The organism is Pseudomonas sp. G34 (assembly GCF_031119625.1).
Lineage (GTDB): Bacteria > Pseudomonadota > Gammaproteobacteria > Pseudomonadales > Pseudomonadaceae > Aquipseudomonas.
In genome coordinates this window covers 553928-667358 of the sequence record NZ_JAVHZV010000029.1, presented here as the reverse complement: position 1 = coordinate 667358, position 113431 = coordinate 553928, and the positions used below count along the sequence as shown (strand labels likewise).

At 65.0% G+C, this 113431-nt stretch carries 102 protein-coding genes and 1 pseudogene (2 of these 103 cut by a window edge); 76 read left to right on the top strand and 27 right to left on the bottom strand.

Features of this window, described 5'->3' with window-relative positions; all coding sequences use genetic code 11:
* Both QYS36_RS21490 and mnmC read right to left on the bottom strand, forming a co-directional pair.
* Window positions 1–179: the 5' end (the start) of an N-acetylglutaminylglutamine amidotransferase gene (locus tag QYS36_RS21490; RefSeq protein ID WP_308841376.1), read on the bottom strand. Its footprint begins 1591 nt before the window's first position; 179 of the gene's 1770 nt are visible here — the first part of the coding sequence; it begins with the start codon at window positions 177–179; the stop codon falls past the left edge of the window.
* Between the two features lie 1003 nt (window positions 180–1182).
* Complete coding sequence (gene mnmC, locus QYS36_RS21485) at window positions 1183–3141, bottom strand: bifunctional tRNA (5-methylaminomethyl-2-thiouridine)(34)-methyltransferase MnmD/FAD-dependent 5-carboxymethylaminomethyl-2-thiouridine(34) oxidoreductase MnmC (RefSeq protein ID WP_308841375.1); 1959 nt, start codon at window positions 3139–3141, stop codon at window positions 1183–1185.
* Between the two features lie 145 nt (window positions 3142–3286).
* Here mnmC and pap point away from each other — a divergent pair, with 145 nt between their 5' ends.
* Complete coding sequence (gene pap / locus QYS36_RS21480) at window positions 3287–4780, top strand: polyphosphate:AMP phosphotransferase (protein WP_308841374.1); 1494 nt, start codon at window positions 3287–3289, stop codon at window positions 4778–4780.
* Window positions 4781–5327: 547 nt separating this feature from the next.
* On the opposite strand, the gene QYS36_RS21475 is transcribed toward pap, so the two are convergent.
* Both QYS36_RS21475 and QYS36_RS21470 read right to left on the bottom strand, forming a co-directional pair.
* On the bottom strand, window positions 5328–5729 hold the full coding sequence (locus QYS36_RS21475) for a YbaN family protein (RefSeq protein WP_308841373.1): 402 nt from the start codon (window positions 5727–5729) through the stop codon (window positions 5328–5330).
* A 16-nt stretch (window positions 5730–5745) separates the two neighbouring features.
* Window positions 5746–6333, bottom strand: a complete 588-nt coding sequence (locus tag QYS36_RS21470) for a YecA family protein (RefSeq protein WP_308841372.1) — start codon at window positions 6331–6333, stop codon at window positions 5746–5748.
* A gap of 231 nt (window positions 6334–6564) precedes the next feature.
* On the opposite strand from QYS36_RS21470, the gene recQ reads away from it, so the two are divergent.
* From recQ to QYS36_RS21435, 7 genes are all read left to right on the top strand, one after another.
* Complete coding sequence (gene recQ, locus QYS36_RS21465) at window positions 6565–8688, top strand: DNA helicase RecQ (RefSeq protein WP_308841414.1); 2124 nt, start codon at window positions 6565–6567, stop codon at window positions 8686–8688.
* 110 nt (window positions 8689–8798) lie between these two features.
* Window positions 8799–9233, top strand: a complete 435-nt coding sequence (locus QYS36_RS21460; RefSeq protein ID WP_073267654.1) for a MarR family transcriptional regulator — start codon at window positions 8799–8801, stop codon at window positions 9231–9233.
* A complete protein-coding gene (locus QYS36_RS21455) occupies window positions 9233–10633 on the top strand; it encodes a DHA2 family efflux MFS transporter permease subunit (protein ID WP_308841371.1) in 1401 nt (466 codons plus the stop codon). Before QYS36_RS21460 ends, QYS36_RS21455 begins: the two co-directional genes overlap by 1 nt.
* A gap of 238 nt (window positions 10634–10871) precedes the next feature.
* Window positions 10872–12986: a FimV/HubP family polar landmark protein gene (locus QYS36_RS21450; RefSeq protein WP_308841370.1), complete on the top strand. Its 2115-nt coding sequence runs from the start codon at window positions 10872–10874 to the stop codon at window positions 12984–12986.
* Between the two features lie 394 nt (window positions 12987–13380).
* Entirely contained in the window at window positions 13381–13674 is a 294-nt protein-coding gene (locus QYS36_RS21445) for a SelT/SelW/SelH family protein (RefSeq protein ID WP_308841369.1), read from the top strand.
* Between the two features lie 329 nt (window positions 13675–14003).
* Window positions 14004–14828, top strand: a complete 825-nt coding sequence (locus QYS36_RS21440; RefSeq protein ID WP_308841368.1) for a UDP-2,3-diacylglucosamine diphosphatase — start codon at window positions 14004–14006, stop codon at window positions 14826–14828.
* Window positions 14825–15868: a glycosyltransferase family 1 protein gene (locus QYS36_RS21435; RefSeq protein ID WP_308841367.1), complete on the top strand. Its 1044-nt coding sequence runs from the start codon at window positions 14825–14827 to the stop codon at window positions 15866–15868. Before QYS36_RS21440 ends, QYS36_RS21435 begins: the two co-directional genes overlap by 4 nt.
* Window positions 15869–15881: 13 nt before the next feature.
* Here the strand turns inward: QYS36_RS21435 and QYS36_RS21430 are convergent, their stop codons facing one another.
* From QYS36_RS21430 to QYS36_RS21420, 3 genes are all read right to left on the bottom strand, one after another.
* Complete coding sequence (locus QYS36_RS21430) at window positions 15882–17270, bottom strand: adenylate/guanylate cyclase domain-containing protein (protein WP_308841366.1); 1389 nt, start codon at window positions 17268–17270, stop codon at window positions 15882–15884.
* Between the two features lie 181 nt (window positions 17271–17451).
* Window positions 17452–17769 (bottom strand): Mpo1-like protein, encoded by a 318-nt coding sequence (locus QYS36_RS21425; RefSeq protein ID WP_308841365.1) that lies wholly within the window; start codon window positions 17767–17769, stop codon window positions 17452–17454.
* A 75-nt stretch (window positions 17770–17844) separates the two neighbouring features.
* A complete protein-coding gene (locus QYS36_RS21420; RefSeq protein ID WP_308841364.1) occupies window positions 17845–19299 on the bottom strand; it encodes a TrkH family potassium uptake protein in 1455 nt (484 codons plus the stop codon).
* Between the two features lie 164 nt (window positions 19300–19463).
* Between QYS36_RS21420 and QYS36_RS21415 the strand changes: the two genes are divergently transcribed.
* Window positions 19464–19835 carry a YkgJ family cysteine cluster protein gene (locus QYS36_RS21415; RefSeq protein WP_308841363.1) on the top strand — a complete coding sequence of 124 codons (372 nt, stop codon included), beginning with the start codon at window positions 19464–19466 and terminating at the stop codon, window positions 19833–19835.
* Between the two features lie 186 nt (window positions 19836–20021).
* The gene (locus QYS36_RS21410; RefSeq protein WP_308841362.1) at window positions 20022–20594 is read left to right on the top strand and encodes an NAD(P)H nitroreductase; all 573 of its coding nucleotides are present in this window, start codon (window positions 20022–20024) and stop codon (window positions 20592–20594) included.
* 158 nt (window positions 20595–20752) lie between these two features.
* On the opposite strand, the gene QYS36_RS21405 is transcribed toward QYS36_RS21410, so the two are convergent.
* From QYS36_RS21405 to QYS36_RS21390, 4 genes are all read right to left on the bottom strand, one after another.
* Window positions 20753–22078: a HAMP domain-containing sensor histidine kinase gene (locus tag QYS36_RS21405; RefSeq protein WP_308841361.1), complete on the bottom strand. Its 1326-nt coding sequence runs from the start codon at window positions 22076–22078 to the stop codon at window positions 20753–20755.
* Window positions 22079–22165: 87 nt separating this feature from the next.
* Entirely contained in the window at window positions 22166–22576 is a 411-nt protein-coding gene (locus tag QYS36_RS21400; RefSeq protein ID WP_308841360.1) for a Spy/CpxP family protein refolding chaperone, read from the bottom strand.
* A gap of 145 nt (window positions 22577–22721) precedes the next feature.
* Window positions 22722–23405, bottom strand: a complete 684-nt coding sequence (locus QYS36_RS21395; protein ID WP_308841359.1) for a response regulator transcription factor — start codon at window positions 23403–23405, stop codon at window positions 22722–22724.
* Between the two features lie 21 nt (window positions 23406–23426).
* Window positions 23427–23726 (bottom strand): YciI family protein, encoded by a 300-nt coding sequence (locus tag QYS36_RS21390; protein WP_308841358.1) that lies wholly within the window; start codon window positions 23724–23726, stop codon window positions 23427–23429.
* Between the two features lie 124 nt (window positions 23727–23850).
* On the opposite strand from QYS36_RS21390, the gene QYS36_RS21385 reads away from it, so the two are divergent.
* From QYS36_RS21385 to rluB, 6 genes are all read left to right on the top strand, one after another.
* Window positions 23851–24714, top strand: a complete 864-nt coding sequence (locus tag QYS36_RS21385; RefSeq protein WP_308841357.1) for a PHP domain-containing protein — start codon at window positions 23851–23853, stop codon at window positions 24712–24714.
* Window positions 24715–24726: 12 nt separating this feature from the next.
* Window positions 24727–25356, top strand: coding sequence for an L-threonylcarbamoyladenylate synthase (locus tag QYS36_RS21380; RefSeq protein WP_308841356.1), 630 nt, complete (start codon window positions 24727–24729; stop codon window positions 25354–25356).
* A gap of 122 nt (window positions 25357–25478) precedes the next feature.
* Complete coding sequence (locus QYS36_RS21375) at window positions 25479–26207, top strand: ScpA family protein (RefSeq protein ID WP_308841413.1); 729 nt, start codon at window positions 25479–25481, stop codon at window positions 26205–26207.
* A 47-nt stretch (window positions 26208–26254) separates the two neighbouring features.
* Window positions 26255–27082, top strand: a complete 828-nt coding sequence (gene scpB, locus QYS36_RS21370) for an SMC-Scp complex subunit ScpB (protein ID WP_308841355.1) — start codon at window positions 26255–26257, stop codon at window positions 27080–27082.
* Window positions 27079–27258: a DUF1289 domain-containing protein gene (locus tag QYS36_RS21365; protein WP_308841354.1), complete on the top strand. Its 180-nt coding sequence runs from the start codon at window positions 27079–27081 to the stop codon at window positions 27256–27258. The genes scpB and QYS36_RS21365 overlap by 4 nt, the downstream gene beginning before the upstream one ends.
* A gap of 142 nt (window positions 27259–27400) precedes the next feature.
* The gene (gene rluB / locus QYS36_RS21360) at window positions 27401–28594 is read left to right on the top strand and encodes a 23S rRNA pseudouridine(2605) synthase RluB (protein WP_308841353.1); all 1194 of its coding nucleotides are present in this window, start codon (window positions 27401–27403) and stop codon (window positions 28592–28594) included.
* Between the two features lie 107 nt (window positions 28595–28701).
* Here rluB and QYS36_RS21355 read toward each other — a convergent pair whose 3' ends face one another.
* The 6 genes from QYS36_RS21355 to hpxX form a co-directional block, all read right to left on the bottom strand.
* On the bottom strand, window positions 28702–29625 hold the full coding sequence (locus QYS36_RS21355; protein WP_308841352.1) for a GGDEF domain-containing protein: 924 nt from the start codon (window positions 29623–29625) through the stop codon (window positions 28702–28704).
* A gap of 257 nt (window positions 29626–29882) precedes the next feature.
* A complete protein-coding gene (locus QYS36_RS21350; protein WP_308841351.1) occupies window positions 29883–30623 on the bottom strand; it encodes a YciK family oxidoreductase in 741 nt (246 codons plus the stop codon).
* 338 nt (window positions 30624–30961) lie between these two features.
* On the bottom strand, window positions 30962–31633 hold the full coding sequence (gene mupP / locus QYS36_RS21345) for an N-acetylmuramic acid 6-phosphate phosphatase MupP (RefSeq protein WP_308841350.1): 672 nt from the start codon (window positions 31631–31633) through the stop codon (window positions 30962–30964).
* Window positions 31634–31831: 198 nt separating this feature from the next.
* On the bottom strand, window positions 31832–32215 hold the full coding sequence (hpxZ, locus tag QYS36_RS21340; protein ID WP_308841349.1) for an oxalurate catabolism protein HpxZ: 384 nt from the start codon (window positions 32213–32215) through the stop codon (window positions 31832–31834).
* A 4-nt stretch (window positions 32216–32219) separates the two neighbouring features.
* On the bottom strand, window positions 32220–33614 hold the full coding sequence (locus QYS36_RS21335; protein WP_308841348.1) for an AtzE family amidohydrolase: 1395 nt from the start codon (window positions 33612–33614) through the stop codon (window positions 32220–32222).
* A complete protein-coding gene (hpxX, locus tag QYS36_RS21330) occupies window positions 33611–33799 on the bottom strand; it encodes an oxalurate catabolism protein HpxX (protein ID WP_308841347.1) in 189 nt (62 codons plus the stop codon). Before hpxX ends, QYS36_RS21335 begins: the two co-directional genes overlap by 4 nt.
* A gap of 131 nt (window positions 33800–33930) precedes the next feature.
* On the opposite strand from hpxX, the gene QYS36_RS21325 reads away from it, so the two are divergent.
* From QYS36_RS21325 to hpxK, 7 genes are all read left to right on the top strand, one after another.
* Window positions 33931–34770, top strand: a complete 840-nt coding sequence (locus QYS36_RS21325) for a MurR/RpiR family transcriptional regulator (protein ID WP_308841346.1) — start codon at window positions 33931–33933, stop codon at window positions 34768–34770.
* A 232-nt stretch (window positions 34771–35002) separates the two neighbouring features.
* Window positions 35003–35815 carry a transporter substrate-binding domain-containing protein gene (locus tag QYS36_RS21320; protein ID WP_374990481.1) on the top strand — a complete coding sequence of 271 codons (813 nt, stop codon included), beginning with the start codon at window positions 35003–35005 and terminating at the stop codon, window positions 35813–35815.
* Between the two features lie 10 nt (window positions 35816–35825).
* Window positions 35826–36491 (top strand): amino acid ABC transporter permease, encoded by a 666-nt coding sequence (locus tag QYS36_RS21315; protein ID WP_308841345.1) that lies wholly within the window; start codon window positions 35826–35828, stop codon window positions 36489–36491.
* Window positions 36491–37147: an amino acid ABC transporter permease gene (locus QYS36_RS21310; RefSeq protein WP_308841411.1), complete on the top strand. Its 657-nt coding sequence runs from the start codon at window positions 36491–36493 to the stop codon at window positions 37145–37147. Before QYS36_RS21315 ends, QYS36_RS21310 begins: the two co-directional genes overlap by 1 nt.
* On the top strand, window positions 37128–37865 hold the full coding sequence (locus QYS36_RS21305) for an amino acid ABC transporter ATP-binding protein (RefSeq protein WP_308841344.1): 738 nt from the start codon (window positions 37128–37130) through the stop codon (window positions 37863–37865). The genes QYS36_RS21310 and QYS36_RS21305 overlap by 20 nt, the downstream gene beginning before the upstream one ends.
* 25 nt (window positions 37866–37890) lie before the next feature.
* The gene (locus QYS36_RS21300; RefSeq protein ID WP_308841343.1) at window positions 37891–39123 is read left to right on the top strand and encodes an alanine--glyoxylate aminotransferase family protein; all 1233 of its coding nucleotides are present in this window, start codon (window positions 37891–37893) and stop codon (window positions 39121–39123) included.
* 8 nt (window positions 39124–39131) lie between these two features.
* Entirely contained in the window at window positions 39132–40400 is a 1269-nt protein-coding gene (hpxK, locus tag QYS36_RS21295) for an allantoate amidohydrolase (protein ID WP_308841342.1), read from the top strand.
* Window positions 40401–40436: 36 nt separating this feature from the next.
* Here hpxK and ubiG read toward each other — a convergent pair whose 3' ends face one another.
* Together ubiG and QYS36_RS21285 are read right to left on the bottom strand one after the other, a co-directional pair.
* Window positions 40437–41135: a bifunctional 2-polyprenyl-6-hydroxyphenol methylase/3-demethylubiquinol 3-O-methyltransferase UbiG gene (gene ubiG / locus QYS36_RS21290; protein ID WP_308841341.1), complete on the bottom strand. Its 699-nt coding sequence runs from the start codon at window positions 41133–41135 to the stop codon at window positions 40437–40439.
* A gap of 115 nt (window positions 41136–41250) precedes the next feature.
* Complete coding sequence (locus QYS36_RS21285; RefSeq protein ID WP_308841340.1) at window positions 41251–42579, bottom strand: TRZ/ATZ family hydrolase; 1329 nt, start codon at window positions 42577–42579, stop codon at window positions 41251–41253.
* 123 nt (window positions 42580–42702) lie between these two features.
* Here QYS36_RS21285 and QYS36_RS21280 point away from each other — a divergent pair, with 123 nt between their 5' ends.
* The 15 genes from QYS36_RS21280 (at window position 42703) to QYS36_RS21210 (ending at window position 63089) form a co-directional block, all read left to right on the top strand.
* Window positions 42703–43773 carry a s-methyl-5-thioribose-1-phosphate isomerase gene (locus QYS36_RS21280; RefSeq protein ID WP_308841339.1) on the top strand — a complete coding sequence of 357 codons (1071 nt, stop codon included), beginning with the start codon at window positions 42703–42705 and terminating at the stop codon, window positions 43771–43773.
* A 225-nt stretch (window positions 43774–43998) separates the two neighbouring features.
* Window positions 43999–46806, top strand: coding sequence for a DNA gyrase subunit A (gene gyrA, locus QYS36_RS21275; protein ID WP_308841338.1), 2808 nt, complete (start codon window positions 43999–44001; stop codon window positions 46804–46806).
* Between the two features lie 84 nt (window positions 46807–46890).
* Window positions 46891–47976, top strand: a complete 1086-nt coding sequence (gene serC / locus QYS36_RS21270) for a 3-phosphoserine/phosphohydroxythreonine transaminase (RefSeq protein ID WP_308841337.1) — start codon at window positions 46891–46893, stop codon at window positions 47974–47976.
* Window positions 47976–49085: a prephenate dehydratase gene (gene pheA, locus QYS36_RS21265; RefSeq protein ID WP_074884994.1), complete on the top strand. Its 1110-nt coding sequence runs from the start codon at window positions 47976–47978 to the stop codon at window positions 49083–49085. The genes serC and pheA overlap by 1 nt, the downstream gene beginning before the upstream one ends.
* A gap of 85 nt (window positions 49086–49170) precedes the next feature.
* On the top strand, window positions 49171–50280 hold the full coding sequence (hisC, locus tag QYS36_RS21260) for a histidinol-phosphate transaminase (RefSeq protein WP_308841336.1): 1110 nt from the start codon (window positions 49171–49173) through the stop codon (window positions 50278–50280).
* Window positions 50281–50306: 26 nt separating this feature from the next.
* Window positions 50307–52517 (top strand): bifunctional prephenate dehydrogenase/3-phosphoshikimate 1-carboxyvinyltransferase, encoded by a 2211-nt coding sequence (locus QYS36_RS21255; RefSeq protein WP_308841410.1) that lies wholly within the window; start codon window positions 50307–50309, stop codon window positions 52515–52517.
* Window positions 52514–53203 carry a (d)CMP kinase gene (gene cmk / locus QYS36_RS21250; protein WP_308841335.1) on the top strand — a complete coding sequence of 230 codons (690 nt, stop codon included), beginning with the start codon at window positions 52514–52516 and terminating at the stop codon, window positions 53201–53203. The genes QYS36_RS21255 and cmk overlap by 4 nt, the downstream gene beginning before the upstream one ends.
* A 139-nt stretch (window positions 53204–53342) precedes the next feature.
* The gene (gene rpsA, locus QYS36_RS21245; protein WP_308841334.1) at window positions 53343–55025 is read left to right on the top strand and encodes a 30S ribosomal protein S1; all 1683 of its coding nucleotides are present in this window, start codon (window positions 53343–53345) and stop codon (window positions 55023–55025) included.
* A gap of 254 nt (window positions 55026–55279) precedes the next feature.
* Window positions 55280–56656: a Rieske 2Fe-2S domain-containing protein gene (locus tag QYS36_RS21240; protein ID WP_308841333.1), complete on the top strand. Its 1377-nt coding sequence runs from the start codon at window positions 55280–55282 to the stop codon at window positions 56654–56656.
* Entirely contained in the window at window positions 56653–57141 is a 489-nt protein-coding gene (benB, locus tag QYS36_RS21235; RefSeq protein WP_308841332.1) for a benzoate 1,2-dioxygenase small subunit, read from the top strand. The genes QYS36_RS21240 and benB overlap by 4 nt, the downstream gene beginning before the upstream one ends.
* A gap of 54 nt (window positions 57142–57195) precedes the next feature.
* Complete coding sequence (gene benC / locus QYS36_RS21230) at window positions 57196–58239, top strand: benzoate 1,2-dioxygenase electron transfer component BenC (RefSeq protein WP_308841331.1); 1044 nt, start codon at window positions 57196–57198, stop codon at window positions 58237–58239.
* A 10-nt stretch (window positions 58240–58249) separates the two neighbouring features.
* Entirely contained in the window at window positions 58250–59026 is a 777-nt protein-coding gene (locus tag QYS36_RS21225; protein ID WP_308841330.1) for a 1,6-dihydroxycyclohexa-2,4-diene-1-carboxylate dehydrogenase, read from the top strand.
* Window positions 59027–59097: 71 nt separating this feature from the next.
* Entirely contained in the window at window positions 59098–60432 is a 1335-nt protein-coding gene (locus tag QYS36_RS21220) for an MFS transporter (RefSeq protein WP_308841329.1), read from the top strand.
* 91 nt (window positions 60433–60523) lie between these two features.
* Complete coding sequence (locus tag QYS36_RS21215; protein ID WP_308841328.1) at window positions 60524–61741, top strand: benzoate/H(+) symporter BenE family transporter; 1218 nt, start codon at window positions 60524–60526, stop codon at window positions 61739–61741.
* Window positions 61742–61826: 85 nt separating this feature from the next.
* Window positions 61827–63089: an OprD family porin gene (locus tag QYS36_RS21210; protein WP_308841327.1), complete on the top strand. Its 1263-nt coding sequence runs from the start codon at window positions 61827–61829 to the stop codon at window positions 63087–63089.
* Between the two features lie 275 nt (window positions 63090–63364).
* Here QYS36_RS21210 and QYS36_RS21205 read toward each other — a convergent pair whose 3' ends face one another.
* Window positions 63365–64240, bottom strand: a complete 876-nt coding sequence (locus tag QYS36_RS21205) for a LysR family transcriptional regulator (RefSeq protein ID WP_308841326.1) — start codon at window positions 64238–64240, stop codon at window positions 63365–63367.
* A 224-nt stretch (window positions 64241–64464) separates the two neighbouring features.
* Here QYS36_RS21205 and QYS36_RS21200 point away from each other — a divergent pair, with 224 nt between their 5' ends.
* From QYS36_RS21200 to QYS36_RS21145, 12 genes are all read left to right on the top strand, one after another.
* Window positions 64465–65586 carry a muconate cycloisomerase family protein gene (locus tag QYS36_RS21200; RefSeq protein WP_308841325.1) on the top strand — a complete coding sequence of 374 codons (1122 nt, stop codon included), beginning with the start codon at window positions 64465–64467 and terminating at the stop codon, window positions 65584–65586.
* A 24-nt stretch (window positions 65587–65610) separates the two neighbouring features.
* The gene (gene catC / locus QYS36_RS21195) at window positions 65611–65901 is read left to right on the top strand and encodes a muconolactone Delta-isomerase (RefSeq protein WP_308841324.1); all 291 of its coding nucleotides are present in this window, start codon (window positions 65611–65613) and stop codon (window positions 65899–65901) included.
* A 58-nt stretch (window positions 65902–65959) separates the two neighbouring features.
* Window positions 65960–66889: a catechol 1,2-dioxygenase gene (catA, locus tag QYS36_RS21190; RefSeq protein ID WP_308841323.1), complete on the top strand. Its 930-nt coding sequence runs from the start codon at window positions 65960–65962 to the stop codon at window positions 66887–66889.
* 237 nt (window positions 66890–67126) lie between these two features.
* Window positions 67127–68083 (top strand): AraC family transcriptional regulator, encoded by a 957-nt coding sequence (locus QYS36_RS21185; protein ID WP_308841409.1) that lies wholly within the window; start codon window positions 67127–67129, stop codon window positions 68081–68083.
* Between the two features lie 323 nt (window positions 68084–68406).
* Window positions 68407–69258 carry a CoA transferase subunit A gene (locus QYS36_RS21180; RefSeq protein ID WP_308841322.1) on the top strand — a complete coding sequence of 284 codons (852 nt, stop codon included), beginning with the start codon at window positions 68407–68409 and terminating at the stop codon, window positions 69256–69258.
* A complete protein-coding gene (locus QYS36_RS21175) occupies window positions 69258–70040 on the top strand; it encodes a CoA-transferase subunit beta (protein WP_074885046.1) in 783 nt (260 codons plus the stop codon). The genes QYS36_RS21180 and QYS36_RS21175 overlap by 1 nt, the downstream gene beginning before the upstream one ends.
* Complete coding sequence (gene pcaF / locus QYS36_RS21170) at window positions 70037–71242, top strand: 3-oxoadipyl-CoA thiolase (RefSeq protein WP_308841321.1); 1206 nt, start codon at window positions 70037–70039, stop codon at window positions 71240–71242. Before QYS36_RS21175 ends, pcaF begins: the two co-directional genes overlap by 4 nt.
* A gap of 387 nt (window positions 71243–71629) precedes the next feature.
* Window positions 71630–72943 (top strand): MFS family transporter, encoded by a 1314-nt coding sequence (locus tag QYS36_RS21165; protein ID WP_308841408.1) that lies wholly within the window; start codon window positions 71630–71632, stop codon window positions 72941–72943.
* 18 nt (window positions 72944–72961) lie between these two features.
* The gene (locus QYS36_RS21160; protein WP_308841320.1) at window positions 72962–74326 is read left to right on the top strand and encodes a 3-carboxy-cis,cis-muconate cycloisomerase; all 1365 of its coding nucleotides are present in this window, start codon (window positions 72962–72964) and stop codon (window positions 74324–74326) included.
* Between the two features lie 25 nt (window positions 74327–74351).
* Window positions 74352–75143, top strand: coding sequence for a 3-oxoadipate enol-lactonase (pcaD, locus tag QYS36_RS21155; protein WP_308841319.1), 792 nt, complete (start codon window positions 74352–74354; stop codon window positions 75141–75143).
* 58 nt (window positions 75144–75201) lie between these two features.
* Entirely contained in the window at window positions 75202–75600 is a 399-nt protein-coding gene (pcaC, locus tag QYS36_RS21150; RefSeq protein WP_308841318.1) for a 4-carboxymuconolactone decarboxylase, read from the top strand.
* Window positions 75601–75716: 116 nt separating this feature from the next.
* A complete protein-coding gene (locus QYS36_RS21145) occupies window positions 75717–77483 on the top strand; it encodes an ABC transporter transmembrane domain-containing protein (protein WP_308841317.1) in 1767 nt (588 codons plus the stop codon).
* A 132-nt stretch (window positions 77484–77615) separates the two neighbouring features.
* On the opposite strand, the gene folE is transcribed toward QYS36_RS21145, so the two are convergent.
* Complete coding sequence (gene folE / locus QYS36_RS21140) at window positions 77616–78179, bottom strand: GTP cyclohydrolase I FolE (RefSeq protein WP_073267716.1); 564 nt, start codon at window positions 78177–78179, stop codon at window positions 77616–77618.
* 164 nt (window positions 78180–78343) lie between these two features.
* Complete coding sequence (gene gap, locus QYS36_RS21135) at window positions 78344–79345, bottom strand: type I glyceraldehyde-3-phosphate dehydrogenase (RefSeq protein ID WP_308841316.1); 1002 nt, start codon at window positions 79343–79345, stop codon at window positions 78344–78346.
* Window positions 79346–79476: 131 nt separating this feature from the next.
* On the opposite strand from gap, the gene edd reads away from it, so the two are divergent.
* From edd to QYS36_RS21085, 10 genes are all read left to right on the top strand, one after another.
* Window positions 79477–81306, top strand: a complete 1830-nt coding sequence (edd, locus tag QYS36_RS21130; RefSeq protein ID WP_308841315.1) for a phosphogluconate dehydratase — start codon at window positions 79477–79479, stop codon at window positions 81304–81306.
* Window positions 81303–82268, top strand: a complete 966-nt coding sequence (locus QYS36_RS21125) for a glucokinase (RefSeq protein WP_308841314.1) — start codon at window positions 81303–81305, stop codon at window positions 82266–82268. Before edd ends, QYS36_RS21125 begins: the two co-directional genes overlap by 4 nt.
* A 53-nt stretch (window positions 82269–82321) precedes the next feature.
* Entirely contained in the window at window positions 82322–83056 is a 735-nt protein-coding gene (locus tag QYS36_RS21120; RefSeq protein ID WP_308841313.1) for a response regulator transcription factor, read from the top strand.
* On the top strand, window positions 83046–84503 hold the full coding sequence (locus QYS36_RS21115; protein WP_308841312.1) for an ATP-binding protein: 1458 nt from the start codon (window positions 83046–83048) through the stop codon (window positions 84501–84503). Before QYS36_RS21120 ends, QYS36_RS21115 begins: the two co-directional genes overlap by 11 nt.
* A gap of 246 nt (window positions 84504–84749) precedes the next feature.
* Window positions 84750–85985, top strand: a complete 1236-nt coding sequence (locus tag QYS36_RS21110) for an AGE family epimerase/isomerase (protein WP_308841311.1) — start codon at window positions 84750–84752, stop codon at window positions 85983–85985.
* 113 nt (window positions 85986–86098) lie between these two features.
* A complete protein-coding gene (locus QYS36_RS21105; RefSeq protein WP_308841310.1) occupies window positions 86099–87367 on the top strand; it encodes an ABC transporter substrate-binding protein in 1269 nt (422 codons plus the stop codon).
* A gap of 116 nt (window positions 87368–87483) precedes the next feature.
* Window positions 87484–88392 (top strand): sugar ABC transporter permease, encoded by a 909-nt coding sequence (locus QYS36_RS21100; protein ID WP_308841309.1) that lies wholly within the window; start codon window positions 87484–87486, stop codon window positions 88390–88392.
* Window positions 88385–89215 (top strand): carbohydrate ABC transporter permease, encoded by an 831-nt coding sequence (locus QYS36_RS21095; protein WP_308841308.1) that lies wholly within the window; start codon window positions 88385–88387, stop codon window positions 89213–89215. The genes QYS36_RS21100 and QYS36_RS21095 overlap by 8 nt, the downstream gene beginning before the upstream one ends.
* 30 nt (window positions 89216–89245) lie before the next feature.
* On the top strand, window positions 89246–90394 hold the full coding sequence (locus tag QYS36_RS21090; RefSeq protein WP_308841307.1) for a sn-glycerol-3-phosphate ABC transporter ATP-binding protein UgpC: 1149 nt from the start codon (window positions 89246–89248) through the stop codon (window positions 90392–90394).
* Window positions 90395–90499: 105 nt separating this feature from the next.
* On the top strand, window positions 90500–91705 hold the full coding sequence (locus QYS36_RS21085) for a maltoporin (RefSeq protein ID WP_371923747.1): 1206 nt from the start codon (window positions 90500–90502) through the stop codon (window positions 91703–91705).
* A gap of 482 nt (window positions 91706–92187) precedes the next feature.
* On the opposite strand, the gene QYS36_RS21080 is transcribed toward QYS36_RS21085, so the two are convergent.
* Entirely contained in the window at window positions 92188–93048 is an 861-nt protein-coding gene (locus tag QYS36_RS21080; protein WP_308841407.1) for a MurR/RpiR family transcriptional regulator, read from the bottom strand.
* Between the two features lie 174 nt (window positions 93049–93222).
* On the opposite strand from QYS36_RS21080, the gene zwf reads away from it, so the two are divergent.
* The 11 genes and pseudogenes from zwf to QYS36_RS24090 all read left to right on the top strand — a co-directional run bounded on the left by zwf (window position 93223) and on the right by QYS36_RS24090 (window position 105671).
* Window positions 93223–94692, top strand: a complete 1470-nt coding sequence (gene zwf / locus QYS36_RS21075; protein WP_308841306.1) for a glucose-6-phosphate dehydrogenase — start codon at window positions 93223–93225, stop codon at window positions 94690–94692.
* Window positions 94679–95392, top strand: coding sequence for a 6-phosphogluconolactonase (gene pgl / locus QYS36_RS21070; protein WP_308841305.1), 714 nt, complete (start codon window positions 94679–94681; stop codon window positions 95390–95392). The genes zwf and pgl overlap by 14 nt, the downstream gene beginning before the upstream one ends.
* A 17-nt stretch (window positions 95393–95409) precedes the next feature.
* Window positions 95410–96069 carry a bifunctional 4-hydroxy-2-oxoglutarate aldolase/2-dehydro-3-deoxy-phosphogluconate aldolase gene (locus QYS36_RS21065; RefSeq protein ID WP_308841304.1) on the top strand — a complete coding sequence of 220 codons (660 nt, stop codon included), beginning with the start codon at window positions 95410–95412 and terminating at the stop codon, window positions 96067–96069.
* A 97-nt stretch (window positions 96070–96166) separates the two neighbouring features.
* Window positions 96167–96985, top strand: a complete 819-nt coding sequence (locus QYS36_RS21060; protein WP_308841303.1) for a shikimate 5-dehydrogenase — start codon at window positions 96167–96169, stop codon at window positions 96983–96985.
* Window positions 96986–97227: 242 nt separating this feature from the next.
* Window positions 97228–97386 carry a DUF3309 family protein gene (locus tag QYS36_RS21055; RefSeq protein ID WP_004373322.1) on the top strand — a complete coding sequence of 53 codons (159 nt, stop codon included), beginning with the start codon at window positions 97228–97230 and terminating at the stop codon, window positions 97384–97386.
* A gap of 118 nt (window positions 97387–97504) precedes the next feature.
* Window positions 97505–98518, top strand: coding sequence for a ligase-associated DNA damage response exonuclease (locus tag QYS36_RS21050; RefSeq protein WP_308841302.1), 1014 nt, complete (start codon window positions 97505–97507; stop codon window positions 98516–98518).
* Window positions 98515–100254, top strand: a complete 1740-nt coding sequence (locus tag QYS36_RS21045; protein ID WP_308841301.1) for an ATP-dependent DNA ligase — start codon at window positions 98515–98517, stop codon at window positions 100252–100254. Before QYS36_RS21050 ends, QYS36_RS21045 begins: the two co-directional genes overlap by 4 nt.
* The gene (locus QYS36_RS21040; RefSeq protein WP_308841300.1) at window positions 100251–102824 is read left to right on the top strand and encodes a ligase-associated DNA damage response DEXH box helicase; all 2574 of its coding nucleotides are present in this window, start codon (window positions 100251–100253) and stop codon (window positions 102822–102824) included. Before QYS36_RS21045 ends, QYS36_RS21040 begins: the two co-directional genes overlap by 4 nt.
* Window positions 102821–103480 (top strand): ligase-associated DNA damage response endonuclease PdeM, encoded by a 660-nt coding sequence (pdeM, locus tag QYS36_RS21035; RefSeq protein WP_308841299.1) that lies wholly within the window; start codon window positions 102821–102823, stop codon window positions 103478–103480. Before QYS36_RS21040 ends, pdeM begins: the two co-directional genes overlap by 4 nt.
* A gap of 355 nt (window positions 103481–103835) precedes the next feature.
* A pseudogene (locus QYS36_RS24095) lies at window positions 103836–104768 on the top strand (methyl-accepting chemotaxis protein); the annotation flags it as partial.
* 9 nt (window positions 104769–104777) lie between these two features.
* Window positions 104778–105671, top strand: a complete 894-nt coding sequence (locus QYS36_RS24090; protein WP_374990485.1) for a methyl-accepting chemotaxis protein — start codon at window positions 104778–104780, stop codon at window positions 105669–105671.
* A 287-nt stretch (window positions 105672–105958) separates the two neighbouring features.
* Here QYS36_RS24090 and QYS36_RS21025 read toward each other — a convergent pair whose 3' ends face one another.
* Window positions 105959–106741, bottom strand: coding sequence for a hypothetical protein (locus QYS36_RS21025; RefSeq protein WP_308841297.1), 783 nt, complete (start codon window positions 106739–106741; stop codon window positions 105959–105961).
* Window positions 106742–106843: 102 nt separating this feature from the next.
* A complete protein-coding gene (locus QYS36_RS21020) occupies window positions 106844–107824 on the bottom strand; it encodes an alpha/beta fold hydrolase (RefSeq protein ID WP_308841296.1) in 981 nt (326 codons plus the stop codon).
* Window positions 107825–107988: 164 nt separating this feature from the next.
* Here QYS36_RS21020 and aroC point away from each other — a divergent pair, with 164 nt between their 5' ends.
* The 4 genes from aroC to QYS36_RS21000 are packed head-to-tail and all read left to right on the top strand — an operon-like array spanning window position 107989 to window position 111454.
* Complete coding sequence (aroC, locus tag QYS36_RS21015; RefSeq protein WP_308841295.1) at window positions 107989–109080, top strand: chorismate synthase; 1092 nt, start codon at window positions 107989–107991, stop codon at window positions 109078–109080.
* 35 nt (window positions 109081–109115) lie between these two features.
* Window positions 109116–109718, top strand: a complete 603-nt coding sequence (locus QYS36_RS21010; protein ID WP_308841294.1) for a hypothetical protein — start codon at window positions 109116–109118, stop codon at window positions 109716–109718.
* Window positions 109715–110863: an MFS transporter gene (locus QYS36_RS21005; protein WP_308841293.1), complete on the top strand. Its 1149-nt coding sequence runs from the start codon at window positions 109715–109717 to the stop codon at window positions 110861–110863. Before QYS36_RS21010 ends, QYS36_RS21005 begins: the two co-directional genes overlap by 4 nt.
* Window positions 110864–110908: 45 nt before the next feature.
* Window positions 110909–111454 carry an acireductone dioxygenase gene (locus QYS36_RS21000; protein WP_308841292.1) on the top strand — a complete coding sequence of 182 codons (546 nt, stop codon included), beginning with the start codon at window positions 110909–110911 and terminating at the stop codon, window positions 111452–111454.
* Between the two features lie 8 nt (window positions 111455–111462).
* Here QYS36_RS21000 and QYS36_RS20995 read toward each other — a convergent pair whose 3' ends face one another.
* Window positions 111463–111960: a methylated-DNA--[protein]-cysteine S-methyltransferase gene (locus QYS36_RS20995; RefSeq protein WP_308841291.1), complete on the bottom strand. Its 498-nt coding sequence runs from the start codon at window positions 111958–111960 to the stop codon at window positions 111463–111465.
* Window positions 111961–111962: 2 nt separating this feature from the next.
* Window positions 111963–112841, bottom strand: coding sequence for a DNA-3-methyladenine glycosylase (locus QYS36_RS20990; protein WP_308841290.1), 879 nt, complete (start codon window positions 112839–112841; stop codon window positions 111963–111965).
* A gap of 332 nt (window positions 112842–113173) precedes the next feature.
* Between QYS36_RS20990 and QYS36_RS20985 the strand changes: the two genes are divergently transcribed.
* A protein-coding gene (locus QYS36_RS20985) for an LTA synthase family protein (RefSeq protein ID WP_308841289.1) crosses the window boundary here: on the top strand, window positions 113174–113431 show its 5' portion. It continues 1830 nt past the right edge of the window; 258 of the gene's 2088 nt are visible here — the first part of the coding sequence; the start codon lies at window positions 113174–113176; its stop codon lies beyond the right edge, outside the window.

Here is a 113431-nt window from a genome sequence, read left to right as displayed (position 1 = left end):
CCCGAGGCTTCGGCGAGATCCATGATCTTCAGCCGGCGGTGGCCGAAGGCGACGGGGCCGCGGCTGTGGAAGCCATGGGCATCCGGGCCGCGAGGGGCGAGGTGGTGAGTGATGCGTTCAACGGCAGCCAGGTCGGCCGCTTGGTTATCGAATCGAAGTTCGCCTGCTATTCCGCACATAGTTTATAAAGCCCGCATGTTTCCTGGGCTCTGTTCCTCCTTAACGTCAGTCCGTACCAGTGTTGTACCGGTTCTGAGTTCCAGTGCGCTCCAGGGCGCGCCGGAGACGATCGAGCAGTGAAAAAGCTGCTGCGCGCAACTTGGTCAGCGCAGCAGGCTCGAGCTTTTTCGAGTCCCGATGTGCGGCGAACGTTCAATAAAATGCCCTGGGGCGGCCTGGGAGCCTGATGATTCTGGTCGTGTGGTATGGCCGCTATCGCTTCGCGGGCATGGCCCGCTCCCACAGTAAAAGTGAGTGATGACAACTAGGAGTGAGGTGCGCTCGCCTGGGTTTTTGGGAGCGGGCGGGGGCGCCCAGTCCATGCCCGCGATTTGTGCAGGGCCTGCACCTGGTGACTCGGCATAGGGTGAGGGGCTGAAAGCTATCGCTTGATGGGTTCACCTACGCGGCCCGCCCCATCCTGCGGCTGCAGGTTGCTGACTTCGCGGCAGAGGCCACTATCGCTTCGCGGGCATGGCCCGCTCCCACAGTAAAAGTGAGTGATGACAACTAGGAGTGAGGTGCGCTCGCCTGGGTTTTTGGGGCGGGGCGGGGACGCCCAGTCCATGCCCGCGATTTGTGCAGGGCCAGCACCTGGTGATTCGGCATAGGGTGAGGGGCTGAAAGCTATCGAACTTGATGGGTTTCACCGACGCGGCTCGCCCCATCCTGCGGCTGCAGGTTGCTGACTTCGCGGCAGAGGCCGCTATCGCTTCGCGGGCATGGCCCGCTCCCACACGTTCGCGTTGATAGAGCGGCAAGGTGCGGCGCTGGTAACGCCGAGCCGTTTGAATCGGCGCAATCACTTGCAGATTCAACCGGCCCTGTGGGAGGACGCCATGCGCCCGAACAATCCGTGGGCATGGCCCTGCTGACACAACCGGTGGCGAGCACGCCCGATCCATGCCCGCGATTGGGTAGCCTGCTTTTTTATAGGCAATGCGCGGTTGGCCAGCGGCGCGCTCAGCCTTTGCGAATCAACTGGCGCAGCATAAAGCGGTTGGGGTGGCAGCCCTCGGCGACGTCGCTGGGGACTGGCAGCGGCTCGTCTTCCAGCCAGGCGGCGATCAGTTCGCCGGACAGCGGCGCGGTGATCAGGCCGCGGGAGCCGTGGCCGCTGTTGATGTACAGGCCTCTCTGCCAGGGGCAGGGAATCGGCGGCACCTGGCGGGCGTCACGGGCCAGCACGGCATAGGCCTGCGCGAACTGCTCGGCGTCGGCCAAGGGGCCGATGATCGGCAGGTAGTCCGGGCTGGTGCAACGAAAGGCGGCGCGGCCTTGCAGCGTGGCCGGGTCGAGCTTATCGGCTTCGAGGCGCTCGGCCAGGTCGCTGGAAATTTCCCGTAGCAGGTTCAGGTTGCTGGCGTGTTCGGCGCTGCTTGGCGTCAGGTCGTCGCTGTCGAAGTTGAAGCTGGCGCCCAGGGTGTGCTCGCCCTGACGCGCCGGTGCTACATAACCCTCGGCGCAGACTACGGTACTCAGCGCGGCGCTGCGTTGTGACGCCGGCAACCGGCTGATCTGCCCGCGGATGCGCTTGAGCGGCAGGTGCGCCGTCTGTTCGAAACGAACCGTATCGGCGGCGCTGCAGATCACCACCACCGGCGCTTCGGCCAGTAGCTGGTCGCCGCTTAGCGCCTGCCATTGGCCGTCGATGCGTTTCAGGCTCAGCGCCTCCTGGTGGCAGTGCAGGCGGATTGCGGGATGGTCGAGCAATTGCGCGCATAGCGCCGGCGGGTGCACCCAGCCGGCATCGGGGTAGAACAAGCCGCCGCTGGCCAGGGCGATGCCGGCTTGCCGTTCGGCCTGGGCGCGATCCAGTGGGGTGAGCAGCGTGCTCGGGAAGGCGGCCGCAAGCTTGGCCTGGCGCCCGGCTTCGCGTTCGTCGAAGGCCAGTTGCAGCACGCCGCAATCATCCCAATCCAACCCCTTGTGCAGGCGCTCGAGCAGCCGGCGGGTGTAACCGAAGCCATCGACGATCAGCCGCGACAGCGCCGTGCCATGGGCGGACAGCTTGAGGTACAGAACGCCCTGGGGGTTGCCCGAGGCTTCCTGGGCCGCCGCGCCATGGCGCTCCAGCACGCTGACCTGCCAGCCGCGTCTGGCCAGGCTGGCAGCGGTGGCGCAGCCGGCCAGCCCGGCGCCGATCACCAGGGCGTTCCGTTCTGGGTGGCGCTCGGCCGGCCGCGCGAACCAGGGCTTTGTCTGGCTGCTGGCTGCGCCGGTGAAGGCGCCGCACATCACCTCCCATTTCTTGCCGAGGCCCGGTACCCGCTTCATCGCGAAGCCCGCTTCGACCAGGGCGCGGCGCACGTAGCCGGTTGCCGTGAAAGTGCCCAGGGTGGTGCCCGGCGCGCTCAGTCGTGCCAATTGGGCGAACAGCTCGGGCGTCCACATCTCGGGGTTTTTCGAGGGTGCGAAGCCGTCGAGAAACCAGGCATCGATGCGTGCATCGAGCTGCGGCAGCATGGCCAGGGCGTCGCCGATCAGCAGGGTCAGCACCACGCGGCCGTCATCGAACAGCAGGCGCTGGAAGCCCGGGTTCAGGCAGCCATAGGCGCCCAGCAATTGCTCGCTGTAGGCCTGCAGGGAGGGCCACAGCGCAAGCGTGCGCTGCAGGTCGGCCTCGCTCAGTGGGTGCTTCTCCACGCTGACGAAGTGCAAGCGCGCCCCCGCGGGGGCCTGCTGGTCGAACAGTTGCCAGGCACAAAGGAAATTCATCCCGGTACCGAAGCCGGTTTCACCGATCACCAGCTGCTCGCCCGCCGCCAGCGCGGCGAAGCGCCGTGGCAGGTCGTTGTTGTCGAGAAATACGTAGCGCGTTTCTTCCAGACCATTTTCCCGGGAGAAGTAGACATCGTCATACTGGCGCGAGGAGGGCAGGCCCTGTTCGTCCCAGTCGAGCTGTGCGTATTGATCGGCCATGGTCGGGTGTCTGTGGCGGGCAGGGCGGCGATTCTAACAGGGCCTGGGCGCGGCGGTGATGCGGCGGCGTGTTGCGGTATATCGGTGCTTGCGCTAATCGCTAAACGGCACCTAGTCTGCGTACACCGTTCAGGAAGAGGTGCTTATGTTCGAGTCCGCCGAGATCGACCACGTCATCGACAAGGCCACGTTCGCCGCCGAAGAGCAGGTGCTGCGCGAGGCGTTGCTCGAGGTGCAGTACGCACTGCGCGAGCAGGGCCGCCATGCGGTGATCATCCTCATCAATGGTATCGAGGGGGCGGGCAAGGGCGAGACGGTCAAGCTGCTCAACGAGTGGATGGATCCACGGCTCATCCAGGTCAGCACCTTCGACCAGCAGACCGACGAGGAACTGGCCCGGCCGCCTGCCTGGCGGTACTGGCGGCAGCTGCCACCCAAGGGACGCATCGGCATCTTCTTCGGCAACTGGTACAGCCAGATGCTGCAGGGCCGGGTGCACGGCGACCTGAAGAAGGATCAGCTCAACGGCGCCATCGAAGGGGCGCTGGGCCTGGAGCAGATGCTCTGCAACGAGGGCACGCTGATCTTCAAGTTCTGGTTCCACCTGTCCAAGAAGCAGATGCTCGGCCGGCTGGAAAGCCTCAAGGATGATCCGCTGCACAGCTGGCGCCTGAGCCCGCTGGACTGGCAGCAGTCGAAGACCTACGACAAGTTCGTGCGCGCTGGCGAAGACGTGTTGCGGCGCACCAGCCGTGATTACTCGCCCTGGTACATCGTGGCGGGCGCCGATGCCAATTATCGTAGCCTGACGGTCGGGCGCATCTTGCTCGAAGGCCTGCAGGCAGCGCTGCGCAGCAACACCGAACGGGCGCCGTTGCCACACGCCACGCCCTTGATGACGCGCACCGATCAACGCAGCCTGCTCGACAGCCTGGATATGCGGCTGAGCCTGGCCAAGGCCGACTACCGTGACCAGCTGGTGCGTGAGCAGGCGCGCCTGGCCCAGTTGATGCGCGACAAGCGTATGCGCCGCCACGCCCTAGTGGCGGTGTTCGAAGGCAACGACGCCGCCGGCAAGGGCGGGGCGATTCGCCGTGTCGCGGCGGCGCTGGACCCGCGCCAGTACCGCATCGTGCCGGTTGCGGCGCCGACCGATGAGGAGCGTGCGCAGCCCTACCTGTGGCGTTTCTGGCGACATATTCCGGCCCGCGGCAAGTTCACCGTGTTCGACCGTTCCTGGTATGGCCGGGTGCTGGTGGAACGGGTGGAGGGCTTCTGCGCGCCCGAGGACTGGTTGCGTGCCTATGGCGAGATCAATGATTTCGAGGAGCAGTTGAGCAACGCCGGCGTGGTGCTGGTGAAGTTCTGGCTGGCCATCGATGAGCAGACCCAGTTGCAGCGTTTTCGTGAGCGCGAGAGCAACCCGGTCAAGCGCTTCAAGATCACCGAGGAAGATTGGCGCAACCGTGAGAAGTGGCCGCTGTACCGGGAGGCCGTTGGCGATATGGTCGACCGTACCAGCACCCGCCTGGCGCCCTGGACCCTGGTCGAGGCCAACGACAAGCAGTACGCCCGGGTCAAGGTGCTGCGCACCCTCAACGATGCGCTGGAGGCGGCGTTCGAGAGGGATGTGCGATAGGCGCGCTTTCTGGGGCTGGAGCGCGTTGCTGAAGCCTGGCCAGAGGCGTCTTGATGTGGGGTGGCAGCCACGTGGCGGAAGCGATCGTTCGCATAATCCGTAGGAGGGGCTTTAGCCCCGAGCTCTTTGCACCCCCAATAAAGCTCGGGGCTAAAGCCCTCCTACATGCCACCGGCCGCTTCTACCTTTGAGCGACCACTCAGGCCGCCATCTGATGTGTGACACCACACTCGCCTTGCGGGCGAGGCGCTAGCGGCCGTTCAGTTCGTAGGGTGGACGACGCTTCACCTACGCGGCCCGACCCGTCCACCACCCCGTGATCGCAACGGTGGATGAAAAGAGCGTCATCCACCCTACGAAGTTATGCACTGGTGATTATCTGTGGGAGCGGGCCATGCCCGCGATTTTTCGCGCGCATGGCGCGCTCCCACAGTGGATCGGCGAACGGCTGCTTTTGCCTTTAAGCGACCGCTCAGGCCAATCGCTCGGATACGCCATCTGATGTGTGATACCACACTCGCCTTGCGGGCGAGGCGCTAGCGGCCGTTCAGTGGCGATCCGGCAGGGTCTTCTGCTTGAGGATGTACAGGCTGACCAGCACGGCACTGGTCAGCATGAACAGCCGCGCCCAGATCAGCGGCACCAGCGCGCAGGAAATGCCGATACTCAGCCACATCAGGCCGATGGCGTAGATCTTCGCCTTGCGCGGGATACCTTCGCCGGCCAGGTAGTCGCGAATCCATGGCCCCAGGCGCGGGTGTTCCACCAGCCACAGGTAGAAGCGCTTCGAGCTGCGCATGAAGCATGCCGCAGCCAACAGCAGGAACGGGGTGGTGGGCAATAGCGGCAGGAAGATGCCAAGCACGCCCAGCGCCACGCTCAGCCAGCCGATGGTCAGCAGGCAGTAGCGCAGCAGCGGGTTGCGGGTTTCGAAGGGTTCGCGCGCCATGACGATGGCGTCGCCATCAATGTGGGCGAGGCTTGAGCAGCGCCGGCTTCTCGTCGGGGGCGTTGCACAGCAGGAACAGCGCGGTCAGCAGCTCGGGGATCTGATCGACCATGCTGTCGACCAGGTCGCGGTCGCGGGCGATCTCGGCGAACTCCGGCTGCTCGTCGAACAGGCCCGAACCGACCATGATCGGTAGCAGCAACTCGCTGACCTCGTCTTCGGCGTCGTCGAACCAGACGCTTTCGCGCAGGAACACCCCTTCCATGAAACCGATGCACCAGCCGCGCAGGTCGGAGTCGTCCGGCTCGTCACCCAGGTCCAGGTCGCACGGCACTTCCGGCTCGTCGTCGCTGGCCAGTTGGCGGGCGATATGGGCCTGCAGCTGGATCAGGGTGGCTTCGATATCGTCGCGCTCCTCGTCGCTGCGGTAGTGCGGCGGCTCGGAGAACAGGGCGTCGATCCACTCGCGCGGCTCGATCTTTTCCGGGCAGATGGACAGAGCCGTCAGATAGCCATGGGCGGCGACATAGTCCAGAGCCTCTTCGTGCAGGTCATCGGCATCGAGAAAGGCTTGCAGGCGGGACAGTTGCTCGGCGAAGGACATCGGTGGCTACCTTGGAAAAGTAAACGAGGCTGGATTCTAGCAGGCTGTTGAAAAACTATCTGCGTTACGTTGCAGCGCCCGGAAAAGGCAGCGGCTGCCTGGCCCGGGCTTTTCAGCCGTGCTCTAGTGCAGACCGGCGCAGTCGGCCAGAGTTGCAGGTAAAGAGCGCTGCCAAGGCCGCACCTTGCAGCTCAGGTGCGTATAATGCCCCGCTTGATTCGGAGACCCTACATGCTCGAGCAGGCGCAACGCATCCTCAAAGACGTATTCGGCTATGACAGCTTCCGGGGTCGCCAGGGCGCGATCATCGAGCGCGTGGCCAGCGGCGGCGATGCGTTGGTGCTGATGCCCACCGGCGGCGGGAAGTCGCTGTGCTTCCAGGTGCCGGCGCTGCTGCGTGACGGGCTGGCCGTGGTGGTGTCGCCGCTGATCGCCCTGATGGACGACCAGGTGGCGACCCTGGAAGAGCTCGGCGTGGCGGCGGTGGCGCTGAATTCCACCCTGGAGGCCGACCAGCAGCGCGATATTGCCGAGCGTATTCGCCGTGGCGAGATCAAGATGCTCTACCTGGCCCCCGAGCGCCTGGTGCAGCCGCGCATGCTGGCGTTCCTGCAGCAGTTGCAGATCGCCCTGTTCGCCATCGACGAAGCCCACTGCGTGTCGCAGTGGGGGCATGATTTCCGTCCGGAATACCTGCAACTGGGGCAACTGGCCGAGTTCTTCCCTGACGTGCCGCGCATCGCCCTGACGGCGACCGCCGATATGCGGACCCGCGAGGAAATCGTCAATCGCCTGCACCTGCAGGATGCCGAGCGCTTTCTGTCGAGCTTCGACCGGCCCAACATCTTCTACCGCATCGTACCCAAGGAGCAGCCGCGCAAGCAGCTGCTGGCCTTCCTGGCGGCGCGCAAGGGCGATGCCGGCATCGTCTATTGCCTGTCACGCAAGAAGGTCGAGGAGGTGGCGGGCTTTCTGACCGAGCAGGGTTTCCCGGCGTTGCCCTATCACGCAGGCCTGCCGGCCGAGCTGCGGGCGTTCAACCAGAAGCGCTTTCTCAACGAGGAAGGCTTGATCATGGTAGCCACCATCGCCTTTGGCATGGGCATCGACAAACCCAACGTGCGCTTCGTCGCGCACCTGGACCTGCCCAAGTCGCTGGAGGCCTATTACCAGGAGACCGGCCGGGCAGGGCGCGATGGCTTGCCGGCGGACGCCTGGATGGCCTACGGCCTGCAGGACATGATCTTCCTCAAACAGATGCTGGCCAATTCCGAAGGCGATGAGCGCCACAAGCGTGTCGAGCAGCACAAGCTCGACGCCATGTTGGCGCTGTGCGAGGAAACCCGCTGCCGCCGTCAGGTGCTGCTGGCCTATTTCGACGAGGAGCTGCCGCAGCCCTGCGGGCATTGTGACAACTGCACCGACGGCGTGCAGACCTGGGACGCCACCGAGCCGGCCCGCCAGGCGCTGTCGGCCATCTACCGCAGCGGCCAGCGCTATGGTGTCGGCCATCTGGTGGACATCCTGCTGGGCCGCGACAACGAGAAGATGCGCGGCCTCGGCCACCAGCACTTGTCGGTGTTCGGCGTCGGCAGCGCGCTCAGCGAGGGCGAATGGCGTTCGCTGTTCCGCCAACTGGTCGCCCGCGGCCTGGTGGGTGTCGACCTTGAGGGCTTTGGCGGCCTGCGCCTGTCCGACAGCTGCCGGCCGCTGCTGCGCGGCGAGGTGACCCTGCAGCTGCGCCGCGATCTCAAACCCCAGCAGAGCGCCAAGGCGTCGGGCAGTGCGGCGCGGCAACTGGTGCGTGGTGACGAGCGCGAGCAGTGGGAAGCGCTGCGCGCCTTGCGCAAACGCCTGGCCGAGGAGCACGCCGTGCCGCCCTACGTGATCTTCCCGGACGCCACGCTGCTGGAAATGCTGCGCAGCAAACCGACCACCCTGGCGGAAATGGCCCGGGTCAGTGGTGTCGGCGCGCGCAAGCTGGAGCGCTACGGCGAGGCCTTCCTGGAGGTGCTGGGCGGCAGTGAAACCCCGCCGCCAGTGGTCGATCTGCGCCACGAACTGGTCAGCCTGGCCCGGGCCGGCATGACGCCGACCCAGATCGCCAGCCAACTGGGCTGTAGCCAGAAGAGCGCCTACAGCCTGCTGGCCGAAGCCATCGCCGAGCAGCAGATTTCCCTGCAGCAGGCCCTCGATCTGCCCGAGCAGCTGCTTGGCGAGATCCAGGACGCCTTTCTCGATGGTGAAGGTGAGTTGCCGTCGGTAGCGGAGATCGCGCCGCTGTTCGCCGGTCGCCTGGAAGAAGGCGTGCTGCATTGCGTGCGCGCCGCCTTGCAGGCGGAATTCGAGGCCTGATCAGGCGCGCGACGCAGGATTATCTTGTAGCGACTGGAATCTTGCTCTCTGTCAAAAGCTATGGTTAGCTCGCTAATAATTAGTTTTTGATAATTCCAAGAGTGACCGCAATGTCCCCATCCGAACCTCATCGTTTCGCCATGCAAGTGGCGCAGTTGTCCCGCGCCTGGCGCGCAGAGCTGGATCGACGCCTCGCCGGCCTGGGGCTTTCCCAGGCACGCTGGCTGGTGCTGTTGCATATCGGCCGCTTCGCCGAGCTGCCCACTCAACGCGAGCTGGCGCAGAGCGTCGGGGTAGAGGGGCCGACGCTGGCGCGCCTGCTCGACAGCCTCGAAGCCCAGGGCCTGGTGGTGCGCCATGCGGTGCCGGAAGATCGCCGCGCCAAGAAGATCGCCCTGTGCCCGCCTGCCAAGCCACTGATCGAGAAGATCGAGGCGATTTCCACGCAACTGCGCGAAGAGCTGTTTGCCGGCATTGACCAGGAAGAGCTGCGTATTTGTCAGCAGGTTCACGCACGCATTCTGGGCAACCTGGAGCGGCGTTGATGCACGACCTGTCTCTGCTGCAGAGACGTTACGGGCCGCGCTATCCGAATTACCTGCTGATCGTGCTGATGCTGGGCAGCATGGCGATGATTCTCGCCTCGACCAGTGTCAACGTCGCGCTGCCGGCGATCATGGCCGACTTCGCGATCGGCAGGCCGCTGGCGCAGTGGCTGTCCACCGGGTTTCTCGCGGCGATGACCTCAGGGCTGCTCTTGTCGGCCTGGGCCCAGGCCCGGTTCGGCGCCCGGGCCACGGCGCAGAGCGGCTTGGCGATCTTCATCGTCACCTCATTGCTCGCCCTGACAGCCACCGGCGCCTGGCAGCTGATCACCCTGCGCATCATCCAGGGCCTGTGTGCCGGCATCGTCCAGCCGCTGGCCATGGTGCTGATCTTTCAGGTGTTCGCCGGCGGCGGTCGTGGTGCCGCGCTGGGCGCCTATGGGCTGGGGGTGATGATCGCGCCCACGCTCGGGCCGACCATCGGTGGCTACCTGGTCGATATGTTCGGCTGGTACGCGGTGTTCTGGTTGCCCTTGCCCATGTGTTTCCTGGCCATGCTGGCCGGCTTGTTCCTGATGCCCAGCGAGCGCCAGCGCAATACGCCATTTCTCGACCTGTGGGCGTTCCTGCTGCTCAACGTCGGCCTGTTCGCCACCCTCGGCGCGCTGGCCGAAGCCCAGCGTTTCGCCTGGGCCGAGGCGCGGGTATGGGCGCCGGGAGTGGTCGGCGTGGCGGCCACCGTGGCTTTCCTGAGGCGCAGCCGTTTCAGCAGCAAGCCGTTGCTGCCGCTTGTGCTGTGGCGGCACGCCGGCTTTCGCAAGGCCAGCTGGGTGGCGCTCGCCCTCGGCATGGGCCTGTATGGCACCACCTACATCATCCCCCTGCATGTGCAGGCCATCGAGGGCTACAGTGCGGGCTGGGCGGGCCTGTTGCTGCTGCCGACCGGGGTGGTGATGGGCGTTGCCTCGTTCATGGGCGGGCGCCTGAGCGATCGCCTGTCCACCGCCGTGCTGCTGGTCGCGGGCCTGCTGGCGCTGGTGGTGTCGTCGGTCGGCCTGGGCTGGCTGCAGCCCGGCGCGTCCTTTCTGGTGCTGTGCTTCTGGGCCTGTATCGGGCGGATCGGCCTGGGCATCCTGTTGCCGGCGCTGACCACCGGTGCGCTGGATGCGCTGGACCGCGAGCAGGTGGCCCACGGTGCAGGCGCCATCACCTTCGTACGGCAGCTGGGCGGAGCATTCGGTGTGAATCTCCTGACCTTTTTCCTGGAGTGGCGCCATCGCCAGGAGGGCGGCGATTTCGCGGGTGAGGTGGCGGCGTTTCAGCAGAGTTTCTGGCTGATGGGCGCGCTGTTCGCGCTGACCCTGCTGGCGGCGTGGAACCTGCGGCCGTCACAACGTTGACGCAGTTCACATAACTAGCCGTATTTCCGGCTTTTTGCGTATGATGGCCAGACGCTCGGCCCAACTAACCTGAACGGCTCGAGAAACTCGCAAGTCTTTGAATTATGACCATACTCACTACTCGGCGGGACAAGGAGCGTTTGCCGAGGCAGCGCTGTGCTACGCCGCACCCTGCAGAACCTTCGGCCCGCATGGAGCCGCTGCGACTGTTTTTCGAGCGGAGTTATCGGGAGCTCTTATGACTCGTGTTCGTCACCTGCTGATCGGCCTGGCATCGAGCTCGGCGTTTTATTCGGGGCTGGCGCCTGCGCTGGGGCTGGGTGAGATCACCCTGCATTCGGCTCTCAACCAGCCACTGAACGCTGAAATCGAGCTGTTGGCGGTGGGTGATGACATGACCACCTCGGACATCAAGGTGGCTCTGGCGCCGGCCGATGCCTTCAACCTTGCCGGCGTCGATCGCGTCTATTTCCTCAACGACTTGCGCTTCAGCCCGTTGCTGCGTGGCGGCAAGAGCGTGGTGCGCGTGGTGTCCAACCAGCCGGTGCGTGAGCCTTACCTGAATTTCATCGTCGAGCTGAAACGCCCGGGCGGGCAGCTGTTGCGTGAATACACGGTGCTGCTCGATCCGCCTTCGTCGTCCTCCTACAGCAGCCAGGCTGCGCCAGTGGGCGAGCAGCAATTCACCTCCTACGCGCCGCCGCGCCGCACGCCAATCGCCAGCCGCGGTGAGCGTTACCAGGTCGCCAGCGGCGAGAGCCTGTGGACGATCGCCTCCAAGCTGCGCGTCGATGGCAACCCGTCGTCGCTGCAGGACCTGATGCTCGACATCCACGCGCTCAACCCCGAAGCGTTCAGCAATGGCGATATCCATCGCCTGCGCGCCGGCGCTTCGCTGTTGCTGCCCGATCATGCACGGATGCCCGAGGCCGCGCCGGCTCAGCCTGCCGACTCCGCGGCACCCGCACAGCCCGCCGCACCGGCGCAGATCATCCCCGACACCGCGCCGCAGCAGCCTGCCGAGCAGCAGGTGGAGGTGCTGGCGCAGATTCGCCGCGTCGAGGAGGAGGTGGCCAACCGTACCGCCGAGAACCTGCAGCTGCAGCAGGATCTGCTGACCGTGCAGAACCAGTTGAAGGACATGATGACGCGCATGGAAACGCGTGATCAGCAGATCGCCCAGTTGCTCGAGCAACTGGCCCAGCGCCCGGTCGCCGCACCGGCCGCACCCGCTGAGCCGGCGCCGCAAGCTAGCGCGCCGAGCGCTGCAGCGCAGCCCGCTCCTGCGCCGGCCACGGTAGCGGCGCAGCCGGCACAGACCGAGGGTTTCTGGAACCTGTGGAACATCCTCTTGGCCGCCTTGGTGGGGTTGCTTGCACTGCTGCTGGTGCTGTTCAAGGGCAGGCGCAAACCTGATCCAGAGGCCATCGCCGAGCCGGTGGTCGTCGTGCCGCCTGCGGTGCAGGCGCCGGTGGCCGAGCCCGTAGAGCCGGTCATTGCCTCGCGTACAGTCGAGGCGGACGTGCCGCCGCCGGTGCGCGCTGCGCTCACCCCGCGTGCCGATACCAGCTCCACCGATCCGCTGGACGCTGCCAATATCTACCTGGCGTATGGCCGCCTGGGCGAGGCGATATCGGTGCTGCGCCAGGCGTCGCAGGCCAACCCGCAGCGCCTGGATATCGGCTTCCGTCTGCTCGAGGTGCTGGCGCAGAAAGGCAATACCCTTGCCTTTGCCGAGGAAGAGATGCGCCTGCGCCAGGCCGGGCTCGATCCTGAGCGTATCGACGCGCTCAAGGCTGGCTACCCCGCGCTGTTCGCCCAGCCCGCCGATGAACTGGAGTCGTTCGAGTCGTTAGGCCCGCTGGAGGATCTGACCCTCGATCTGGATGAGACGCCAGCGCCTGCGCCTCAGCAGAAGCCCCAGGATGACGACTTCCAGCTCAATCTCGACGATCTGTCGCTGGATGCCGACTGGGATCTGGTCAACCCGTTCGAAAACGCGTCGCGCAAGAAGCGCCCCGGCGTCGAGGCCGAAGTACCGGCAGTGCCGGACGACAGCGTCAACGATATCTTTGGCCATGACGTGAACAGCCCCTTCGCCGGCACCATGCTGGTCGAGGAGCAGGGCCCGCAGGACGAGTGGCTCGAGCTCGACGAACTGCCCGCGGATGCCTCCGAGGATGCCGAGCGTTTCGTCACCAACCACGAGAACCTCACCAAGCTCAACCTGGCGATGGCCTACATCGAGCAGGATGACCTGGAAGCCGCGTGCGACATTCTCAACGAGGTGATCAACGACGGCGACGAGGAAGAGAAGCAGGAAGCCCGCGAGCTGCTCGCGCGTATCGCCTGAGTTCTTTTGCATGTGTATCGAGCGCGGCCTAGGGTCTGTTGCCGTTTCACGCACGGCCGCGCCGGAGCCCGTTTTGCCGCGAAGCAAGGCACGAGCCGCGAAGTTTAGCGGGCTAAATGAGCCGGCGAGAAACGCAGCGTCGCGGCAAAACGAGCCCGGCCCTTTGGGTGGGGCCGCCTAGGTTGCGCGGGAAATCTCGCCATGCGTCGTTGGAGGACTTGGCAAGGGAAAACGCGGACGGCTAGTCCATTCCCTGCGTCCTCCGCCTAGCGGATCGCCGCCCGGCCTGGCGAGATTTCTCGCGGCAACGCGGCTCGCGTTGAAACGGCAACAGACCCTCGCCGCGCTTTTTCATGGGTGCTTGCAAACGCCCGTTGCTCACCGGAGTCATCGCATGAGCCCCAGCAAAGCCGAAGTGACCATCACCTATTGCACCCAGTGCCAATGGCTGCTGCGCGCGGCCTGGTTGGCTCAGGAACTGCTTTCCACCTTTGCCGATGATCTGGCCAGGGTCAGCCTCGAGCCGGCCACTGGCGGCACCTTCCGCATCCTGTGCAATGGCGTGGAGATCTGGGAACGCAAGGCCGATGGTGGCTTCCCCGAGGCCAAGGTGCTCAAGCAGCGCGTCCGCGACCAGATCGACCCGGCCCGCGACCTGGGCCATAACGATCGCACCACGGCCGAGTGAGCCGCTCCTGCCAGGCTGATTTCGGCGCCTGATTTGAACCGAAACCTGGGGCGTACCGGGCGGCGTTGCGTTCGCGCAGCAGTACGCCTTGTTCCGTCATGGTGGACTGTTCGCTGGCGCTTCTGAGCGGCCGGCGCCCTGGTTCGTGCTACGGGTTTGCCGTTCAGGCCGGGCGCGCGCCTGGCACCACCTTCTGCTGCACATAGGTCGGTTTCTGCCGCGCAGACAACGACACACAGCGCGCCTTCGTCATCGAATTGCCATGCCGCGTTCACAATCATTTCACCGCCTTCGCGCATGCTCGGCGAAAATCTGCCGGAGACCGCCCGATGAGCATCGAACCCCTGGTAAGACCGAGCCGCAAGCAGCGTGTGCGCACCCTGTGGATCTCCGACGTGCACCTGGGCACGCGTGATTGCCAGGCCGAGCACCTGGCGGCGTTTCTCAAACGCTACCAGGCCGAGCGCATCTACCTGGTGGGCGACATCATCGATGGCTGGAAGCTGCGTGGCGGCATCTACTGGCCACAGGCGCACACCAACGTGATTCGTCGCCTGCTGACCATGAGCAAGCGCGGTACCGAGGTGATCTACGTCACCGGTAACCATGACGAATTCCTGCGCCGTTATTCGAAGCTGCTGCTGGGCAACATCCAGTTGGTCGACGAGGCCGAGCACGTGACCGCCGATGGCCGCAAGTTGCTGGTGATCCATGGCGACCAGTTCGATGTGATCACCCGCTATCACCGCTGGCTGGCCTTTCTCGGCGACTCGGCCTACACCGTGACCCTGGTGCTCAACCGCTGGCTCAATCACTGGCGGCGCCGTTACGGCTATGGCTACTGGTCGCTGTCGGCCTACCTCAAGCACAAGGTGAAGACGGCGGTGAACTTCATCAGCGACTTCGAGGAGGCCATCACCCATGAGTGCGCACGCCGGGGGTTCAATGGCGTGGTCTGCGGGCACATTCACCATGCCGAGATCCGTAAGCTGGGCGAGGTCGAGTACCTCAACTGTGGCGACTGGGTCGAGTCCTGCACGGCGCTGATCGAGCATCCGGACGGGCGCATCGAGCTCTACCGGCTGGCCGAGGAGCAGCAGCGGTTGGCACAGTTGCAGGCCGACAAGGTGGTGGTCATCGAGCCGGCGGCATGAGGCTGCTGATCGTCAGCGACGCCTGGGCGCCGCAGGTCAACGGTGTGGTCACCAGCCTGCAGGCACTGGTCGGTGAGTTGCGCGCCATGGGGCATCAGGTCGAGGTGCTGTCGCCCCAGGGCTTTCGTTGCGTGCCGTGCCCCGGTTATGGGGAAATTCCCCTGGCGTGGAACCTGTGGCGCGTTGGCCCGGCCATCGAAGCGTTCGCCCCCGATTGTGTGCACCTGGCCACCGAAGGGCCGCTGGGTTGGGCCGCCAGGCGCTGGCTGCTGCGGCGCGGCCTGGCGTTTTCCAGTGCGGTGCATACGCGCTTTCCCGAATACCTGACGGCGCGTTGCGCCTGGATCGGGCTGGGCGTGGGCTATGCCTGTCTGCGGCTGTTCCACCGGCGCAGCCAGGCGGTGCTGGTCAGTACCGAGCGGTTGCGCAGCGGGCTCGCCCAGCGTGGCCTGAAGCGTCTGGTGCTGTGGCGCAAGGGCGTGGATACCCAGCGCTTTTCACCCAGGCCCGGGCTCGCTGCGCCAGTGAGCGCGATCTTCCTGTATGTCGGGCGTATCGCGCCGGAGAAGAACCTGCAGGCGTTTCTCGATCTGCAGTTGCCGGGCGACAAGTGGGTGGTCGGTGATGGCCCCCAGCGGCAGATGCTCGAGCAGGCTTATCCGGGGGTGAAGTTCTTCGGTTACCAGCATGGCGAGGCGCTGGCCGAGTTCTACCGGCGCGCCAGCGTGCTGGTGTTCCCTTCGCGCACCGACACCTACGGCCTGGTCATGCTCGAAGCCCAGGCCTGCGGCACGCCGGTGGCGGCCTTTGCCGTGGCGGGGCCGCTGGACGTGGTGGTGCCGGGGGTGACCGGCGTGCTCGCCGACAACCTGCGCGATGCCTGCCTGGCTGCGCTGGAGGTGGACCGCAGGCGATGTGCCGAGGTGGCGGGGCGCCAGTCATGGCGGGCCTCGGCCGTGGAGTTTCTGGCCAGTCAGCCGCTGCTCGATGGCGCGCCGGTGACGGGCGAGGGCTCGGTGAGTGCGGCGCGCAGCTGCTAAGCCGCCGCGCGCGTCACATGATGATCTTGTCGCGCAGTTTCTCGGCGGCGTGTTCCAGGGCCTCGATGACCCGATCCTTGTCGAAGTTCTGGATGCCGTTGGTGTCCAGGTACATGGAGAAGCCGGGCAACTCGTGCTCCACGTAACTTGAGGTGGCGCCCAGGTCGCGGCGGAAATCCACCACCTGGTAGATCTGCACCGGGCGGGTGAAGCCCTTGACGTTGATCTGACCCTTGTCGCGGCACATGATCACGTCCTTGACCAGCGAGTAGGTCTCGTGGGAGATCAGGATCTCGCCAGCTTCGGCGGCACTTTCCAGGCGGCTGGCGAGGTTCACGTCGCGGCCGATGATGGTGTAGTCCATGCGCGTGTCGGCGCCGAAGTTGCCCACCGTGCAGTAGCCGGTATTGAGGCCCATGCGGATCTCCAGCGGCTTGGTGATGCCCTGGGCGCGCCAGTGCTGGCGCAGCACTTTCATGTGCTTGCGCATGGCGATGGCCATCGACACCGCGGCCATGGCGTCCTTCTTGGCGCCCTGGCTGCTCGGGTCGCCGAAGAACACCATCACGCTGTCGCCGATGAACTTGTCGATGGTGCCGCCGAACTTCATGCAGATCTTCGACATCTCGTTGAGGTAGGTGTTGAGCAGGTCGGTCAGCGCTTCGGCTTCCAGCTCTTCGGACAGCTCGGTGAAACCACGGATATCGGAAAAGAACACCGTGAGCTTCTTGCGCTGGGTCTCCAGGCGCACGTGCTTCTTGCCGCTGAAGATCGACTCCCACACCTGGGGCGACAGGTACTTGGCGAGGTTGCGGGCCAGGCGAGCGGCCTTTTCCTGCTCGCTCTTGATCTGGTTGCGCACCTGGGCGAGGCGAATGCCCTGCTGGTGCACGAAGTACGCGGAGATGCAGATATAGAAAATGGTGAAGGCGATGCTCACCAGCGCCACCAGCGCCGGTGTTTCCGGCGCTACGTGCAGCTCGGTGAGCGAGGCGGTGAGCAGGGTGCCGCTGAAGGCGACCAGCAGCGCCAGGCCCATGTCACGCAAGCCACCGACGATCAGGGTGCTGAAGCTCAGGGTCAGCAGAAACATCAGGCTGGGCACCACCGAGAAGCCCAGCAACGCGGCAAACGCGCCGCAATGCAGGGCATCGACGAACAGCAGGGCCATCAGGGTGCGGTGCCGATGGCCATCGCGAAAGCGCTTGCTCAGCCAATGGGCCAGATGCGGATACAGCAGCGCATAGGGCACCAGCCACAACAGGTTGTGGCCGAACACCTGCACGTAGGTGCCGGCCGCGACGCTGGCCGCCACGGCGAGATAAGCCAGCACGCGCGAGTAATATTCGCGGGTGAGCAGCGACGGCAGGCCATTGGGGACGGTGGGAAAAGTGGTATTCATGCGCTAACGGCGACCCTGCTGAAAGTCCGACTGCATGACCGAGCGCCAGGCTGCAAGCGGCGTGCGGAAGGGACCAGCGGAAAGTGGGGATCATATACGCTGCAGGCGTGGCCGGCAAAGGCGCAATGCCTGAATGCTGCCGATCACGGCATGCCCGCTCCAGAGCGCGCTGCAGGGCCGTTTAGAAGCGCAGGCGACCGGTGAGCATGTCCTTGAGCATCACCCAGTCGCCCATCAGCGAGTACAGCGGATAGGCAAACGTGGCAGGGCGATTGCGCTCGAAGACGAAGTGGCCGACCCAGGCGAAGCCATAGCCGATTACCGGCAAGGCCAGCAGCCACAGCCATTGCCCGCTGAACAGGGCGTAGCCGAGCACCACCAGCACCAGCAGGCTGCCGACATAGTGCAGGCGCCGGCAGGTGGGGTTGCGGTGTTCTTCCAGGTAGTAGGGATAGAACTCGGCGAAGGAGTTGAAACGCTCGCTGGGCTGGCTGCTCATCGGCGGCTTCCTGTTGTTGTTTGCCAGCAGTGTAGGCCGATATCGGGCACCCGTGGCGCCCGGTTGTCGCAGGGCTCAGTGGCGCCAGAAGGCGGGCATCAGCAGCACCAGTACGGTGAGGATTTCCAGGCGGCCCATCAACATGCCCAGGGTCAGCAGCCACTTGGCCACGTCCGGCAGGCTGGCATAGGTGCCGGCCGGGCCGATGATCGGGCCCATGCCCGGACCGACGCCGGACAGGGTGCTGGCCGCGCCGCTCAGGGCGGTGATCCAGTCCAGGCCGCAGAGGGTCAGGGCCAGGGCCAGCATGGCGATGATGATGGTGAAGAAGAACGAAAAGGTCAGAATCGAGCGGACGATGTCTTCGTCCAGGCGGTGGCGGTTGTACTGCTGCTTGATCACCGCGCGGGGGTGCACCAGCTGCATCAGGTTGGCCTTGAGGAGGATATAGGCGACCTGGAAACGGAAGATCTTCAGGCCGCCCGCGGTAGAGCCCGAGCAGCCGCCGATGAAGCCCAGGTAGAAGAACAGCATGCCGGCGAAACCACCCCACAGCGAGTAGTCGCCCAGGGCGAAGCCCGTGGTGGTCATCACCGAGGTGGCGTTGACCGCCACGTGGCGCAGGGCGTCCAGCCAGTGCAGGTCGGTGGTCAGGTAATACCAGGTGCCCATGCTCAGCCACACGCTGAACAGAATGCCGAGAAATCCGCGCACCTGCTGGTCGTTCAGCACCGCCGACACATTACCCCGCAGGGTCGAGACGTACAGCACGAACGGCAGGCTGCCAAGAATCATAAGCACCACGGCGACCCAGTGCACCGCCGGTTGCGTCCATTTGGCCAGGGACTGGTCGGAGGTCGAGAAGCCACCGGTGGAGATCGCCGACATGGCGTGGTTGATGGCGTCGAAGAAACTCATGCCGGCCAGCCAGAAGGCCAGACAGCCGAGCAGGCTGATGCCGAAGTACGCCACCGCCATGTACTTGGCGACCATGTGCGAGCGCGGCATCACCTTGTCCGAGCGGTCCGAGGATTCGGTCTGGAACAGACGCATGCCACCGATGCGCAGCATCGGCAGGATCGCCACCGCCATGGCGATGAAGCCGATACCGCCGAGCCAGTGCAGCATCGAGCGCCAGATCAGGATGCCGGGCGACATGTCGTCCAGGCCGGTCAATACCGTGGCACCGGTGGCGGTGATGCCCGACATGCTCTCGAAGAAGGCGTCGGTGTAGCTCATGTGCTGGGTGAACATGAACGGCAGGGCGGCGAAGACGCATACCGTCAGCCAGCTGGAGACGGTCAGCAGGTACATGTCGCGCGGGCGCAGGTGCACGTCCTGGGGGCGGCCGCGGGCGATCATCGACAGCCCGGCGATAAAGGTGATCAGGCTCGCCCAGGCGAAGGGGCTGACTTCCGTGGGGCGGTCGAAGACGAACAGCGTGAACATCGGGCCGATCATGCCAATGGCCAGGGTGATCAGGAAAATGCCATTGATGAACGCGATGAGTCGTAGGGTCGGCCAGGCCATCGGTTTTATCCGCAAAAAAGTGGCGCCATTCTACCTGTGCGGGCACTGCTGTACACCTGCCGACGCGCCCGATTTCAGGCGCTTTCAGGCCTCTTTACAACTGGCTTGCGGTGCATAGAATACGCCGCCAGGTGCCGGCCCTTGCCGGTTTCTGAGCCCTCATCATGTCCGAAACCAATCCTTGCTTAGCGTGCGGCGCCTGCTGCGCGTTTTTTCGTGTGTCCTTCTTCTGGGGCGAGTGCCAGTCAGCCGGCGGAACCGTCCCGGATGAGCAGGTCATCCAGATAGCGCCGCACCTGGTTGCCATGCGCGGCACCGAAGCCAAGCCCGCGCGCTGCAATGCGCTGCTTGGCGATGTCGGCGGGGGCACGCGCTGCACGCTGTACGGGCAGCGCTCCAGTACCTGTCGCGAATTCGAGGCCTCCTGGGTCAACGGCGAGCACAACCCGCATTGCGACGATGCGCGCAAAGCCTATGGCCTGCCGCCGCTGACGCCGCCCTTGCAGCCCGAGCTATCGCCGGATCGGGTGGCCTAGCGGGCTGGCTCCAATTGCCTTGATCGCCGTTATTTGTAGCCCGGGTCGAGCGCCGCGACACCCGGGAAAACTCTCTTGGCTATCGCGGCGCTCGACGCCAGGCTACGGGCACGCTGGCGTGCGCAGGGTCATGCTGGGCAGGCTTGGCTGGTAGAATCGCGGCTCTTTTCCCCTGGAGGTGAGCCGATGGATGCCCTCGATGCGTTGATCAAGCGTGTTTCCGCCCCACGTTTGATCGACCCTGCACCGACTGCCGAGCAGCGCGAGCACTTGTTCAAGGCTGCATTGCGTGCGCCGGACCACGGCCAGTTGCGGCCATGGCGTTTCCTGACCGTTGAAGGCGATGCGCGGCACGCACTTGGTGAGCTGTTCGCCGAGGCGATAGCCAGCAAATACCCCGATGCTGACGAAGAGGCCCTGACCAAGGCACGCAACATGCCTCTGCGTGCGCCGCTGCTGATCGTGGTGATTGCCCGCACCCAGGAGCATCCCAAGGTCCCGGCCCAGGAGCAACTGCTGGCGGCTGGCTGTGCCGCCCATGGCATTCTGCTCGCGGCTTACGCCCAGGGCATCGGTGCGGTATGGCGCACCGGCGAGCTGTCCTACGACGCCGTGGTGAATGCTGGCCTGGGCCTGGCGGCCAACGAGCAGGTGATCGGCTATCTGTACCTGGGCACGCCGCAGCGTGAGTTGCGTGACGCACCGGGCGTGAATGTCGATGACTTCGTCAGCGGCTGGGCGGGCAAGGCCCAGGCCTGATTTCTAGCCCGCTGCGTACCGGCTGAAATGCATTGGTGAGCCTTTGTGGGAGCGCGCCATGCGCGCGAATTCGCGGGCATGGCCTGGGCGTACCCGCCCGCTCCCACAGGGATCTTCGAGCGGCCGCTTGCGCCATCAGTGGGTTGCTGGTGGGATGACTAAACCGCCGCCCCCAGCGGCAGGATCAGCTTGGCGCTGAAGCCGCCATCCGGATGATTCGCCAGCTCCAGCCGGCCGCCGTGGCGTTCGGCGGCGCGGCGGGTGATGGCCAGGCCCAGGCCGTGGCCGGCTGCCGCCTGGCCGGGGGCGCGAAAGAAGGGTTCGCCCAACTGGCCGAGGTGTTCGGCGGCTACGCCAGGGCCATGATCGCGAACCTCCAGGTGCGCTTCGTCGCCGCGGCGCACGACGTTCAGTTCGATCGGCTGGCCATCGGGATTGAAGCGCAGGGCGTTGCGCAGCAGGTTGTCCAGGGCGCGTTCGATCATCGCCGGCCAGCCGTACAGGTGCATGCCTGGCTGCAGGCTGACGTCGAGTTGTTGCTCCGGGTGACCGAGCAGCATGTCCTCACGCAGCTTGGCGGCCAGTTGCGCCAGGTCGATGGGCTGGGCTGAGCCCGGCTCGGCGTCAAGGCGGGCGAGGGCGAGGATCTCGCTGATCAGATCTTCCAGGCGATCGCATTCACGGGTCAGTCGCGGCCAGAGCTTCTCGCGTTCGGCCGGCTCGGCGCGCTCGGCCAGGGCCAGGGCGATGCGCAGGCGGGCCAGCGGCGAGCGCAGCTCGTGGGAGACGTCACGCAGCAACTGGCGCTGGCTGCCGATCAGGTCCTGCAGGCGCGCGCCCATGCGGTTGAAGTCGTTGGCCAACACGCCCAGCTCGTCGCGTCGGCTGGCCAGGCGCGCCAGGCTGTTCTGCTGGTAGGCGGTCTGCCCCAGGTCGTGCACCGCGCCGCGCAGGCGATTCAGCGGGCGGGTGATGGACAGGGTCAGCAGCAGGCTGAGCCCGGTCAATACCACCAGGGCGATGCCCAGGGCGCTGAGCGGCCATAACAGGCTGCCGCGGTGCCAGGCATCCAGTTCCGGGTGCGGTATGCGGTAGATGAACAGGTAGGTTTCGCCGCTCACCGGGCTGGTGTACTCGGTGGTCAGGCGCCGCCATGGCAGCCGTTTGCCGCCTTTGTTGCGCTCCTCCATGGCGGCAGCGCGGGGCGGAAATGTACCGCGGATAGCCGGTTGTCCGGCGTCCGTCAGTACCTGGGTATCGATGCGAAAACGCCGTTTGCGTTGCTCCAGCAGATCCTGCGCAGCTTTTGGCCCATCGTTCTCGAGGGTTTGCACCCATTCGGCGGGCAGGTCTTCCAGGCCCGGGTGCTGGTTGAGAATCCAGGCATCCTGATTCAAGGCGCGGCCAAGCAGCATGGACAGGCCGGCGACCAGGGCGATCGCCAGCCAGAAACTGCCAAAAATCCGCCAGAACAGTGAACGCACGAGGGCTCCTTCAAACGGCAAACGCCTGCGCCACATCAATGGTGCAGGCGGAAGTGGGCTGGCCGCCGTCACGGCCAGCGGTCAAGCTCAGCCGGCTTTCTTGTGCTCGGCTTTCCAGGCTTCGAATTCTTCGCGGTCGGCTTTGCGTTCTTTCATCTTGGCGAGGTGCTCGTCGAAGCGCTTCTGTTGTTCGGGCGTCAGCAGGGCGCGAATGGCGCTTTGCTGCTTGTCGTGGGAGGCCTTGCGTTCGTTTTCCAGAGCCTTCCTGTCGGCTTCGGGCAGCTTGTCGAGGTAACGCTGGATCATCTCACGGTCGTTCTTGCGCTGGTCGGCCATCAGCTTGTGAACCTGGCGTTGCTGATCCTTGTTCAGATCCAGCTCATGGAACATACGTGGGCCGGGGCCCGGGCCACCCGGGCGGTGATCGCCACCGGGAGCGGCCATGGCCAGGGTTGGCAGGGTCATGGCGAGGAGCAGGGCGGTCATGGTCTTGCGCATGGTGTATCTCCTTGGTCTGGGAACCGGCGAGTTCTGATGAGTTGCCGGATGTGCCCAGATTAGGGCTTTCAAGGTAAGGCGCAGTCAGCCAAGGTAAAGGCAGGGTAAAGAGCGGCCGCGCTGGGTAAAGCGCGCAGAATGCCGGTCAGGGCGCGTAGTAGTAGCCACGGCCGCGCAGGGCGACCACCCGCGGGCGGCCATCGGGGTGCGGGCCGATCTTCTTGCGCAGGTTGCTAACGTGCATGTCCAGGCTGCGGTCGTAGAGGGTCAGCTTGCGGCCCAGGGCCAGTTGAGCGAGCGCCTGTTTGTCGACGGGCTCGCCCGGTTGCTTGAGCAGCGCTTCGAGCACCCGGCTTTCGGACAGGGTAAGAACGATTTCCTGACCCTCGGCGCCCAGCGCCGCCACGCCACGTGCCGGGCTGAAACGCAGGTCGCCCAGCTCGAGCTGGCTGGAGGGAGCCGGCGGCAGGCTGCGGCGCAGCACGGCGCGCAGGCGCGCGGTCAGCTCGCGGGGGTCGCAGGGTTTGGCCAGGTAGTCGTCGGCGCCCAGCTCCAGGCCGAGGATCCGATCCAGTGGCTCGCCGCGGGCCGAGAGCATCAGCACCGGCAGATCGGGGTGTTCGCCGCGCAGTTGCTTGAGCAGCTCCAGGCCGCTGCCATCGGGCAGCATCACGTCCAGCACCACGGCGTCGGGGGCGTTTCGCGCCAGCGCCTGGCGCGCCCGCCCACCGTCGTGGCAGGCGGTGACCTGAAAGCCTTCCTGGGTCAGCCAGCTGGCCAGCAGGTCACAGAGTTCGACGTCGTCGTCGATCAGCAGCAGCTCACTCATGGCAGCGTTGACGATTCCCGATCACGGCAGGACGTGCTTGAAAGGCTTGACCACCACCTCGGCGTAGACGCCGGCGGTGCGGAACGGGTCGGCATTGGCCCAGGTCTTGGCAGCCTCGAGGGATTCGAATTCGGCGACGATCAGGCTGCCGGTGAAGCCCGCAGGGCCCGGGTCGTTGCTGTCGATGGCCGGGTTGGGGCCGGCGAGTATCAGGCGCCCTTCGGTTTTCAGCTGCTCCAGGCGAGCCAGGTGCGCCGGGCGAACGGAGAGGCGCAGCTCCAGGGAGTTTTCCACGTCGGTAGCGATGATGGCGTAAAGCATGTCGATCCTTATGGGCCAGGCAGTGAGCCGCGAGAGAAAGGGCGGGGCAGGCAGCGGGATGACCAGCAAGAATCTGCCAGCCGCGGCATAATAACAAACATGAATCGTCGGGAAAGCGCCCCTTATGCAGGTTGATCTTCATTGCCACAGCACCGCGTCGGACGGCGCCCTGCCGCCTGCCGAGGTGGTCGCGCGGGCCCATGGGCGTGGCATCACCACGCTGGCGCTGACCGACCACGACACCCTCGAAGGGCTCGACGAGGCCCGGGGCGTCGCCGACGAACTGGGTATCCAGCTGGTCAATGGCATCGAGCTGTCCTGTACCTGGGGCGGCGCGACCATCCACGTACTGGGCTACGCCTTCGACAGCGAAGCGCCCGCCCTGCGCCAGGCCATCGCCCAGCTGCACCAGGGCCGCTGGCTGCGCGCCGAGGAGATTTCCCGGCGCCTGGCGCTCAAGGGCATGGAGGGGGCGCTGGACGGCGCCCGGGCGATTCAGCAGGCCCAGGGCGAGAGCGGCAACGCGCCGGCGCGCCCGCATTTCGCCGAGTTCCTGGTGCGCGCGGGGTTCGTCAAGGATCGCGCCGACGCCTTTCGCAAATGGCTGGGCTCCGGCAAGCTCGGCGACGTCAAGCAGCACTGGCCGACGTTAGATGAAACGCTCGACACGCTGCGCCAGTCCAACGCATGGATCAGCCTGGCGCATCCCTGGCAGTACGATTTCACCCGCAGCAAGCGGCGCAAACTGGTGGCGGCCTTCGCCGCGGCCGGCGGCCACGCGCTGGAAGTGGTCAATGGCATGCAGCCAGCCGAGCAGGTCGGTGGCCTGGCGATCCTGGCGCGTGAGTTCGGCCTGCTGGCCAGTGTCGGCAGCGACTTCCACGCCCCCGGCGACTGGTCGGAGCTGGGTTTGTACCGGCCGCTGCCCGATGACCTTTCCCCGTTATGGACGCGTTTCGGCTGCGCGCCCTCGTACGAAACCGTTTGAGAGTTGTGAGCCATGAGCCAGTTTTTTCAGATCCACCCGGAAAGTCCCCAGGCCCGTCTGATCAAGCAGGCGGTCGATATCATCCGTAATGGCGGCGTGGTGGTCTATCCCACCGACTCGTCCTATGCGGTGGGCTGCCAGATGGGCGCCAAGAACGCCATGGAGCGCATTCGCCGCCTGCGCCAGCTCGACGACAAGCACAACTTCACCCTGGTGTGCCGCGACCTGTCGCAACTGAGCACCTTCGCCAAGGTCGACACCGCCGCCTTTCGGCTGCTGAAGAACCACACGCCTGGGCCGTACACCTTCATTCTCAATGCCACCCGCGAAGTGCCGCGCATGCTGCTGCACCCCAAGCGGCGCACCATCGGCCTGCGCGTGCCCAGCCATCCGATCGCCGCGTCACTGCTCGAGGAGCTGGGCGAACCGATGATGAGCGTCAGCCTGATCCTGCCGGGCGAAGACCTGCCGATGAGCGACCCTTACGAGATGCGCCAGATGCTCGAGCACCAGGTGGATCTGGTCATCGACGGCGGCTTTGGCGGCCTCGAGGCTTCCACGGTGATCAGCCTGGTGGACGACGAGCCGGAGGTGATTCGCGTCGGCTGTGGCGACCCGTCGCCGTTCGCCGAGTCGCGTTGATCGAGATGGCCGCCGAGACCCTCGACAGCCAGGCTGGCGCCCAGCAGGAACTGCCCTTCGCCATGGTCTATGGCGAGGCGCTCACCGAGCTGCCCGTCGACCTGTACATCCCGCCGGACGCCCTGGAGGTGTTTCTCGAAGCCTTCGAAGGCCCGCTGGATCTGCTGCTCTACCTGATCCGCAAACAGAACATCGACGTGCTGGACATCCCCGTGGCGGAGATCACTCGCCAGTACATGGGCTACGTCGAGCTGATGCACACGGTGCGCCTGGAGCTGGCCGCCGAGTATCTGGTGATGGCCGCCATGCTCGCCGAGATCAAGTCGCGCATGCTGCTGCCGCGCTCGGCAGTGGCCGAAGAAGAGGAAGACGATCCGCGCGCCGAGCTGATTCGCCGCCTGCTCGAATACGAGCGCTTCAAGGCCGCCGCCGAAGGCATCGACACCTTGCCGCGGGTGGGCCGTGACCTCATCGTGCCGCGGGTCGAGGCGCCCGAGGCGCGGGCGCGCAAGCTGCTGCCGACGGTCGAGCTGCAGGAGCTGCTGGTGTCGATGGCCGAGGTGCTGCGCCGCGCCGACATGTTCGAGAGCCATCAGGTCAGCCGCGAGGCATTGTCCACCCGCGAGCGCATGAGCGAGGTGCTCGAGCGTCTCAAGGACGGCACTTTCGTGCCGTTCGTCGAACTGTTCACTGCTGAGGAGGGGCGCCTCGGCGTGGTGGTGACCTTCATGGCGATCCTCGAACTGGTCAAGGAGTCGCTGCTCGAACTGGTGCAGAACGAAGCGTTTGCCGCCGTGCATGTGCGCCTGCGTGTGGCAGGCCCGGAAGAGGGCGACAGCGAGTTCGAATGAGCTGCTAGACTCGCGACTTTTGCGCCTTCACGCGGTATGCCCAGACGATGAACCTGTCCGATCCCAAACAACTTTCCACCTTGCTCGAAGGCCTGCTGCTGGCTTCTGGCAAGCCGCTGTCGCTCGAGCGGATCATGGAATTGTTCGAGGAAACCGAGCGGCCCGAAGCCGATGTGTTTCGCAAGGCATTGGCGATTCTCGGCGGCAGCTGCAAGGGGCGGGCGTTCGAGCTCAAGGAAGTGGCGTCCGGTTACCGCCTGCAGATTCGCGACACCTTTTCGCCCTGGGTCGGCCGGCTCTGGGAGGAGCGCCCACAGCGTTATTCGCGAGCCATGCTCGAAACCCTGGCGCTGATCGCCTACCGGCAGCCGATCACCCGCGGCGAGATCGAGGAAATCCGCGGCGTAGCGGTGAACAGCCAGATCGTCAAGACCCTGCAGGAGCGCGAGTGGATTCGCGTGGTCGGCTACCGCGACGTGCCCGGCCGGCCGGCCATGTTCGCCACCACCAAGGGCTTTCTCGATCATTTCAACCTGAAGAACCTCGACGAGCTGCCGCCCCTGGCCGCGCTGCGCGAACTGGAACCCGAGCCGGTATTGGCCCAGGACGACGATGACCCGGCCGTGCCGCAGAGCCTGCAGGCACGGGCCGATCTGGCCATGGGCGATGATTGCGAGCCTGAAGGCGAACCGCAGGCCGGCAGCGAAACCAGCTTTGGCTCGCTGCTCGCCGAGCTGGACGCCATGGAGCAGGGCCTGAAAATCGACTTCGACGACCTGGCGCGGGCGGCGGATGAGGCGAACCATGAAGCGCCGCAAGTGGTCTCTAACGCTGGGGATGACCCCTCCAGCAGCGAGCGCGAAGAGACTCAATGAAAGACCCCTGTATCAGCGTCTGTAAGTTCGATGACGGCATCTGCCTGGGTTGCGGGCGCAGCAAGGCGGAAATCAAGGCCTGGAAGAAGCTCGACAAGGCCGAGCAGCGCCTGGTCGTGGCCGAAGCCGATATGCGCCTGATCTCGCTGGGGCCGAAAGCGCGTCGCAAGCGCTGAGTCCGACAGCCGGTCGCAAGTTAGGCCCATTTGTGAGGCTAAGCTTGTGCGCCAGGTGCGTTGCACTGCTTATACGCGTATGATTCGCGCCCCTTCGACGACTTGATCGTCCCATCACCAGAGAACACCGGGAGGTGCCCAGATGAGTGAAACCGAAGAATACAGCCCCGCTGGCGAAAAACTGCAGAAGGTCCTGGCGCGCATGGGCCTGGCCTCGCGCCGCGAAATCGAATCCTGGATCACCGCTGGCCGCGTCAAGGTCAACGGCAAGGATGCTTCGCTCGGCCAGCGTGTCGACCTGCATGACGCCATCGCTATCGACGGCCGCGTGCTGCGCCGCGAAGAAGCTGCCGAGACCGTGCGCCGCGTGCTGATCTACAACAAGCCCGATGGCGAAATCTGCACCCGTGATGACCCGGAAGGCCGGCCAACGGTGTTCGACCGCCTGCCGCGCCCGAAAGAGGGCCGCTGGATCAACATCGGTCGCCTGGACATCAACACCACCGGCCTGCTGATGTTCACCACCGACGGTGAGCTGGCCAACCGCCTGATGCACCCGTCCTACCAGATGGACCGTGAGTACGCGGTGCGCGTACGTGGCGAAGTCGACGAAGAGATGATCGAGCGCCTCAAGGCGGGCGTGATGCTCGAAGACGGCCCGGCCAAGTTCACCGACATCAAGGAAGCACCCGGCGGTGAAGGTTTCAACCACTGGTACCACTGCGTGGTCATGGAAGGGCGTAACCGTGAAGTCCGCCGTCTGTGGGAATCCCAGGGTCTGGTGGTCAGCCGCCTGAAGCGCGTGCGTTTCGGCCCGGTGTTCATGACCTCCGACCTGCCGATGGGTCGCTGGCGCGAAATGGGCCAGCGCGAGGTGGACATCCTCAGTGAGGAAGTTGGTCTCAAACCGGTCGCCCTGCCGGAAATGAAGGAAAAGACCCGCGACAAGCTCGACCGTCTGCAGCGCAAGGCCGCCAAGCCGGTTGGTCGCGGTGAGCGTCCAGGCCGCGCGGCGCGTCCGGCCGCCGGCAGCACGGCGCCAGGCGCCAGCAGTGGCCGAGGCCGTGCCGCCCGTGAAGAGTCGAGCGAGCGCCCAACGCGCGCGCCTCGTGCGCCGCATGGTGAAGGCCGCAGCGAAGCATCGCGCGGCACGCCGGTGGCCGAGCGCCCGCGTGATGTCGGCAAGAAGCCAGGCAAGCCCCGTGGTGAGCGTCCCGAGTCTGGCGAGCGCGCACCGCGCAAGCCGGCTGGGGCTGGCGCCGACAAGGGTCGCAGCCGCCCGGCAGGCGAAGGCCAGCGCCCGGGTTTTGGTCGCGGCAGCCGCAAGCCGCAGTGATGGCTCGACGCCGGTGTTGAGTCCCTGCTGAAAAAAAGGGCCCTGATCCTCGCGGATAGGGCCCTTTTTCGTACTTGTCGCAAGCCAGGTCGCTGGCGGCGGTGGCGTCAGACAGCCATCGCCAGGCAATTGCGGCCGCTGCGCTTGGCGCTGTACAGCGCCTTGTCGGCGCGATTCAGCAGCCCGTCGGCCGACTCGCCGGCTTCCAGGGTGGCGCAGCCCAGGCTGATGGACATCTTCACCGCTCGGCCCTGTGCCACGCACTGCAAACCCTCTACCGCCTCCCGCAGACGCTCGCCGACCAATTGCGCGCCCTCGCGCGGGGTGGCGGACAGCACCACCAGAAACTCCTCACCGCCATAGCGGAACACCATATCGATGTTGCGCAACTGATCCTTGAGGGTGGTGGCGACGGCTTTCAGCACTTCGTCACCGGCGCTGTGGCCGTGCTCGTCGTTGATGCCCTTGAAGTGGTCGATATCCAGCATCAGCAGCGACAGCGGCTGGCCGCTGCGACGCGCCAGCTCGATCTCGCGGCCCAGCACCTGGTCCATGGCAATGCGGTTGCCGGTGTTGGTCAGCGGGTCACGCAGCGCACGTTGAACGGCTACCCGGTACAGCAGGGCATTGCGCAGTGGGTACATGAGCGCGGCCAGCAGGGACTCCAGCTGCGCCAACTCCTGATCGGAGAAGCGCTGGCGGCGGCGGAAGGTCAGCTCGCCCAGGTACTCACTCTCATGACTGAGGCGGTAGGTGGCCGAGTGATTGGCCTGCTGGCCGATATCCAGGCGCAGGTCGCTGCTCGAATGCTGGTAGCCCAGGGAATCCACGGGCACCAGATGCTGCAACTCGCGATAGAAGATATCGAGAATGCGCTCGGCATCCAGGCTGGTCTGCAGTTGCAGGCCGAGACGCTGGCGCAATTGCGCCAGGCTGACCGGGCGGGTCTGCTCCTTGCGGGGTGAGAAACCGAGACGCTGCAGTTTGGCAGCATCGAAATCGATCGTGTTTTTCTGGCTGGGGGGAACCATTTTTTTGCACCTCTGGCGCTTCATTGCAGCATGCGAGCTACAGAGCTATTTTCGTGCCAGTCTTTTAGGCTGTCCCGAAAGCCTTGAGGTTCAATGGGTTGCGACGACTGGATGCAGGCAGAGAGCCATTAATGGCAATCGGCCGTCAGAATGACGGCAAGCAATTGCCGCTTCCCCGGTGGTTGCGACAATTTAATGTCGCGGCCTCGCCAACTGAAAAAATGGCCAAACCTGCATTGGCCCATTCGCCGCGTCGGTTACTGAGCGTCGAATGCCTGACCGTTGATCCCCTGGCTATCGGGCCCCATGAGATAGAGGTAGACCGGCATGATGGCCTCGGGCGTCGGCCTGGTTTGCGGATCCTCGCCCGGGTAGGCCTGGGCGCGCATATCGGTGCGGGTGCCGCCCGGGTTGACGCTGTTGGCGCGAATCGCGGTGATGCCCTCGACCTCGTCGGCCATGACCTGCATCAACCCTTCGGTGGCGAACTTGGACACCGCGTAGGCGCCCCAGTAGGCGCGGCCCTTACGGCCAACGCTGCTGGAGGTGAATATCACCGAGGCATCGGTGGACAGCTTGAGCAGCGGCAGCAGCGTGCTGGTGAGCATGAACATCGCGCTGACGTTGACCTGCATGACGCGCATGAAGTTGTCGCCGGACAACTGTTCCAGCGGCGTGCGCGGGCCAATGATAGAGGCGTTGTGCAGCAGGCCGTCGAGTTTGCCGAATTCCTTTTCGACCATCGCGGCCAGCTCGTCGTACTGGTGCGGCAGCGCCGTTTCCAGGTCGAAGGCAATCACCACCGGCTGCGGGTGGCCCGCCTGCTCGATGGCGTCGTAGGTACGTGCCAGGTTCTCTTCGCTCTTGCCCAGCAGCAGCACGGTGGCGCCGTGGGCGGCGTAGGTGCGCGCCGCGGCGGCGCCGATCCCTCGGCCGGCACCGGTCACCAGGATCACGCGATCCTTGAGCAGGTCGGGGCGGGCGCTGTAATCGAACATGGTAGGAGTCCTTCGGATTTCTGGGTGTAAGTTGGTGGACGAAGCCCGCTGTCGCCCTGGCGGGATTAATCCTAATCAACGGTGGGTGGTTGGCTGCTGATCGCTATCAATGAAGCAGCGGTGATCTCAGAACCTGTTCACGATTTTTATGTGCATGCAGCGGCAGCTACAAGGCAGAAGCGGACTGTCGTAGGGTGGACGACGCTTCATCCGTCCACCGCTCTGCGATCGCAATGGTGGATGAAAGGAGCGTCATCCACCCTACATAGAGAACGGCCGCTTTCGCCACTTAGCTGCCAAGATCGACGAATCTGGGCTGAAAGATTATGAACAGGGCCTCAGCAGCTGCACAGCGCCTGTTCGAGTACCTGGCGCAGTTCCAGCGGATGGTCGATCACCACGTCGGCGCCCCAGTGACGGGGGTTGTCGTCGGGGTGGATATAGCCGTAGGTGACCGCCGCGGTCTTGGTGCCGGCGTCGCGGCCGGACTCGATGTCGCGCAGATCGTCGCCGACGAACAGCACGCTGGCCGGGTCGAGCCCGAGGGTCGAGCAGGCCAGGATCATCGGCTCGGGATCCGGCTTGCTGCGCGTCACGTGGTCCGGACAGATCAGGATCGAAGAGCGCTCGGCCAGCCCCAGGCGCTGCATGATCGGCTCGGCGAAGCGCAGTGGCTTGTTGGTCACCACGCCCCAGATCAGCTTGGCCCGTTCGATATCCTCGAGCAGCGGCTCGATGCCCTCGTAGGGGCGGGTCAGCACCGCGCAGTGGTCCTGGTAACGCTCCAGGAACTCCAGGCGCAAGGCTTCGAAGCCGGCACTCATCGGGTCGATATCGAAGGCGTTGAGAATCATCGCCCGGGCGCCGCCGGAGACGTGATCGCGAATCAGCTTTTCTTCCACTGGCGGCAGGCCGCGCTCGGCGCGCATGGCTTGGCAGATGGCGATGAAGTCCGGCGCGCTGTCGAGCAGCGTGCCATCCATGTCGAAAAGAACCGCGCGCAAGCGCATCAGGCCTCCTTGGGTTTCGAGTCAAAGCGTTGGCGTGTGCCCGCAGCGGCGTGGGCAATGTGCATGAGGCGCATGTTGCCAGTTTCCGATGCCGGATGGGGCCGCACGGGTTCCTCCACTGTATGTCAGTTTGTCGCAGTGTGCAGCCGATTAGGGGCTGTTGAGGTTGCAACGCGAGCCGTGAAACGTCGACAGAGCCTATGCCATCAGGCTGACCTGGGCGGCGACGATGCGCCACCGGCCGTCCAGCTTCACCCAGCTCTGCTGCTGGCGGCCAACGCGCTCGCTGCCTGGGCGGGTGAACTCGGTGCTGCACACGGCGAAGCGATCGCCGTAGGTGGTGATCACCGTGTTGCGCAGCTCGCGCTGCAGACCGGCGGCTGGCCGCGCGGCGCGAAACGCGCGGATCTCGTCGATGCCATAGAGGTTCTCGGAGGCACCCAGGCGCACGGTGCGCTCGTCGTGCCAGAACAGCTCGTCGAGCACGTCGATATCGTTGCTGGTCAGCGCCTGTTCGTAGCGCTGGAAGGCGATGGTGACTTCGGCGTGTACGGCGGGCAGGTCTATCTGTTCAAGATGCATGGTTTCACTCCAGATTCACCGCTGGGGCTTGCGCAATACCCAAGCGCTCCAGCGCTGCGGCAGCGCGCAGGCAGGCGTCTTCCCGGAACGGCGCGGCGATCAGCTGCACGCCGATCGGCAGGCCGCCGGCGGTACGCAGTGGTACGCTGACCACCGGCAGGCCCAGGAAGGAAATCGGCTGCGCCAGCATGCCCATGCTGGCGCGGATCGGCAGGTCGACGCCATTGATGCGCATGCTTTGCTGGCCGATGGGCGTTGCGCTGGTGGGGGTTGCCGGGGCGATCAGCACATCGACTCCGGCGAACAGCGGCAGTACCTGCTGCTGGAAGTGGCGGCGCATGCGCTGGGCCTGCACGTACCAGGCGGCTGGGATCATCGCGCCTGCCAGCAGGCGCTCGCGTGACAATGGCTCGAAGGATTGCGGCGAGCTGCGCAGCGCCGGCAGGTAGGCATTGCCGCCTTCGCTGGCGCTGATGATGAATGCCGAGGTGCGCGCCAGCTCGGCGTCTGCAAGCGTGACTTCCTGGCTGGCGTTCAGGGCCTGGGCGGCCTGGGCCACGGCGGCGCGCGCGTTGTCGTCGCACCACTGTTGGAAGTAGCCACCCAGCACACCAACGCGCAGGCCGCCCAGGTCCTGCTCCAGGAGCGCCGATACCGCTTGCGTGGGCTGGCTGGCCTGGAAACCGTCCGCCGGATCATGGCCTTGTAGCGCGTCGTACACCTGGGCGAGGTCGGCGGTGCTGCGCGCCAGCGGCCCGATATGATCGAGGCTGCCCACGAAGGGATGCGAGCCGCTGCGCGACAGGCGGCCAAAGGTGGGCTTGAGGCCGAAGATCCCGCACAGCGAGGCCGGTACGCGAATGGAGCCATTGGTGTCGCTGCCCAGGGAAAAATTCACCAACCCGGCGGCGACTGCCGCTGCCGAGCCGCCGGAGGAGCCACCGGCGATCCGCGACAAGTCATGGGGATTGCGGGTCGCGCCGAAATGGCTGTTTTCCGTGGTGAAGCCGTAGGCATAGGCATCCATGTTGAGCATGCCCGAGAGCAGGGCGCCGCTGGCGGACAGCTGGCGCACGGCCCAGGCGTCGACCTGCGCGGCCGGTCGGTTCTGAAACAGCCGCGCGCCGGCCAGGGTCGGGAAGCCGGCAACGTCGAAGAGGTTCTTCACCGCGAAGGGCACCGCTGCCAGCGGCGGCAAGGGCGAGCCCTCGCGCCGTTGCCGGTCCAGGCGCTCGGCTTCTTCGCGCATGCGTTGCCCGGTGATCTGCGTCCAGGCGTTGATCGCCGGATTCTGTCGCTCGATCAGCGTTAGGCTGTGCTCGGTGATTTCCCCGGCGCTGAGTTCGCCGGCCGCCAGGGCGTTTCTGAGGTCGCTGATGGAGAGCAGGGCGGGATTCATGCCTGGTATACCCCGGCGACTTCCAGTCGATCATCGAGGGGGAACTCCATCAGCGGCGCTGCCATCGCGGCGATGCGGCTGAACTGGGTGAGCAACTCCTGGCGCCGCGCGTCGTCCAGCTTCAGGGCCAGAACCTGTTCCATCTGGGCGACATAGGCAGCCCAGTCGGGCGTGATCGGGGGCATGGTGATCTCCTTGCGAGGGTGGCGGCTTGGCACCTCGGGTGCGGGGCGATGAATTGCTGCGCGGCGACTTCAGGCTGGCAGGTGACTTCCTATATCATCGACCGAATGAAACGAAAGTTACAAGGCGCCCCATGACTCGACTCGATGAACGTTTGCGCAGCCACTACTCCCAGCTTGCGCCCCAGGAGCAGCGTATCGCTGACTTCGTGCTCGACCACTATGACGACCTGGTGAGCTACAACAGCGCCGAGCTCGCCCGGCTCGCCGGGGTTTCCAAGGCTACCGTCAGCCGGTTGTTCAAGCGCCTGGGCTACGAGAAATACAAGGACATGCGCGAGGAGCAGCGCAGCCTGCGCCAGAGTGGCATGCCGGTGGCCGACAATCGCGACGTGGTGCAGGGCAACACCTTGCTGGCCCGTCATTACAAGCAGGAGATGGCCAACCTCACGCAGTGGGTGAATGCCATCGATGCCGAGCAATTCGGTGAGGTGGTGCGGGCACTGGGCAGCAGCAAGCGGGTTTTCGTGGTCGGCCTGCGCAATGCCTTTCCCGTGGCCCTGCACCTGCGCCAGCAACTGCTGCAGGTGCGCAGTGGCGTACAGGTGCTGCCCCAGCCGGGGCAGACATTGGCCGAGGAGCTGGTCGACCTGAGCGGCGAAGACATGCTGGTGGTGCTCGGCTTCAGGCGTCGCCCGCGGATCATCCGCCCGCTGCTGCAAGCGCTGCAGGCACAACAGGTGCCCACCCTGGTGATCTGCGAACCGCAGGCCCAGGGCATCATCGACTTGGCGCGCTGGCATCTGTGCACACCGCTGGACAGCGTGTCGGCATTCGACAGCTACGCCAGTGCCAACAGCCTGATCAACCTGCTGGTCAACGCGCTGTTGCACGAGCAGCTGACCCAGGGGCGCCAGCGCATTCACCAGATCGCCGAGCTCTATGGGCAACTGGACGAGTTGGAGCAGCGTTAGTGCGCCTTCATGGTGCGAGGCAGCACGAGGGCGCCAGGTGGCGCCCTTTTTTGTGGCGGGTTACTCAGGTTACTTGGCCCTGCAAGGTGCGTTGAAAACGCTCCGCTCCGTTTGGCTAGCCGCGTATTTAGTGGCTTGCAGGGCGAGGTTCGCACGGCTGCAGAAAAACCTCTCGCTGTAAAATACTCTGGCACGTTGGTTGCAAAATTGAAGATTAAGAATCTTTCGTTTCATGACTGACGATGATGGGGTGAAGCCGATGAAGAAGGGATTGATCGCACTGCTGACCGCGGGCCTGCTGCTGAGCCAGGCCGCCACCGTGCTGGCCGACCAGCTGCAAGAGATCGAAAAACGCGGAGTGATCCGCATCGCCGTGCCACAGGACTTTCCACCCTTTGGCTCGGTGGGCACCGATCTGCAGCCGCAGGGGTATGACATCGACATGGCCAGGTACCTGGCCAAGGAGATGAAACTTAAGTTGCAACTGGTGCCGGTCACCAGCGCCAACCGTGTTCCCTATCTGCAGACCAACAAGGTCGATCTGGTCATCTCCAGCCTTGGCAAGAACGCCGAGCGCGAGCAGGTGATCGATTTCAGCGCCGCCTACGCGCCGTTCTTCCTTGGCGTGTTCGGTGCCAAGGACGCCGCGCTGCAGAAAGCCGACGAGCTGGTCGGCAAGTCGATCGGCGTGACCCGCGGCGCCGTGGAGGACATGGTGCTCACCGAGGTGGCGCCCGAAGGGGCCCAGGTCAAGCGTTACGAAGACAACAACACCACCTTGTCGGCCTACCTGTCCGGGCAGGTCGAGTTCGTGGCCACCGGCAACCTGGTGGTGGCGGCCATCGAGCGGCAGAACGCCGCCCGCGCTCCGGTGGCCAAGTTCATGCTCAAGGATTCGCCGTGCTACATCGGCCTGCGCAAGGGCGAAGCGGCGCTGAAAGCCAAGGTCGATGCGCTGATCGAGCAGGCCAAGGCCGATGGCACCCTCAACGGCTTGTCCGAGCAGTGGCTGAAGGCGCCGCTGCCGGCGAACCTGGGCGCATAAGGATTTCGCGATGATGGCGCAGCTGAACTTTTCCGCCCTGTGGCCTTATTGGCCGGAGCTGCTCGCCGGCCTCTGGGTGACCATCCAGCTCACCCTGATGGCCACCGTGGGCGGCGTGGCCCTGGGCATCCTGGGCGCTGCCCTGCGCAGCGGCCGGCCGAGCATTCTCAGCCGCTTGTGGGGCGTATACGTCGAGCTGATCCGCAACACGCCGTTCGTGGTGCAGCTGTTCTTCATCGTCTTCGGCCTGCCCAACCTGGGGGTGAAGCTGACCGCCGGCGAGGCGGCGCTGCTGGCCATGTTGATCAACCTGGGCGCCTACAGCACCGAGATCATCCGTGCCGGCATCCAGGTCACGCCCCGTGGGCAATGGGAGGCGGGGCGGGTGCTGGGCCTGAGTCGCACGCAAACCTTCGTTCAGGTGGTGTTGCCGCCGTCGCTCAAGCGCATTTATCCGGCGCTGGTCAGCCAGTGCATCATCGTCATGCTCGGCTCGTCGGTGGTTTCCCAGGTCTCCCACGAGGAGCTGACCTTCGCCGCCAACCTGATCCAGTCGCGAACCTTCCTGAGCTTCGAGGTGTATCTGGTCACCACCCTGATGTACCTGGCGCTGTCCATCGCCATGCGCCAGCTGCTGCTGGCCGCCGGGCGCAAATGGTTTGGAGAGCAGCCATGATGACCACCTTCACCGACTGGGACATCCTGCGCAATCTGCTGCTGGCCGCGCGCTGGACCGTGCTGCTGTCGCTCACCGCCTTTATCGGCGGCACCCTGGTGGCCATTCCGCTGGTCATGGCGCGCCTGTCCAAGCGGGTCTGGCCGCACTGGCTGATTCGCGGCTACACCGAACTGTTCCAGGGTACGCCGTTGCTGATGCAGCTGTTCCTGGCGTTCTTCGGCGTGGCCTTGCTGGGGATCGACGTGTCGCCCTGGACGGCGGCCTCGCTGGCCTTGACCTTGTATACCAGCGCCTTTCTGGTCGACATCTGGCATGGCAGCATCCGCGCCTTGCCCAAGGGCCAGTGGGAAGCCTGTCGTTGCCTGGGCCTGGACTTCGGCCAGAGCCTGTTTCGCGTCATCCTGCCCCAGGCGCTGCGCATCGGTATCGCGCCGACCGTGGGCTTCGCCGTGCAGGTGATCAAGGGCACGGCGCTGGCATCGATCATCGGTTTCGTCGAGCTGACCAAGGCCGGCACCATCCTCAACAACGTCACCTACGAGCCCTTCAAGGTGTTCGGCCTGGTGGCGCTGGGCTACTTCCTGATGTGTTATCCGCTGTCGCGCTACAGCCAGTATCTGGAGAACAAATTCAATGCCGCTCATCACCATTGATCAGGTACAGAAGTACTACGGTGACAACCACGTGCTCAAGGGTGTCGACCTCGATATCGAGGTGGGTGAGGTGGTGTCGATCATCGGCCGCAGCGGCTCGGGCAAGAGCACCTTGCTGCGCTGCATCAACGGCCTCGAAGGCTACCAGGACGGTAGCATCAAGCTGGCCGGCATGACCGTCACCGACCGCGATTCCCAGGCCCGGGAGATCAGCCGCTCGGTGGGCATGGTGTTCCAGAGCTTCAACCTGTTCCCGCACATGACCGCCCGGGAGAACGTGATGCTGGCGCCGCGCCGCGTGCTGAAGAAGAGCGACGCCGAATGCCGCGAACTGGCGGCGCGGATGCTCGACAAGGTCGGCCTCGGTGACCGCATGGACTATTACCCGGCCAACCTTTCCGGCGGCCAGCAGCAGCGGGTCGCCATCGCCCGGGCGCTGGCCATGTCGCCCAAGGTGCTGCTGTGCGACGAGATCACCTCGGCGCTGGATCCCGAGCTGGTCGGCGAAGTGCTCAAGGTGCTCGAGCAACTGGCCAGGGAGGGCATGACCCTGATTCTGGTCACCCACGAGATGAACTTCGCCCAGGAGGTGGGCGACCGCGTGGTGTTCATGCATCAGGGCCGGGTGTGGGAGCAGGGCCCCAGTCGCGAGTTGTTCGCCAACCCGCAAAGCGCCGAACTCAAGCAATTCATCTCGTCCGTACGCGGACTGAACTGAGCGTCACCAGAACGAGAATTAGCAGATGAACACCACTTTCCTGCCCGTCAATCCACCCCAGCGCCTGCTGATGGGCCCCGGCCCGATCAATGCCGACCCCCGTGTGCTGCGCGCCATGTCCAACCAGTTGATCGGCCAGTACGACCCGGCCATGACCCACTACATGAACGAGGTGATGGCCCTGTATCGCGGCGTGTTCCGTACCGCCAACGCCGCTACCTTGCTGATCGACGGCACCTCGCGGGCCGGTATCGAGGCCATTCTGGTTTCGACGATTCGCCCGGGCGACAAGGTGCTGGTGCCGGTGTTCGGCCGTTTCGGCCACCTGCTCTGTGAAATCGCCCGGCGCTGCCGTGCCGATGTTCATACCATCGAGGTGCCCTGGGGGGAGGTGTTCACGCCCCAGCAGATCGAAGATGCGATCAAGCGCGTGAAGCCGCGCCTGTTGCTGACCGTGCAGGGCGACACCTCGACCACCATGCTGCAGCCACTGGCCGAGCTGGGCGAGATCTGCCGGCGTCACGGCGTGCTGTTCTACACCGACGCCACCGCGTCGCTGGGTGGCAACCTGCTGGAAGCCGATGCCTGGGGCCTGGATGCGGTGTCCGCCGGCTTGCAGAAGTGCCTGGGCGGGCCGTCCGGCACTGCGCCGATCACCCTCAGTGAGCCCGTGGTCGAGGTGATTCGTCGCCGCGCCTGCGTGGAAGCCGGCATCCGTACCGCTGCCCACCGGGACGGCGACGACGAGATGATCTACTCCAACTATTTCGACCTCGGCATGATCCTCGATTACTGGGGCCCCGAGCGCCTCAATCACCACACCGAAGCCACCTCGGCGCTGTTCGCTGCCCGCGAGTGCGCGCGGGTGATTGCCGAGGAGGGGCTGGCGGCAGGCATCGCCCGCCACAAGCTGCATGGGGATGCGCTGCTCAAAGGGATTCAGGGCATGGGCCTGGCGACCTTCGGCAACCTCGAACACAAGATGAACAACGTTCTTGGCGTGCTGATTCCCGAGGCGGTCAATGGCGACCAGGTGCGCAAGCTGATGCTCGAGGACTTCGGTATCGAGATCGGCACCTCCTTCGGGCCGCTGGCCGGCAAGGTCTGGCGCATCGGCACCATGGGCTACAACGCCCGCAAGGATTGCGTGCTGCAGACCCTCTGCGCCCTGGAGGCCGTACTCAACCGCCTGGGCCTGCGCACCACTCAGGGGGCGGCCATGCAGGCGGCCTGGGATCACTACGGCGAGCGCAACTGATGGCCGCCATGGAAGCGCGCACCGCCGCCAGTGCCGGCGCTCGGGTGATGGCGCGCTGCGACGAGCTGGCGGCAATCAGCGAGTCTGCCGAGGGCCTGACCCGGGTCTACCTGTCGGCCGAGCACCTGCGCGCCAACGCCCTGGTGGGCGAGTGGATGCAGGCTGCCGGCATGTGCGTCTGGCAGGATGCCGTCGGCAATATCTGCGGGCGCTACGAAGGCCAGCGTGCTGGCGCGCAGGCGCTGTTGCTCGGCTCGCACCTGGATACCGTACGCAATGCCGGTCGTTACGACGGCATGCTCGGCGTGGTCGCAGCCATCGAAACCGTGCAGTACTTTCACGACCGCGGTATCCGCCTGCCGCTGGCCGTCGAGATCGTCGGTTTCGCCGACGAGGAGGGCACCCGGTTCGGTATCACCTTGCTCGGTAGCCGTGGCCTGACCGGCAGTTGGCCGCAGGGCTGGCTCGATCAGGTCGATGCCAATGGCGTCAGTGTCGCCCAGGCGATGGCTGCCGTTGGCCTGGCTGCCGGGAACATTGCCAGTGCGGCGCGGAACGCCGATGACGTCGCCGCCTATCTGGAACTGCATATCGAGCAGGGCCCATGCCTGGAGCGTGAGGCGCTGGCGTTGGGGGTGGTGACGGCCATCAATGGCGCGCGCCGTCTGAATTGCCGCTTCGTCGGCATGGCCGGGCATGCCGGTACCGTGCCGATGAGCCATCGCCAGGACGCCCTGGCGGCGGCGGCGCAGTGGATGGTCTACGTCGAGGCGCAGACCCGGCAGCGCGATCCGCAGCTGGTGGCCACGGTGGGCACCTTGCAGTGCCACCCGGGGGCGGTCAACGTGATTCCCGGTGAGGTCGCCCTGACCCTGGATGTACGTGGCCCGGAGGACCAGATGCTGGCCAGCCTGCTGGCTGATCTGCTCAGCGGCGGCGAAACCATTGCCCGGCAGCGCGGCCTGCAGTTCCATGCCAGCCAGTACTACGGCATACCGGCGACCCGTTGCGACGAAAGCATGCAGGCCTGCCTGGCGCAGGTGCTGACCGAGGTACAGGGGCGCAGCCTGGCGCTGCCCAGCGGGGCGGGTCATGACGCCATCGCCATGGCCGAGCGCTGGCCGGTGGGCATGCTGTTCGTGCGCTGTGCGGGAGGGGTCAGCCATCACCCGGCCGAGGCCGTCGAGGTGGGCGATGTGGCCCTGGCGATTCAGGCGTATGTGGCCTGGGTTCAGGCGTTGGCGGAGCGGCCGCCGCTGGCCGGGCCAGCGCGGTGAGCGGCGAGCGCATCAGGGTGCGCTCGCCCGGCTGGGTCATTCGGCCTTGCTGGTATGCACCATGTAGTTGACGTCTACATCGTTGGCCAGTTTGTAGTGCTTGGTCAGCGGGTTGTAGGTCAGGCCAATGATGTCCTTGACCTCGAGGCCAGCCTGGCGGCTCCAGGCGCCCAGCTCCGAGGGGCGGATGAATTTCTTGAAATCATGGGTGCCGCGCGGCAGCAGGCGCAGGATGTACTCGGCGCCGATCACCGCGAACAGGTAGGCCTTGGGGTTGCGGTTGATGGTGGAGAAGAACACCTGGCCGCCGGGCTTGACCAGCTTGTGGCAGGCGCGAATCACCGAAGACGGATCCGGCACGTGCTCGAGCATTTCCAGGCAGGTGACCACGTCGAACTGCCCCGGCATTTCCTCGGCCATGGCTTCGGCGGTGATCTGCCGGTAATCGACTTCCACGCCCGATTCCAGTTGGTGCAGGCGGGCCACTGCCAGCGGCGCTTCGCCCATGTCGATGCCGGTCACCGTGGCGCCGCGGTGGGCCATGGCTTCGCTGAGAATGCCGCCACCACAACCGACGTCGAGCACCTTCTTGCCAGCCAGGCCGGCGCGCTCGTCGATCCAGTTGACGCGCAGCGGGTTGATCTCGTGCAAAGGCTTGAACTCGCTCTCCTTGTCCCACCAGCGATGGGCGAGGGCTTCGAATTTGGCGATTTCAGCGTGGTCGACGTTGCTCATGGTTTTCCCTGAATAAAGCGAATGCGTATGACATGGCGCGCAGTGCGTGCATGTTGCCAGCTTTGCTAGGCGCGCTGCTGGCCTGTGATGTGTGACAGTTTGCCTTACCTTGTGCTCAATGTGCCGGACGTCCGGCTATTTTCGCGCCCCACTGCTGGGTGGTGGCAATGATGCGCTCTTCGTCCAGGCGCGTCAGGCGGCCCTCTTCGAGCAGCGCTTTGCCAGCGACCCAGAGGTGCTCGACGCAGTGCCGCGAGGTGGCGTAGATCAGTTGTGAAACCGGATCGTAGACCGGTTGCTGGGCCAGGCCGCGCAGGTCAAAGGCGACGATATCGGCGGCCTTGCCGAGCTCCAGCGAGCCGATCTCGCCCTCCATGCCCAGGGCGCGGGCGCCATTGAGGGTTGCCATGCGCAGGGCGCGGTGGGCGTCGAGGGCACTGGCCGAGCTGGCCACGGCCTTGGCCAGCAGGGCGGCGGTGCGGGTTTCGCCGAGCAGGTCGAGGTCATTGTTGCTGGCCGCGCCGTCGGTGCCGATGGCCACGTTGACGCCGGCCTGCCAGAGCTTCTCGACCGGGCAGAAGCCGCTGGCCAGCTTGAGGTTGGATTCCGGGCAGTGGATCACGCTGCTGTTGGTGGCGACCAGCAGGGCGATATCCTCGTCATCGATCTGGGTCATGTGCACGGCCTGAAAGCGCGGGCCGAGCAGGCCCAGGCGATTGAGCCGCGCCAGCGGACGCTCGCCGTGGTGTTCCAGGCTCTGCTGCACCTCGAAGGCGGTTTCATGCACGTGCATATGAATGCCGGCGTCGACTTCCTCGGCAAGGATGCGCAATTTTTCCAGGTTGGTATCGCTGACTGTGTAGGGCGCATGGGGGCCGAAGGCGACGCTGATGCGCGGGTGATGCTTCATGTCGTCGAGCAAGGTCACGCCCTTGCGCAGCGCCTCGTCGGCATCGCGGGCGCCGGGAATGGCGAAATCCAGCACCGGAATGCTGATCTGCGCGCGCATGCCACTGGCGTGCACCCGCTCGCAGGCCATTTCCGGGAAGAAATACATGTCGGCGAAACAGCTGATACCGCTTTTGATCTGCTCGGCGATGGCCAGCTCGGTGCCGTCCTGCACGAACTGTTCATCGACCCATTTGGCTTCCGCCGGCCAGATGTGCTTTTCCAGCCAGGTCATCAGCGGCAGGTCATCGGCCAGGCCACGGAACAGGGTCATGGCGGCGTGCCCGTGGGCATTCACCAAGCCAGGCGTGAGCAGGCGACCCGGCAGTTCGCGGATCTCGTTCGCGCCACGGCGCAGGGCCTCGGCGCGCGGTGCGATCAGCGCGATACGGCCATCGCGGATGCCCAGGCCGTGGTCGTGCAGGACGACGCCGGCGGGCTCGACCGGCACCAGCCAGGTGGGCAGCAACAAGAGGTCGAGCGGGGCGTCTGCCATGGGCGGGTTCCATAAGCGAAAACCCTGAGTCTATAGAGGAATGCCACGGTCTTGAAGGTGCCTGGCGTGCGGCGCGGCGCATGCCAGGCGTATACTGGCCGGCTTTATTGGATGGAGTAGGTAATGCGCGAGCGTTTGCTGGCTGCCGAGCAGGTCGTGGGGTTCGTCTGGCGCGAGGGCACGCTGCACGTGCTCGATCAGCGCCGCCTGCCTGGCGAGCAGGTCTGGCAGGCCTGTCATTCGGTGTCGGCGGTGGCCGCGCTGCTGGCCGAAGGTGCGCTGCAGGGCGCCGCTGCCCGGCTGCTCTGCAGCGGTTACGCGCTGGTGCTGGGCGCCCGGCAGCGCCTGGAGGCGGGCGCTGATTGGCACGCCGGCCTGCAGGTCGATCGCGATGCGCTGTGCGCGGCCGGCTTGCCGGCCGCAGAGGGTGAACGCCTGCTGGCACGCATGCGGCAGCGCCTGGTGATCATGAAACCCGGCGCGCAGCCCCTGGATGTGCTGGAAGATGAAGCCCGCAGCGCGCATCAGCGTGATCGCGAGGCCAATCTGGCCATGGCGCAACTCGGCGTGGAACTGATCCGCGGCTTTCAGGGCAACCTGCAGAACCTGCTGAGCATCGGCTGTGCCGGTGCGCTGGCCAGTGGCGGCTTCGGTACCGCCCTTGGCGTGGTGCGCGCGGCGCAGATCGAAGGCCTGCTGGAGCGCTGCTACCTGGGTGAGAGCCGGCCGTTGCTCGAGGGCGCCCATCTGGCTGCCTGGGAGCTGCATCAGGAGGGAATCGCCGCAGCGTTGAGCGCCGATGCGGCGCTCGCCCATGTCATGAAGGAGCGCGGTGTCACCTGGGCGATCGTCGGCGCCGAGGGGATCGCCGCCAATGGCGATGTGCTCGGCGTGATCGGCACCTATCAGTTGGCCGTGGCGGCCATGCACCATGGCGTGCGGCTGATGGTGGTGGCGTCAAGCGCGCTGGTCGACCTGCGGCTGGATAGCGGTGAAGAGGGCTTTCATGACCTCGGCCACGGCCCGCTGGCCTATGGGCCGCATGAGCGGATCAAGGGGGTGGACGAAGTGGCGCCGCGCTATGACGTGACCCCGGCCGACCTGGTGGACTTTCTGGTCACCGAGCGTGGCGTGATCGAGCGCCCGGACGCGGCCAAACTCACCCAGCTGATGTGTCGCAAGCGTCTGCACTGAATGCCCAGCTTGCTGCGCCTGCGGGGATAGGTGCAAGGCATGCTTTGTGGTAAGCTCCGGCAGTTTTCAGGGGCACCGTCAGCGGTTGCCGTCACTGCTCGAATGCATGACATAACGTATTGATTTGTCGTGAGTCGTCGCTGGCCTGATGCCATCGCGACGCGCTTCATCCGGCTCCAGATGAGCAGGGTGGGGCTTCATCAGAAAAAAGGAATCAGGCTACTCATGGGCGAACTGGCCAAAGAAATCCTCCCGGTCAACATCGAAGATGAACTGAAACAGTCGTACCTCGACTACGCGATGAGCGTGATCGTCGGGCGTGCCTTGCCGGATGCGCGCGATGGCCTGAAGCCCGTGCATCGCCGGGTGCTGTTCGCCATGAGCGAACTGGGCAACGACTGGAACAAGCCTTACAAGAAATCCGCCCGTGTGGTCGGTGACGTGATCGGTAAATATCACCCGCATGGTGATACCGCCGTTTACGACACCATCGTGCGTATGGCGCAGCCGTTCTCGCTGCGTTATCTGCTGGTCGACGGCCAGGGCAACTTCGGTTCGGTGGACGGCGACAACGCCGCCGCCATGCGATACACCGAAGTGCGCATGACCAAGCTGGCTCACGAGCTGCTGGCTGACCTGCACAAGGAAACCGTCGACTGGGTGCCCAACTACGACGGCACCGAGCAGATCCCGGCGGTCATGCCGACCAAGATCCCCAACCTGCTGGTCAACGGTTCCAGCGGTATCGCCGTGGGCATGGCGACCAACATTCCGCCGCACAACCTCAGCGAAGTCATCGACGGCTGCCTGGCGCTGATCGACAACCCGGAGCTGACGGTCGATGACCTGATGCAGTACATCCCCGGCCCGGACTTCCCGACCGCCGGCATCATCAACGGCCGCGCCGGTATCGTCGAAGCGTACCGCACCGGCCGTGGGCGGATTTACATCCGTGCCCGCGCCGAAGTCGAAGACATCGACAAGGTCGGCGGTCGCCAGCAGATCGTCATCACCGAGCTGCCGTACCAGCTGAACAAGGCGCGTCTGATCGAGAAGATCGCCGAGCTGGTCAAGGAGAAGAAGCTCGAGGGCATCACCGAGCTGCGCGACGAGTCCGACAAGGACGGCATGCGCGTGGTCATCGAGCTGCGCCGCGGCGAAGTGCCGGAGGTGATCCTCAACAACCTCTACGCCCAGACCCAGATGCAGAGCGTGTTCGGCATCAACGTGGTGGCGCTGATCGACGGCCAGCCGAAGATCCTCAACCTCAAGGACATGCTCGAAGCGTTCATCCTGCACCGCCGTGAAGTGGTTACCCGGCGTACCGTGTTCGAACTGCGCAAGGCCCGTGAGCGCGGCCATATCCTTGAAGGCCAGGCGGTTGCGCTGTCCAACATCGACCCGGTCATCGCCCTGATCAAGGCCTCGCCGACGCCGTCCGAGGCCAAGGAAGCGCTGATTTCCGCCGCCTGGGAATCGTCTGCCGTGGAGGCCATGGTCGAGCGCGCGGGGGCTGACTCCTGCCGCCCGGAAGGGCTCGATCCGCAATATGGCCTGCGTGACGGCAAGTACTACCTGTCGCCGGAACAGGCTCAGGCGATCCTCGACCTGCGCCTGCACCGCCTGACCGGCCTGGAGCACGAGAAGCTGCTGGCCGAGTACCAGGAAATCCTCAACCAGATCGGCGAGCTGATCCGCATCCTGACCAGCGCCGTGCGCCTGATGGAAGTGATTCGCGAGGAGCTGCAAGCGGTCAAGGCCGAGTTCGGTGACAAGCGCCGTACCGAGATTCTCGATTCGCGTCTGGACCTCACCCTGGGCGACATGATCCCCCAGGAAGAACGCGTGGTGACCATCTCCTACAGCGGTTACGCCAAGACTCAGCCATTGACCTCGTACCAGGCCCAGCGCCGTGGCGGCAAAGGCAAGTCGGCCACCGGCATCAAGGATGAGGACTACATCGCTCACCTGCTGGTCGCCAACAGCCACGCCACGCTGCTGCTGTTCTCCAGCAAGGGCAAGGTGTACTGGCTCAAGACCTACGAGATCCCTGAAGCATCGCGCGCCGCCCGCGGCCGTCCGCTGGTCAACCTGCTGCCGCTGGAAGAAGGTGAGTACATCACCACCATGCTGCAGATCGACCTCGAGGCCCTGCAGCAGCAAGCCGGCGCCGACGACGTGGACGACAGCGACGACGCCGTGCTCGAAGGCGAGATCGTCGAAGCCGAAGAAGTGGCTGAAGTCGCCGAGATCGAAGAAGTCGAAGGCGAGACCGCCGAGCTGGTGGCCGAGCCGACTGGCGCCTACATCTTCATGGCCACCGCCTCCGGTACCGTGAAGAAGACCCCGCTGGTGCAGTTCAGCCGTCCGCGTTCCAATGGCCTGATCGCCCTGAAGCTGAAGGAAGGCGACACCCTGATCGCCGCCGCCATCACCGACGGTTCCAAGGAAGTCATGCTGTTCTCCAGCGCCGGCAAGGTGATTCGTTTCGCCGAGAGCGTGGTGCGCGTCATGGGCCGTGGCGCCCGTGGTATTCGCGGCATGCGTATCGGCAAGGATCAGCGCCTGATCTCCATGCTGATCCCGGAATCCGGTGCGCAGATCCTCACGGCCTCCGAGCGCGGTTTCGGCAAGCGCACCGCGCTGTCCAAGTTCCCGCGTCGCGGTCGTGGCGGCCAGGGCGTGATCGGCATGATCACCAAGGAGCGTAACGGCCCGCTGATCGGCGCCATCCAGGTGCAGGACGGCGAGGAAATCATGTTGATTTCCGACCAGGGCACCCTGGTGCGTACCCGCGTCGACGAAGTCTCCAGTTCTGGCCGTAACACCCAGGGCGTGACCCTGATCAAGCTGGCCAAGGACGAGAAACTGGTCGGCCTGGAGCGTGTGCAGGAGCCTTCCGGGGAAGACATCGAAGCGGAGCTGGACGAAGAGGGCAATCCGATCGTCGTCTCTGAAACCGATCAGTCTGTAGCGGGCGAAGAGCCGGCCGCCGAGGGCGACGAGCCAGCGGAAGAAGATCGCGACGCCTAAGCGCGCCGCTCTGCCTGCCGCCGTGATGCGGCAGGCAGCATTTCGCCAGGTATGAAGTAGCAGACAGTCAAGCGAGAGTGAATTGTGAGCAAGCGAGCCTTTAACTTCTGCGCCGGCCCGGCCGCGCTTCCCGAAGCCGTTCTGCAGCGCGCCCAGGCCGAGCTTCTCGACTGGCAGGGCAAGGGCCTTTCCGTCATGGAAATGAGCCACCGCAGCGACGAGTACGTGGCCATCGCCGAAAAGGCCGAGCAGGATCTGCGCGATCTGCTGACCATTCCCTCTGATTACAAGGTGCTGTTCCTGCAGGGCGGTGCCAGCCAGCAGTTCGCGGAAATCCCGCTCAACCTGCTGCCCGAAGACGGTACCGCCGACTACATCGATACCGGCATCTGGTCGAAGAAGAGCATCGACGAGGCGCGTCGCTACGGCAACATCAACGTCGCCGCCAGCGCCAAGGCTTACGATTATTTCGCCATTCCTGGGCAGAACGAGTGGCAGTTGTCCAAGAACGCTGCCTACCTGCACTACGCCAGCAACGAAACCATCGGCGGCCTGCAGTTCGACTGGATTCCCGAGACCGGCGACGTACCGTTGGTGGTCGACATGTCGTCCGATATCCTCTCGCGCGAAATCGATATCTCCAGATTCGGCCTGATCTACGCCGGCGCCCAGAAGAACATCGGCCCCAGCGGCCTGGTGGTGGCGATCGTTCGTGACGACCTGCTCGGTCGTGCGCGCAGCAGTTGCCCGACCATGCTCAACTATCAAGTAGCCGCCGACAACGGTTCGATGTACAACACCCCGGCGACCTTCTCCTGGTACTTGTCCGGCCTGGTCTTCGAGTGGCTGAAGGAGCAGGGCGGTGTTGCCGCCATGGAGAAGCTCAACAAGGCCAAGAAGGACCTGCTGTACAAAGTCATCGACGCCAGCGAGTTCTACAGCAACCCGATCGCCAAGAATGCCCGCTCGTGGATGAACGTGCCGTTCCGCCTGGCGGACGAGCGCCTCGACAAGCCATTCCTGGCCGGTGCCGACGCGCGCGGCCTGCTGAATCTCAAGGGACACCGTTCGGTGGGTGGCATGCGTGCCTCCATCTATAACGCCGTGGGCCTGGATGCGGTCGAGGCGTTGGTCGCCTACATGGCGGAGTTCGAGAAGGAGCAAGGCTGATGAGCAACGACGCCAATACCGACCAGGCCCTGCAGGCCCTGCGCCTGCGCATCGACAGCCTGGACGAGAAGATTCTCGAGCTGATCAGTGACCGTGCGCGCTGCGCCGAGGAAGTGGCGCGGGTGAAGATGGCCACCCTGGCCGAGGGCGAGGTGCCGGTGTTCTACCGCCCCGAGCGTGAGGCACAGGTGCTCAAGCGGGTGATGGAGCGTAACCGCGGGCCACTCGGCAACGAAGACATGGCGCGGCTGTTCCGTGAAATCATGTCCTCCTGCCTGGCCCTGGAGAACCCACTGAAGGTCGCCTACCTGGGCCCGGAAGGCACCTTCTCCCAGGCGGCGGCGATGAAGCATTTCGGTCACGCGGTGATCAGCCAGCCGATGGCGGCGATCGACGAAGTGTTCCGTGAAGTGGTGGCGGGCGCCGTCAACTTCGGCGTGGTGCCGGTGGAGAACTCCACCGAAGGTGCGGTCAACCACACCCTCGACAGCTTCCTCGAGCACGATCTGGTGATCTGCGGCGAGGTGGAGCTGCGCATCCACCACCATCTGCTGGTGGGTGATGCCACCAAGACCGACCGCATCACCCGCATCTATTCCCATGCCCAGTCCCTGGCCCAGTGCCGCAAGTGGCTGGATGCCCATTACCCGAACGTCGAGCGCGTGGCGGTTTCCAGCAACGCCGACGCCGCCCGCCGGGTGAAGAGCGAGTGGAATTCGGCGGCGATTGCCGGTGACATGGCGGCCAACCTGTACGGCCTGACCCGCCTGGCGGAAAAGATCGAGGATCGCCCGGACAACTCCACGCGCTTCCTGATCATCGGTAACCAGGAAGTGCCACCCACCGGCGATGACAAGACCTCGGTGATCGTTTCCATGCGCAACAAGCCCGGTGCCCTGCACGAGCTGCTGGTGCCGTTCCACCAGAACGGCATCGACCTGACCCGCATCGAAACCCGCCCGTCGCGCAGTGGCAAGTGGACCTACGCCTTCTTCATCGATTTCGTCGGTCACCACCGCGATCCGCTGATCAAGGACGTACTGGAAAAAATCAATCAGGAAGCCGTGGCACTCAAGGTGCTGGGTTCCTATCCCAAGGCAGTACTTTAACTGCGGCTGCAGGCCGCGGGTTGCGGGCGACAGGCAAAATCAGGCTTGTGCTCGTCACCCCAGACCTGCGGCCTGAGGCCTGACTATGAGTTGTGATTTCATTGCCCTGGCCCAGCCAGGCGTACAGAAACTGTCCCCCTACGTGCCCGGCAAGCCGGTCGACGAGCTGGCCCGTGAGCTGAACATGGACCCGGCGAGCATCGTCAAGCTGGCCAGCAACGAGAACCCGCTGGGTCCCAGCCCCAAGGCGTTGGCGGCGATTCGCGCCGAACTCGACGAGCTGACCCGCTACCCGGACGGCAACGGCTTCAGCCTCAAGACCCTGCTGGCCGAGCGCTGTGGCGTGAGCACCGCCCAGGTGACCCTGGGCAATGGCTCCAACGACATCCTCGAACTGGTCGCCCGCGCCTACCTGGCGCCCGGCCTGAATGCGGTGTTCAGCGAGCACGCGTTCGCGGTCTACCCGATCGCCACCCAGGCGGTCGGTGCCCAGGCCAAGGTCGTTCCGGCGGTGAATTTCGCCCATGACCTGCCTGCCATGCTGGCGGCCATCGATGCCAACACCCGGGTGGTGTTCATTGCCAACCCCAACAACCCCACCGGCACCTGGTTCAGCAAGCAGGCGCTGCGCGACTTCCTCGCCGCCGTGCCGGAAAACGTGCTGGTGGTGCTGGACGAGGCCTATATCGAATACGCCGACGGTGACGAGTTGCCGAACGGCATCGATTACCTCGCCGACCACGCCAACTTGCTGGTCTCGCGTACCTTCTCCAAGGCCTATGGCCTGGCCTCGCTGCGGGTTGGCTACGGCTTGAGCCGGCCTGACGTGGCCGATGTGCTGAATCGCGTGCGCCAGCCGTTCAACGTCAACAGCTTCGCCCTGGCTGCTGCCTGCGCGGCGTTCGACGACACCGAATACCTGGCGCGCAGCCGTGAAATCAACACCGCCGGCATGCTGCAGCTGCAGGAAGGTTGCCGCGAGCTGGGCCTGGGCTGGATTCCGTCCAAGGCCAACTTCCTGGCCATCGACTTTGGCCGCGATACCGCAGCGATCAACCAGGGGCTGTTGCGTGAAGGCGTGATCGTGCGGCCGGTGGCCGGTTACGGCATGCCCAATCACCTGCGTGTTTCCATTGGCCTGCCGGCCGAGAACGCCCGCTTCCTGGAAGCGCTGCGCAAGGTGCTGAACGCGTGACGCAACGCACTGCAGCTGTGCAGCCGCTGGTCGAGCGTCTGGTCGTCGTTGGCCTGGGGCTGATCGGCGGCTCCTTCGCCAAGGGCCTGCGTGCCCGTGGCGTGTGCCGTGAAGTGGTGGGTGTCGATCTGGATCCGCAGGCCCGGCGCCTGGCTGTCGAGCTGGGGGTGGTCGACCGCTGCGAGGAGCAACTGGCTGCCGCCTGTCTGGGCGCGGACGTGATCATGCTGGCGGTGCCTATCCTGGCCATGGAGCGGGTGCTCGGTGAGCTGGCCAGGCTGGAGCTGGGCGACGCCATCCTCACCGATGCCGGCAGTGCCAAGGGCAACGTGGTGCGTGCGGCCGACGCGGTTTTCGGTGGCGTGCCGGCGCGTTTCGTACCCGGCCACCCGATTGCCGGCTCCGAGCAGAGCGGGGTGGAAGCGGCCAATGGCGAGCTGTTCAAGCGCCACAAGGTGATCCTCACGCCGCTGCCACAGACCGATGCACTGGCCTTGCAGCGGGTCGATCAGCTGTGGCGCGAGCTGGGTGCCGACGTCGAGCACATGCAGGTCGAGCACCACGATCAGGTGCTCGCTGCCACCAGCCACCTGCCGCATCTGCTGGCTTTCGGCCTGGTCGACTCGCTGGCCAAACGTAACGAAAATCTGGAAATCTTCCGCTACGCCGCCGGCGGCTTCCGCGATTTCACGAGAATCGCCGGCAGTGACCCGGTCATGTGGCACGACATCTTTCTCGCCAACCGCGAAGCCGTGCTGCGTACCTTGGATGTATTTCGCGATGACCTCGACGCCTTGCGCGACGCGGTCGACGCAGGGGACGGGCATCACCTGCTGGGCGTATTCACCCGCGCCCGCGTGGCCCGCGAACATTTCAGCAAAATACTGGCCCGCCGGGCCTATGTGGACGCTATGCACTCGAACGATCTGGTTTTCCTGGCTAATCCTGGTGGCACTGTGCGTGGGCGTATCCGCGTTCCAGGTGACAAGTCCATCTCCCACCGCTCGATCATGCTCGGCTCGCTGGCCGAAGGTACCACCGAGGTCGAGGGCTTCCTCGAGGGCGAAGACGCCCTGGCGACCCTGCAGGCGTTCCGTGACATGGGCGTGGTCATCGAAGGGCCGCACCATGGCCGCGTGACCGTTCATGGCGTTGGCCTGCATGGCCTGAAAGCACCACCTGGGCCGATCTACGTGGGCAACTCGGGCACCTCGATGCGCCTGCTCGCCGGCCTGCTGGCTGGCCAGCCGTTCGACGTGACCATGACCGGCGACGCGTCGCTGTCCAAGCGTCCGATGAACCGCGTGGCCAATCCGCTGCGGGAAATGGGCGCCGTGGTCGAGACCGGCCCGGACGGCCGTCCGCCGCTGACCATCCGCGGTGGCCAGAAGCTCAAGGCGTTGACCTACACGCTGCCGATGGCCAGCGCCCAGGTTAAATCCTGCCTGCTGCTCGCCGGCTTGTATGCCGAAGGCGTGACCACCGTCACCGAGCCAGCGCCGACCCGTGACCATACCGAGCGCATGCTGCGTGGTTTCGGCTACGCCGTGGAGTCCAAGGGCCCGGTGGCTTCCCTGCAGGCCGGTGGCAAGCTCACCGCCACCCGTATCGAAGTACCGGCGGACATTTCCTCGGCCGCCTTCTTCCTAGTGGCAGCCTCCATTGCCGAGGGCAGCGACCTGCTGCTCGAGCATGTCGGCATCAACCCGACGCGGATCGGTGTGATCGAGATCCTGCGCCTGATGGGTGGCGACATCAGCCTGGAAAACCAGCGTGAAGTCGGCGGCGAGCCAGTGGCTGACCTGCGTGTGCGCGGCGCCAAGCTCAAGGGCATCGAGATTCCCGAGGCACTGGTACCGCTGGCCATCGACGAGTTCCCGGTGCTGTTCATCGCGGCCGTCTGCGCCGAAGGCCGCACCGTGCTGCGCGGCGCCGAAGAGCTGCGCGTGAAGGAGTCCGACCGTATCCAGGTGATGGCCGACGGCCTGACCAGCCTGGGCGTCAAGGTCGAGCCCACCGAAGATGGCATCATCATCGACGGTGGCCAGACCATCGGCGGCGGCGAAGTGCACAGCCACGGCGACCACCGTATCGCCATGGCCTTCAGTGTTGCTTCGCTGCGTGCCAGTGCGCCGATCCGTATCCACGACGCTGCCAACGTCGCCACCTCGTTCCCCAACTTCCTCGCCCTGGCCGAGCAGGTTGGCATGCGTGTGGCCGTGGAGGGGCAGCAATGAACGTCAATGCACCGGTCATCACCATCGACGGGCCGAGCGGCTCGGGCAAGGGCACGGTTGCCGGCCTGCTGGCCAAACAGCTGGGCTGGAACCTGCTGGACTCCGGCGCGCTGTACCGCCTGCTGGCGTTCTGCGCGCGCAACCATGGCGTTGATCTGAGCAACGAAGCGTCGCTGACACTGCTGGCCGCCCACCTGGACGTGCAATTCCTCGCGGCCGCCGACGGCAAGCCGCAGCGCATCATTCTCGAAGGCGAAGAGGTGACCGACGCGATTCGCAACGAGGCTGTCGGTGCCGGCGCCTCCCAGGTTGCCGCGCTGCCCGCGGTGCGTGATGCGCTGCTGCAGCGCCAGCGCGCCTTTCGCGAAGCGCCGGGGCTCATCGCCGATGGCCGGGATATGGGCACGGTGGTTTTCGAGGACGCACCGCTGAAGGTTTTCCTCACCGCCAGCGCCGAGGAACGTGCCAATCGGCGTTACCTGCAGTTGAAGGCAAAGGGCGATGATGTTAACCTCGCGAGTCTTCTTGATGAGATTCGGGCGCGCGATGAGCGTGATACCCAGCGTGCGGTGGCGCCGCTCAAGCCGGCAGCCGACGCAATCCAGCTGGATTCCACCCAGTTGTCCATCGAGCAGGTGCTGGAAAGAATCCTGAGCGAAGTCGCCAATCGCGACCTCGCCGGTTGAGAAAGAGCCAATTTCGGCTCGCAAGGGAGGCATACGGGAGACCAGTCCCAGTCCCGTAGGCCTCTTTTTATATGAATAAACCCGCATTGTCTGGAATGCGGAGCAGGGCGAATCCCCGCCCGACCCTACAGGAATCAACATGAGCGAAAGCTTTGCAGAACTTTTTGAAGAAAGCCTAAAGTCCCTCGACATGCAACCGGGTGCCATCATCACTGGCATCGTGGTCGACATCGACGGCGACTGGGTTACCGTTCACGCTGGCCTGAAATCCGAGGGCGTCATCCCTCTGGAGCAGTTCTTCAACGAACAAGGCGAGCTGACCATCAAGGTCGGTGACGAAGTACACGTAGCGCTGGACGCGGTCGAAGACGGCTTCGGTGAAACCAAGCTGTCCCGCGAAAAAGCCAAGCGCGCCGAGTGCTGGATCGTTCTGGAAGCAGCTTTCGCCGCTGAGGAAGTGGTCAAGGGCGTTATCAACGGTAAGGTTAAAGGCGGCTTCACTGTCGACGTTAACGGCATCCGTGCGTTCCTGCCAGGTTCCCTGGTTGACGTCCGTCCAGTGCGCGACACCACGCACCTGGAAGGCAAAGAGCTGGAATTCAAGGTCATCAAGCTCGACCAGAAGCGCAACAACGTTGTCGTTTCCCGTCGTAGCGTCCTGGAAGCCGAAAACAGTGCCGAGCGCGAAGCGCTGCTGGAATCGCTGCAGGAAGGCCAACAGGTCAAAGGTATCGTCAAGAACCTCACCGACTACGGCGCATTCGTGGATCTGGGTGGCGTCGATGGCCTGCTGCACATCACCGACATGGCCTGGAAGCGTATCAAGCACCCGTCCGAGATCGTCAACGTTGGCGACGAGATCGATGTCAAGGTTCTGAAGTACGATCGCGAGCGTAACCGTGTTTCCCTGGGCCTGAAGCAACTGGGCGAAGACCCATGGGTTGCCATCAAGGCTCGTTACCCGGAAAGCACCCGCGTCATGGCGCGCGTCACCAACCTGACCGACTACGGCTGCTTCGCAGAGCTGGAAGAAGGCGTGGAAGGCCTGGTACACGTTTCCGAAATGGACTGGACCAACAAGAACATCCACCCGTCGAAAGTCGTTCAGGTTGGCGACGAAGTGGAAGTCATGGTTCTGGACATCGACGAAGAGCGTCGTCGTATCTCCCTGGGTATCAAGCAGTGCAAGACCAACCCATGGGAAGACTTCTCCGGTCAGTTCAACAAGGGTGACAAGATCTCCGGCACCATCAAGTCGATCACCGATTTCGGTATCTTCATTGGTCTGGACGGCGGCATCGACGGCCTGGTTCACCTGTCCGACATCTCCTGGAACGAAGTCGGCGAAGAAGCCGTACGTCGCTTCAAGAAGGGCGACGAGCTGGAAACCGTCATCCTGTCGGTTGACCCAGAGCGCGAGCGCATCTCCCTGGGCATCAAGCAGCTGGAAGAAGATCCGTTCTCCGACTATGTTGCCGTCAACGACAAAGGCACCATCATTCGCGGTATCGTGAAAGAAGTCGACGCCAAGGGCGCTATCGTCACCCTGGCCGAAGGCATCGAAGCGACGCTGAAAGCCTCCGAAATCAGCCGTGACCGCGTTGAAGACGCGCGCAACGTTCTGAAAGAAGGCGAAGAAGTTGAAGCCAAGATCATCAGCGTCGATCGCAAGAGCCGCGTGATCAGCTTGTCGATCAAGTCGAAAGACGTTGAAGACGAGAAAGAAGCCATCAAGGAAATGCGTAGCAAGCAGGAAGTTGAAACTTCCGGTCCGACCACCATTGGTGATCTGATTCGTGCGCAGATGGAAAACCAGAACTAAGTTCGGGTAATCCACAGAAAGGGCGACTTCGGTCGCCCTTTTTCATGCCTGTAGAAAACTGAAACACCCCGCAAACGGGCCTTTGCAGGATCTGGATAGCGATCTGCAGTAAACGGCTATTGCCACCTCGTACCCGCTCTTAATCTGGCTCTGCCTGATACGCCCCATCTGGCGTTATTGATACGCCCCATCTGGCGTTACCTGATACGCCCATCTGGCGTTGCCTGATACAAGAACAACGGAGGGTACGACCCATGACCGGCACATTCGACCGCCTTGCCCGGCAGCTTGCCGAATCCGTCCAGGAGGATCCTGCCAAGGGAGTCTTCCGTTGCCGACGCGATGTTTTCACCGACCCCGACCTGTTCGAACTGGAGATGAAGCACATCTTCGAGAGCGGCTGGGTCTACCTGGCCCACGAGAGCCAGATCCCCGAGATCAACGATTACTTCACCACCCACATCGGCCGTCAGCCCGTGGTCATCACCCGCGACAAGGGGGGCGAACTGCATGGCTTGATCAACGCCTGCGCGCACCGTGGCGCCGTACTGTGCCGGCGCAAGCAGGGCAACAAGGGCTCGTTCACCTGCCCATTCCACGGCTGGACCTTCAGCAACGCCGGCAAACTGCTCAAGGTCAAAGACGCCAAGACCGGCGGCTACCCGCAGAGCTTCGACTGCGACGGCTCCCATGACCTCACGCACCTGGCGCGTTTCCAGAGTTACCGCGGCTTCCTGTTCGGCAGCCTCAGCGAGGCAGTGCCGGCGCTGGAAGACTACCTGGGCGAAACCCGGGTGATCATCGACCAGATCGTCGACCAGGCGCCGGACGGCATCGAAGTGCTGCGCGGCAACTCGTCGTATTTCTACGATGGCAACTGGAAGCTGCAGATCGAGAATGGCGCCGATGGCTACCACGTCAGTTCGGTGCACTGGAACTACTCGGCAACCATGCAGCGCCGCAACTATGAAGCCGAAGGCACGCGTACCGTGGACGCCAACGGCTGGTCAAAAAGCGTCGGCGGTTTCTATGCCTACGAGTATGGCCACATCCTGTTGTGGACGCGGCTGATCAACCCGGACGTGCGCCCGGTGTTCGAGCACCGTGACGCGCTGGCGGCCAGGTTCGGCGATACCCGCGCCGACATCATCGTCGGCCAGACCCGCAACCTGTGCCTGTACCCCAACGTGTACCTGATGGACCAGTTCTCCACGCAGATTCGGGTGGTGCGGCCCATCGCCGTCGACAAGACCGAAGTGACCATCTACTGCTTCGCCCCCAAGGGCGAGAGCGACCAGGCCCGCGCACTGCGGATCCGCCAGTACGAAGACTTCTTCAACGTCACCGGCATGGGCACACCCGACGATCTGGAAGAGTTTCGTGCCTGCCAGAGCGGTTACGCCGGCCAGGCGGCGCAGTGGAACGACCTCAGCCGTGGTGCCAGCCACTGGATCGAGGGCGCCGATGACAACGCCAAGGCCATGGGCATGCAGCCCTTGCTCAGTGGCGTGAAGTCCGAGGACGAAGGCCTGTTCGTGCGCCAGCACGCCTACTGGGCGCACGCCATGCAGAAGGCGCTCGACAGTGAGCGCGCGAAGCTGATCGCCAGCGACGCGGAGGACGTAGCATGAGCGCCAATCGCCAACTGATCCTCGATTTCATCTACCGCGAAGCGCGCCTGCTCGACGACCGTCAGTGGGATGAATGGCTGGAGTGCTATTCGAGCAAGGCGGTGTTCTGGATGCCCGCCTGGGACGATAACGACGGCTTGACCGAAGACCCGCAGCGGGAGATCTCGCTGATCTATTACCCCAACCGCGAAGGGTTGGAGGATCGGGTGTTTCGCATCAAGACCGAGCGCTCCAGTGCCAGTACGCCGGAGCCGCGTACCGCGCACTTCATCGCCAACCTGGAGGTGCTCGAGGAGAGCGCCGAGCAGGTCGAGGTGCGCTTCAACTGGCAGACCCTGAGCCATCGCTACAAGAGCACCGATGTCTACTTCGGCACCTCGTTCTACCACCTGGATATGCGTGGCGATCAGCCGTTGATCACCCGCAAGAAAGTGGTGCTCAAGAACGATTACGTGCACCAGGTTCTCGACATCTACCACATCTGAGTCGATGCGCTGCCGCTTAGCTCCTGTGCCCGCTGGCAGCGCCGAGGGATTGCCATGACGTACACCATCGCCCTGAATTTCGAAGATGGGGTTACCCGCTTCATCGACTGCAAGGCCAATGAAAAGGTGCTGGATGCGGCCTATCGCAACCGCATCAACCTGCCCATGGACTGCTCCGACGGCGTGTGCGGCACCTGCAAGTGCCGCTGCGAGAACGGCGAGTATGACCAGGGCGAGGACTACATCGAGGACGCCCTCAGCGAAGACGAGGCCGCCCAGGGCCTGGTACTGACCTGCCAGATGGTGCCTGCTTCGGATTGCGTGATCGCCGTGCCGGTGCCGTCCACTGCCTGCAAGACCGGCACGGGCAGCTTCGAAGGCGAGCTGGTGTCGATCACCGCGCATGCCGATGCGGCCCTGGAGGTCGCCTTCGATATCACCGGCGGCGCGGCAGCGCCGAGCTTTCTGCCCGGGCAGTACGTGAATATCGGCGTGCCTGGTGGTACTCAGACCCGCGCGTATTCGTTCAGCAACAAGCCGGGTGAGGCGCGCTTCGGCTTTCTGATCAAGCGCGTGCCGGGTGGGCTGATGAGCGCCTACCTGGATCAGGCGCAGCCGGGTGAGCGCCTGCAGTTCACCGGGCCGTTGGGCACCTTCTACCTGCGCGAAGTACGTCGCCCACTGCTGTTGCTGGCTGGCGGCACCGGCCTGGCGCCATTTCTGTCGATGCTCGAGGTGCTGGCCGAGCGCGGCTGCGAGCAGCCGATCAGCCTGATCTACGGGGTTACCCGCGATCTCGATCTGGTGCTGGTCGAGCGTTTGCAGGCCCTGGCCGAGCGTTTGCCGACCCTGGTGTTCGTCACCTGCGTGGCCGAGCCGCAGTCCCGGCACCCGCGCAAGGGCTACGTCACCCAACACATGAGCGCGGCGATGCTCAACGACGGCGATGTCGACGTTTACCTGTGCGGGCCGCCGCCGATGGTCGATGCGGTGCGCGCCCATTTCAGCGAGCAGGGCGTCACGCCAGCGAGCTTCCATTACGAGAAGTTCACCCCGACCCAGGTGCTCAGCACCGATCGGCAAGCCCTGACGGCCTGAGGAGAGCAGCATGCACAAGCGATTCGACAACAAGGTGGCATTGGTCACCGGGGCAGCGCAGGGGATCGGCAAGCGGGTGGTCGAGCGCCTGGCTGCCGAAGGCGCGCGCATCGTCGCGGTGGACCGTGCCGAGTTGGTCCATGAGCTCAAGGGCGAGCTGGGGCAGGGCGCCGAGTTGCTGACCCTGACCGCTGACCTGGAGCGCTATGGCGACTGCCAGCAGGTGGTCAAGCAGGCTGTCGAGCGATTCGGCCGTCTGGACATCCTGATCAACAACGTCGGCGGCACCATCTGGGCGAAGCCGTTCGAGCATTACCGCGAAGAGGAAATCGAAGCCGAGGTGCGCCGTTCGCTGTTCCCGACCCTGTGGTGCTGCCACGCCGCCTTGCCAGTGATGCTGGAGCAGGGCGCCGGGGCCATCGTCAACGTCTCCTCGATTGCCACGCGCAGCCTCAATCGCGTGCCCTACGGCGCGGCCAAGGGCGGGGTCAACGCGCTGACCGCCTGCCTGGCGTTCGAGAACGCCCAGCGCGGCATTCGCGTCAACGCCACCGCACCGGGCGGCACCGAGGCGCCGCCACGGCGCATCCCGCGCAACGCCGCCGAGCAGAGCGAACAGGAGAAGGGCTGGTACCAGCAGATCGTCGACCAGACCCTCCACAGCAGCCTGATGAAGCGCTACGGCACGCTCGACGAGCAGGTCGGCGCGATCCTGTTTCTGGCCTCCGACGAGGCCTCCTACATCACCGGCGTGACCTTGCCGGTCGGTGGCGGTGATCTGGGCTGACGGCTTCATACGAGTTCAACAGGACGGCCACGCCGGCCACGGCTTCACAACAACAATAAGAGACCCATGCCATGCGTAACATCGACGTCAACGAGGTAATCGACAACGCCCGCTTCAATTCCTTTCACTGGCTGGTGATGTGCCTGTGCGCCTTGCTGCTGATCTTCGACGGCTACGACCTGTTCATCTATGGCGTGGTGCTGCCGGTGATCATGCAGGAGTGGGGGCTCACGCCCTTGCAGGCCGGCGCGCTGGGCAGCTACGCGCTGTTCGGCATGATGTTCGGCGCGCTGCTGTTCGGCAGCCTGGCCGACAAGATCGGCCGCAAGAAGGGCATCGCCATCTGCTTCGCGCTGTTCAGCGTGGCGACCATCGTCAACGGCTTTGCCACGAGCCCGACCGAGTTCGGCATCTGCCGCTTTATCGCCGGTCTTGGTTGCGGCGGGCTGATGCCCAACGCCGTGGCGCTGATGAACGAATACGCGCCGAAGAAAATGCGCAGCACCCTGGTCGCGGTGATGTTCAGTGGCTATTCGCTCGGCGGCATGCTGTCGGCTGGCGTGGGTATCTTCATGCTGCCGCGTTTCGGCTGGGAGTCGATGTTCTTCGCCGCCGCGCTGCCGTTGCTGCTGTTGCCGGTGATTCTCTGCTACCTGCCCGAATCGATCGGTTTTCTGGTGCGCCGGGGCGAGCATGACAAGGCCCGCGCCTTGCTCAATCGCCTCGACCCCGCCCAGGCACTGGGCGCCGATGTGCAGCTGATCATCAACGAGCGCAAGGGCGCTGGCGTATCGGTGTTGGAGCTGTTTCGCAACGGCCTGGCGGTGCGCACCCTGTCGATCTGGGTGGCGTTCTTCTGCTGCCTGCTGATGGTCTACGCGCTGAGCTCCTGGTTGCCGAAACTGATGGCCAACGCCGGTTACAGCCTGGGTTCGAGCCTGTCGTTCCTGCTGGCCCTGAACTTTGGCGGCATGGCCGGGGCGATTCTCGGCGGCTGGCTGGGCGACCGCTTCAACCTGACCAAGGTCAAGGTCGGCTTCTTCATCGCCGCGGCCGTGTCGATCAGCCTGCTTGGCTTCAAGAGCCCGACGCTGCTGCTGTACCTGCTGATCTTCATCGCCGGGGCGACCACCATCGGCACGCAGATCCTGCTGTACGCCGGCACCGCCCAGCTCTACGGCCTGTCGATTCGCTCCACCGGCCTCGGCTGGGCCTCGGGCATCGGCCGCAATGGCGCCATCGTCGGCCCGCTGCTCGGCGGCGCGCTGATGGGCATCGAGCTGCCGCTGCAACTGAACTTCATGGCCTTCGCCATCCCCGGCGCCATCGCGGCCCTGGCCATGCTGGTGTTCGCCCTGAACAGCGCCCGCTCCGAACGGCTCAGCCTGCAACCCAGCAAGGCCTGATCGCCACCTCCATCCGTACCCCGATCCATCTCCGTTCACCTCGCCGGTGGACGGGGAGCGGCTGCGGCCGCCCGCTTGACGGAGCGATGCAATGAAGCTGTTCAAGGACATGTCGCTGTCGGCGCTGGTCGCCGGCTTTATCGCCACGGTGATTTCCTATGCCGGGCCGCTGCTGATCATCTTCCAGGCAGCGCGCACGGCGGGTTTGCCGGCCGAGGTGCTGTCGTCGTGGATCTGGGCGATCAGCATCGGCAGTGGCGTGCTGGGCATCGTGCTCAGCCTGCGTTACCGGGCGCCGGTGGTGATCGCCTGGTCGGCGCCGGGCTCGGCGCTGCTGGTCAGCCTGTTGCCGCAGGTGAGCCTCGGCGAAGCGGTGGGCGCCTATATGGTGGCCAACCTGATCGTGCTGGTGGTGGGTCTCAGCGGTGCCTTCGACAAACTGGTCGCGCGGCTGCCGCTGTCGGTGTGCGCGGCGATGCTGGCGGGCATTCTGTTCAGCTTCGGCAGTGCGCTGTTCACCTCGCTGCAGGAGCAGCCGCTGCTGGTGCTGGCGATGTTCGTCACCTACCTGGTGTGCAAGCGTGTGTCGCCACGCTATGCGGTGCTGGCGGTATTGCTGGTCGGCGTCGGCCTGGTGATCGGCCGTGGCGAGCTCAGCGCCGATGCCTGGGTGATCGGCCTGGCCACGCCAGTGTGGATCACCCCGCAGTTTTCCCCTATGGCGATGCTCAATATCGGCGTGCCGCTGGCCGTGGTGGCGCTGACCGGGCAATTCATCCCGGGCATGGCCTTGCTGCGCAGCAGCGGTTACCGCCAGGTGCCAGCGCGACCGCTATTGGCTGGCTGTGGCCTGGGCAGCTTGCTGCTGGCGCCCTTTGCCTGCCATGGCCTGGCGCTGGGGGCGATTACCGCGGCGATCTGTACCGGTCGTGAGGCCCATGAGCGGCCCGAGCGGCGCTACCTGGCCGGCGTGGTGGGCGGTCTGTTCTACCTGCTGTTCGGCCTGTTCGGGGCCACCCTGGTCAGCTTGTTCAGCGCCTTTCCCCAGGCACTGGTGGCGGCACTGGCAGGGCTGGCGCTGTTTGGTGCCATCGCGGCTTCCCTGGCCGGCGCCATGGCCGTGCCGCAAGAGCGCGAAGCGGCGCTGGTGGCCTTTCTGGTTACCGCCTCGGGGATGTCCTTTCTCGGGCTGTCGGCGGCGTTCTGGGGGCTGATCTTCGGGCTGTTCGCCCATTGGCTGCTGGCCCATAAAAGCGTGCCCGGCGCCGAGCAGGCAGTGGGTTCCAGGCCCGACCAAGCGACGCGCTGACTCCGATTTTCCTGACCCGGCTCTCTGCGCTGTCTGGCGCGGGGCGCCGCTGTACCCATGCAATAACAACAAGAGCAGAGCAACCATGAGTAAGCATCCAACTACCTTGTGCGTATTTTCCCTGGGCGTGCTGAGCCTGCCGGCTGCCGTGCAGGCCGCCAACCAGGGCTTCGTCAACGGCGCCAGTGCCACCTTGCAGGCGCGCAACTACTACTTCAGCCGGGATTTTTCCGACATCGTCGGCGCCAACCGCCAGTCCAAGGCCGAGGAGTGGGCCCAGGGTTTCATCCTCGACTTCAAGTCCGGCTACACGCCGGGCGTGGTCGGCTTTGGCCTGGACGCCCAGGGGCTCTTGGGCATCAAGCTCGACAGCAGCCCGGACCGGGTCAATACCGGACTATTGCCAGTGCGCGACAACGGTGAGGCAGCCGACGAATACAGCCGCCTCGGTGTGGCGCTGAAAGCTCGTTATTCGCAAACGGAACTGCGCGTCGGGGAGTTGCAGCCCAACTTGCCGGTACTGACCTTCAGCGACATCCGCCTGCTGCCGCCGGGCTACCAGGGCGCCTCGCTGCTGTCCCGGGAGATCGACGGCCTCACCCTGCAGGGCGGCCACCTGCGCTCCACCAGCCTGCGCAACGAGGCCGGCGACGACAAGCTGCAGACCATGCTCGGCCATGTGCCGCAGCGCCAGGTCAGCAGCGACGCCTTCAACTACCTAGGCGCCGACTATGCCTTCAACGACAAACGCACCACCGCCAGTCTCTGGTACGCACAGCTCGAGGACATCTACAACCAGCGCTTCGTCGGCCTCAAACACAGCGAGCCGCTGGGCGCCTGGGTCCTGGGCGCCAACCTCGGCTACTTCGACAGCCAGGAAGATGGCGACAAGCTGCTCGGCACTATCGACAACCAGGCTTTCTACTCGCTGATTTCGGCCAGGCATGGTAGCCATACCTTCTATGTCGGCTACCAGGCGATGTTCGGCGACAACCAGTTCCCGCGGGTGTTCGCCAACGTCACGCCGCTGGGCAACGAGGTGCCGACCTACGAGTTCGCCTACACCGACGAGCGCTCCTGGCAGGCCCGCTACGACTACGACTTCGCCGCCCTCGGCGTACCCGGGCTGACCACCACGGTTCGCTATATCCGCGGCAACAACGTCGACACCGGCCGTGGCTTCGAGGGCAAGGATCGTGAGCGCGACCTGGATATCGCCTACGTGGTGCAGAGCGGGGCGCTCAAGGGACTGGGCGTGCGGGTGCGCAACGTCGAGGCGCGTTCCAACTATCGCAGTGATATCGATGAGAACCGGCTGATCCTTTCGTACACCTGGACGTTGCTGTGAGGCGCTGGCTGTCGTCCTTTAGGGAGCTCGTGTTGATTGCGTAATCCGCCGTCTTGCAGTCCTCCTGTGGGAGTGGGGCAGGGACGCCCAGTTCCACGCCCGCGATTTTTCGCGCGCATGGCGCGCTCCCACAGGGATCGTGGATGGCCGTGGCTCATCTTGCTGATAGGCGATAGCTAATGCTTGCGCCGTAGGATGGGTCGGGCCGCGTAGGTGAAACCCATCGCAACTATTGATGGGTTCCACCCATCCTACGGGCTGCCCGCCAATCGCCCTCACTCTCTATCCAGATTCTTCACCAGCTTCAGGCAGCGCTTGAGCAGCGGGGAGTCGTCGTCCTTGCGGTAGCTGATCACGATGGGCGAGGTAGCCGTTGCGTCGAGCAGCGGTGTGTAGCCGATATCGTCGCGGTGCAGGCGCTGCACCGAGGCGGGCACCAGGCTGATGCCGATGCCGGCGGCGACCAGGCCGATGGCGGTCTGCAGTTCGTTGGTCATCTGCGCCACGCGAATCTTCAGGCCATTTCGGGCGAACAGGGCCAGCACGTGGTCGGCGTAGCTGGGCCGTGGTGACGCGGGGTAGAGCACGAAGGGTTCGCGGGCCAGTTCCTCCAGGGAAGCCGGAGCGGCCAGCAGCCGGTGGCCGGCGGGCAGGGCGGCGACCAGCGGATCCTGGCGGATCACTTCCTGGACGATGGCCGGGTCCTCAATATGGATACGGCCGAAGCCGATATCGATGCGGCCGCGCTTGAGGGCTTCGACCTGAGGCAGGGTGGTCAGCTCGGACAAGCCCAGTTCGATGGCGGCCTCGGCGCGCAGCTGGCGGATCAGCTCTGGCAGCGCGCCGTACAGGGTCGAAGGCGCGAAGCCGATACCGAACCAGCGCCGCTGGCCTTCGGCGATGCGCCGGGTGTCATCGCTGACGCGGCCCAACTGCTCGAGCAGTTGCACGGAATGTTCATAGAAGAAGCGCCCGGCCTCGGTCAGGCGCAGCGGCCTGCCACGCTCGATCAGGGCCACGCCCAACTCGTCTTCCAGTTGCTGAATCTGCCGGCTCAGCGGCGGCTGGGCGATATGCAGGCGTTCGGCTGCGCGGGTGAAATTCAGGGTTTCCGCGAGCACGCGGAAGTAACGCAAATGGCGCAGCTCCATGATACCTCCAGGGTATGAAACCAGACCGATTCAATATTGGACTGCCTGATTTGCTGAGGTCAATCTGTGCCCAGACAAAAATAAAACCTCAAGGATATGCTCGTGCTCACTCGCATCCTTTGTTCTTCTGCTCCTCTGCGGCTGGCCGGCCTGGTGAGCGAGGCGCCCCGGCGCGTCGCGTCGCTGGCACCTGCCCGTTGCCCCCTGCACACGGATCACCGCCCATGAGCCTCCCGCTGATCGAAAGCCTCGAGACCCTGATCGTCGACCTGCCGACCATTCGCCCACACAAGCTGGCCATGCACACCATGCAGCACCAGACCCTGGTGATCCTGCGCCTGCGCTGCAGTGACGGCATCGAAGGCGTCGGTGAAGCCACCACCATCGGTGGCCTGGCCTATGCCGGGGAAAGCCCGGAAAGCATCAAGACCAATATCGATACCTACTTCGCACCGCTGCTGATCGGCCAGCCGGCCGGCAACATCAACGCGGCCATGCTGCGTATCGACCGCAGCGTGCGCGCCAACACCTTTGCCCGCTCGGCGGTAGAAACCGCCTTGCTCGACGCCCAGGGCAAGCGCCTTGGCCTGCCGGTCGCCGAGCTGCTCGGTGGCCGGGTGCGTGACGGCCTGGAAGTGGCCTGGACGCTGGCCAGCGGCGATACAACCAAGGACATCGACGAAGCCGAGCGCATGCTCGACCTGCGTCGCCACCGGATTTTCAAGCTGAAGATCGGCAGCCGCGACGCTGCGCTGGATATCGCCCACGTGGCGGCGATCAAGCGCGCCTTGGGCGACCGTGCCAGCGTGCGGGTAGACGTCAACCAGGCGTGGAGCGAGGCGGTGGCCATTCGTGCCTGCCAGGCGCTCGGAGATGCCGGGGTCGACCTGATCGAGCAACCGATTCCCCGCCAGGACGTGCAGGCCCAGGCGCGCGTCAGTGCCCGCAGCCCGACGCCGATCATGGCCGACGAAGCCATCGAGAGCGTGGAAGACAGCTTCAACCTGGCCCGTGGCGGCGCCGCACCGGTGTTCGCCCTGAAGATCGCCAAGAACGGCGGCCCGCGTGCCGTGCTGCGCAGTGCCTATATCGCCGAAGCGGCAGGCATCGCCCTGTACGGCGGCACCATGCTCGAAGGCAGCGTCGGCACCCTGGCCTCGGCCCATGCCTTCGCCACCCTGAGCAAGCTGGAATGGCACACCGAGCTGTTCGGCCCGTTGCTGCTGACCGAGGACATTCTCGTCGAGGTGCCGGTGTACCGTGATTTCGAACTGAAGATTCCGACCACCCCCGGCCTTGGCGTGGAGCTCGATGAAGAGCGCCTGCAGCATTTCCGCCGCCGCTGAACCTGAATCGCAAAGGAGCTAGCCATGCTGTTTCACGTGCGCATGACCGTAAAACTGCCGACCGACATGCCCGCCGAGCAGGCCGCGCGTCTCAAGGCTGACGAGAAGGAACTGGCCCAGCGCCTGCAGCGCGACGGCACCTGGCGTCACCTCTGGCGCATCGCCGGGCTTTACGCCAATGTCAGCATTTTCGACGTGGCCGATGCCCAGGCTTTGCATGACACGCTGATGCAATTGCCGCTGTACCCGTACATGGACATCGAGGTCATGGCGCTGTGTCGCCACCCATCCTCGATCCACGATGACGATCGCTGATCGGCGCCATTCGCTCGCCTGATCCGATCCAGACAACAACAAGATGAGGAAACACGCCATGACCGTTCGTATCGCCCAGACCGTCGAAGTGCAGAAGTTCTTCGAAGATGCCGCCGGCTTCACCAATGACGGCGGCAACGCCCGCATGAAAACGGTGATTCACCGTGTACTCAACGACACGGCGAAGATCATCGAAGACCTGCAGATCACCCCGGAAGAGTTCTGGAAAGCCGTGAACTACCTCAACGAACTCGGCGCCCGCCAGGAAGCGGGGCTGGTCGTCGCGGGCCTGGGTATCGAGCACTACCTCGACATGCTGATGGACGCCGAGGACGAAGAGGCCGGTCGCACCGGCGGCACCCCGCGCACCATCGAAGGCCCGCTGTACGTGGCTGGCGCGCCGCTGAGCAAGGGTGAAGCGCGCCTGGACGACGGCCAGGACGCCGGCATCCCGCTGTTCATGAAGGGCCGGGTGTTCGACACCGATGGCAAGCCGCTGGCCGGCGCCATCGTCGACGTATGGCACGCCAACACCGGCGGCACCTATTCGTACTTCGACCCTGCGCAGTCGGAATTCAACCTGCGCCGCCGCATCGAGACTGACGCCGAGGGCCGTTATCGCTTTCGCAGCATCGTGCCGTCCGGCTACGGCTGCCCGCCGGATGGCCCGACCCAGCAACTGCTCGATCAGCTCGGCCGTCACGGCCAGCGCCCGGCCCATGTGCACTTCTTCATCTCCGCGCCAGGCCATCGCCACCTGACCACCCAGATCAACCTGGATGGCGACAAGTACCTGCACGACGACTTCGCCTACGCCACCCGCGACGAGCTGATCGCCAGGATCGACTTCTTCGACGACGCCGAGCGCGCCAAAGCCCATGGCGTGCAAGGGCGCTTCGCTGAAATCGAGTTTGATTTCACCCTGCAATCCACCGCCGAAGCGAAGGCTCAGCAGCGCCACGAGCGGGTGCGCGCGCTGGAGGTGTAAGCCTCAACGCCTTTTAAGGAGCGCTCGCCGTGCTGCCTCTCGCCTGCCCATCAATGCAGGCGAGGGGCCGCGCGGCGCCTTGCATTGAGCGCCCGTTTTTCGCATGCCTGGGAGAGATGTAACCCTTTGTCACGCTGGCGTATCGCGTTACCAGGGGAGGGTTAGAATCGCCGGACGATTAGCGGATTGCCGGCTAGCGGCGGTTCAGCCTTATAAGAAAAACAACGAGGCCTGATGATGAGCAATGTCTTGCTGAGCGCGCGCAGCAGTGTGTTCGAGCGCGCCGATCCTTACGCGGTGTCCGAGTACGTCAATCAGCACGTCGGTGCTCACTGCATTCGCCTGCCCACCAGCGGTTTTCCCGAGGCGAGCCTCAATCACCGCAAGTTCGCCAGCCTCGATCTGTGCCGCATCAGCTATGGCGGCAGCGTGCGCGTCACCTCACCGGCGCTGGAAACCATCTACCACCTGCAGGTGCTGCTCAAGGGCCATTGCCGCTCGCAGTGCCGCGGCCAGGAGCACTTCTATGTGCCGGGCGAACTGCTGCTGATCAACCCGGACGACCCGGTGGATCTGACCTATTCGGCCGACTGCGAGAAATTCATCGTCAAGCTGCCGGTCAGCCTGTTCGAGAACACCTGCCTGGAAAACCGCTGGATGCTGCCGCAAAGCGGTATCCGCTTCAGCGCCGCGCGCCACGACATGGGTGAGCTGGAGGGGTTTTCCAACCTGCTGATGCTGATCTGCCAGGAAGCCGAAGCCGCGTCCAGCATGCCTCAGGTACAGGAGCACTACGTGCGCATCATCGCCAGCAAGCTGCTGGGCCTGTTGGGCAACAACGTGCAGCGCGTGCAACCGCAGGCCCAGGGCGGCTCCTTCGAGCAGGTGGTCGATTACATCGAGCAGCACCTGACCCAGGACATCGGTATCGAGCAGTTGGTGACCATCGCCCGGGTCAGCGAACGCTCGCTTTACGCCCTGTTCGAGCGCCATGCCGGCATCAGCCCCAAGGATTACATCCGCCAGCGCAAGCTGGAGCGTATCCATGCCCAGCTGCTCGACCCCAACTGCCAGGTGCGCAGCATTACCGAGGTCGCCCTGGATCACGGCTTTCTGCACCTGGGCCGCTTCGCCGAAGCCTACCGCCGGCGCTTTGGCGAGCTGCCGTCGGAGACCTACAAGCGCAACCGCTGAGAACCTGTTCACGATCTGTATGTGCATGAAGCGGCAGCGACCAGGCAAAGCGGGCATCGGGCGCTGCTGATTTTGTAGGGGGTCAGCCCCGAGCTTTATGAGGGGTAAAGAGCTCGGGGCTGAAGCCCCTCCTACGAGCTGCCAAAATCGACGAACCCGGGCTGAGAGAGCATGAACAGCTTCTGAGAGCAGTGCTGCAAGTCTTGTTCGATTATCGAACGGATAGTCGATTATCGGATTGTTAGCCGCCTACTGGATGAGTACCTTGTGACCATACGGCACACCCGCCGCCCAGTACCCAGAGCAACAAGACGAGAACGACCATGGCTGAGATTCTCTCCCTGCGCGAAGCGGTCGAACGCTTCGTTCACGATGGCGACACCGTTGCCCTCGAAGGCTTCACCCACCTGATCCCGACCGCTGCGTCCCATGAGCTGATCCGCCAGAACAAGAAGGATCTGACCTTGGTGCGCATGACCCCCGATCTGGTCTACGACCTGCTGATCGGTGCCGGTTGCGCCAGGAAGCTGATCTTCTCCTGGGGCGGCAACCCCGGTGTCGGTTCGCTGCACCGCCTGCGTGACGCCGTCGAGAAGCACTGGCCGCACAAGCTGGAAATCAGCGAGCACAGCCACGCCGCCATGGCCAACGCCTACGTCGCCGGCGCCTCCAACCTGCCGTTCGCCGTGCTGCGCGGCTACCAGGGCTCGGACCTGGTCAAGGTCAACCCGGATATCAAGTTCATCGAATGCCCGTTCACCGGCGAGAAGCTGGCGGCGGTTCCCAGCGTGCGCCCGGACGTCACCGTGATCCACGCGCAGAAGGCCGACCGCAAGGGCAACGTGCTGATCCAGGGCATTCTCGGTGTGCAGAAGGAGGCCGCGCTGGCGGCCAGGCGTTGCATCGTCACCGTCGAGGAAATCGTCGACGACCTGCAGGCACCGATGAATGCCTGCGTGCTGCCGACCTGGGCGTTGACCGCGGTCTGCGTGGTGCCCGGCGGTGCCCATCCGTCCTACGCCCATGGCTACTACGAGCGCGACAACCGCTTCTACCAGGCCTGGGATCCGATTGCCCGTGACCGCGAAACCTTCACCGCGTGGATCGATGAATACATCCGCGGCACCGAGGATTTTGCGCAGTACCAGGCAAAGGTTAACGGGGAGGCCAAGTGATGAGCGACTTCAATACCAACGAAATGATGACCGTGGCCGCTGCGCGCCGCCTCGGTAACGGCAGCGTGTGCTTCGTCGGCATCGGCCTGCCATCCAAGGCCGCCAACCTGGCGCGGCTGACCCACGCGCCGGAAGTGGTGCTGATCTACGAATCCGGCCCGATTGGCGCCAAGCCAAGCGTGCTGCCACTGTCCATCGGTGACGGTGAACTGGCTGAAACCGCCGACACCGTGGTGCCGACCGGCGAGATCTTCCGCTACTGGCTGCAGGGTGGGCGCATCGATGTCGGCTTCCTCGGCGCCGCCCAGGTCGACAAGTTTGGCAACATCAACACCACAGTGATCGGCGACTACCATGCGCCGAAAGTGCGCCTGCCAGGCGCTGGCGGCGCACCGGAGATTGCCGGCAGTGCCAAGAAGGTGCTGATCATCCTCAAGCAGGGCCATCGCACCTTCGTCGACAAACTGGCGTTCATCACTTCGGTCGGCCATGGCGAAGGCGGTGACCATCGCAAACGCCTGGGCCTGCCCGGCGAGGGCCCGGTGGCGATCATCACCGACCTGTGCATCATGGAGCCGGAAGCCGGCAGCAATGAATTCATCGTTACCTCGATGCACCCGGGGGTGACCCGCGAGCAGGTGATCGAGAACACCGGCTGGCAGATCCGCTTTGCCGACAACGTGAGCACCACCGAGGCGCCGAAAGCCGAGGAACTGGCTGCGCTGCGTGATCTGGAAGCCCGTACTGCCGCTGCCCACGGGCAGAAGGGTGGTGACGAATGAGCCGCGAGGTATTTATCTGCGACGCCGTGCGCACACCGATTGGCCGCCTCAATGGCGCGCTGTCCGCGGTACGCGCCGACGACCTGGCGGCGATCCCGCTCAAGGCGCTGGTCGAGCGTAGCCCGCAGGTCGACTGGTCAGCGGTCGATGAAGTGTTCATGGGCTGCGCCAACCAGTCCGGCGAAGACAACCGCAACGTCGCCCGTATGGCGCTGCTACTCGCCGGCCTGCCGGAAAGCGTGCCGGGCGTGACCCTCAACCGCCTCTGCGCCTCGGGCATGGAAGCGGTGGGCGCTGCCTTCCGCGCCATCGCCTCGGGTGAAATGGAGCTGGCCATCGCCGCCGGCGTCGAGTCGATGACCCGCGCGCCGTACGTGATGGGCAAGGCCGACAGTGCCTTTGGCCGTGGCCAGAAACTGGAAGACACCACCCTGGGCTGGCGCTTCGTCAACCCGGCGATGAAGGAGCAGTACGGCGTCGACCCGATGCCGGTCACCGGCGACAACGTCGCCGAGGAGTATGGCGTCAGCCGTGCCGACCAGGACGCCTTCGGCCTGCGCAGCCAGCAGCGTGCGGCGGCTGCCCAGCAGAGCGGTTACTACGCCGAGGAAATCGTCCCGGTGGTGATCAAGAGCAAGAAGGGCGAGGTGATCGTCGACACCGACGAGCATCCGCGCGCCGATACCACGGCCGAAGGCCTGGCCAAGCTCAAACCGGTCAATGGCGAAGGCAAGACGGTCACCGCCGGCAACGCCTCGGGCCTCAACGACGGCGCCTCGGCGATGATCCTGGCCTCTGCCGAAGCCGTGAAGCAATACGGCCTCAAGCCACGCGCCAAGGTGCTGGGCATGGCCAGCGGTGGCGTGGCCCCGCGCATCATGGGCGTCGGCCCGGTGCCGGCGGTGCGCAAGCTGCTGGCGCGGCTGAACCTGAGCATCGAGCAGTTCGACGTGATCGAGCTGAACGAAGCCTTCGCGGCCCAAGGCCTGGCCGTCACCCGCGACCTCGGTCTGCCGGACGACAGCGCCAAGGTCAACCCGAACGGCGGCGCCATCGCCCTTGGCCATCCACTGGGCATGAGCGGCAACCGCCTGGTACTGACCGCCGTGCACCACCTGGAGAAGACCGGCGGCAAGCTTGGTCTGGCGACCATGTGCGTGGGCGTCGGGCAGGGGCTGGCGCTGGCTATCGAGCGGGTTTGAAGGGGTGTTTTTGCAGGATGGCGAAGCTGCCTGTCGTAGGGTGGGCCGGCGCTTTTTCCGTCCAACGCTCTGCAATCGCAATGGTGGACAAAAAGAGCGTTGTCCACCCTACGTCGCTACCCACCTGCGGTTTGAGGCAGACCGCGCATCCTGTGGGAGGGCGCCATGCGCCCGATTCGCGGGCATGGACTAGGCGTCCCCGCCCGCTCCCACGGGTATCGCGTTGATCAGCTGATAAGCGCTCTTAAAGGTTTCGTTTGTCCTCGCCAGGGCGCGGCCCACGACCCCGTGGCCTGGCGAGGGCAAACGACTCGAAATGACGAATCATTTGGTTACATATGGGGTCGGAGTAGGGACGGTTCCGTTTCCTACCAGTGAGTATCCATGATGAGTACTGAAGCCAGCGCGGCGTACGAAGCCCCGAATTACAGCCCCGAAGAGCGCCGCAAGCGGATCTTCGCCATCGTCGGCGCCTCCTCGGGCAACCTGGTCGAGTGGTTCGACTTCTACGTGTATGCCTTCTGCGCGATCTACTTCGCGCCGGCCTTCTTCCCCTCCGATGACCCCACCGTACAGTTGCTCAATACCGCAGGCGTGTTCGCTGCCGGTTTTCTGATGCGGCCGATCGGCGGCTGGGTGTTTGGCCGCGTGGCGGACAAGTACGGCCGCAAGGTCTCGATGATGATCTCGGTGCTGATGATGTGCCTCGGCTCGCTGGCCATCGCCTGCATGCCGACCTACAGCAGCATCGGCACCCTGGCGCCGGCCTTGCTGTTGCTGGCGCGCTTGTTCCAGGGCCTGTCGGTGGGCGGCGAATACGGCACCACCGCCACCTACATGAGCGAAGTGGCGCTCAAGGGCCAGCGCGGCTTCTTCGCCTCCTTCCAGTACGTCACCCTGATCGGCGGGCAATTGCTCGCGGTGCTGGTGGTGGTGATTCTCCAGCAGGCGCTGAGCGAGGGTGAGCTGCGCGCCTGGGGCTGGCGCATCCCGTTCGTGATCGGCGCCATGGCTGCCGTGGTGGCGTTCTACCTGCGTCGCTCGCTGGACGAAACCGCCAAGCAGGATCAGATCGGCAACAAGGAATCGGGCAGCATCGGCTACCTGTTCAAGCACCACAAGGCGGCGTTCTTCACCGTGCTGGGCTACACCGCCGGCGGTTCGCTGATCTTCTATACCTTCACCACCTACATGCAGAAGTACCTGGTCAACTCGGCCGGCATGAGCGCCAAGATGGCCAGCGGCATCATGACTGGCGCGCTGTTCCTGTTCATGATCATGCAGCCACTGTTCGGCGCGTTGTCCGACCGCATCGGCCGGCGCACCTCGATGCTCTGGTTCGGCGCCCTGGGCGCTATCTTCACCTGGCCGATCCTGGCGCTGCTGCACACCGTGCAAAGCCCGCTGATGGCCTTCCTGCTGATCATCGCGGCGCTGGCCATCGTCAGCCTGTACACCTCGATCAGCGGCCTGGTGAAGGCCGAGATGTTCCCGCCGGAGGTGCGCGCCCTGGGCGTCGGCCTGGCTTACGCGGTGGCCAACGCGCTGTTCGGCGGTTCGGCTGAGTATGTTGCCCTGGGCCTGAAGTCCATTGGTATGGAACAAACCTTCTACTGGTACGTATCAGGCATGATGGTGCTGGCCTTTCTGGTCAGCCTGCGCCTGCCGCGCCAGGCCAGTTACCTGCACCACGATCATTGACCACGGAGTGTTCGCTGTATGAGTTCAAGGCCCGCTAGCCAGCTGTTCGATGCCTACTTCACCAGTGCGCCGATGCGCCAGGTGTTCAGCGACCAGGGCCGGGTGCAGGGCATGCTCGACTTCGAGGCAGCGCTGGCCCGGGCCGAGGCAGCGGCCGGGGTAATTCCCCGGGCGCTGGTGGCCGATATCGAGGCCGCCTGCCGGGCCGAGCTCTATGACTTCGACGCCCTGGCTATCGCCATCGGCAGCGCCGGCAACTCGGCGATTCCGCTGGTCAAGGCGCTGGGCAAGCGCGTCGCGGCGAGCAATGCCGAGGCCGAGCGCTACGTGCACATGGGCGCCACCAGCCAGGACGCCATGGACAGCGGCCTGGTGCTGCAACTGCGCGCGGCCATCGACCTGCTGGAGCGTGACCTCGAAACCCTGAGCCGCCAGCTGGCCGCGCAGGCCCAGCGTTATGCGGCCACGCCGATGGCCGGGCGCACCTGGCTGCAGCACGCCACCCCGGTCACCTTGGGCATGAAGATCGCCGGCTGGCTGGGCGCCATCGACCGCCATCGTCAGCGCCTCGACGAAATCAAACCGCGCCTGCTGTGCCTGCAGTTTGGTGGTGCATCCGGCAGCCTGGCGGCGTTGGGCGACAAGGCCTGGTCGGTGGCTGGCGCCCTGGCGGCCGAGCTGGACCTGCAACTGCCCGAGCAACCCTGGCACACCCAGCGTGATCGCCTGGTCGAGTTCGCCAGCCTGCTTGGCCTGATCGCCGGCAGCCTGGGCAAACTGGGCCGTGACATCAGCCTGTTGATGCAGACCGAAGCCGGCGAGCTGTTCGAGCCCTCGGCGCCAGGCAAGGGCGGTTCCTCGACCATGCCGCACAAGCGCAACCCGGTGGGTGCCGCGGTACTCATCGGCGCCGCTACCCGCGCGCCGGGGCTGGTCGCCACCCTGTTCGCCGCCATGCCCCAGGAGCACGAGCGCAGCCTCGGCCTGTGGCACGCCGAGTGGGAGACGCTGCCCGAGCTGTGCTGCCTGGTTTCCGGTGCCTTGCAGCAGGCGCTGATCCTGGTGCCCGGCCTGGAAGTGGATGCCGAGCGCATGGCCGCCAACCTCGAACTGACCCGCGGCCTGGTGCTCGCCGAGGCGGTGAGCATCGCCCTGGCGCAGCGCATTGGCCGCGACGCCGCTCATCATCTGGTCGAACAGTGCTGCAAGCAGGCGGTGAAGGAGGGCGCCCATCTGCGCGACGTGCTGGGCGCCAACGCCGAGGTCACGGCGCAACTGTCCGGCGAAGAGCTGGATCGTTTGCTCGACCCCGCCCATTACCTGGGCCAGGCGAAGCGCTGGGTCGAGCGTGCGGTGGCGCAGCACCGCGCAGCGAATCACTGAATCGTTTTCCCGTTAGGAGATTGTCATGCCTGTCGTATCCCTCGCCGATGGCGACCTGAACTACCTGTTCGAAGGCCCGGCCGCCGCACCGGTGCTGGTGCTTTCCAACTCCCTGGGCACCAACCTGCATATGTGGGATGCGCAGATCCCGGCGTTCACCGAACATTTCCGGGTACTGCGTTACGACACCCGCGGTCACGGCCAGTCGCTGGTCACCCCGGGCTTCTACAGCATCGAGCAGAACGGCCGCGACGTGTTGGCGCTGCTCGATGCGCTGAACATCGACAAGGCGCATTTCTGCGGCCTGTCGATGGGCGGGCTGATCGGCCAGTGGCTGGCGATCAACGCGCCTTCGCGCCTGGATCGCCTGGTGCTGTGCAACACCGGCGCCAAGATCGGCACCGACGAGGTGTGGAACAGCCGCATCGACACCGTGCTAAAGGGCGGCGAGAAGGCCATGCGCGACCTGCGTGATGCGTCCATCGAACGCTGGTTCACCGCGCCGTTCGCCAAGGCTCAGCCGGAGAAGGTCGAGCCCATCGTCACCATGCTGGCGCAGACCTCGCCGCAAGGTTATGCCGGCAACTGCGCTGCGGTGCGCGATGCCGATTTCCGCGAGCAGATCGCGAGCATTGTGGCGCCGACGCTGATCGTCTGCGGCACGGGCGATGCGGTGACCACCCCGGAGCACGGCCGCTTCATGCAGGCGCGCATCCGTGGCGCCGAGTTGGTCGAGTTCGACGCCGCGCACCTGTCCAACGTGCAGGCCGGTGAACTGTTCACCGGGCGTGTACTGAGCTTTCTGCAAACCAATTGAGCCTGCTGTGTGTGGGCGTCGTTGCACGCCCGCACCCTGGAAAGAAAGGGAACCACCGATGGACGAGAAACAACGCTACGACGCCGGCATGCAGGTACGCCGCGCCGTACTGGGCGATACCCATGTCGACCGCAGCCTGGAAAAACTGACGCCGTTCAACGAAGAGTTTCAGGAAATGATCACCCGCCATGCCTGGGGCGATATCTGGACGCGCCCGGGCCTGCCGCGCCATACCCGCAGCCTGATCACCATCGCCATGCTGATCGGCATGAACCGCGAAGGCGAGCTGAAGCTGCACCTCAAGGCCGCCAAGAACAACGGCGTGACCCGTGAGGAGCTCAAGGAGCTGATCATGCAGAGCGCTATCTACTGCGGTATTCCGGCTGCCAATGCCACCTTCCACCTGGCCGAGGAGCTGTGGGACGAAGTGGGTGTCGAGTCGCTGAGCAAGGGCTGAGGCTGTGCCGTGGCTGCCCCAGATGTTGACGGGTAGCCCGGCCGGCGATTGATGTTTGGCGCAGGCGCCCCCATCTGGTTGTTGAGCGTCCTTCTGCCATCAGCCTAGAGCCTGCCATGATCTCTTTCCTGTCCCTTCGCCAGCGCGAAGCCCTGCGCATCTCGTGGGCGTTCATCGCCCCTTATCGCGGGCGCGTGATCGGTGCGCTGCTGGCGCTGATGTTTACCGCCGCCATTACCCTGTCCATGGGGCAGGGCATCAAGCTGCTGGTCGACCAGGGCCTGGCTACCCAGTCGCCGGAAGCGCTGCGCCATTCGATCCTGCTGTTCTTCGTGCTGGTACTGGCCCTGGCGGTCGGCACCTACACGCGCTTCTACCTGGTGTCCTGGCTCGGCGAGCGGGTGGTGGCGGATATCCGCAAGCGGGTGTTCGATCACCTGGTCGGCCTGCACCCCGGTTTCTACGCCCACAATCGCGCCTCGGAGATCCAGTCGCGGCTGACCGCCGACACCACCTTGCTGCAGTCGGTGATCGGCTCGTCGCTGTCGATGGCGCTGCGCAACCTGATCATGCTGGTCGGCGGCATGATCCTGCTGGTGGTCACCAATCCCAAGCTCAGCGCCATCGTGCTGGCCGCGTTGCCGCTGGTGGTGGCGCCGATCCTGCTGTTCGGCCGCCGCGTGCGCGAGCTGTCGCGGCAGAGCCAGGACCGCATCGCCGATGTCGGCAGCTACGTCAGTGAGGTGCTCGGGCAGATCAAGACGGTGCAGGCCTACAACCACCAGGCCGAGGATCGCCGGCGTTTCGGCCTGTCCGCCGAGGCGGCGTTCGACACCGCGCGCAAACGCGTCGCCCAGCGCGCCTGGCTGATCACCGTGGTGATCGTGCTGGTGCTCGGCGCCGTGGGCGTGATGCTCTGGGTCGGCGGCATGGACGTGATCGCCGGGCGGATCAGCGGTGGCGAGTTGGCAGCCTTCGTGTTCTACAGCCTGATCGTCGGCTCCTCGTTCGGCACCCTCAGCGAGGTGATCGGCGAGCTGCAGCGCGCGGCTGGCGCCGCCGAGCGGATCAGCGAACTGCTCGCTGCACGCAACGAGATCCATGCACCGCTCGAGGGCGCGCTGCTCCCGGCGCAGCCCGTGCAGGGGCGTATCGAGGTGCAAGGCTTGTCCTTCGCCTACCCGACGCGCCCCGACAGCCTGGCGCTGGACAACATCTCGCTGAGGGTCGAGCCGGGTGAAACCCTGGCCATCGTCGGGCCGTCCGGGGCGGGCAAGTCGACGCTGTTCGACCTGCTGCTGCGTTTCTACGACCCGCTGCAGGGGCGCATCCTGATCGACGGCTTGCCGATCGAGCAGCTCGACCCGCACGCATTGCGCGGGAATTTTGCCCTGGTATCCCAGCACCCGGCGCTGTTCTTCGGCAGCGTGGAAGACAACATCCGCTATGGCCGGCTGGATGCCAGCAGTGCCGAAGTGCAGGCCGCAGCACGTGCGGCCCACGCTCACGAATTCATCGAGCGGTTGCCCCAGGGCTACCAGACCCATCTGGGCGATGCCGGCCTGGGGCTTTCTGGTGGTCAACGGCAGCGCCTGGCGATTGCCCGCGCGCTGTTGGTGGATGCGCCGATCCTGCTGCTCGACGAAGCCACCAGCGCCCTGGATGCCGAGAGCGAGCACCTGATCCAGCAGGCACTGCCCGAGCTGATGCGCGGGCGTACCACCCTGGTGATCGCCCACCGCCTGGCCACGGTGAAGAGCGCCGACCGCATCGCGGTCTTCGATCAGGGGCAGTTGGTGGCACTGGGCAAACACGCTGAACTGGTCGCCAGCAACCCGCTGTATGCGCGTCTGGCGCAGTTGCAGTTCGTGGAGAAGAGCTGAGGGGCTGAGACCGGCACCTTGTGGGAGCGCGCCATGCGCGCGAATCGCGGGCATGGCCCGCTCCCACGGTCTGATTAATCCGTTGGGTCACGCTTCACCGACCCACCACACACTCAATGCCGATACCGGCGCTCAGCCGTTGACCAGGCTCAGGAACTCGCTGCGCGTCGCGGCATTCTCGCGGAATTCGCCGAGCATCACCGAGGTGACCATGGAGGAGTTCTGCTTCTCCACACCGCGCATCATCATGCACATGTGCTTGGCCTCGATGACCACCGCCACGCCGAGGGCACCGGTGACCTGCTGAACCGCTTCGGCGATCTGCCGGCTGAGGCTTTCCTGGATCTGCAGACGACGGGCATACATGTCGACGATACGCGCGACCTTGGACAGGCCCAGCACCTTGCCATTGGGAATGTAGGCGACATGGGCCTTGCCGATAAAGGGCAGCAGGTGGTGCTCGCACAGCGAATACAGCTCGATATCCTTGACCACCACCATCTCGCTGGCGTCGGAGCTGAACAGCGCGCCGTTGGTGACTTCTTCCAGGGTCTTCTGGTAGCCATTGCACAGGTACTGCATGGCCTTGGCGGCGCGCTTGGGCGTGTCGAGCAGGCCTTCGCGGGAAACGTCTTCGCCGAGTTGGCCGAGGATGGCGGTGTACTGCTGTTCGAGGGTGTTGCGGCTAGAGTCCATGCGGCTTCCAGTGGTTTGCGGATATCGATGAGCGGCTGCCTGGCCCCGATGCCGGCGCGCTGGGCGCGGCATCGAATCAAGGCGGGCGGCAATTGTAATCCGCTCGCAGCGATTTACCGAGCCTTTATGCCGCTCGGTGCATCGCTGCGTCTGTCAGCGCAGGCTTACTTGGCGGCGTGAGCGGCCAGGCAGGTGTCGAGCATGCGGTTGGAGAAGCCCCATTCGTTGTCGTACCAGGCCAGCACTTTCACCAGGCGACCGTTCACCTTGGTGTGGTTGGCGTCGAAGATCGACGACAGCGGGTTGTGGTTGAAGTCGCAGGACACCAGCGGCAGGGTGTTGTAGCCCAGTACCGGGGATTGCTCGGCAGCCGCCTTGAGCAGGGCGTTGATTTCCTCGACGCTGGTATCGCGCTGCACCTGGATGGTCAGGTCGACCAGCGACACGTTGATCACCGGCACGCGTACCGCCATGCCGGTCAGGCGCCCGGCCAGTTCCGGCAGTACCAGGCCGACCGCTTCGGCGGCGCCGGTCTTGGTGGGGATCATCGACTGGGTGGCCGAGCGGGCCCGGAAGGGGTCGCTGTGGTAGACGTCGGAGAGGTTCTGGTCGTTGGTATAGGCGTGGATGGTGGTCATCAGCCCGCTTTCGATGCCCAGTTCGCGCTGCAGCACCTGGGCGACCGGCGCCAGGCAGTTGGTGGTGCAGGAGGCGTTGGAGATGATCTGCTGATCGGCGCGCAGGCTGCCTTCGTTGACGCCGTAGACGATGGTCGCATCCGCGCCCTTGGCGGGTGCCGAGATAATCACCTTGCGCGCGCCGGCGCTCAGGTGCGCGGCCGCCTTGTCGCGCTCGGTGAACAGGCCGGTGCATTCGAACACCACGTCGACGTCCAGGTCCTTCCACGGCAGGTCGGCAGGATTACGGATCGCGCTGACCGCGATGCGGTCACCATTGATAAGCAGGTTCTGCCCATCGACCTCCACGGCAGCGTCGAAAATGCCGTGTACGCTGTCGTACTTGAGCAGGTGGGCATTGATGGCGCTATCGCCCAGGTCATTGATGGCGACGACCTGCAGTTTTTCGCGGTAGCTCTGGGTATAGAGTGCCCGCAGCACGTTACGGCCGATACGGCCGAAACCATTGATGGCAATTCGCAATGTCATGAGCGTCGATCCTTATATGTTGTTTTAAAAACAAGATTATTCTCATGAAAGTAGAAATCAAGCGTTTTAGCTGTCAATATTTTGATAAAAATACAATTCGAAGTGCTACCTGTTAGCCCGGAGTGGACACCATGCATCCCCGCATCCTCGAGGTAACCGACCGCCTGATCGCCCGCAGCCGCGCCACCCGCGAGCGCTACCTGGCGCAAATGGCCGCCGCCGACAGCCAGGGCCCGCACCGCGGCGCGCTGCAATGTGCCAACTTCGCCCACGGCGTGGCTGGCTGTGGTTCTGCCGAAGACAAGCAGCGCCTGCGGCTGATGAACGAAGCCAACGTCGGCATCGTCACCGCCTACAACGACATGCTCTCCGCCCACCAGCCCTACGAACACTACCCGGAACTGATCAAGCAGGCGTTGCGCCAGGTCGGTTCGGTGGGCCAGGTGGCCGGCGGCGTGCCGGCGATGTGCGATGGCGTGACCCAGGGTGAGCCCGGTATGGAGCTTAGCCTGGCCAGCCGCGAGGTGATTGCGATGTCCACCGCCGTGGCGCTGTCGCACAACATGTTCGATGCGGCGATGCTGCTGGGCATCTGCGACAAGATCGTGCCGGGGTTGATGATCGGCGCGCTGCGCTTCGGCCACCTGCCGATGATCTTCGTGCCGGGCGGGCCGATGCCGTCGGGCATTCCCAACAAGGAAAAGGCCGAGGTTCGCCAGCTCTATGCCGAAGGCAAGGCGACCCGCGAGCAACTGCTCGAATCGGAGATGAAGTCCTACCACAGCCCCGGCACCTGCACCTTCTACGGCACCGCCAACACCAACCAGGTGGTGATGGAAATCATGGGCCTGCACCTGCCGGGCTCGTCCTTCGTCAACCCGTACACGCCGCTGCGTGACGCACTGACCGCCGAGGCGGCCCACCAGGTGGTGCGCCTGACGCGCCAGGGCGGCGAGTACACGCCGCTGTGCCGGATCATCGACGAGAAGGCCATCGTCAATTCAGTGGTGGCCCTCAACGCCACCGGCGGCTCGACCAACCACACGCTGCACATTCCGGCTTTCGCCCGTGCTGCCGGCATCCAGCTGACCTGGCAGGACATGGCCGACCTGTCCGCCGTGACCCCGACGCTGGCCAAGGTCTACCCCAATGGCCAGGCCGACGTGAACCACTTCCATGCCTGCGGCGGCGTGCCCTTCATGGTGCGCACGCTGCTCGAAGCCGGCCTGCTGCACGAGGACGTCTACACCGTCGCCGGTCACGGGCTGTCGCGCTACACCCAGGAGCCGTTCCTCGATGGCGAGCGCCTGGTCTGGCGCCAGGGCCCGGAACAGAGCCTGGATCGCAACATCCTGCGCAGCGTGCCGGAAGCCTTTTCGCCGGAAGGCGGGCTGCGCGTGCTCACCGGCAATCTCGGCAACGGCGTGGCCAAGGTTTCGGCGGTTGCGCCGGAGCATCAGGTGGTCGAGGCGCCGGCCCGGGTTTTCGAAACCCAGGTCGATCTGGCCGAGGCTTTCAAGGCCGGCGAGCTGGAGCGCGACTTCGTCGCCGTGGTGCGTTTCCAGGGGCCGAAGGCCAATGGCATGCCGGAGCTGCACAAGCTCACGCCATACCTGGGCATCCTCCAGGATCGCGGCTTCAAGGTGGCGCTGGTCACCGATGGGCGGATGTCCGGCGCCTCGGGCAAGGTGCCGGCGGCCATTCACGTCAGCCCGGAAGCCTGGGATGGCGGCCCGTTGGCGCGGGTGCGCGACGGTGACCTGATTCGCGTCGATGGCGTGACCGGGCATCTGCAGGTGCTGGTCGACGACATCGCCTGGAACGCCCGCGAGGTCGCCCCGCGTCCGCAAGGCACCGGCGTCGGCTGTGGCCGTGAGCTGTTCGCCTTCATGCGCGCCGCTTTCAGCCCGGCGGAAGAGGGCGCCAGTGCCTTTACCGCCGAACTGGATTCGCTGCGATGAGCCTGGCGCTGGTTGGCGACATCGGTGGCACCAACGCGCGTTTCGCCCTGTGGCGCGATGGCGGCCTGCATTCGGTACGGGTGTCCGCCACAGCCGAGCATGCAACCGTCGAGCACGCCATCGCCGCCTACCTGGGCGCCGAGGGCTTGGCGCTTGGCGACGTGGAGACCATCTGCCTGGCCTGCGCCGGGCCGGTGGAGATCGATCCCTTTCGTTTCACCAACAATGCCTGGCGTATCGATCGGCGTGCGTTCTGCGCCGAGCTGCAGGTGCGCGAGCTGCTGCTGCTCAACGATTTTTCCGCCATGGCCCTGGGCATGACCTGCCTGCAGGACGATGAGTACATCACCGTGTGCCCGGGCGTGGCGCAGCCAGGGCGCCCGGCGGTGGTGATCGGTGCCGGCACTGGCCTGGGCGTCGGCACCTTGCTGAGCCTGCCCGATGGCAGCTGGCACGCCTTGCCGGGTGAGGGCGGCCACGTCGACCTGCCGGTTGGCAGCAACCGCGAGGCGCTGATCTGGCAGGCGCTGCACCGCCAGCTCGGGCACGTCAGCGCCGAGGCCGGTGCGCTCAGTGGCAACGGACTGCTGGCGCTGTACCGCGCCACCTGCGCGGTGGATGGTCAGCCGGCTGCCTTGCAGAGCGCGGCCCAGGTCACCCGTGCTGCGCTGGAGGGCGAGCCGCTGGCGGTCAACGTGCTGGAGCTGTTCTGCTGCCTGCTCGGTCGGGTCGCCGGCAACAACGTGCTGACGGTGGGCGGGCGAGGCGGTGTGTATATCGCCGGTGGCATGGTGCCGCGCTTCGCCGACTTCTTCATGGCCAGTGGCTTCTCGCGTAGCCTGCGCGACAAGGGCTGCATGAGCGATTACTTCGACGGCCTGCCGGTATGGCTGGTCACTGCGCCGTATCCGGGCCTGGTCGGCGCGGGCGTGGCGGTGGAGCAGCATCTGCAAAGGAACTAGCGACTCGACCACTGTGTCTAGCATCGCCGATAACAACAACAAGGATTATCGATGTGAGCCCAACTGGAAAATCGATCCTGCTGGTCGACGACGACCAGGATATTCGTGAACTGCTGCAAACCTATCTCGGCCGTGCCGGGCTGCAGGTACGTGCCGTGGCCGATGGCGCCGGGTTTCGCGAGGCGCTGTGCGAGGGCGGTGCGGACCTGGTGATTCTCGACGTGATGTTGCCCGACGAGGATGGCTTCAGCCTGTGCCGCTGGACGCGCGAACACCAGCGCTTCGCCCAGGTGCCGATCATCATGCTCACCGCCAGCTCCGACGAGGCCGACCGGGTGATCGGCCTGGAGCTGGGCGCCGACGATTACCTCGGCAAGCCGTTCAGCCCGCGCGAGCTGCTGGCGCGTATCAAGGCGCTGCTGCGCCGGGTGAATTTCGCTCAGGAGCGTGGCGCCGAGGTGCTGGCCTTCGATGACTGGCGCCTGGATATGGTCAGCCATCGGCTGTTTCACCTCGATGGTGAGGAGGTGCTGCTGTCAGGGGCCGATTTCGCGCTGCTCAAGCTGTTTCTCGATCACCCGCAGCAGATCCTCGACCGCGACACCATCGGCAACGCCACCCGCGGGCGCGAAATGATGCCCCTCGAGCGCATCGTCGACATGGCGGTGAGTCGCCTGCGCCAGCGTTTGCGTGACACCAGCAAGCCGCCACGGCTGATCCGCACCGTGCGTGGCAGCGGCTACCAACTGGCCGCCGCGGTGACCGCCCAGGCCGGCAATGCGCGCTGACTGGCGTCGGCTGGTGCCGATTCCACGCTCGTTGCTGGGCCGCATGTTGCTGTTGACGCTGCTGGCCGTGCTGGCCGCGCAGACCCTGTCCAGCGCCATCTGGCTGTCGCAGTTGCGCGCCACCCAGCTCGAAGGGCTGGTGACCGCCGCGCGCAGCCTGGCCCATTCGATGTCGGCCAGCGTGCGTTATTTTCGCTCGTTGCCGGTGGCCTACCGGCCCATGGTGCTCGACCAGCTGCGCAGCATGGGCGGTACCCGCTTCGTGGTCAGCCTCAACGACCGACCGCTGTCGATGCAGCTGTTGCCCGACACGCCGCGCAAGCTGGCGGTAACCGAGGCGGTGAGCGACGTGCTGCGTGCATCCCTGGGCAACAGCGCGGATATTTCCGTGACCTTCGTCAGCCCCGATGACCTGCGCATCTTCAATGGCGGCCTGAAACTCGACGAGCTGCCGCGCTCCTGGGCCCACTACGCCCTGACCCTGGAACCGGTCAATCCGCCGGTGCTGGTTACCCAGATCCAGCTGGCGCCCGGTGAATGGCTGTATATCGCATCCTTGCTGCCCGAGCCCTACACCAGCCTCGAGGAGCCGGTGCTGCCGACCCAGCAGCTGTGGTTCATCCTGCTCAGCAGTGGTTTTCTGTTGCTGTTCATCGGCATTCTGGTGCGTTGGCAGAGCCGGCCACTAAAGCGCCTGGCGCGCGCTGCGCGGCACATGTCGCTGGGCGCCGATATCGAGCCGGTGGTGGAGGGCGGCGGGCGCGAAGTGGTCGAGGTGGCGCGCGCCTTCAACGCCATGCGCGAGCGGATCAGCCGCTACCTGACCGAGCGCGCCCAGCTGTTCAGCGCCATTTCCCACGACCTGCGCACACCGATCACGCGGTTGCGCCTGCGTGTCGAGCTGCTCGATGACGAAGCCCTGCAAACCAAGTTCGGCCGCGATCTCGATGAGCTCGAGCTGCTGGTCAAGGGCGCCCTGCAATGCGTCAAGGACACCGACATCCACGAGAACATCGAACCGGTGGACCTCAACCAGCTGCTGCATTGCCTGGTCGAGCCGTACCTGGCACCGGCGGGCAACGGCCGCGTGACCCTGCACGGCGAGGCCCAGGCGGCCTATCTCGGCAAACCCCTGGCGCTGCGGCGCTGCATCGGCAACCTGATCGACAATGCGCTCAAGTACGGGCACCGCGCCCACCTGCATGTCGAAGATAACGACGAGGCTTACCTGCTGCACGTCGACGACGAGGGGCCGGGCGTGCCCGAGCAGCGTCTCGAGCAAGTGTTCGAGCCGCACTTTCGCCTGGCCGGGCAGCAGCAGGGTTACGGCCTGGGCCTGGGCATCGCGCGCAACATCGCCCATAGCCATGGCGGCGAAGTGACCCTGCAGAACCTGCGTGAAGGCGGGCTGCGGGTGACGCTGTGCCTGCCACGGATAGGCGATTGAATGTCACCGTCTGGTGACAAAGCCGCAGGCCTTCGTTACCTGAGGATATGCAACCGTCAGTAGACTTTCGGCATGAGCCGGCAACGCTTTGTGGACGGATGAAGCGCCGCACCGCTGCCGGCAATGGCTTTTCTAGCCTGGGGTGGCCGAAGGCGTAACCCGAGTGTTTGCAGTTCCCGGGTATCGCTGCGCTCAACCCAGGCTGCCGACGGTGGGGCCGCTAACCCTTTGCATGGAATAACAATAATGACGACTACCTGCCCACTACCTGCCGATAGCTGGCTGGTCGAGCCGGCTCATCTGGCCTGGCTGAACGCCGAAGGCCTGCGCCTGCTGCCATTTGCCCGTGCCTCCAGGGTCGAGGATGGTTTTGCCGCCCTCGATGACAAAGGCCAGCTCCCCGCACAAGCGATTGCCGAGCTGATCCACACCACCCGCATGACTCATTGTTTCGCCCTGGCCCATCTGCAGGGCATTGCCGGCTATGACGCGCTGGTCGATCACGGCGTTGCCGCACTGCAGGGCAAGCTGCGCGACGAAGTGGCCGGTGGCTGGTTCGCCGATGCCAGCCGCAGCGGCGACAAGAGCGCCTACCTGCACGCCTTCGTGGCGCTGGCTGCCAGCTCTGCTCAGGTGGCCGGCAGGCCAGGCGCCGAGGCACTGCTGGCCGAGGCGATCAGGATTCTGGAACTGCATTTCTGGAGTGAAGAAGAGGGCGCGCTGCGTGAAAGCTTCAATCGCGACTGGTCGCAGGAAGAGCCGTACCGTGGTGCCAACAGCAACATGCATGGCGTGGAGGCCTTTCTCGCCCTGGCTGATGTCACCGGCAACAGCGTCTGGCTGCAGCGTGCGCTGCGTATCGTCGAGCGGCTGATCCACGCGCATGCCGCTTCCCAGGGGCATGCCGTGGTCGAGCATTTCGACCGCCAGTGGCAGGCGCTGCCGGAATACAACGCCGACAACCGTGCCGACCCGTTCCGGCCCTATGGCAGCACGCCCGGGCACAGCTTCGAGTGGGCCCGTCTGTTGTTGCATCTGGAAGCCGCCCTGCAGCGCGCGGGTCTGGAGGCGCCAGGCTGGCTGCCCGACGATGCCCGCGGCTTGTTCGCCAGCGCCTGCCGTGATGCCTGGCATGCCGATGGCGCACCTGGGCTGGTGTATACCCTCGACTGGCAAGCGCAGCCGGTGGTGCACGCGCGCCTGCACTGGGTGCAGGCCGAAGCCAGTGCCGCGGCGGCGGCCCTGTTGCGGCGCACGGGCGAGCCGAGCTACGAGCAGTGGTATCGACGTTTCTGGGAATTCACCTGCGCCCATTTCATCGATCTGCAACAGGGCAGCTGGCACCACGAGCTCGACACCAGCAACCGGCCGGCTGCCAGTATCTGGCCCGGCAAGCCCGATCTGTATCATGCCTACCAGGCCGTTCTGCTGCCCCGTCTGGCACTGGCGCCGAGCCTGGCCACGGCCTTTTCGCGCATGTAACGAGGTGGTGACATTTATGCATCCCTTCGTTACCTGTGCGCCCGCGAACCCTGATTACACTCCCTGCAACGCAAGCGCCATGACTTGCCGCTAACAACAAGAAAGGTACTTCGATGAACGCGATCACCCGTCTCGCTACTGCCGTTTCTCTCGCCTCGCTGTTTCCCCTCACCGCACTGGCGGCCGACTCCAAAGGTACGGTCGAAGTCGTGCATTGGTGGACTTCCGGTGGCGAAGCGGCAGCCGTGAAGGTTCTGCGTGAGCTGGTCGAAAAGGACGGCTACACCTGGAAGGACAGCGCCGTGGCCGGTGGCGCCGGCTCGGCTGCCATGACCGTACTCAAGACCCGCGTGGTCTCCGGCAACCCGCCGGGCGCTGCACAGATCAAGGGCCCGGACCTGCAGGAGTGGGGCGCGCTGGACCTGCTCGCACCGCTGGATGACGTGGCCAAGGCCAACAACTGGGATGGCCTGCTGTCGAAAACCGTTTCCAACACCATGAAGTACGACGGCCACTACGTTGCCGTGCCGGTGAACATCCACCGCGTCAACTGGCTGTGGATCAACCCGCAAGTATTCAAGAAGGCCGGCATCGACAAGGCGCCGACCACCCTGGAAGAGCTGTACGCTGCCGGCGACAAGCTCAAGGCCGCCGGCTTCACGCCGCTGGCCCACGGTGGCCAACCGTGGCAGGACAGCACCGTGTTCGAAGGCCTGGTGCTCGGCATCATGGGCGCCGAGGGCTACCACAAGGCGTTCGTCGAGAACGACGAGGCGACCCTGACCAGCCCGCAGATGACCGAAGTGTTCACCGCACTCAAGAAACTCTCCACCTACATGGACGACAACCGCGCCGGCCGTGACTGGAACCTGGCCACTGCCGAAGTCATCGACGGCAAGGCCGGCATGCAGATCATGGGCGACTGGGCGAAGAGCGAGTGGACCGCCGCCGGCAAGGTGGCCGGCAAGGACTACCAGTGCGTGCCGATGCCGGGCACCGCGGGCAGCTACACCTACAACATCGATTCGCTGGCCATGTTCAGGCTGAAGAAAGAGGGCGACATCGCTGCTCAGCACGCGCTGGCGCGTATCGCCCTGGAGCCCGAGTTCCAGTATGTGTTCAACGAGAACAAGGGCTCGATCCCGGTGCGTTCGGATCTCGACATGAGCAAGTTCGACAGCTGCGCCCAGGCCTCCATGAAGGACTTCAAGGAGGCCGACAAGGCCGGCAAGCTGGAGCCGAGCATGGCCCACAGCATGGCCACCAACCTGGCGGTGCAGGGGGCGATCTTCGATGTGGTCACCAACTTCATGAGCGACAAGAACGCCGACCCGAGCAAGGCCGGCGCGCAGATCGCCGCGGCGATCAAGTCCGCGCAATAGCGTGAAGCGGGCCGCTGTTCGGCGGCCCGGCTGATTTCACCATCCGTTCCTGCGTCAGGCACTGCGCCTGTCGCCGGCGGAGTTCGTCCCGAATTTCTCTACACACGGTAGGCCCGATGAGTGTCACGACGGTAATCGGCAAGGCTTCACCCTTCGATGCGCTGCAGCGCTGGCTGCCCAAGCTGGTGCTGGCGCCCACCATGTTGGTGGTGCTGGTGGGGTTCTACGGCTACATCCTGTGGACGGCTGTGCTGTCGTTCACCAATTCCAGTTTCATGCCCAGCTACAAGTGGGTGGGCCTGCAGCAGTACATGCGCCTGATGGATAACGACCGCTGGTGGGTCGCCAGCAAGAACCTGATGGTGTTCGGCGGCATGTTCATCGGCATCAGCCTGGTGATCGGCGTGTTGCTGGCGGTGCTGCTCGATCAGCGCATCCGCCGCGAAGGTTTCATCCGCACCATCTACCTGTACCCCATGGCGCTGTCGATGATCGTCACCGGCACCGCCTGGAAGTGGCTGCTCAATCCGGGCCTGGGCCTGGACAAGATGCTGCGTGACTGGGGTTGGGAAGGCTTCCGCCTGGACTGGCTGGTGGACCCCGATCGGGTCGTCTACTGCCTGGTGATCGCGGCGGTGTGGCAGGCCTCGGGCTTCGTCATGGCGCTGTTCCTGGCCGGGTTGCGCAGTGTCGATCAGTCGATCATCCGCGCTGCCCAGGTGGACGGCGCCAGCCTGCCGACCATCTACCTGCGCATCGTGCTGCCGAGCCTGCGCCCGGTGTTCTTCAGTGCGGTGATGATCCTCGCCCATATCGCCATCAAGAGCTTCGACCTGGTAGCGGCTATGACCGCAGGCGGCCCCGGTTACGCCTCCGATCTGCCGGCGATGTTCATGTACAACTTCACCTTCAGCCGCGGCCAGATGGGCATCGGCTCGGCCAGCGCGATGATGATGCTCGGCGCGATCCTGGCGATTCTAGTGCCGTACCTCTACTCGGAATTGCGAGGCAAGCGCCATGACTAAGGCCTTCAGTCCAAGCCGCTTGGCGATTCACGCCACTTTGTTGTTCGCCGCCGCGCTGTACCTGGTGCCGTTGGTGGTGATGCTGCTGACCAGCTTCAAGACCCCCGAGGACGTGCGCACCGGCAACCTGCTGTCGCTGCCCGATGCCTTCACCCTGATCGGCTGGGTCAAGGCCTGGGACGTGGTTGGCGGGCACTTCTGGAACTCGGCGAAAATGGCCATCCCGGCGGTGCTGATCTCCACGGCGATCGGCGCCCTGAACGGCTACGTGCTGTCGATGTGGCGCTTCCGCGGTTCGCAGCTGTTCTTCGGGTTGTTGCTGTTCGGCTGCTTCCTGCCGTTCCAGACCATCCTGCTGCCGGCCTCGTTCACCCTCGGCAAGTTCGGCCTGGCCAACACCACCGTCGGCCTGGTGCTGGTGCATGTGGTCTACGGCATCGCTTTCACCACGCTGTTCTTCCGCAACTTCTACGTCAGCGTGCCGGATGCCCTGGTCAAGGCGGCGCGCCTCGATGGCGCGGGCTTCTTCACCATCTTCGGGCGCATCCTTCTGCCGATGTCGCTGCCGATCATCATGGTCTGCCTGATCTGGCAATTCACCCAGATCTGGAACGATTTCCTGTTCGGCGTGGTGTTCGCCAGTGGCGACGCGCAGCCGATCACCGTGGCCCTCAACAACCTGGTGAACACCAGCACCGGGGCCAAGGAATACAACGTGGACATGGCCGCGGCGATGATCGCCGGGCTGCCGACCCTGCTGGTGTACATCGTGGCGGGCAAATACTTCCTGCGCGGCCTCACGGCCGGCGCGGTCAAGGGTTGAAAGCTGCGCTTTCAAAGTGGAGAGAAGTACATGGCAACGCTCGAACTGCGCAACGTCAACAAGTCCTACGGCAGCGGCCTGACGGACACCCTGAAAAGCATCGATCTGAAGATCGACGATGGCGAATTCCTGATCCTGGTCGGCCCCTCGGGCTGCGGTAAGTCCACCCTGATGAACTGCATCGCCGGGCTGGAAAACATCAGCAACGGCGCCATCCTGGTCGACGACGCCGACATCAGCGGCATGAGCCCCAAGGATCGTGACATCGCCATGGTGTTCCAGTCCTACGCGCTGTACCCGACCATGAGCGTGCGCGACAACATCGCCTTCGGTTTGAAGATGCGCAAGATGTCCCCGGCGGCCATCGAGGAGGAAGTCGCGCGGGTCGCCAAGCTGCTGCAGATCGAGCACCTGCTGGCGCGTAAACCCGGCCAGCTTTCCGGCGGCCAGCAGCAGCGCGTGGCCATGGGCCGGGCATTGGCACGGCGGCCGAAGATCTACCTGTTCGATGAGCCGCTGTCCAACCTCGACGCCAAGCTGCGCGTGGAGATGCGCACCGAAATCAAGCTGATGCATCAGCGCCTGAAAACCACCACGGTGTACGTCACCCACGACCAGATCGAAGCCATGACCCTGGGCGACAAGGTCGCGGTGATGAAGGAGGGCGTGATCCAGCAGTTCGGCACCCCACAGCAGATCTACAACGACCCGGCCAACCTGTTCGTGGCCAGTTTTATCGGTTCGCCGCCGATGAACTTCGTGCCGGTGCAGTTGCAGCGTCGGGCCGGTCAGGTATGGGCCATCCTCGCGTCATCCGAGGGCCGCTGCGAGTTGCCGCTGGGTGAATTGCCGGAGGGGGCCGAACAGCGCGAGCTGCTGCTGGGCGTGCGGCCCGAGCAGGTGCAGCTGGCCGCTGGCGCCGGGCAGGCCAATGTTCTAGCTGCGCGGGTGGAAGTTACCGAACCCACCGGGCCGGACACCCTGGTTTTCGTCACCGTCAATGACAGCAAGCTGTGCTGCCGCCTGGCGCCCGATCAGGCGCCACCGGTAGGCCAGCGCCTGGAACTGCACATCGATGCCGCGCGGGCGCTGCTGTTCGATGCCAAGAGCGGCGAGCGCGTGCGGCCCCTGGCCAGCAGCGTGCAGCCGAGCAACGTCACCTCGCTAACGAATCGTTGATAAGGAGCCGGCGTCGCAGTCCTGATGCCGGCATTGCAAAAGCGGTAACAACAATAAAAAACTGCAGGAGAGGATATGAAACGATCAGCAGGTATCGGCCTGGCCATGGCGCTGGGCTCCCTGACACTGCCGGTTACAGGCATGGCGGCGACGGAGTTTTCCGGCTACGTGCGCAGTGGTGCCGGCACGGCCGATGGCAACGGCAGGCAGTCATGCTTCCAGCTGCCGGGCGCGCGTTCCAAGTACCGCTTGGGTAACGAGTGCGAGCATTACGCCGAGCTGGATCTGCGCCAGGATCTGTTCACCCTCGACGATGGCTCGGTACTGAGCATCGAGGGCATGGCGCAGCTGTTCAACGAGTACGGCCATACGCCGAAGTTCACCGGTGACCGTGGCACTGCGCGGATGAACCAGATGTACGCCGAGTGGAGCAACATGCCGGCGCTCAACGGTGGTTCGCTGTGGGCCGGGCGACGCTTCTACAAACGTAACGACATCCATATCTCCGACTTCTACTACTGGAACCAGAGTGCCACCGGTTTCGGTATCGACGAGATGAAGATCGGTGATTACAAATACAGCTACGTGTTCTCGCGCAAGGACAGCTACGACCAGAAGGAATACATCAACCGCCATGACTTCAACGTCGGCGGCTTCGTGACCAACCCGGGCGGCGAGATCGAGGTGGGCGTCAGCTATATCGACAAGCCATCTTCCGTCGAGGATTCGAACAGCGGCTGGGCGGTGACCGGCCAGCACGTGCAGAAGAACTTCCTCGGCCTGGGCGGCGACAACAAACTGGCCCTGCAATACGGCGAAGGCCCGGGTACCGGCCTGGGCTACACCGGCGACCCGACCCTGGATCGCGGCGCCAAGAGCTGGCGCGTGGTGGAGTTCTTCGACTTCCAAATGACCCCGCGCCTGGGTGGTCAGGTACAGGCCGTGTACCAGAAGGACAAGCGTGAAGACGGTGGCGACCAGGACTGGTGGTCGGTGGGCGGGCGTACCAGCTATGCCTTCACCCAGCAGTTCAAGCTGGTCGGCGAGATCGGCCATGACCAGGTGGACGCTTCCGGCGGCACCCGCAAGCTGAGCAAGTTCACCGTCGCACCCACCTGGTCGCCGAATGGCCCCGGCTTCTTCGAGCGCCCGGAAATTCGCCTGTATTACACCTACGCCACCTGGAACAAGGCCGCGCAGGAAGCGGCGAACCTGCTGGCTGAAGGCTCGGCCCTGTCGGATACCGGCGCGTTCGGTAGCGCGCGCAACGGCTCGAACTTCGGTGTGCAGGTCGAGTATTGGTGGAAGTAGGGCGCTGACGCGTTGCCCATCCTGCGGATTCCCATCCCGTAGGGTGGGTGGAGGCGCGGGTCGCTATCGCTGGGCTTGGCTCGGTCACTGGGCGCCGTAACCCACCATCGGTATCGGCGTTGCCGGCGTGGTGGGTTACGCAGCGCTCCGAAATCGCGGTGAGTCGACGTTGGTGTTCCGCGCCGCTTCACCCACCCTACGGATTCACATCCCGTAGGGTGGGTGGAGGCGCGGGTCGCTATCGCTGGGCTTGGCTCGGTCACTGGGCGCCGCAACCCACCATCGATATCGGCGTCGCCCGCGTGGTGGGTTACGCAGCGCTCCAGGATCGCGGTGAGTCGAGATTGGCGTTCTGCGCTGCTCCACCCACCCTACGGATTCCCCCATCCCGTAGGGTGGGTGGAGGCGCGGGCGCTATCGCTGGGCTTGGCTCGGTCACTGGGCGCCGTAACCCACCATTGGCATCGGCATGGACGCCGGCCTCAGCCCGGCTCTTCGCTGGCCGGATAACGGCTGGCGTTGAGGCTTTCCTTGATCTTGCGCAGGTGCGGCTGGAAATCCGCGCCGCGGCGCAGGGTCATGCCGGTTGCCAGCACGTCGAGCACGGTCAGCTGGATGATCCGCGAGGTCATCGGCATATAGATGTCGGTGTCTTCGGGCAGCGGTATGTGCACGCTGAGGCTGCAAGCCTGGTCGAGTGGCGAGCCGGCGGCGGTCAGGCCGAGCACCGAGGCACCATTCTCCCGCGCCAGGCGCGCCACCTCGACCAGCTCGCGGGTACGGCCGGTGTAGGAAATGATCACGAACAGATCACCGGTGTGCGCCACCGAAGCGAGCATGCGTTGCATCAGCACGTCGGCATGGGCCGACACCGCGAGGTTGAAGCGGAAGAATTTATGTTGGGCGTCCAGGGCCACCGGCGCCGAGGCGCCGAGGCCGAAGAAGTGGATCTGGCGGGCCTGGATCAGCAGGTCGACGGCGCGGCTGATAAGGTTCGGATCCAGGCTTTGCCAGGCGCTGTCCAGCGAGGCGATGGCGCTGCCGAAAATCTTGCGGGTGTAGGCCTCGGGGCCGTCGTCGGCTTCCACCGCACGGCTCACGTAGGCCGCGCCGCTGGCCAGGCTCTGCGCCAGTTGCATCTTCAGTTCAGGATAGCCGTTGACGCCGAACGAGCGGCAGAAACGGTTGACCGTCGGCTCGCTGACCTGGGCGGCCTGGGCGAGGGCGGCGATGCTCAGGCGAGTGGCCTGCTGCGGGTTGAGCAGTATCACTTCGGCGACCTTGCGTTCGGCCTTGTTGAGGCTGTCGAGGCGGCCCTGGATCTGTTCGAGAAGGTTGCGCACGCGATCCATTGTTATCCTTGTTCGATGAAATGCGGGGTTATCCTAAGCCGGGGCTGGCCTACTGGCTACCCGCTCGACGTACTGTACGAATATGTTGTGTTTATTACTACATTTACGGTTGCGAAATGACCGATTACCCGCTATCAATAGGGCAACTTTAGAAGAACAAAGATCATGTCGATGATTCCAGTTGAGCCTTGTACCCTCGCTCTGTTCGGCGCCCTGGGCGACCTGGCATTGCGCAAGCTGTTTCCCGCCCTCTACCAGCTCGACCGCGCCGGGCTGCTGCACGAGGATACCCAGCTGCTCGCCCTGGCGCGCGAGGGCGGTGATCCTGCTGCGCACCTGAGCACCATCGATGCCCACCTGCGCCGTTACCTGCCGGCGCCCGAGCTGGACGAAGCGGTGATGCAGCGCTTCCAGGCGCGGATGCGCTACCTGAGCATGGAATTTCTGCCGCCGGACAACTACCCGCAACTGGCCGAAGCGGTCGGTAGCGGCCGCCAGCTGATCGCCTATTTCGCCACGCCCGCCTCGGTGTATGGCGGCATCTGCGCCAACCTCGCGGCAGTCGGCCTGGCCGAGAACACCCGGGTGGTGCTGGAAAAACCCATTGGCCATGACCTGGCGTCCTCCCGTGCGGTCAACGATGCCGTGGCAGCCTATTTCCCGGAAACCCAGGTCTATCGGATCGACCATTACCTGGGCAAGGAAACGGTGCAGAACCTCATCGCCTTGCGTTTCGCCAACAGCCTGTTCGAGACCCAGTGGAACCAGAACCACATCACCCACGTGGAAATCACCGTGGCGGAGAAGGTCGGTATCGAAGGCCGCTGGGGCTATTTCGACAAGGCCGGCCAGCTGCGCGACATGATCCAGAACCACCTGCTGCAGCTGCTCTGCCTGATCGCCATGGATCCGCCCGGCGACCTCTCGGCCGATGCCATCCGTGACGAGAAGGTCAAGGTGCTCAAGGCCCTGGAGCCGATGACCGCCGAGCAGCTGTCGCGCCATGTGGTGCGCGGCCAGTACGTGGCCGGCACCAGCGATGGCAAGCCGGTGCCGGGTTATCTGGAAGAAGAGAATTCCAACGCCCAGAGCGACACCGAAACCTTCGTCGCCCTGCGCGCCGACATCCGCAACTGGCGCTGGGCGGGCGTGCCGTTCTACCTGCGTACCGGCAAGCGCATGGCGCAGAAGCTGTCGCAGATCGTCATCCACTTCAAGGAACCACCGCACTACATCTTCGCGCCGGAGCAGCGCCAGTTGATCGGCAACAAGCTGATCATCCGCCTGCAGCCGGACGAGAGCATTTCCCTGCAGGTGATGACCAAGGATCAGGGCCTGGACAAGGGCATGCAGCTGCGCAGCGGCCCGCTGCAGCTGAACTTCTCCACCGCCTACAAGAGCGCGCGGATTCCCGATGCCTACGAGCGGCTGCTGCTGGAAGTGATGCGCGGCAACCAGAACCTGTTCGTGCGCAAGGATGAAATCGAGCACGCCTGGCAGTGGTGCGATCAGCTGATCGACGGCTGGAAGAAACTCGGCGACCCACCCAAGCCGTATGTCGCCGGCACCTGGGGGCCGATGAGTTCCATCGCCCTGATCACTCGCGACGGGAGGGCCTGGTATGGCGATCTCTGACCTCGATTTTCCCGTGGGCGTCGTCGCCCGCAGCCACGATAATTCGCAGCACCTGGCCCAGGCCCTGGCCGAGAACGTGGCCGGTGCGCTGCGCGCTGCCATCGACAGCCATGGCCAGGCCACCCTGGTGGTCTCCGGTGGGCGCAGCCCGATTGCCTTTTTCAAGGCGCTTTCGCAGCAGCCCTTGCCTTGGGCCAAGGTGCTGGTGAGCCTGGCCGACGAACGCTGGGTGCCGGTCAGCCACGAAGACAGCAACGAGGCGCTGGTGCGCCGCCACCTGTTGCAGGGGCCGGCTGCCGAAGCCCGCTTGCTGGGGCTGTACCACAGCGCCGGGAGCCTCGAGGAGGCCGCCAAGCTGAGCGAGCAGGCACTGGCTGATTTACCGGGTATCGACGTGCTGATCCTCGGCATGGGCACCGACGGTCATACCGCCTCGCTGTTCCCCAATAGCCCCAATCTGGATGAAGCCATGGACCGCGACGGTTCGCGGCGCTGCCTGCCAATGCTGGCGCCGAGCGTGCCTCATCAGCGTTTGACCCTGACCCTGCCAGTGCTCAAGGCCGCGCGCCTGCAAATTCTGTCGATCGAAGGGCAGGGCAAGCTCGAGGTGCTGGCGCAGGCGATGCAGCAGCAAGATCAACGAAGCATGCCGATCAGCGCGTTTATCGACGCGCCGCTGGAAATTTACTGGTGCCCCTAGGCCATAGGAATGACAACATGACACAAGCCATCAGCCGCCCAGCCCCGACCATGGCGGAAAAGATCGAAAGCATTGACGCGCTTTGCGCCCGTGCGCGGATCATGCCGGTGATCACCATCGCCCGTGAGGAAGACATCCTGCCGCTGGCCGACGCCCTGGATGCCGGCGGCCTGCAGGTGCTGGAAATCACCTTGCGTTCGCCCCACGGGTTGACCGCCATCCGCCGCCTGCGTGAAGAGCGTCCGCACCTGTGCGTAGGTGCCGGCACGGTGCTCGACCGCCATATGCTGGCAGCGGTGGAAGAGGCCGGCGCGCAGTTCATCGTCAGCCCCGGCTCCACCGACGACCTGTTACGTGCAGCGCTGGAAAGCCCGGTGCCGATGTTGCCGGGCGTCGCCAGCGCCTCGGAGATCATGGTTGGCTACGCCCTGGGCTATCGCCGCTTCAAGCTGTTCCCGGCGGAAGTCTGTGGCGGCACCGCTGCGCTCAAGGCGCTGGGCGGCCCGTTTGGCGATATCCGTTTCTGCCCGACTGGTGGCGTCGGCCCGGCCAACGTGCAGCGTTACATGGCATTGCCCAACGTGATGTGCGTGGGTGGCAGCTGGATGCTCGACAGCAGCAAAGGCTGGGACGCCGTACGCCAGGCCAGCGCCGACGCGCTCGCCCTGCTGGACTGAGTGGCGGCCTGCATCCCGGTGCGGGCCTGTCCTGAACATCCCTGTCGCCGGCTCGATGCCTCTGTCGAACCGGCGTCGTCATTTCCGAGGTTCGCCAATGACCCTGCGCATCAGCAAAGACACTCGCCTGTGCATGTCGCTGTCCGGGCGGCCGGGTAATTTCGGCACGCGCTTCCAGAACTACCTGTACCGCGAGCTGGAACTGGATTACCTGTACAAGGCCTTCACCACCAGCGACCTGCCAGCCGCCATTGGCGGTATCCGCGCCCTTGGCGTGCGCGGCTGTGCGGTGTCGATGCCATTCAAGGAAGCCTGCATCGAGCACCTCGATGGCCTGCACGAGTCGGCGGCGACGCTGCAATCTGTCAATACCATCGTCGCCGACAATGGCCGCCTGACCGGCTACAACACCGATTACAGCGCGGTGGTGAGTCTGCTCGGCAAGCACGGCGTACCCAACGATACCCGCTATGCCTTGCGCGGCAGCGGCGGCATGGCCAAGGCAGTGGCCTGCGCGCTGCGTGACAGTGGCTTTGCCAGTGGCTGCATCGTTGCCCGTAACCCAATAGCGGGCAGGGCGCTGGCCGAGCAGTGCGGCGTGCAATGGCGCGAGGCGCTGGGCGACGAGCCGGCCGAGTTGCTGGTCAACGTCACGCCCCTGGGCATGCGCGGCGCCGAGGCCGACCAGCTGGCCTTCGACGAGAAGGCGGTCGCTGCCGCGCGCTGGGTATTCGACGTGGTCGCCGTGCCGGTGGAAACCCCGCTGATTCGCCTGGCCCGCTCGCTGGGCAAGCCGGTGATCACTGGCGGCGAAGTGATCGTGCTGCAGGCCGTCGAGCAATTCGTGCTGTACACCGGCGTGCGCCCCGATGACGAACTGATCGAACGGGCCGCACGCTTCGCCCTGGGCGAATAGCCCGGCTCGCCATTGCGTGGTGTTTGCCGGGCTCAGCTGGCCCGGCCATTTAAAGTTTGCACTTTCCGTTTCCCTGCCAAGTCGTAACAGAGGTAGGGCATGGCGCTGCGACGAGCGCTCTGCCAGACGCTGGCTTCGCCGCAGCGCCATGCCCTGCATCCGAACGGAACGCCTTACCCAGGCTTCCGATGCCAGGCGCGCCGCTAACCGGTGGCCGCCGACAGACAAGCAAGGAGATAGCCATGGGCTTGGGAACCATACTGCTGATCATTCTGATCCTGATGCTGATTGGTGCCATCCCGGCATGGCCGCACAGCCGCAGCTGGGGCTACGGGCCTACCGGCGGCCTGGGACTGGTGCTGGTCATCGTGCTGGTGCTGCTGTTACTGGGCTACATATGAGCCAGCGCCTGCATCGCTGATGCAGGCGCCACCGTTGGCGGCTCAAGCCGCTGACGGTGGCTCAGCTCCCGAACCACTCGCTACACCCCCCTCATTTCCAATTCCGGAGGTCGCCTGCTTGGATCTGGTGATTGCACGGCCCGAAGGCCTGTACTGTCCTCCCGGAGATTTCTATATCGACCCCTGGCGCCCCGTCGAGCGCGCCGTCATTACCCACGGCCATGGCGACCATGCTCGCACTGGCAGCGCCCATTACCTGGCCGCGGCGCCGGGCGAGGGCATCCTGCGTACGCGCCTGGGGCGCGACATCAACCTGCAGACCCTGGCCTACGGCGAGACCATCGACCACCACGGCGTGACCCTGAGTTTTCACCCCGCCGGGCATGTGCTGGGCTCGGCCCAGGTACGCCTGGAGTACCGCGGCGAAGTCTGGGTGGCCTCGGGCGACTACAAGGTCGAGCCGGATGGCACCTGTGCGCCGTTCGAGCCAGTGCGCTGCCATACCTTCATTACCGAATCGACCTTTGGCTTGCCGATCTACCGCTGGCAGCCCCAGGCGCAGATCTTCGCCGGCATCAACGACTGGTGGCGGCAGAACCACCAGGCCGGGCGGGCCAGCGTGCTGTTCTGCTACGCCTTCGGCAAGGCGCAGCGCATCCTGCATGGCATCGATGAAAGCATCGGGCCGATTCTCGGCCACGGCTCCATGGAGCCACTGCACCAGGTGTACCGCGATGCCGGCGTCTACCTGCCGCCAACGCGCTACGCCGGCGATGTGCCCAAGGGCGATCCGCTGCTGCGCCAGGCGTTGGTGCTGGCGCCGCCATCGGCCGGAGGCAGCAGCTGGATAAAGCGCTTTGGCGATTACAGCGATGCCTTCGCCAGCGGCTGGATGCTGCTGCGCGGCACCCGTCGGCGCCGCGGTGTGGATCGCGGCTTCGTGCTTTCCGATCACGCCGACTGGCCGGGGTTGCTGTGGGCCATCGAGCAGACCGGTGCCGAGCGGGTGATGGTCACCCATGGCTCGGTGAACATCCTGGTGCGCCACCTGCGCGAGCAGGGCCTGGATGCCCAGGCCTTCGATACCGAATACGGCGAGGAAGACGATGCCGCGGCGGAGCCTTCCACGTGATCGCCTTCGCGCAGCTGTATGCGCGCCTCGACGCCACCACCTCGAGCAATGCCAAGCTGGCTGCCCTGCAGGATTATCTTCGCGATGCCGAGCCGGCCGATGCGGCCTGGGCGGTGTACTTTCTCGCCGGCGGCCGGCCGCGCCAGTTGGTGCCGTCCCGGCAGTTGCGCGAGCTGGCCATGCAACGGGCCGGGCTGCCGGACTGGCTGTTCGAGGAAAGCTACTCGGCAGTCGGCGACCTGGCGGAGACCATCGCATTGCTGTTGCCCGAGGCCACTTCGACGTCTCAGGACGGCCTGGCCGTGTGGGTCGAGGAGAAGCTGCTGCCGCTGCGCGGGTTGCCGCCCGATGAACTGGCGATGCGCCTCGATGCGCTGTGGGCGCAGCTCGACCGGCAATCGTTGATGGTCAGCATCAAGCTGATCACCGGGGCCTTTCGCGTGGGTGTTTCCAAACTGCTGGTGACCCGCGCGTTGGCTGCAGTGGCCGAGGTCGATGCCAAGCGTGTCGCCCAGCGGCTGGTCGGCTATACCGACCTGTCGAACCGGCCCACGGCAGCCGCCTATGAACGGCTGATCGCCGCCGAATCGGATGACGAGCACGCTCAACGTGGCGGCCAGCCGTACCCGTTCTTTCTCGCTCACCCGCTGCAGCGCCCGCTGGAGGAATTCGCCGCCAGCCTGGGCTCGCCCGGCGACTGGTTGATCGAATGGAAGTGGGACGGCATTCGCGCCCAGATGGTCAAGCGCGACGGCCAGCTGTGGGTCTGGTCGCGGGGCGAGGAGCTGATCAGCGAGCGTTTTCCCGAGTTGCAGGAACTGGCCTCGCTGTTGCCGGACGGCACGGTGATCGACGGCGAACTGGTGGTCTGGCGACATGCGCCCGAGGCGACCGCCCAACAGGGTGAGTTGATGGCCCAGGCTGCCGATGAGCCGGCGGAGCGCCTCAACGATCAGGTCAAGGCCCAGCTCGAGCAGTTCGGTATCCAGCCGTTTGCCCTGTTGCAGCAACGTATCGGCCGCAAGACCCTGAGCCGCAAGCTGCTCGAAGAGGTGCCGGTGGCGGTGCTCGCCTACGACCTGCTGGAGTGGCAGGGCGAGGACTGGCGCAGCCGCCCGCAACAGCAACGCCGCGCGCAGATGGAGCAGGTGGTGGCCAGCTGCGCCAGCCCGCGGCTGATGCCGTCGCCGCTGCTGCACGGCGACAGCTGGCAGGCCCTGGCCCAACAGCGCGAGGCCTCACGCTCGCTGGGTGTCGAGGGCATGATGCTCAAGGGCCGCGAGGCGGCCTATGGCGTCGGGCGCAGCAAGGACGTCGGCGTCTGGTGGAAGTGGAAGATCGACCCGCTCAGCGTCGATGCGGTGTTGATCTACGCCCAGCGCGGCCATGGCCGCCGCGCCAGCCTGTACAGCGATTACACCTTTGCCGTGTGGGACGGGGCGCCAGGCGACCCCGAGCGGCGCCTGGTGCCCTTTGCCAAGGCCTACTCGGGGCTGACCGACGAGGAGATGCGCAAGGTGGATGCCATCGTGCGCAAGACCACGATGGAGAAATTCGGCCCGGTACGCAGCGTGACGCCGAGCCTGGTGTTCGAGTTGGGCTTCGAAGGCATCGCCCGCTCGCCGAGGCACAAGAGCGGCATTGCCGTGCGCTTTCCGCGCATGCTGCGCTGGCGCCACGACAAAGGCGTGGAGGAGGCCGATACCCTGGAGTTGCTGCAGGAACTGTTGCCATGAACCTGGCGGCTGGCTGGCTCAGGCGCAACGGCTGGAAAGCCTTCGATTTCCAGAAGGAGGTCTGGCAGGCGGTCGCCGATGGGCACAGCGGCTTGCTGCATGCCTCCACTGGCGCCGGTAAAACCTACGCGGTGTGGCTGGCCGCGCTCAATCGTTTCGCTGGCAAGGCCACGCCAAGAAAAGCCGCAGGCAGCAAACGAGCGCCGACAGCGGCACCTCTGACGGTATTGTGGATCACCCCGATGCGCGCCCTGGCAGCCGACACGCAACGTGCCCTGCAGGCGCCGGTCGATGGCCTGGAGCTGCCCTGGACGGTGGGCATGCGCACCGGCGACACCGGCAGCGCGGAGCGTCAGCGCCAGTCGCGGCGCCTGCCCACGGCCCTGGTGACCACCCCCGAAAGCCTGACCCTGCTGCTGACCGGCGCTGACGCCAAAGCGCAGTTCGCCCACGTCGGCATGCTGGTGGTGGACGAGTGGCACGAATTGCTCGGCAACAAGCGCGGGGTGCAGTTGCAGCTGGCCCTGGCGCGGCTGCGCCAGTGGCATCCGCAACTGATCGTCTGGGGCCTGTCGGCGACGCTGGGCAATCAGCCTCACGCCCTGCAGGTGTTGCTGCCCGACGGCAGCGGGCGCCTGGTGCGCGGCGAGCAGGGCGGTAAGCCGCGCATCGATACCCTGCTGCCGCCGGCGGTGGAGCGCTTTCCCTGGGCGGGTCACCTGGGCTTGCGCTTGCTGCCCCAGGTGGTCGAGGAGCTGGACAACAGCAGCGTCAGCCTGGTGTTCACCAACACCCGCTCGCAATCGGAACTCTGGTACCAGGCATTGCTCACGGCGCGCCCGGACTGGGCCGGGTTGATCGCCCTGCACCATGGCTCCCTGGCCCGCGAGGTGCGTGACTGGGTCGAAAGCGGGCTCAAGCAGGGCAAGCTCAAGGCGGTGGTGTGCACCTCCAGCCTGGATCTGGGGGTCGACTTCCTGCCGGTCGAGCGCGTGCTGCAGATCGGCTCGGCCAAGGGCGTTGCCCGCCTGTTGCAGCGCGCCGGGCGCTCCGGGCACGCGCCGGGGCGTACTTCCAGGGCCACCCTGGTGCCGACCCACGCGCTGGAATTGCTCGAAGCCGCGGCCCTGCAGGATGCGGTAGCGGCCGGGCGCATCGAGGCGCGTCAGTCCCCCCATCAGCCCCTCGACGTACTGGTTCAGCACCTGGTCAGCATGGCCCTGGGCGGGGGCTTCCGGCCTGACGAGCTGCTGCGCGAGATACGCAGCACCTGGGCCTACCGTGACCTCGATGAGGCGCAGTGGCGCTGGGCACTGGCCTTCGTGCGCCAGGGCGGCGAGTCGCTGAGTGCCTACCCGGATTATCAGCGCGTGGAGCCGGACGAAGAGGGCGTGTGGCGGGTGCCCAGTGCGCGCCTGGCGCGTCGCCATCGGATGAGCGTGGGCACCATCGTCAGCGATGCCAGCCTGACCGTGAAATGGTGGAGCAAGGGCGGCGGTGGCGGTTCGCTGGGCAGCGTCGAAGAGGGCTTTATCGCCCGCCTGCGTCCCGGCGACATATTCCTGTTTGGCGGCCGGCCACTGGAGCTGGTGCGGGTCGAGAACATGACCGCCTACGTCAAACGCAGCAATGCCAGCAAAGGCAGCGTGCCCCGCTGGAACGGCGGGCGCATGCCACTTTCCAGCGCACTGGCCGAAGCGCTGGTGGCGCGTTTTGGCGAAGCCGCCCAGGGCCGCTTCGAGGGGCCGGAGATGCGCCTGTTGCAGCCGCTGCTCGAGGTGCAGGCCAACTGGTCGGCATTGCCGGCGCCCGGCACCTTGCTGGCCGAGACCCTGCATTCGCGCGAAGGCTGGCACCTGTTTCTGTACCCCTTCGCTGGCCGTAACGTGCACCTGGGGCTGGCCAGCCTGTTGGCCTGGCGGCTCGGGCAACGGCAGCCGCTGAGTTTTTCCATCGCCGTCAACGATTACGGCCTGGAACTGTTGTGCCCCAGCGAGGTGGACTGGGCGCAGCTGCTCGATGATGAGCTGTTCAGTGATCACCAGCTGCTGCACGACGTGCTCGCCAGCCTGAATGCCGGGGAGCTGGCGCAGCGGCGTTTCCGCGAGATCGCGCGGATCGCCGGCCTGGTGTTCGGCGGTTATCCTGGCGCCGGCAAGAGCTTGCGCCAGGTGCAGGCCTCCAGTGGCCTGTTCTTCGACGTGTTTCGCCAATATGACCCGGGCAACCTGTTGCTCACCCAGGCCCATGACGAAGTGCTCAGCCAGGAACTGGATGTGCAGCTGCTGCGCCATACCCTGGCCGACATGCGCGCCGCACGCCTCAACCTGCATGCCTTGCGCCGCGCCACGCCGCTGGCTTTTCCATTGATGGTGGAGCGCTTCCGCGAGCGCCTCAGCTCGGAAAAACTCGCCGACCGCATCGCCCGTATGCTCGGCGAACTGGAGCGCGCCGCCGGGCCCGGGCCGCAGGTGCCGGGCGCACCGCTGGTGGAAGTCGAACCACCGATCCGCCGTGGCGAGCGCAAGCGCAAGGATGGTCGGCCGAGGCGCAAGGCCGGGTCGCCATGAGCGCACCTCACTTGGCGGTGGACATTGCCGGAGAAACCCTGTGGCTGCTGGCCGACAAGGCCCTGTACTGGCCGGCCAGGCAGGCGCTGCTGATCGCCGATGCGCACTTCGGCAAGGCCGCCACCTACCGGCTGCTCGGCCAGCCGGTTCCCCAGGGCACCACGGCGCGCAACCTGCAACGCCTCGACCAGCTGCTGCACGACTATCCCACCCGCCAGCTGATCTTTCTTGGCGACTTCCTGCACGCCAGGCCGGCCCGCAGCGGCAGCACCCTGGCCGCCTTGCAGGCCTGGCGAGCTCGCCATGCCGACCTGCAGATTTTGCTGGTGCGTGGCAACCATGATCGCAGCGCGGGCGATCCGCCTGCCGAGTTGGGTATCGAGGTGGTGGGCGAGCCCTGGCCAATGGGGCCGTTCGCGCTGTGTCACGAAGTGCTGGATTGCCCGGGCCGGCATGTGTTGGCCGGGCACCTGCATCCGGTCTTCGTGCTGCGTGGGCGCGGGCGGGACCGGCTGCGCATGCCATGCTTCAGCATCGAGCCGGCGGTGACCCTGCTGCCGGCCTTTGGCGAATTCACCGGTGGCATGGCGATCGAGGGGTCGATCAAACGGGCCATCTACGGCGCCCTGGACGGCGCGGTGTGGCGATTGGCCTGACTGGCCGTGCGACAGATCGTCACCCCTGAAGTAGCCGGAATACTGACGGATCGTCTTTCTTTCGCGCTATATCGTTGAACAATCTTGCTTTGTCTCCTACTGCAAACGGCAACCGCTCGCCTGCACCGGCACCGACCGACTGAAACGATTCATTCGCCTCTAGTTATTTGCGATCTGGCCGATAGAATGCGTGCCGCTCAAAAAACAGCTCGGTCCAATAATAATTTTCCAGCTGCCTGAACTCGGTTACACATTGGAGAATTATTATATGAACAGCTGGTTTTCGAACATCAGTGTCACCTTGAAACTTGCCTTGGGCTTCGGCCTCGTGCTCGCCCTTACCTGTGTACTCGCCCTGACCGGCTGGACCAGCCTGGGCAGCCTCATTCAACGCAGCGACTGGACGGCCGACATCGCGCGTCTGAACGACACGCTGACCGATCTGCGCGTTACTCGCCTGCAATACATGCTGGCCAACGGCGACGAGCAAATCGCCGAAACCGTGCAGAAGTCCCTCGACGGCTTCAAGGCCCAGCACGGCGAGGTACTGTCGTCGTTCAAGAGCCCGGCAAACGTGCGCCTGCTGCAAGAGCAGGGCGTGCAGATCGATGCCTATCAGGCGTCGTTGAACAAGATGCGCAGCGGCTACCGCGCCGCCAACCAAGCGCGTCAGGAAATGACTCATCATGCTGTTGCCGCCGGCCAGGCCATGGAAGAGATCAGCGCTGCAGTCATGGCGCTGCCTCCTTATGAGGAGGACCGTGCAGCCCAGTTTCAGGCCATCACCAAGGCCAAGGAAAACTGGCAATTGGTGCGCTACAACGTGCGCGGTTATACCAACACGCCGACGGCCGAGGCTGAACGTACCGCTATGGCGCAGATCGACAAGACCATCCAGGAGCTGCAAGCGTTCCGGCAGATGTTCGCGGCCGACCATAGTCAGCGGGTCAATCTGGTCACCACTGGGCTGGATAATTACCGTGCTGCGGTCATGGCCTTCAAGGCTGCCACCGAGACCATCGCCGTGGCGCGCAAGGAGCTCACCGAGGAAGGTTACGAGATCGTGCGTATCAGCAAGGAGCTGACCGCCATCCAGATGGAACGCCGCGACAGCGAAACCGCATCGGCCCGCACGCTGCAGCTGAGCACCACATTGATCGCGCTGCTGGTCGGTATCCTGGCCGCCTGGCTGATCACCCGCCAGATCACCCGTCCGCTGCAGGAAACCCTGGTGGCCGTCGAGCGCATCGCCGGTGGCGACCTGAGCCAGACCCTGCAGGTCACCCGCCGCGACGAGATGGGCGTGCTGCAACAGGGCATTCAGCGCATGGGCAGCACCCTGCGTGAACTGATCGGTGGCATCCGCGACGGCGTCACCCAGATCGCCAGCGCCGCCGAGGAGCTGTCGGCCGTTACCGAGCAGACCAGCGCCGGGGTCAACAGCCAGAAGGTGGAAACCGATCAGGTGGCCACCGCCATGCACGAGATGTCCGCCACCGTACAGGAAGTCGCGCGCAACGCCGCCGACGCCTCGCGCGCTGCTGCCGACGCCGACCGTGAAGCCAACGACGGCGACCGGGTGGTCGGCGAGGCCATCGCGCAGATCGAACGCCTGGCTGCCGAAGTGACCCGTTCCACCGAAGCAATGAGCCATCTGCAGCAGGAGAGCAACAAGATCGGCAGCGTGATGGACGTGATCAAGGCGGTGGCCGAGCAGACCAACCTGCTGGCCCTCAACGCCGCCATCGAAGCCGCGCGCGCTGGCGAGGCCGGTCGTGGTTTCGCCGTGGTCGCCGACGAAGTGCGTGGCCTGGCCCAGCGCACGCAGAAATCCACCGAGGAGATCGAGGAGCTGGTCGCCGGTCTGCAGCATGGTACCCAGCAGGTGGCCAACATCATGCACAGCAGCCGCGAACTGACCGACAGCAGCGTCGAGCTGACGCGCAAGGCCGGTGGTTCGCTGGAAAGCATCACCCGCACGGTGTCCAACATCCAGTCGATGAACCAGCAGATCGCCGCCGCTGCCGAGCAGCAGAGTGCGGTGGCCGAGGAGATCAGCCGCAGCGTGATCAACGTGCGCGACATCTCCGAGCAGACCGCTGCCGCCAGCGAGGAAACCGCCGCCTCCAGCGTCGAGCTGGCGCGCCTGGGCAGCCAGCTGCAACAGATGGTCAGCCACTTCCGCGTCTGATCGGCAGGCTTAACTGGAAAACGAAAGGCCGTGGCTTGCAGGAGCTACGGCCTTTTTCGTTGTTGGCAGCAACGGCGACGTGGTGATGGTTTAGAGCCTGTTCACGATCTTTTTAGGTGCATAAACTGGCTGCAATAAGGCAGAAGCAGACGTAGGGTGGATGACGCTCTTTTCATCCACCATTGCGATCGCAGAGCGGTGGACGGATGAGGCGTCGTCCACCCTACGACAGGCTCACCGGCCGCTTCCGCCACTTTGCAGTCAAAAAAGAGGTCGTGAAGAGGCGCTTAGTGGGTCGCGATCCAGATCAGCAGGCCGGCCTGGAACAGACAGAAGGCCACCAGGCAGGCGATGGTGAAGCGCAGGCCGCCATCCTCGCGCTTGAACTGCTCCAGACGCTCACGTTGTTTGCGTAACTGCGCATCCTGCTCCTGCAGGTTCTGGTCGGCCAACTGCAGCATCTGCGCGGCATCCAGCTGCTCGATGAACTGCACTTTTTCGGCGTTCCAGTCACTGTGCAGGGCACTGAGCCGCGAGGCAGCGTACTGCGCCTTGAGCTGATTCTCCTGGTAGTCGACGCTGAAGCCCTGGGCTTTGAGGCAGTGATCACGGCGCGCGCGGGCTTCGTCGTTGAGCGCGTCGCGGCTGGGCAGTGGGCCGCTTTCCAGGCTGTAATGGGCGCAGTGCTGCTTGGCCCAGGCCGCCGCCTGGGCCAGCAGAAAACGGCCAAGCCCGCGGTTCTGCGGCTCCACGCTCAGGCCACTGTCGGGACCGAAGCGCGCTTCCTTGGTGCGGTGGTCGAGCCACAGCTCCAGCACGTTCTGTTCCTTGCGCAGTTTCTGCCCGGGCAGTTGCAGGCTCAGGCGCAGCAGGCTCTGCTCCTTGCTGTGCCGCTCCACGCGGCCGAACTGCAGGAAACGCAGGGGCCGCGCGCCAGTGTGGCGGTCGACAGGCAGGGGCGACAGGCGCAGCAGGCGAAAATGCTCCGGGCCCAGATTGGCCCAGGGATGGGATGGCGCGGGCTGTTCACCTTGTTGCGCGACCACCGCGCTGGTGTCGCTGTCGGTCATCTGGCGTTCCTCGAGAAGCCGCCCTGCAGCGACAGGGCGGAGTGGACAGCGTCACCATCCCGACAGGCAGCCAGCGGCGTCGCAGCAGGTCATGGATGGGGTCTAGGGGTTATCGGCCGCCTTGGCGGTCTCTGTAGCCGGCAGCCCTTTGATAAAGCGCGCCAGGCCTGTGGTCAGGGCGCGGGCCAGGGGCAGATCCGGGTTGTTATAGGACGCCAGCTGCGCCTCCATGTCCAGCGGCACGATGCGCAGCACGTGGTTCATGCCGCTGACGATCTGCAGCTCGGCTCGCGGGTTGGCAGCCTGCAGCGCCTCGGCGTCGCGCACGCTGACCTGGATGTCGTGATCGCCCTGCAGGATCAGCGCCGGGGCTTTCACCTGGGCAAAGGCCGCCGCCGGATCCTGGCGGAACAGGGAAATCAGGTAGGGCTGTACGCTGGTGCGAAACAGCACGGTCAGCTCATCCGACACCTGCGCCACCTGGCGGCCTTCATGCAGGGCTTCGAGCAGCGCCTCGGCCTCGCCACGCAGGCGCGGCGGCAGGCGGTTGCGCAGTTGCTCGCGCAGCAGTTGATCGATAGGCCGCGCACTGCCGGCGATCGACACCAGGGCATCGGCGCCCGAGCCGTTGGCTGCCAGGGTGGCGATCAGCGCGCCTTCGCTGTGGCCGACCAGAATGATCTGGCTGAAGCGCTTGTCCCCGCGCAATTGCTGCACCCAGGCCACCACGTCGGCCACGTAGCGCTCCACGCTCAGGTCGCTTTCGTGTGGTGTGGCGGCAAAGCTGGCGGCGATACCGCGCTTGTCGTAACGCACGCTGGCGATGCCTTGCTGGGCCAGTGCCTGGGCCAGTTTGCGGTGGGCGTCGTTATGCCCGCCGCCCGGGTTGTTGCCGTTGCGGTCGGTCGGCCCGGACCCAGCCACCAGCAGCACCACCGGAACCGGCTCGTTGCGCTGGGGCAGAACCAGCGAGCCTTCCAGCACACCCTGGCCGGTATCCAGGCTGACCGGTTCACGCAGGATGGGGGCAGCCTGAACCAGGCCAGTGAAGAGAGAGAGGGTCAAAAGCAAGGCTCGCAGCATGATGGTGACGGGTCTGTGATGGGCTCTGTTGGACGCTGGCAATTGGCCAAAGGTTCGCACGCGGGTGATCTCGGCGCTTGGCTGGGAGTATACTCAGCGGCTTTCTCTATGGGCCTGCCTTTTCGCCGCAGGTTGCAGATCGAACGTCTCTGGAGTCTCGCGCAATGTCCGGCAATACCTTCGGCAAGCTGTTCACCGTCACTACGGCAGGCGAGAGCCATGGCCCGGCGCTGGTCGCCATCGTCGACGGCTGCCCGCCCGGCCTGGAGATCGCCCTGGACGACCTGCAGCGTGACCTGGATCGCCGCAAGCCCGGCACCAGCCGTCACACCACCCAGCGCCAGGAAGCCGACGAGGTGGAAATCCTCTCCGGGGTGTTCGAGGGCAAGACCACCGGTTGTGCCATTGGCCTGTTGATCCGCAATACCGACCAGAAGTCCAAGGACTACTCGGCGATCAAGGACCTGTTCCGCCCGGCCCATGCCGACTACACCTACCACCATAAATACGGCGTTCGCGACTACCGTGGCGGCGGCCGCAGCTCGGCCCGGGAAACCGCCATGCGCGTGGCGGCCGGCGCCATCGCCAAGAAGTACCTGGCCAGCCAGGGTATCGTCGTCCGCGGCTACATGAGCCAGCTGGGCCCCATCGAAATCCCCTTCAAGACCTGGGATTCGGTGGAGGAGAACGCCTTCTTCAGCCCCGATCCGGACAAGGTGCCGGAGCTGGAGGCGTACATGGATCAGCTTCGCCGCGACCAGGATTCGGTCGGCGCGAAGATCACCGTGGTCGCCGAAGGGGTGATGCCGGGCCTGGGCGAGCCGATCTTCGACCGCCTGGACGCCGAGCTGGCCCATGCGCTGATGAGCATCAACGCGGTCAAGGGCGTGGAAATCGGTGATGGCTTCGCTTCGGTGGCCCAGCGCGGCACCGAGCACCGCGACGAGCTGACGCCTGCCGGCTTCGTGTCCAACCATGCCGGCGGCATTCTCGGTGGCATTTCCAGCGGCCAGCCGATCGTCGCTCATCTGGCGCTCAAACCGACCTCCAGCATCACCACGCCGGGGCGCTCCATCGATGTCGATGGCAACCCGGCGGACGTGATCACCAAGGGTCGCCACGACCCTTGCGTCGGCATCCGCGCCACGCCGATCGCCGAAGCGATGATGGCCATCGTGCTGATGGATCACCTGCTGCGCCACCGCGGGCAGAACGCCGATGTGCGGGTGACTACGCCGGTACTGCCGCAGCGTTGAGCGAGCGTGCCGGCATGCTGCCAGGCGAGGGCGCAATGAGCGAATTTCCCGAGGTGCTACGCAGCGTTGCCGGCAAGCGCCTCGCGGACGTTCGCGAGGCGCTGTTCGCGCTGGAGCCGGCCCAGGTCGACGAGCAGGGCGCTGGGTACCTCGTGGCGCTCTACACCAGCAGCAAGCAGCTCGACGTGCGCAAGCAGATACTCAGGCTGCTGTATGACCTCGATTTCCAGGCGCTCGATGAGTTTTTCGCCCAGGCCTATCGCAAGGAGCGCTACCTGGACATGAAGGTCTATGCCCTTCGCGGCCTGGCGCGGCGCGCTGAAGAGAAGCAGCTGCAGCGATTGCTCGAGGGCTTTCGCCAGACCTTGGCGAACAGGCAGCAGTCCACGCCCTACAACTATCAGGAGTACGAGCTGCTCAGGGGGCGTAATGCGTTGCCCTATCTGCTCGAGCGTTATGGCTACGCCTGCCTGCGCGACACCCTCGAGCAGGTCAACCGCCAGTACGACGCCATGCCGGAGGCCTTCAAGGGGCATTTCACCGTGGATGACAACGGTACGCTGGTCACCCTGCGTGAACCGGGTGCAAGCAGTGCGCTGATCCGGCAGTTCTTCGCCAGCAAGGATGTTCAGGATTGACGCCGGCAGTCCCGTACTGGCGCCTGTCCGGGTTCTACCTGTTCTACTTCGCGCTGCTCGGCGCCACAGCGCCATTCCTGGGCCTGTATTTCGCCCACTTGGGCTTTTCACCGGCACGCATCGGCGAGCTGGTGGCCATTCCCATGCTGATGCGCTGCATCGCGCCGAACCTGTGGGGCTGGCTGGGCGATTACAGCGGTAGGCGCCTGTTGATCGTGCGCCTGGGCGCCGTCTGTACGCTGCTTAGCCTGAGCCTGATCTTCGTCAGCCAGAGCTATGCCTGGCTGGCCCTGGTGATGGCTCTGCACGCGTTCTTCTGGCACGCGGTGCTGCCCCAGTTCGAGGTCATTACCCTGGCGCACCTGCGTGAACGGTCGGCGCGTTACGCGCAGATTCGCCTGTGGGGTTCGATCGGTTTCATTCTCAGCGTGGTCGGCCTCGGCAAGGCGTTCGATCTGCTCAGCCTGGATATCTATCCCTGGGCGCTGCTGCTGATCATCACCGGCATTGCCCTGAGCAGCTTCTGGGTGCCGGATGCCCAGCCGCTGGCCTCGTCGCAGTCGGCTAACCAGGGCGGTTTCCTGAGGCAGCTCAAGCAGCCCGGCGTGCTGGCCTTCTACCTGTGCGTGGCGCTGATGCAGCTGTCCCACGGGCCGTACTACACCTTCCTGAGCATCCATCTGGAACAACTCGGCTACAGCCGCGGATTGATCGGCATGCTCTGGGCGCTCGGCGTAGTGGCCGAGGTGCTGGTGTTCATGGCCATGGCGCGGCTGCTCAGGCATTTCAGCCTGCGGCAGGTGCTGGTGGCCAGTTTCGTCATCGCGGCGGTGCGTTGGCTGTTGATGGGCTTTTTCGCCGATCACCTGAGCGTGCTGCTGTTCGCCCAGGTGCTGCATGCCGCCACCTTCGGTAGTTTTCACGCCGCGTCCATCGCCTTCGTGCAGCGCAGTTTCGGTGCGCGCCAGCAAGGCCAGGGCCAGGCACTGTATGCCTCGCTGGCCGGTATTGGCGGCGCCCTGGGTGCTCTGTACGCCGGCTACAGCTGGAACGGCCTTGGCCCGCAATGGACATTCGCCCTGGCAGGGCTGTCTGCGCTGCTGGCAGCCGTTATCATGGTTCGACGCACGGCCGAGCCGACATGACCCTCCGGTTGCCGCAAGGTGGCCGATACCGAACAGGAATTTCCCATGAGTCGCCTGAGCGTTCATCACCAATCCAGCCCGCAGATCCCCAACAAGGTGCTGGGCCATGCGGAAGACATCACCAGCACGCTGGCAGCGGTCGGCATCGCGTTTCGCGAGTTGCCGCTGGACAGCCGGCTGCAGGCCGGAGCCGCCGAGCAGGAAATCCTCACCGCGTTGGCCGACATCTTAGCGCAGCTCAAGCGTGACCATGACCTGAGCCAGGTCGAGGTGATCAGTGTCGATCAGCGGCGCTGGCCAAAAGAGGGCGAGAAACCGGCTCCGGCGCCGCAGGAGCAGGTAGCCGACGGCGCGCAGCTGTACCTGTTCCTGGCCGGGCAGGGGCTGTTGAGCCTGCATGTCGATGATTACGTGTACGTGCTGTTCGGCGAGCGCAATGCGCTGATCAGTGTGCCGGCCGGCACCCGTCACTGGTTCGACCTGGGCGAGTTCCCGCACTGCGCGGCGATTCGCCTGTCTGCCGCCGACGCGGCGCAGCCCAAGTCGAGTGGCGATGGCATCGCCGCCGCTTTCCCGCGCCTGGAAGACTGAGCCGCCGCTCAGTCGAACAGGCTGGCCTGCGGCCTGGGCACGGCACCTTCGAGTTCCAGCAGCAGTTGCTTGCGTGGCAGGCCACCGGCAAAGCCGGTCAGGCTGCCGTCGCGGCCGATCACCCGGTGGCAGGGGATGATGATGCAGATCGGGTTGGCGCCATTGGCGGCGCCCACGGCGCGCACGGCCTTGGGCCGTTCGATGCGCTGGGCCAGCGCGCTGTAGCTGTCGATCTTGCCGAACGGGATCTGCTGCAGCGCCCGCCACACCGCTTGCTGGAACGGCGTGCCCTGCGGATTGAGGCGTAGCTCGAAGCGCTGGCGGCGGCCCTCGAAGTATTCGTCCAGCTGGCGGCTGGCGTCATCCAGCTGCGCGCCAGCCTCCTGCCAGCCATCAGCAATCAGCCAGGGCGTGCGCTCCACGTCCATCAACAGCTGCTGCAGGCCGTTTTCGTCGCCGACCATGAACAGGCGGCCGATGGGGCTTTGTTGGTAGCGGTAGAACATCCTCAGCCTCCCGAATAGTTGTGCCAAAGGTGGGCCGCCGCATAGGCGCGCCAGGGCCGCCAGGCTTCGGCGTGCAGCTGCAGTTGCCGGGCGCTGATGCCGGTAGCGCCCCAGATCGGCGCCTTGAGCAAACCCAGGTCGCTGGCGGGAAAGGCGTCGGCGTCGCCGAAGGCACGCAGGGCGATGTACTCGGCCGTCCACGGGCCGATGCCGGGCAGGGCGCACAGGCGCCCGATCAACTCGCTCGCGCCCTGGCTGATATCCAGGCGCAGTGCGCCGCTGGCAACCTGGGCAGCGAAATGCTGCAGGGTTTGCACACGCTTGCCGGGCATGCCGATGCCGTCGAGATTGGCGGCGGCCAGGGCTTCGGCTGTCGGAAACAGGCGGTCGATGCCTGCCGGGGCATCGGCCAGCGGTTCGCCGAGCCTGTCGACCAGGCGGCCGGTGATGGTTACCGCGGCCTTGACCGTGACCTGCTGGCCAACGATGGCGCGCACGGCCTGCTCGAAGGCATCGAATGCGGTGGGCAGGCGCAGGCCGGGATTGCGCGCGAGCATTGCCGCCAGATGCTGATCAGCCGCGAAATGTGCCGCGATAAGCGCCGGCTCGGCATCCAGGTCGAACATGCGCCGCACGCGCTGCACGAGTTCCGCCTGGCAGGCACTGGCCGAGGTGCTGTGTTGCAGCATCAGGGCGTGCTCGTCGGGCAGGGCGGTGACGCGAAACCAGCCGGTGATCTCGCCAAGGCGAAAGCTGCGGCAGTAATCACGCTCGCCCAGGCATTCCTGCCCGGCGATGGCGCGCAGGCGGAAATGCGCGTGGAACTGTTGCCAGTCCCAGGGCGCCTGGTAGGGCAGGGTGAGGGTGTGGTTGCTTGTCATGGCGTTGACGATAACGCCGAGGTGACACCTTGTCAGCGTGAAAAATGACTTTCAAAGCACCGCGGCATCCGTCTCGGGTGCCGAGAGCCTTGCAACAAATTTTTCACATTCGACCCTTCAGACTGCCGCGGCGCCGCTCGCCGAGACAGGGCGAGCCTGCAGTTCCAGGCCGTTGAAAAACGTAGGCGAGGCCGCCGATGCGAGGCAAAAACAGGCGAAAAAGCGGAGTTTACGTGTTGTAAATGAGCATTTTGAGCCTGGTTTTAACGAAGCAGCGGCAACGCAGGTAGTTTTTCAACAGCCTGGTAAACGTCTTTTGTGGATGATCGAACATGACCCCTACAGCAGTTCAGGGCAGCCCTTCCAACACCCCCCATTCCCTCCAGCCGATACGCAGCCAGTTGCTCTTCACCCTATACAGCGGCCTGGCCCTGCTGGTGATGTACACGCTGCTGCGCGTCGCCTTGCTGGTCTACAACCGCGAGCTGATCGGTGACACGCCCAGCGGCGCATTCGTCGAGGCCTTCTACAACGGCCTGCGCTTCGATCTGCGCGTGGTGGTCTATGCCTGCGCGCCGCTGCTGATCGCC

What these genes read in the sequence shown, in the direction of transcription:
- mnmC (WP_308841375.1), bottom strand. Translation starts at nt 3,141, where the DNA reads ATGGCCGATCAATACGCACAGCTCGACTGGGACGAACAGGGCCTGCCC.
- pap (WP_308841374.1), top strand. Translation starts at nt 3,287, where the DNA reads ATGTTCGAGTCCGCCGAGATCGACCACGTCATCGACAAGGCCACGTTC.
- QYS36_RS21475 (WP_308841373.1), bottom strand. Translation starts at nt 5,729, where the DNA reads ATGGCGCGCGAACCCTTCGAAACCCGCAACCCGCTGCTGCGCTACTGC.
- QYS36_RS21470 (WP_308841372.1), bottom strand. Translation starts at nt 6,333, where the DNA reads ATGTCCTTCGCCGAGCAACTGTCCCGCCTGCAAGCCTTTCTCGATGCC.
- recQ (WP_308841414.1), top strand. Translation starts at nt 6,565, where the DNA reads ATGCTCGAGCAGGCGCAACGCATCCTCAAAGACGTATTCGGCTATGAC.
- QYS36_RS21460 (WP_073267654.1), top strand. Translation starts at nt 8,799, where the DNA reads ATGTCCCCATCCGAACCTCATCGTTTCGCCATGCAAGTGGCGCAGTTG.
- QYS36_RS21455 (WP_308841371.1), top strand. Translation starts at nt 9,233, where the DNA reads ATGCACGACCTGTCTCTGCTGCAGAGACGTTACGGGCCGCGCTATCCG.
- QYS36_RS21450 (WP_308841370.1), top strand. Translation starts at nt 10,872, where the DNA reads ATGACTCGTGTTCGTCACCTGCTGATCGGCCTGGCATCGAGCTCGGCG.
- QYS36_RS21445 (WP_308841369.1), top strand. Translation starts at nt 13,381, where the DNA reads ATGAGCCCCAGCAAAGCCGAAGTGACCATCACCTATTGCACCCAGTGC.
- QYS36_RS21440 (WP_308841368.1), top strand. Translation starts at nt 14,004, where the DNA reads ATGAGCATCGAACCCCTGGTAAGACCGAGCCGCAAGCAGCGTGTGCGC.
- QYS36_RS21435 (WP_308841367.1), top strand. Translation starts at nt 14,825, where the DNA reads ATGAGGCTGCTGATCGTCAGCGACGCCTGGGCGCCGCAGGTCAACGGT.
- QYS36_RS21430 (WP_308841366.1), bottom strand. Translation starts at nt 17,270, where the DNA reads ATGAATACCACTTTTCCCACCGTCCCCAATGGCCTGCCGTCGCTGCTC.
- QYS36_RS21425 (WP_308841365.1), bottom strand. Translation starts at nt 17,769, where the DNA reads ATGAGCAGCCAGCCCAGCGAGCGTTTCAACTCCTTCGCCGAGTTCTAT.
- QYS36_RS21420 (WP_308841364.1), bottom strand. Translation starts at nt 19,299, where the DNA reads ATGGCCTGGCCGACCCTACGACTCATCGCGTTCATCAATGGCATTTTC.
- QYS36_RS21415 (WP_308841363.1), top strand. Translation starts at nt 19,464, where the DNA reads ATGTCCGAAACCAATCCTTGCTTAGCGTGCGGCGCCTGCTGCGCGTTT.
- QYS36_RS21410 (WP_308841362.1), top strand. Translation starts at nt 20,022, where the DNA reads ATGGATGCCCTCGATGCGTTGATCAAGCGTGTTTCCGCCCCACGTTTG.
- QYS36_RS21400 (WP_308841360.1), bottom strand. Translation starts at nt 22,576, where the DNA reads ATGCGCAAGACCATGACCGCCCTGCTCCTCGCCATGACCCTGCCAACC.
- QYS36_RS21395 (WP_308841359.1), bottom strand. Translation starts at nt 23,405, where the DNA reads ATGAGTGAGCTGCTGCTGATCGACGACGACGTCGAACTCTGTGACCTG.
- QYS36_RS21390 (WP_308841358.1), bottom strand. Translation starts at nt 23,726, where the DNA reads ATGCTTTACGCCATCATCGCTACCGACGTGGAAAACTCCCTGGAGCTG.
- QYS36_RS21385 (WP_308841357.1), top strand. Translation starts at nt 23,851, where the DNA reads ATGCAGGTTGATCTTCATTGCCACAGCACCGCGTCGGACGGCGCCCTG.
- QYS36_RS21380 (WP_308841356.1), top strand. Translation starts at nt 24,727, where the DNA reads ATGAGCCAGTTTTTTCAGATCCACCCGGAAAGTCCCCAGGCCCGTCTG.
- scpB (WP_308841355.1), top strand. Translation starts at nt 26,255, where the DNA reads ATGAACCTGTCCGATCCCAAACAACTTTCCACCTTGCTCGAAGGCCTG.
- QYS36_RS21365 (WP_308841354.1), top strand. Translation starts at nt 27,079, where the DNA reads ATGAAAGACCCCTGTATCAGCGTCTGTAAGTTCGATGACGGCATCTGC.
- rluB (WP_308841353.1), top strand. Translation starts at nt 27,401, where the DNA reads ATGAGTGAAACCGAAGAATACAGCCCCGCTGGCGAAAAACTGCAGAAG.
- QYS36_RS21355 (WP_308841352.1), bottom strand. Translation starts at nt 29,625, where the DNA reads ATGGTTCCCCCCAGCCAGAAAAACACGATCGATTTCGATGCTGCCAAA.
- QYS36_RS21350 (WP_308841351.1), bottom strand. Translation starts at nt 30,623, where the DNA reads ATGTTCGATTACAGCGCCCGCCCCGACCTGCTCAAGGATCGCGTGATC.
- mupP (WP_308841350.1), bottom strand. Translation starts at nt 31,633, where the DNA reads ATGCGCTTGCGCGCGGTTCTTTTCGACATGGATGGCACGCTGCTCGAC.
- hpxZ (WP_308841349.1), bottom strand. Translation starts at nt 32,215, where the DNA reads ATGCATCTTGAACAGATAGACCTGCCCGCCGTACACGCCGAAGTCACC.
- QYS36_RS21335 (WP_308841348.1), bottom strand. Translation starts at nt 33,614, where the DNA reads ATGAATCCCGCCCTGCTCTCCATCAGCGACCTCAGAAACGCCCTGGCG.
- hpxX (WP_308841347.1), bottom strand. Translation starts at nt 33,799, where the DNA reads ATGCCCCCGATCACGCCCGACTGGGCTGCCTATGTCGCCCAGATGGAA.
- QYS36_RS21325 (WP_308841346.1), top strand. Translation starts at nt 33,931, where the DNA reads ATGACTCGACTCGATGAACGTTTGCGCAGCCACTACTCCCAGCTTGCG.
- QYS36_RS21320 (WP_374990481.1), top strand. Translation starts at nt 35,003, where the DNA reads ATGACTGACGATGATGGGGTGAAGCCGATGAAGAAGGGATTGATCGCA.
- QYS36_RS21315 (WP_308841345.1), top strand. Translation starts at nt 35,826, where the DNA reads ATGATGGCGCAGCTGAACTTTTCCGCCCTGTGGCCTTATTGGCCGGAG.
- QYS36_RS21310 (WP_308841411.1), top strand. Translation starts at nt 36,491, where the DNA reads ATGACCACCTTCACCGACTGGGACATCCTGCGCAATCTGCTGCTGGCC.
- QYS36_RS21305 (WP_308841344.1), top strand. Translation starts at nt 37,128, where the DNA reads ATGCCGCTCATCACCATTGATCAGGTACAGAAGTACTACGGTGACAAC.
- QYS36_RS21300 (WP_308841343.1), top strand. Translation starts at nt 37,891, where the DNA reads ATGAACACCACTTTCCTGCCCGTCAATCCACCCCAGCGCCTGCTGATG.
- hpxK (WP_308841342.1), top strand. Translation starts at nt 39,132, where the DNA reads ATGGAAGCGCGCACCGCCGCCAGTGCCGGCGCTCGGGTGATGGCGCGC.
- ubiG (WP_308841341.1), bottom strand. Translation starts at nt 41,135, where the DNA reads ATGAGCAACGTCGACCACGCTGAAATCGCCAAATTCGAAGCCCTCGCC.
- QYS36_RS21285 (WP_308841340.1), bottom strand. Translation starts at nt 42,579, where the DNA reads ATGGCAGACGCCCCGCTCGACCTCTTGTTGCTGCCCACCTGGCTGGTG.
- QYS36_RS21280 (WP_308841339.1), top strand. Translation starts at nt 42,703, where the DNA reads ATGCGCGAGCGTTTGCTGGCTGCCGAGCAGGTCGTGGGGTTCGTCTGG.
- gyrA (WP_308841338.1), top strand. Translation starts at nt 43,999, where the DNA reads ATGGGCGAACTGGCCAAAGAAATCCTCCCGGTCAACATCGAAGATGAA.
- pheA (WP_074884994.1), top strand. Translation starts at nt 47,976, where the DNA reads ATGAGCAACGACGCCAATACCGACCAGGCCCTGCAGGCCCTGCGCCTG.
- hisC (WP_308841336.1), top strand. Translation starts at nt 49,171, where the DNA reads ATGAGTTGTGATTTCATTGCCCTGGCCCAGCCAGGCGTACAGAAACTG.
- cmk (WP_308841335.1), top strand. Translation starts at nt 52,514, where the DNA reads ATGAACGTCAATGCACCGGTCATCACCATCGACGGGCCGAGCGGCTCG.
- rpsA (WP_308841334.1), top strand. Translation starts at nt 53,343, where the DNA reads ATGAGCGAAAGCTTTGCAGAACTTTTTGAAGAAAGCCTAAAGTCCCTC.
- QYS36_RS21240 (WP_308841333.1), top strand. Translation starts at nt 55,280, where the DNA reads ATGACCGGCACATTCGACCGCCTTGCCCGGCAGCTTGCCGAATCCGTC.
- benB (WP_308841332.1), top strand. Translation starts at nt 56,653, where the DNA reads ATGAGCGCCAATCGCCAACTGATCCTCGATTTCATCTACCGCGAAGCG.
- benC (WP_308841331.1), top strand. Translation starts at nt 57,196, where the DNA reads ATGACGTACACCATCGCCCTGAATTTCGAAGATGGGGTTACCCGCTTC.
- QYS36_RS21225 (WP_308841330.1), top strand. Translation starts at nt 58,250, where the DNA reads ATGCACAAGCGATTCGACAACAAGGTGGCATTGGTCACCGGGGCAGCG.
- QYS36_RS21220 (WP_308841329.1), top strand. Translation starts at nt 59,098, where the DNA reads ATGCGTAACATCGACGTCAACGAGGTAATCGACAACGCCCGCTTCAAT.
- QYS36_RS21215 (WP_308841328.1), top strand. Translation starts at nt 60,524, where the DNA reads ATGAAGCTGTTCAAGGACATGTCGCTGTCGGCGCTGGTCGCCGGCTTT.
- QYS36_RS21210 (WP_308841327.1), top strand. Translation starts at nt 61,827, where the DNA reads ATGAGTAAGCATCCAACTACCTTGTGCGTATTTTCCCTGGGCGTGCTG.
- QYS36_RS21205 (WP_308841326.1), bottom strand. Translation starts at nt 64,240, where the DNA reads ATGGAGCTGCGCCATTTGCGTTACTTCCGCGTGCTCGCGGAAACCCTG.
- QYS36_RS21200 (WP_308841325.1), top strand. Translation starts at nt 64,465, where the DNA reads ATGAGCCTCCCGCTGATCGAAAGCCTCGAGACCCTGATCGTCGACCTG.
- catC (WP_308841324.1), top strand. Translation starts at nt 65,611, where the DNA reads ATGCTGTTTCACGTGCGCATGACCGTAAAACTGCCGACCGACATGCCC.
- catA (WP_308841323.1), top strand. Translation starts at nt 65,960, where the DNA reads ATGACCGTTCGTATCGCCCAGACCGTCGAAGTGCAGAAGTTCTTCGAA.
- QYS36_RS21185 (WP_308841409.1), top strand. Translation starts at nt 67,127, where the DNA reads ATGAGCAATGTCTTGCTGAGCGCGCGCAGCAGTGTGTTCGAGCGCGCC.
- QYS36_RS21180 (WP_308841322.1), top strand. Translation starts at nt 68,407, where the DNA reads ATGGCTGAGATTCTCTCCCTGCGCGAAGCGGTCGAACGCTTCGTTCAC.
- QYS36_RS21175 (WP_074885046.1), top strand. Translation starts at nt 69,258, where the DNA reads ATGAGCGACTTCAATACCAACGAAATGATGACCGTGGCCGCTGCGCGC.
- pcaF (WP_308841321.1), top strand. Translation starts at nt 70,037, where the DNA reads ATGAGCCGCGAGGTATTTATCTGCGACGCCGTGCGCACACCGATTGGC.
- QYS36_RS21165 (WP_308841408.1), top strand. Translation starts at nt 71,630, where the DNA reads ATGAGTACTGAAGCCAGCGCGGCGTACGAAGCCCCGAATTACAGCCCC.
- QYS36_RS21160 (WP_308841320.1), top strand. Translation starts at nt 72,962, where the DNA reads ATGAGTTCAAGGCCCGCTAGCCAGCTGTTCGATGCCTACTTCACCAGT.
- pcaD (WP_308841319.1), top strand. Translation starts at nt 74,352, where the DNA reads ATGCCTGTCGTATCCCTCGCCGATGGCGACCTGAACTACCTGTTCGAA.
- pcaC (WP_308841318.1), top strand. Translation starts at nt 75,202, where the DNA reads ATGGACGAGAAACAACGCTACGACGCCGGCATGCAGGTACGCCGCGCC.
- QYS36_RS21145 (WP_308841317.1), top strand. Translation starts at nt 75,717, where the DNA reads ATGATCTCTTTCCTGTCCCTTCGCCAGCGCGAAGCCCTGCGCATCTCG.
- folE (WP_073267716.1), bottom strand. Translation starts at nt 78,179, where the DNA reads ATGGACTCTAGCCGCAACACCCTCGAACAGCAGTACACCGCCATCCTC.
- gap (WP_308841316.1), bottom strand. Translation starts at nt 79,345, where the DNA reads ATGACATTGCGAATTGCCATCAATGGTTTCGGCCGTATCGGCCGTAAC.
- edd (WP_308841315.1), top strand. Translation starts at nt 79,477, where the DNA reads ATGCATCCCCGCATCCTCGAGGTAACCGACCGCCTGATCGCCCGCAGC.
- QYS36_RS21125 (WP_308841314.1), top strand. Translation starts at nt 81,303, where the DNA reads ATGAGCCTGGCGCTGGTTGGCGACATCGGTGGCACCAACGCGCGTTTC.
- QYS36_RS21115 (WP_308841312.1), top strand. Translation starts at nt 83,046, where the DNA reads ATGCGCGCTGACTGGCGTCGGCTGGTGCCGATTCCACGCTCGTTGCTG.
- QYS36_RS21110 (WP_308841311.1), top strand. Translation starts at nt 84,750, where the DNA reads ATGACGACTACCTGCCCACTACCTGCCGATAGCTGGCTGGTCGAGCCG.
- QYS36_RS21105 (WP_308841310.1), top strand. Translation starts at nt 86,099, where the DNA reads ATGAACGCGATCACCCGTCTCGCTACTGCCGTTTCTCTCGCCTCGCTG.
- QYS36_RS21100 (WP_308841309.1), top strand. Translation starts at nt 87,484, where the DNA reads ATGAGTGTCACGACGGTAATCGGCAAGGCTTCACCCTTCGATGCGCTG.
- QYS36_RS21095 (WP_308841308.1), top strand. Translation starts at nt 88,385, where the DNA reads ATGACTAAGGCCTTCAGTCCAAGCCGCTTGGCGATTCACGCCACTTTG.
- QYS36_RS21090 (WP_308841307.1), top strand. Translation starts at nt 89,246, where the DNA reads ATGGCAACGCTCGAACTGCGCAACGTCAACAAGTCCTACGGCAGCGGC.
- QYS36_RS21085 (WP_371923747.1), top strand. Translation starts at nt 90,500, where the DNA reads ATGGCGCTGGGCTCCCTGACACTGCCGGTTACAGGCATGGCGGCGACG.
- zwf (WP_308841306.1), top strand. Translation starts at nt 93,223, where the DNA reads ATGTCGATGATTCCAGTTGAGCCTTGTACCCTCGCTCTGTTCGGCGCC.
- pgl (WP_308841305.1), top strand. Translation starts at nt 94,679, where the DNA reads ATGGCGATCTCTGACCTCGATTTTCCCGTGGGCGTCGTCGCCCGCAGC.
- QYS36_RS21065 (WP_308841304.1), top strand. Translation starts at nt 95,410, where the DNA reads ATGACACAAGCCATCAGCCGCCCAGCCCCGACCATGGCGGAAAAGATC.
- QYS36_RS21060 (WP_308841303.1), top strand. Translation starts at nt 96,167, where the DNA reads ATGACCCTGCGCATCAGCAAAGACACTCGCCTGTGCATGTCGCTGTCC.
- QYS36_RS21055 (WP_004373322.1), top strand. Translation starts at nt 97,228, where the DNA reads ATGGGCTTGGGAACCATACTGCTGATCATTCTGATCCTGATGCTGATT.
- QYS36_RS21040 (WP_308841300.1), top strand. Translation starts at nt 100,251, where the DNA reads ATGAACCTGGCGGCTGGCTGGCTCAGGCGCAACGGCTGGAAAGCCTTC.
- pdeM (WP_308841299.1), top strand. Translation starts at nt 102,821, where the DNA reads ATGAGCGCACCTCACTTGGCGGTGGACATTGCCGGAGAAACCCTGTGG.
- QYS36_RS24090 (WP_374990485.1), top strand. Translation starts at nt 104,778, where the DNA reads ATGGGCGTGCTGCAACAGGGCATTCAGCGCATGGGCAGCACCCTGCGT.
- QYS36_RS21025 (WP_308841297.1), bottom strand. Translation starts at nt 106,741, where the DNA reads ATGACCGACAGCGACACCAGCGCGGTGGTCGCGCAACAAGGTGAACAG.
- QYS36_RS21020 (WP_308841296.1), bottom strand. Translation starts at nt 107,824, where the DNA reads ATGCTGCGAGCCTTGCTTTTGACCCTCTCTCTCTTCACTGGCCTGGTT.
- aroC (WP_308841295.1), top strand. Translation starts at nt 107,989, where the DNA reads ATGTCCGGCAATACCTTCGGCAAGCTGTTCACCGTCACTACGGCAGGC.
- QYS36_RS21010 (WP_308841294.1), top strand. Translation starts at nt 109,116, where the DNA reads ATGAGCGAATTTCCCGAGGTGCTACGCAGCGTTGCCGGCAAGCGCCTC.
- QYS36_RS21000 (WP_308841292.1), top strand. Translation starts at nt 110,909, where the DNA reads ATGAGTCGCCTGAGCGTTCATCACCAATCCAGCCCGCAGATCCCCAAC.
- QYS36_RS20995 (WP_308841291.1), bottom strand. Translation starts at nt 111,960, where the DNA reads ATGTTCTACCGCTACCAACAAAGCCCCATCGGCCGCCTGTTCATGGTC.
- QYS36_RS20990 (WP_308841290.1), bottom strand. Translation starts at nt 112,841, where the DNA reads ATGACAAGCAACCACACCCTCACCCTGCCCTACCAGGCGCCCTGGGAC.